The sequence below is a fragment of the Modestobacter versicolor genome (assembly GCF_014195485.1).
Taxonomy (GTDB): Bacteria; Actinomycetota; Actinomycetes; order Mycobacteriales; family Geodermatophilaceae; genus Modestobacter; species Modestobacter versicolor.
Genome location: NZ_JACIBU010000001.1, coordinates 1 through 113867 on the forward strand (window position 1 = coordinate 1; position 113867 = coordinate 113867).

106 protein-coding genes and 1 pseudogene (1 of these 107 running past the window's edge) are annotated in these 113867 nt (G+C 73.6%); 50 read left to right on the forward strand and 57 right to left on the reverse strand.

All coding sequences use genetic code 11. The annotated features are described in order from the left end of the window. The 3 genes from FHX36_RS00005 to FHX36_RS22340 form a co-directional block, all read right to left on the reverse strand. Positions 1-745: M20/M25/M40 family metallo-hydrolase (locus FHX36_RS00005; RefSeq protein ID WP_183513404.1), on the reverse strand; the 745-nt coding region annotated here is incomplete at its 3' end. Next, positions 742-3696, reverse strand: a complete 2955-nt coding sequence (locus FHX36_RS00010) for a serine hydrolase (RefSeq protein WP_221202717.1) — start codon at positions 3694-3696, stop codon at positions 742-744. The genes FHX36_RS00010 and FHX36_RS00005, both read right to left, overlap by 4 nt. 22 nt (positions 3697-3718) lie before the next feature. Beyond that, positions 3719-4084, reverse strand: a complete 366-nt coding sequence (locus FHX36_RS22340; protein WP_221202719.1) for a TolB family protein — start codon at positions 4082-4084, stop codon at positions 3719-3721. A gap of 141 nt (positions 4085-4225) precedes the next feature. On the opposite strand from FHX36_RS22340, the gene FHX36_RS00015 reads away from it, so the two are divergent. Then, the gene (locus tag FHX36_RS00015) at positions 4226-5143 is read left to right on the forward strand and encodes a hypothetical protein (protein ID WP_110552430.1); all 918 of its coding nucleotides are present in this window, start codon (positions 4226-4228) and stop codon (positions 5141-5143) included. 4 nt (positions 5144-5147) lie between these two features. Here the strand turns inward: FHX36_RS00015 and FHX36_RS00020 are convergent, their stop codons facing one another. Next, entirely contained in the window at positions 5148-6098 is a 951-nt protein-coding gene (locus tag FHX36_RS00020; protein ID WP_110552431.1) for a GGDEF domain-containing protein, read from the reverse strand. A 215-nt stretch (positions 6099-6313) separates the two neighbouring features. Between FHX36_RS00020 and FHX36_RS00025 the strand changes: the two genes are divergently transcribed. Next, a complete protein-coding gene (locus FHX36_RS00025) occupies positions 6314-7774 on the forward strand; it encodes a benzaldehyde dehydrogenase (protein ID WP_110552432.1) in 1461 nt (486 codons plus the stop codon). 66 nt (positions 7775-7840) lie between these two features. Here the strand turns inward: FHX36_RS00025 and FHX36_RS00030 are convergent, their stop codons facing one another. Further along, the gene (locus FHX36_RS00030; RefSeq protein ID WP_110554191.1) at positions 7841-9244 is read right to left on the reverse strand and encodes an NAD(P)/FAD-dependent oxidoreductase; all 1404 of its coding nucleotides are present in this window, start codon (positions 9242-9244) and stop codon (positions 7841-7843) included. An 83-nt stretch (positions 9245-9327) separates the two neighbouring features. Here FHX36_RS00030 and FHX36_RS00035 point away from each other — a divergent pair, with 83 nt between their 5' ends. Further along, positions 9328-10008, forward strand: coding sequence for an alpha/beta fold hydrolase (locus tag FHX36_RS00035; protein WP_181428952.1), 681 nt, complete (start codon positions 9328-9330; stop codon positions 10006-10008). 12 nt (positions 10009-10020) lie between these two features. On the opposite strand, the gene FHX36_RS00040 is transcribed toward FHX36_RS00035, so the two are convergent. The 4 genes from FHX36_RS00040 to FHX36_RS00055 all read right to left on the reverse strand — a co-directional run bounded on the left by FHX36_RS00040 (position 10021) and on the right by FHX36_RS00055 (position 14042). After that, a complete protein-coding gene (locus tag FHX36_RS00040) occupies positions 10021-10500 on the reverse strand; it encodes a hypothetical protein (protein WP_110554193.1) in 480 nt (159 codons plus the stop codon). A gap of 142 nt (positions 10501-10642) precedes the next feature. Continuing rightward, positions 10643-10915, reverse strand: a complete 273-nt coding sequence (locus FHX36_RS00045) for a hypothetical protein (RefSeq protein ID WP_110554194.1) — start codon at positions 10913-10915, stop codon at positions 10643-10645. Between the two features lie 190 nt (positions 10916-11105). Then, positions 11106-12809, reverse strand: coding sequence for a DEAD/DEAH box helicase (locus FHX36_RS00050; RefSeq protein WP_343056531.1), 1704 nt, complete (start codon positions 12807-12809; stop codon positions 11106-11108). 231 nt (positions 12810-13040) lie between these two features. Further along, on the reverse strand, positions 13041-14042 hold the full coding sequence (locus FHX36_RS00055; protein ID WP_246405367.1) for a GlxA family transcriptional regulator: 1002 nt from the start codon (positions 14040-14042) through the stop codon (positions 13041-13043). Between the two features lie 72 nt (positions 14043-14114). On the opposite strand from FHX36_RS00055, the gene FHX36_RS00060 reads away from it, so the two are divergent. After that, complete coding sequence (locus FHX36_RS00060) at positions 14115-15434, forward strand: MFS transporter (RefSeq protein WP_110552631.1); 1320 nt, start codon at positions 14115-14117, stop codon at positions 15432-15434. Positions 15435-15516: 82 nt separating this feature from the next. Here FHX36_RS00060 and FHX36_RS23715 read toward each other — a convergent pair whose 3' ends face one another. Together FHX36_RS23715 and FHX36_RS00070 are read right to left on the reverse strand one after the other, a co-directional pair. Then, entirely contained in the window at positions 15517-17124 is a 1608-nt protein-coding gene (locus tag FHX36_RS23715; RefSeq protein WP_110552630.1) for a GMC family oxidoreductase, read from the reverse strand. Beyond that, positions 17121-18659, reverse strand: coding sequence for an aldehyde dehydrogenase family protein (locus FHX36_RS00070; RefSeq protein ID WP_110552629.1), 1539 nt, complete (start codon positions 18657-18659; stop codon positions 17121-17123). Before FHX36_RS00070 ends, FHX36_RS23715 begins: the two co-directional genes overlap by 4 nt. Positions 18660-18798: 139 nt before the next feature. Between FHX36_RS00070 and FHX36_RS00075 the strand changes: the two genes are divergently transcribed. From FHX36_RS00075 to FHX36_RS00085, 3 genes are read left to right on the forward strand one after another with little or no spacing between them, the layout of a single operon-like run. Further along, complete coding sequence (locus tag FHX36_RS00075; protein ID WP_110552628.1) at positions 18799-19713, forward strand: SDR family NAD(P)-dependent oxidoreductase; 915 nt, start codon at positions 18799-18801, stop codon at positions 19711-19713. Beyond that, positions 19710-21377, forward strand: coding sequence for an AMP-binding protein (locus tag FHX36_RS00080; RefSeq protein ID WP_110552627.1), 1668 nt, complete (start codon positions 19710-19712; stop codon positions 21375-21377). Before FHX36_RS00075 ends, FHX36_RS00080 begins: the two co-directional genes overlap by 4 nt. Further along, positions 21374-21838, forward strand: a complete 465-nt coding sequence (locus FHX36_RS00085; protein WP_110552626.1) for a MaoC family dehydratase — start codon at positions 21374-21376, stop codon at positions 21836-21838. Before FHX36_RS00080 ends, FHX36_RS00085 begins: the two co-directional genes overlap by 4 nt. Positions 21839-21842: 4 nt before the next feature. Here the strand turns inward: FHX36_RS00085 and FHX36_RS00090 are convergent, their stop codons facing one another. Next, the gene (locus FHX36_RS00090; RefSeq protein WP_181428799.1) at positions 21843-22622 is read right to left on the reverse strand and encodes an alpha/beta fold hydrolase; all 780 of its coding nucleotides are present in this window, start codon (positions 22620-22622) and stop codon (positions 21843-21845) included. A gap of 82 nt (positions 22623-22704) precedes the next feature. Between FHX36_RS00090 and FHX36_RS00095 the strand changes: the two genes are divergently transcribed. Further along, the gene (locus tag FHX36_RS00095) at positions 22705-25650 is read left to right on the forward strand and encodes a sacsin N-terminal ATP-binding-like domain-containing protein (RefSeq protein WP_183513405.1); all 2946 of its coding nucleotides are present in this window, start codon (positions 22705-22707) and stop codon (positions 25648-25650) included. A gap of 155 nt (positions 25651-25805) precedes the next feature. On the opposite strand, the gene FHX36_RS00100 is transcribed toward FHX36_RS00095, so the two are convergent. Both FHX36_RS00100 and FHX36_RS00105 read right to left on the reverse strand, forming a co-directional pair. Continuing rightward, on the reverse strand, positions 25806-26186 hold the full coding sequence (locus tag FHX36_RS00100) for a hypothetical protein (RefSeq protein WP_110554036.1): 381 nt from the start codon (positions 26184-26186) through the stop codon (positions 25806-25808). A 224-nt stretch (positions 26187-26410) separates the two neighbouring features. Then, entirely contained in the window at positions 26411-26698 is a 288-nt protein-coding gene (locus FHX36_RS00105; RefSeq protein ID WP_110554035.1) for a hypothetical protein, read from the reverse strand. Between the two features lie 54 nt (positions 26699-26752). Between FHX36_RS00105 and FHX36_RS00110 the strand changes: the two genes are divergently transcribed. The 3 genes from FHX36_RS00110 (at position 26753) to FHX36_RS00120 (ending at position 29364) form a co-directional block, all read left to right on the forward strand. Next, positions 26753-27877 (forward strand): 5-methyltetrahydropteroyltriglutamate--homocysteine S-methyltransferase, encoded by a 1125-nt coding sequence (locus FHX36_RS00110; protein ID WP_110554034.1) that lies wholly within the window; start codon positions 26753-26755, stop codon positions 27875-27877. 190 nt (positions 27878-28067) lie between these two features. After that, complete coding sequence (locus FHX36_RS00115) at positions 28068-28418, forward strand: STAS domain-containing protein (protein ID WP_110554033.1); 351 nt, start codon at positions 28068-28070, stop codon at positions 28416-28418. A gap of 22 nt (positions 28419-28440) precedes the next feature. Further along, on the forward strand, positions 28441-29364 hold the full coding sequence (locus FHX36_RS00120) for an alpha/beta hydrolase (protein ID WP_183513406.1): 924 nt from the start codon (positions 28441-28443) through the stop codon (positions 29362-29364). Between the two features lie 64 nt (positions 29365-29428). Here the strand turns inward: FHX36_RS00120 and FHX36_RS00125 are convergent, their stop codons facing one another. Both FHX36_RS00125 and FHX36_RS00130 read right to left on the reverse strand, forming a co-directional pair. Then, the gene (locus tag FHX36_RS00125; protein WP_110554269.1) at positions 29429-30292 is read right to left on the reverse strand and encodes a DUF1206 domain-containing protein; all 864 of its coding nucleotides are present in this window, start codon (positions 30290-30292) and stop codon (positions 29429-29431) included. 40 nt (positions 30293-30332) lie between these two features. Further along, positions 30333-31169: a DUF1206 domain-containing protein gene (locus FHX36_RS00130; protein WP_110554268.1), complete on the reverse strand. Its 837-nt coding sequence runs from the start codon at positions 31167-31169 to the stop codon at positions 30333-30335. A gap of 128 nt (positions 31170-31297) precedes the next feature. Between FHX36_RS00130 and FHX36_RS00135 the strand changes: the two genes are divergently transcribed. From FHX36_RS00135 to FHX36_RS00165, 7 genes are all read left to right on the forward strand, one after another. Continuing rightward, positions 31298-31936 carry a hypothetical protein gene (locus tag FHX36_RS00135; protein WP_183513407.1) on the forward strand — a complete coding sequence of 213 codons (639 nt, stop codon included), beginning with the start codon at positions 31298-31300 and terminating at the stop codon, positions 31934-31936. Between the two features lie 377 nt (positions 31937-32313). Next, on the forward strand, positions 32314-32988 hold the full coding sequence (locus FHX36_RS00140) for a phosphodiesterase (RefSeq protein WP_110551653.1): 675 nt from the start codon (positions 32314-32316) through the stop codon (positions 32986-32988). Continuing rightward, positions 32985-34544, forward strand: coding sequence for an SIR2 family NAD-dependent protein deacylase (locus tag FHX36_RS00145; protein ID WP_110551652.1), 1560 nt, complete (start codon positions 32985-32987; stop codon positions 34542-34544). Before FHX36_RS00140 ends, FHX36_RS00145 begins: the two co-directional genes overlap by 4 nt. Positions 34545-34594: 50 nt before the next feature. After that, positions 34595-35872: a cytochrome P450 gene (locus FHX36_RS00150; RefSeq protein WP_110551651.1), complete on the forward strand. Its 1278-nt coding sequence runs from the start codon at positions 34595-34597 to the stop codon at positions 35870-35872. A gap of 52 nt (positions 35873-35924) precedes the next feature. Further along, the gene (locus FHX36_RS00155) at positions 35925-36716 is read left to right on the forward strand and encodes an alpha/beta fold hydrolase (RefSeq protein ID WP_110551650.1); all 792 of its coding nucleotides are present in this window, start codon (positions 35925-35927) and stop codon (positions 36714-36716) included. Beyond that, the gene (locus FHX36_RS00160; RefSeq protein ID WP_110551649.1) at positions 36713-38986 is read left to right on the forward strand and encodes a SpoIIE family protein phosphatase; all 2274 of its coding nucleotides are present in this window, start codon (positions 36713-36715) and stop codon (positions 38984-38986) included. The genes FHX36_RS00155 and FHX36_RS00160 overlap by 4 nt, the downstream gene beginning before the upstream one ends. Positions 38987-39133: 147 nt before the next feature. Beyond that, positions 39134-39994: an endonuclease domain-containing protein gene (locus FHX36_RS00165; RefSeq protein WP_343056533.1), complete on the forward strand. Its 861-nt coding sequence runs from the start codon at positions 39134-39136 to the stop codon at positions 39992-39994. 70 nt (positions 39995-40064) lie between these two features. On the opposite strand, the gene FHX36_RS00170 is transcribed toward FHX36_RS00165, so the two are convergent. Next, a complete protein-coding gene (locus FHX36_RS00170; RefSeq protein ID WP_110551647.1) occupies positions 40065-42374 on the reverse strand; it encodes a HelD family protein in 2310 nt (769 codons plus the stop codon). Positions 42375-42604: 230 nt separating this feature from the next. Between FHX36_RS00170 and FHX36_RS23720 the strand changes: the two genes are divergently transcribed. Together FHX36_RS23720 and FHX36_RS00180 are read left to right on the forward strand one after the other, a co-directional pair. Continuing rightward, complete coding sequence (locus FHX36_RS23720) at positions 42605-45184, forward strand: esterase-like activity of phytase family protein (RefSeq protein WP_221202723.1); 2580 nt, start codon at positions 42605-42607, stop codon at positions 45182-45184. 88 nt (positions 45185-45272) lie between these two features. Further along, complete coding sequence (locus FHX36_RS00180; RefSeq protein WP_110551645.1) at positions 45273-46007, forward strand: alanyl-tRNA editing protein; 735 nt, start codon at positions 45273-45275, stop codon at positions 46005-46007. 86 nt (positions 46008-46093) lie between these two features. On the opposite strand, the gene FHX36_RS00185 is transcribed toward FHX36_RS00180, so the two are convergent. Beyond that, positions 46094-46393, reverse strand: a complete 300-nt coding sequence (locus tag FHX36_RS00185; RefSeq protein WP_220035883.1) for a DUF1905 domain-containing protein — start codon at positions 46391-46393, stop codon at positions 46094-46096. 89 nt (positions 46394-46482) lie between these two features. Here FHX36_RS00185 and FHX36_RS00190 point away from each other — a divergent pair, with 89 nt between their 5' ends. Beyond that, positions 46483-47436, forward strand: coding sequence for a helix-turn-helix transcriptional regulator (locus tag FHX36_RS00190; protein WP_220035882.1), 954 nt, complete (start codon positions 46483-46485; stop codon positions 47434-47436). On the opposite strand, the gene FHX36_RS00195 is transcribed toward FHX36_RS00190, so the two are convergent. Next, on the reverse strand, positions 47429-48004 hold the full coding sequence (locus FHX36_RS00195) for a mycothiol transferase (RefSeq protein ID WP_110551643.1): 576 nt from the start codon (positions 48002-48004) through the stop codon (positions 47429-47431). The genes FHX36_RS00190 and FHX36_RS00195 overlap by 8 nt on opposite strands. A gap of 37 nt (positions 48005-48041) precedes the next feature. Further along, positions 48042-48473: a DUF1810 domain-containing protein gene (locus FHX36_RS00200; protein ID WP_258372648.1), complete on the reverse strand. Its 432-nt coding sequence runs from the start codon at positions 48471-48473 to the stop codon at positions 48042-48044. 118 nt (positions 48474-48591) lie between these two features. Here FHX36_RS00200 and FHX36_RS00205 point away from each other — a divergent pair, with 118 nt between their 5' ends. From FHX36_RS00205 to FHX36_RS00215, 3 genes are read left to right on the forward strand one after another with little or no spacing between them, the layout of a single operon-like run. Beyond that, entirely contained in the window at positions 48592-50733 is a 2142-nt protein-coding gene (locus tag FHX36_RS00205) for an MMPL family transporter (protein WP_110551642.1), read from the forward strand. Positions 50734-50773: 40 nt separating this feature from the next. Further along, positions 50774-51934, forward strand: a complete 1161-nt coding sequence (locus FHX36_RS00210) for a histidine kinase (protein ID WP_183513411.1) — start codon at positions 50774-50776, stop codon at positions 51932-51934. Next, entirely contained in the window at positions 51931-52623 is a 693-nt protein-coding gene (locus tag FHX36_RS00215) for a response regulator (RefSeq protein WP_110551611.1), read from the forward strand. Before FHX36_RS00210 ends, FHX36_RS00215 begins: the two co-directional genes overlap by 4 nt. Here FHX36_RS00215 and FHX36_RS00220 read toward each other — a convergent pair. Beyond that, positions 52610-53221 carry a TetR/AcrR family transcriptional regulator gene (locus FHX36_RS00220; RefSeq protein ID WP_258372645.1) on the reverse strand — a complete coding sequence of 204 codons (612 nt, stop codon included), beginning with the start codon at positions 53219-53221 and terminating at the stop codon, positions 52610-52612. The two genes, FHX36_RS00215 and FHX36_RS00220, sit on opposite strands and share 14 nt — an antisense overlap. Positions 53222-53396: 175 nt before the next feature. On the opposite strand from FHX36_RS00220, the gene FHX36_RS00225 reads away from it, so the two are divergent. From FHX36_RS00225 to FHX36_RS22495, 4 genes are read left to right on the forward strand one after another with little or no spacing between them, the layout of a single operon-like run. Next, on the forward strand, positions 53397-54266 hold the full coding sequence (locus FHX36_RS00225) for an oxidoreductase (protein WP_110551609.1): 870 nt from the start codon (positions 53397-53399) through the stop codon (positions 54264-54266). A gap of 51 nt (positions 54267-54317) precedes the next feature. Next, the gene (locus FHX36_RS00230; protein ID WP_110551608.1) at positions 54318-55478 is read left to right on the forward strand and encodes an acyl-CoA dehydrogenase family protein; all 1161 of its coding nucleotides are present in this window, start codon (positions 54318-54320) and stop codon (positions 55476-55478) included. Continuing rightward, a complete protein-coding gene (locus FHX36_RS00235; protein WP_110551607.1) occupies positions 55475-56530 on the forward strand; it encodes an acyl-CoA dehydrogenase family protein in 1056 nt (351 codons plus the stop codon). Before FHX36_RS00230 ends, FHX36_RS00235 begins: the two co-directional genes overlap by 4 nt. Beyond that, entirely contained in the window at positions 56527-57138 is a 612-nt protein-coding gene (locus tag FHX36_RS22495) for a GNAT family N-acetyltransferase (RefSeq protein WP_181428712.1), read from the forward strand. Before FHX36_RS00235 ends, FHX36_RS22495 begins: the two co-directional genes overlap by 4 nt. 91 nt (positions 57139-57229) lie before the next feature. On the opposite strand, the gene FHX36_RS00245 is transcribed toward FHX36_RS22495, so the two are convergent. Continuing rightward, positions 57230-57853, reverse strand: a complete 624-nt coding sequence (locus tag FHX36_RS00245; protein WP_110551606.1) for a hypothetical protein — start codon at positions 57851-57853, stop codon at positions 57230-57232. Between the two features lie 186 nt (positions 57854-58039). Next, positions 58040-59401, reverse strand: a complete 1362-nt coding sequence (locus tag FHX36_RS00250) for an alkaline phosphatase (RefSeq protein ID WP_110551605.1) — start codon at positions 59399-59401, stop codon at positions 58040-58042. Positions 59402-59532: 131 nt separating this feature from the next. Between FHX36_RS00250 and FHX36_RS00255 the strand changes: the two genes are divergently transcribed. Beyond that, positions 59533-60114 (forward strand): TIGR03086 family metal-binding protein, encoded by a 582-nt coding sequence (locus tag FHX36_RS00255; protein ID WP_110551604.1) that lies wholly within the window; start codon positions 59533-59535, stop codon positions 60112-60114. A gap of 16 nt (positions 60115-60130) precedes the next feature. Here FHX36_RS00255 and FHX36_RS00260 read toward each other — a convergent pair whose 3' ends face one another. From FHX36_RS00260 to FHX36_RS00270, 3 genes are all read right to left on the reverse strand, one after another. Further along, positions 60131-60907: a DUF6308 family protein gene (locus FHX36_RS00260; RefSeq protein WP_110551603.1), complete on the reverse strand. Its 777-nt coding sequence runs from the start codon at positions 60905-60907 to the stop codon at positions 60131-60133. 11 nt (positions 60908-60918) lie between these two features. Next, positions 60919-61239: an EthD family reductase gene (locus FHX36_RS00265; RefSeq protein ID WP_110551602.1), complete on the reverse strand. Its 321-nt coding sequence runs from the start codon at positions 61237-61239 to the stop codon at positions 60919-60921. Between the two features lie 69 nt (positions 61240-61308). Continuing rightward, a complete protein-coding gene (locus FHX36_RS00270; protein WP_110551617.1) occupies positions 61309-62349 on the reverse strand; it encodes a glutathione S-transferase family protein in 1041 nt (346 codons plus the stop codon). A gap of 139 nt (positions 62350-62488) precedes the next feature. Between FHX36_RS00270 and FHX36_RS00275 the strand changes: the two genes are divergently transcribed. Continuing rightward, entirely contained in the window at positions 62489-62731 is a 243-nt protein-coding gene (locus tag FHX36_RS00275) for a hypothetical protein (protein ID WP_110551601.1), read from the forward strand. On the opposite strand, the gene FHX36_RS00280 is transcribed toward FHX36_RS00275, so the two are convergent. Both FHX36_RS00280 and FHX36_RS00285 read right to left on the reverse strand, forming a co-directional pair. After that, entirely contained in the window at positions 62732-63580 is an 849-nt protein-coding gene (locus FHX36_RS00280) for a formate/nitrite transporter family protein (protein WP_110551600.1), read from the reverse strand. An 89-nt stretch (positions 63581-63669) separates the two neighbouring features. Next, entirely contained in the window at positions 63670-63969 is a 300-nt protein-coding gene (locus FHX36_RS00285; RefSeq protein ID WP_110551599.1) for a hypothetical protein, read from the reverse strand. An 80-nt stretch (positions 63970-64049) separates the two neighbouring features. Here FHX36_RS00285 and FHX36_RS00290 point away from each other — a divergent pair, with 80 nt between their 5' ends. Then, positions 64050-64307 (forward strand): hypothetical protein, encoded by a 258-nt coding sequence (locus FHX36_RS00290; RefSeq protein WP_181428711.1) that lies wholly within the window; start codon positions 64050-64052, stop codon positions 64305-64307. 80 nt (positions 64308-64387) lie between these two features. Here FHX36_RS00290 and FHX36_RS00295 read toward each other — a convergent pair whose 3' ends face one another. The 4 genes from FHX36_RS00295 to FHX36_RS00310 all read right to left on the reverse strand — a co-directional run bounded on the left by FHX36_RS00295 (position 64388) and on the right by FHX36_RS00310 (position 69455). Beyond that, positions 64388-64978 (reverse strand): helix-turn-helix domain-containing protein, encoded by a 591-nt coding sequence (locus FHX36_RS00295; RefSeq protein ID WP_220035879.1) that lies wholly within the window; start codon positions 64976-64978, stop codon positions 64388-64390. A 104-nt stretch (positions 64979-65082) separates the two neighbouring features. Further along, the gene (locus tag FHX36_RS00300; protein WP_220035878.1) at positions 65083-66924 is read right to left on the reverse strand and encodes a glycoside hydrolase family 15 protein; all 1842 of its coding nucleotides are present in this window, start codon (positions 66922-66924) and stop codon (positions 65083-65085) included. Beyond that, on the reverse strand, positions 66921-67814 hold the full coding sequence (locus FHX36_RS00305) for a glucose 1-dehydrogenase (protein ID WP_110551613.1): 894 nt from the start codon (positions 67812-67814) through the stop codon (positions 66921-66923). The genes FHX36_RS00300 and FHX36_RS00305 overlap by 4 nt, the downstream gene beginning before the upstream one ends. Before the next feature lie 51 nt (positions 67815-67865). Then, positions 67866-69455 (reverse strand): protein kinase domain-containing protein, encoded by a 1590-nt coding sequence (locus tag FHX36_RS00310; RefSeq protein ID WP_110551598.1) that lies wholly within the window; start codon positions 69453-69455, stop codon positions 67866-67868. A gap of 150 nt (positions 69456-69605) precedes the next feature. Between FHX36_RS00310 and FHX36_RS23725 the strand changes: the two genes are divergently transcribed. Continuing rightward, positions 69606-71087 carry an ATP-binding protein gene (locus FHX36_RS23725; RefSeq protein WP_110551597.1) on the forward strand — a complete coding sequence of 494 codons (1482 nt, stop codon included), beginning with the start codon at positions 69606-69608 and terminating at the stop codon, positions 71085-71087. Here the strand turns inward: FHX36_RS23725 and FHX36_RS00320 are convergent. The 6 genes from FHX36_RS00320 to FHX36_RS00345 form a co-directional block, all read right to left on the reverse strand. Beyond that, complete coding sequence (locus FHX36_RS00320) at positions 71066-71746, reverse strand: class F sortase (RefSeq protein WP_183513412.1); 681 nt, start codon at positions 71744-71746, stop codon at positions 71066-71068. The genes FHX36_RS23725 and FHX36_RS00320 overlap by 22 nt on opposite strands. 5 nt (positions 71747-71751) lie before the next feature. Continuing rightward, positions 71752-72162: a hypothetical protein gene (locus tag FHX36_RS00325; RefSeq protein WP_183513413.1), complete on the reverse strand. Its 411-nt coding sequence runs from the start codon at positions 72160-72162 to the stop codon at positions 71752-71754. 115 nt (positions 72163-72277) lie between these two features. Beyond that, positions 72278-73828 carry a protein kinase domain-containing protein gene (locus tag FHX36_RS00330; RefSeq protein ID WP_343056535.1) on the reverse strand — a complete coding sequence of 517 codons (1551 nt, stop codon included), beginning with the start codon at positions 73826-73828 and terminating at the stop codon, positions 72278-72280. 142 nt (positions 73829-73970) lie between these two features. Then, positions 73971-74594 carry a hypothetical protein gene (locus tag FHX36_RS00335; protein WP_110550631.1) on the reverse strand — a complete coding sequence of 208 codons (624 nt, stop codon included), beginning with the start codon at positions 74592-74594 and terminating at the stop codon, positions 73971-73973. Between the two features lie 198 nt (positions 74595-74792). Next, positions 74793-75626: a class F sortase gene (locus tag FHX36_RS00340; protein WP_343056536.1), complete on the reverse strand. Its 834-nt coding sequence runs from the start codon at positions 75624-75626 to the stop codon at positions 74793-74795. Positions 75627-75637: 11 nt separating this feature from the next. Then, positions 75638-76051: an excalibur calcium-binding domain-containing protein gene (locus tag FHX36_RS00345; RefSeq protein WP_110550639.1), complete on the reverse strand. Its 414-nt coding sequence runs from the start codon at positions 76049-76051 to the stop codon at positions 75638-75640. Positions 76052-76364: 313 nt separating this feature from the next. Between FHX36_RS00345 and FHX36_RS00350 the strand changes: the two genes are divergently transcribed. Beyond that, entirely contained in the window at positions 76365-76895 is a 531-nt protein-coding gene (locus FHX36_RS00350; RefSeq protein ID WP_110550629.1) for an NUDIX hydrolase family protein, read from the forward strand. A gap of 18 nt (positions 76896-76913) precedes the next feature. Here the strand turns inward: FHX36_RS00350 and FHX36_RS00355 are convergent, their stop codons facing one another. Beyond that, a complete protein-coding gene (locus tag FHX36_RS00355; protein ID WP_110550628.1) occupies positions 76914-77837 on the reverse strand; it encodes a hypothetical protein in 924 nt (307 codons plus the stop codon). A gap of 226 nt (positions 77838-78063) precedes the next feature. On the opposite strand from FHX36_RS00355, the gene FHX36_RS00360 reads away from it, so the two are divergent. Continuing rightward, the gene (locus FHX36_RS00360) at positions 78064-79560 is read left to right on the forward strand and encodes a DUF4407 domain-containing protein (protein ID WP_110550627.1); all 1497 of its coding nucleotides are present in this window, start codon (positions 78064-78066) and stop codon (positions 79558-79560) included. A gap of 80 nt (positions 79561-79640) precedes the next feature. Further along, on the forward strand, positions 79641-80108 hold the full coding sequence (locus FHX36_RS00365; protein ID WP_181428607.1) for a VOC family protein: 468 nt from the start codon (positions 79641-79643) through the stop codon (positions 80106-80108). 62 nt (positions 80109-80170) lie between these two features. Here FHX36_RS00365 and FHX36_RS00370 read toward each other — a convergent pair whose 3' ends face one another. From FHX36_RS00370 to FHX36_RS00380, 3 genes are all read right to left on the reverse strand, one after another. Beyond that, on the reverse strand, positions 80171-80398 hold the full coding sequence (locus tag FHX36_RS00370; protein WP_146251501.1) for a hypothetical protein: 228 nt from the start codon (positions 80396-80398) through the stop codon (positions 80171-80173). Positions 80399-80476: 78 nt separating this feature from the next. Then, positions 80477-81304, reverse strand: a complete 828-nt coding sequence (locus tag FHX36_RS00375; RefSeq protein WP_110550625.1) for a VOC family protein — start codon at positions 81302-81304, stop codon at positions 80477-80479. After that, on the reverse strand, positions 81301-82248 hold the full coding sequence (locus tag FHX36_RS00380; RefSeq protein ID WP_110550624.1) for a D-2-hydroxyacid dehydrogenase family protein: 948 nt from the start codon (positions 82246-82248) through the stop codon (positions 81301-81303). The genes FHX36_RS00375 and FHX36_RS00380 overlap by 4 nt, the downstream gene beginning before the upstream one ends. Before the next feature lie 222 nt (positions 82249-82470). Here FHX36_RS00380 and FHX36_RS22345 point away from each other — a divergent pair, with 222 nt between their 5' ends. From FHX36_RS22345 to FHX36_RS00390, 3 genes are read left to right on the forward strand one after another with little or no spacing between them, the layout of a single operon-like run. Then, positions 82471-82971 carry a hypothetical protein gene (locus tag FHX36_RS22345; protein ID WP_220035798.1) on the forward strand — a complete coding sequence of 167 codons (501 nt, stop codon included), beginning with the start codon at positions 82471-82473 and terminating at the stop codon, positions 82969-82971. Next, entirely contained in the window at positions 82932-83726 is a 795-nt protein-coding gene (locus FHX36_RS22350; RefSeq protein ID WP_220035797.1) for a hypothetical protein, read from the forward strand. The genes FHX36_RS22345 and FHX36_RS22350 overlap by 40 nt, the downstream gene beginning before the upstream one ends. Before the next feature lie 45 nt (positions 83727-83771). Then, entirely contained in the window at positions 83772-84785 is a 1014-nt protein-coding gene (locus FHX36_RS00390) for an LLM class flavin-dependent oxidoreductase (RefSeq protein ID WP_110550623.1), read from the forward strand. Positions 84786-84890: 105 nt separating this feature from the next. Here the strand turns inward: FHX36_RS00390 and FHX36_RS00395 are convergent, their stop codons facing one another. The 3 genes from FHX36_RS00395 to FHX36_RS00405 form a co-directional block, all read right to left on the reverse strand. Next, positions 84891-85676, reverse strand: a complete 786-nt coding sequence (locus tag FHX36_RS00395; RefSeq protein WP_110550622.1) for an ABC transporter ATP-binding protein — start codon at positions 85674-85676, stop codon at positions 84891-84893. 8 nt (positions 85677-85684) lie between these two features. Further along, positions 85685-86551: an ABC transporter permease gene (locus FHX36_RS00400; RefSeq protein WP_110550621.1), complete on the reverse strand. Its 867-nt coding sequence runs from the start codon at positions 86549-86551 to the stop codon at positions 85685-85687. Positions 86552-86612: 61 nt separating this feature from the next. Then, the gene (locus tag FHX36_RS00405; protein ID WP_181428606.1) at positions 86613-87584 is read right to left on the reverse strand and encodes an ABC transporter substrate-binding protein; all 972 of its coding nucleotides are present in this window, start codon (positions 87582-87584) and stop codon (positions 86613-86615) included. A 192-nt stretch (positions 87585-87776) separates the two neighbouring features. On the opposite strand from FHX36_RS00405, the gene FHX36_RS00410 reads away from it, so the two are divergent. Further along, the gene (locus tag FHX36_RS00410; RefSeq protein ID WP_110550619.1) at positions 87777-88238 is read left to right on the forward strand and encodes a nucleoside deaminase; all 462 of its coding nucleotides are present in this window, start codon (positions 87777-87779) and stop codon (positions 88236-88238) included. Between the two features lie 27 nt (positions 88239-88265). On the opposite strand, the gene FHX36_RS00415 is transcribed toward FHX36_RS00410, so the two are convergent. Beyond that, the gene (locus FHX36_RS00415; protein ID WP_110550618.1) at positions 88266-88829 is read right to left on the reverse strand and encodes a hypothetical protein; all 564 of its coding nucleotides are present in this window, start codon (positions 88827-88829) and stop codon (positions 88266-88268) included. A 10-nt stretch (positions 88830-88839) separates the two neighbouring features. Further along, positions 88840-89541 carry a hypothetical protein gene (locus tag FHX36_RS00420; RefSeq protein WP_110550617.1) on the reverse strand — a complete coding sequence of 234 codons (702 nt, stop codon included), beginning with the start codon at positions 89539-89541 and terminating at the stop codon, positions 88840-88842. A gap of 40 nt (positions 89542-89581) precedes the next feature. Here FHX36_RS00420 and FHX36_RS00425 point away from each other — a divergent pair, with 40 nt between their 5' ends. Continuing rightward, positions 89582-90184, forward strand: coding sequence for a TetR/AcrR family transcriptional regulator (locus FHX36_RS00425; protein ID WP_220035796.1), 603 nt, complete (start codon positions 89582-89584; stop codon positions 90182-90184). Here the strand turns inward: FHX36_RS00425 and FHX36_RS00430 are convergent. The 5 genes and pseudogenes from FHX36_RS00430 to FHX36_RS00455 all read right to left on the reverse strand — a co-directional run bounded on the left by FHX36_RS00430 (position 90171) and on the right by FHX36_RS00455 (position 95586). Next, positions 90171-91259, reverse strand: a complete 1089-nt coding sequence (locus FHX36_RS00430) for a hypothetical protein (RefSeq protein ID WP_220035795.1) — start codon at positions 91257-91259, stop codon at positions 90171-90173. The genes FHX36_RS00425 and FHX36_RS00430 overlap by 14 nt on opposite strands. Continuing rightward, positions 91256-91789: pseudogene (locus FHX36_RS24100) on the reverse strand (UGSC family (seleno)protein). Before FHX36_RS24100 ends, FHX36_RS00430 begins: the two are co-directional and overlap by 4 nt. Positions 91790-91876: 87 nt before the next feature. Further along, positions 91877-93115: an MFS transporter gene (locus FHX36_RS00445; RefSeq protein ID WP_181428605.1), complete on the reverse strand. Its 1239-nt coding sequence runs from the start codon at positions 93113-93115 to the stop codon at positions 91877-91879. A 726-nt stretch (positions 93116-93841) separates the two neighbouring features. Then, positions 93842-94258, reverse strand: a complete 417-nt coding sequence (locus FHX36_RS00450) for a hypothetical protein (RefSeq protein WP_146251499.1) — start codon at positions 94256-94258, stop codon at positions 93842-93844. Beyond that, a complete protein-coding gene (locus FHX36_RS00455) occupies positions 94246-95586 on the reverse strand; it encodes a DUF262 domain-containing protein (RefSeq protein WP_110550613.1) in 1341 nt (446 codons plus the stop codon). The genes FHX36_RS00450 and FHX36_RS00455 overlap by 13 nt, the downstream gene beginning before the upstream one ends. Positions 95587-96050: 464 nt before the next feature. Between FHX36_RS00455 and FHX36_RS00460 the strand changes: the two genes are divergently transcribed. The 3 genes from FHX36_RS00460 to FHX36_RS00470 all read left to right on the forward strand — a co-directional run bounded on the left by FHX36_RS00460 (position 96051) and on the right by FHX36_RS00470 (position 99255). Beyond that, positions 96051-96740: an Eco29kI family restriction endonuclease gene (locus FHX36_RS00460; protein ID WP_258372569.1), complete on the forward strand. Its 690-nt coding sequence runs from the start codon at positions 96051-96053 to the stop codon at positions 96738-96740. Positions 96741-97321: 581 nt separating this feature from the next. Then, on the forward strand, positions 97322-98647 hold the full coding sequence (locus FHX36_RS00465) for a DNA cytosine methyltransferase (RefSeq protein WP_110550611.1): 1326 nt from the start codon (positions 97322-97324) through the stop codon (positions 98645-98647). Next, entirely contained in the window at positions 98644-99255 is a 612-nt protein-coding gene (locus FHX36_RS00470) for an Eco29kI family restriction endonuclease (protein ID WP_110550610.1), read from the forward strand. The genes FHX36_RS00465 and FHX36_RS00470 overlap by 4 nt, the downstream gene beginning before the upstream one ends. Before the next feature lie 9 nt (positions 99256-99264). On the opposite strand, the gene FHX36_RS00475 is transcribed toward FHX36_RS00470, so the two are convergent. Continuing rightward, the gene (locus FHX36_RS00475) at positions 99265-99705 is read right to left on the reverse strand and encodes a very short patch repair endonuclease (protein ID WP_258372565.1); all 441 of its coding nucleotides are present in this window, start codon (positions 99703-99705) and stop codon (positions 99265-99267) included. A gap of 358 nt (positions 99706-100063) precedes the next feature. Continuing rightward, on the reverse strand, positions 100064-100363 hold the full coding sequence (locus FHX36_RS22355; RefSeq protein ID WP_220035794.1) for a helix-turn-helix domain-containing protein: 300 nt from the start codon (positions 100361-100363) through the stop codon (positions 100064-100066). A gap of 989 nt (positions 100364-101352) precedes the next feature. Between FHX36_RS22355 and FHX36_RS00480 the strand changes: the two genes are divergently transcribed. Both FHX36_RS00480 and FHX36_RS00485 read left to right on the forward strand, forming a co-directional pair. Further along, positions 101353-103440 carry a hypothetical protein gene (locus tag FHX36_RS00480; protein ID WP_110550608.1) on the forward strand — a complete coding sequence of 696 codons (2088 nt, stop codon included), beginning with the start codon at positions 101353-101355 and terminating at the stop codon, positions 103438-103440. An 881-nt stretch (positions 103441-104321) separates the two neighbouring features. Then, a complete protein-coding gene (locus FHX36_RS00485) occupies positions 104322-104480 on the forward strand; it encodes a hypothetical protein (RefSeq protein ID WP_181428604.1) in 159 nt (52 codons plus the stop codon). A 104-nt stretch (positions 104481-104584) separates the two neighbouring features. On the opposite strand, the gene FHX36_RS23730 is transcribed toward FHX36_RS00485, so the two are convergent. Next, on the reverse strand, positions 104585-105355 hold the full coding sequence (locus tag FHX36_RS23730) for a GNAT family N-acetyltransferase (protein WP_110550606.1): 771 nt from the start codon (positions 105353-105355) through the stop codon (positions 104585-104587). A gap of 125 nt (positions 105356-105480) precedes the next feature. Between FHX36_RS23730 and FHX36_RS00495 the strand changes: the two genes are divergently transcribed. The 3 genes from FHX36_RS00495 to FHX36_RS00505 all read left to right on the forward strand — a co-directional run bounded on the left by FHX36_RS00495 (position 105481) and on the right by FHX36_RS00505 (position 110500). Continuing rightward, the gene (locus FHX36_RS00495; protein WP_110550605.1) at positions 105481-105885 is read left to right on the forward strand and encodes a hypothetical protein; all 405 of its coding nucleotides are present in this window, start codon (positions 105481-105483) and stop codon (positions 105883-105885) included. Positions 105886-105992: 107 nt separating this feature from the next. Next, on the forward strand, positions 105993-107741 hold the full coding sequence (locus FHX36_RS00500; protein WP_146251497.1) for a putative bifunctional diguanylate cyclase/phosphodiesterase: 1749 nt from the start codon (positions 105993-105995) through the stop codon (positions 107739-107741). 41 nt (positions 107742-107782) lie between these two features. Continuing rightward, positions 107783-110500 carry an MGH1-like glycoside hydrolase domain-containing protein gene (locus FHX36_RS00505; protein WP_221202730.1) on the forward strand — a complete coding sequence of 906 codons (2718 nt, stop codon included), beginning with the start codon at positions 107783-107785 and terminating at the stop codon, positions 110498-110500. A gap of 85 nt (positions 110501-110585) precedes the next feature. Here FHX36_RS00505 and FHX36_RS00510 read toward each other — a convergent pair whose 3' ends face one another. After that, a complete protein-coding gene (locus tag FHX36_RS00510) occupies positions 110586-111011 on the reverse strand; it encodes a hypothetical protein (protein ID WP_146251496.1) in 426 nt (141 codons plus the stop codon). Positions 111012-111405: 394 nt separating this feature from the next. Beyond that, positions 111406-112479: a hypothetical protein gene (locus tag FHX36_RS00515; RefSeq protein ID WP_110550601.1), complete on the reverse strand. Its 1074-nt coding sequence runs from the start codon at positions 112477-112479 to the stop codon at positions 111406-111408. 394 nt (positions 112480-112873) lie between these two features. Between FHX36_RS00515 and FHX36_RS00520 the strand changes: the two genes are divergently transcribed. Together FHX36_RS00520 and FHX36_RS22360 are read left to right on the forward strand one after the other, a co-directional pair. Further along, positions 112874-113440 carry a DUF4234 domain-containing protein gene (locus FHX36_RS00520; RefSeq protein ID WP_220035792.1) on the forward strand — a complete coding sequence of 189 codons (567 nt, stop codon included), beginning with the start codon at positions 112874-112876 and terminating at the stop codon, positions 113438-113440. A gap of 277 nt (positions 113441-113717) precedes the next feature. After that, a protein-coding gene (locus FHX36_RS22360) for a PASTA domain-containing protein (RefSeq protein WP_220035791.1) crosses the window boundary here: on the forward strand, positions 113718-113867 show its 5' portion. The gene runs 546 nt beyond the window's last position; the window shows 150 of its 696 coding nt (coding positions 1-150); it begins with the start codon at positions 113718-113720; its stop codon lies off the right edge, out of view.

Sequence of the window (113867 nt, forward strand, 5' to 3'; positions counted from 1 at the left end):
CCGGCACGGTGTTGGTCGTCGTCCCGGAGGTCAGCACCGTGGGGGTGACCGTCGTCCCGTGGGCCGGGTCGGCGAGCGCGGCGACCGCGAGGACCTGGTGGGCCAGCTCGATGGTGCTGCTCACGCCCTTCTCCGGCTCCAGCCCGGCGTGCGCGGCGCGGCCGGTGACCGCCAGCTCGTACAGCGAGGCGCCCTTGCGGCCGGTCTTCAGCGCACCGCCGTCGGCGCTGGCCTCCAGCACGAGCACCGCGCGGCAGCCGGTCGCCTCGGCGCGGATCAGGTCGGCGGAGGTGGGGGAGCCGATCTCCTCGTCGCCGGTGACCAGCACGGTCACGCCGTCCAGGTCGGTGCCGGCCGCCTGCAGCCGGGACAGCACGGTGAACGCCAGCACGATGCCGGCCTTCATGTCGAAGCACCCCGGGCCGCGCACCACGCCGTCGGTGACCGACCAGGGGATGGTCGCCAGGGTGCCCAGCGGCCAGACCGTGTCCTGGTGGCAGAGCAGCAGCAGCCGGCGCGGGCCGGTGCCCAGCCGCCACCGCAGGTGGGTGCAGCCCGCCAGCACCAGCACCTCGGGCTCGGTCCCCAGCGACCGGGTGCCCAGCCGGGCGACCTGCTCGGCGCCGGCGGCGACCGCGGCCAGGTCGGCCGACGGCGACTCGCAGGTCACCAGCGCCGCCAGGTCGGCCAGCATCGCCGGGAGGGTGTCGGCGAAGCCGTCGATGGGGAGCGTCACTGCGGTCATCGGCTCTTCCTGGGGTTGGCGCGGCCTCCGGTGTGCAGGTACTCGGTGCCGTCGGGCAGCGAGTGGAACGTCACCGCCGACCAGCCGTCCGTACCCGGTGCGCGCACGGCGAACAGTCCCTCGGCGACCGGCACCAGGGGGTGCTCCTGCACCGGCTGGCCGACCGCCTCGGCCACCGCACCGGACATCGTCTCCCGCATGACCAGCCCGCCGTCCCGCTCGAACACCTCGGTCGCCACGGAGCTGCGCTCGTAGCTGCCGGCGTACCGGGCGAGCTCGACCTGCGGTGCCTGCTCCGGGGGCTCCAGCGGCGCGGGCAGCTGCAGCCCGGCCAGCTCGCCGACCAGCTCGCCCATCACGTCGGTGTAGAGGTCCTTCATCTTCCCGCCGTTGGTGAGCAGCGCGATGACCAGCCCGTGCTCGGGCAGCACCCGCAGGAACGCGCCCTGCCCGTACGTGCCGCCGTCGTGGCCGACCAGCAGCTCGCCGTCCCAGACGTGCCGGATCCAGCCCAGGCCCCACGAGTCGCCGAGCGAGTACCGGTCCGGCAGCTCGGCCTGCCGGCTCTGCATCGCCTCGGTCGACGCCGCCGAGAGCACCCGGGTCCCGTCCGCCGTCACGCCGCCGCGCAGGTGCAGGGCGCCGAAGGCGGTGACGTCGGCGGCGGTGGCGTTGACCAGCCCGGCCGGGCCGAGCGAGCGGGGCAGCACCCAGACCGGCACCGGCGCGGGGTCGGCGCCGGGCTCGGGGGCGATGTGGCCGACGGCGGCGCGGTGCAGGACCGCCTCCTCGGGCAGCGTCGAGGTGTGCGCGAGCCCCAGCGGTTCGATGACCCGCTCGCGCAGGGCGGCGTCCCAGGTCTGCCCGGTGAGCACCTCGACCACCCGGCCGGCGAGCGTGAAGCCGGAGTTGCAGTAGGAGAAGGTGGCGCCCAGCGGGTGGTTCTGCGGCGTGTCGGCCAGCGCTGCCACGTAGCGCTCGACGCAGTCGTCGCCGCGGCCGGTGTCGGTGAAGACGTCGCCGGCGATGCCGCTGGTGTGGGTGAGCAGGTGCCGCATCGTCACCCGCTTGGCGACGTCGGGGTCGCCGAGCTGCAGCTCGGGCAGCACCTCCGCCAGCGGCGCGTCCAGGTCCAGCCGGCCCTCGTCGACCAGCTGCATCACCAGCGTCGTCGTCCAGACCTTGGTGATCGAGCCGATCTGGAAGACCGAGTCGGTCGTCGTCGCGACCCCGGTCGACCGGTTGAGGACGCCGGTGGCCAGCTCGACGAGCTCGTCGGGCCCGGCACCGACCCGCCGGACGGCGAGGGCAGCCCCGGGCACGGAGTGCCGGGCGGCGAGGACGTCGAGGCGCTGCTGCCAGTGCGCCGCGTCGATGGCCGGGCGCGGCGTGGGCACGTGCTGCTGCGCCCAGCGGACCAGCCGGCGGCTGTAGTCGACCCGGTGGCTGGGGCGGCCGCTGAGGATGAACAGGTGCGAGCCGCCGGGGTAGAGCACCAGCTCGGTGGGCACGCCGCGGGTGCGCAGCGCGGCGAACCACTGCTCGGCCTGGCCCACCGGGCAGCGCTCGTCGGCCTGCCCCTGCAGCACGAGCGTCGGCGTGCGCACCTGGTGCACCCGGCTGATCGGGGAGAGCTCGGCCAGCTCGGCGGGCGCCGTCCAGGGGTCGGGCCACTCCATCCCGCCCAGCGCGTACCCGGCGTCGCTGGTGCCGAGCATGCTGGTCAGGTCGCTGACCACCCCGCCGGCGATCGCCGCGGCGAACCGGTCGGTGCGGCCGGTGAGCCAGCAGGTCAGGTAGCCGCCGTAGCTGTAGCCGGTGAGCGCGAGCCGGTCCGGGTCGGCCACCCCCTCGGCCACCAGCTGGTCGACCGGGTCGAGGAAGTCCCGCTCGTCGGCGGTTGCCCCAGCGCCCCGGCCGCGCCGGTGAAGAACTCCAGCCCGTAGCCGTCGCTGCCGCGCGGGTTGACCAGCAGCACCGACCAGCCCGCGGCGGCCAGCGCCTGGTGGTAGGGGTGCGCGGCGTCGGCCGCCGGTGCCCAGGCGTTGTGCGGCCCGCCGTGCACGTCGACCAGCAGCGGGCCGGGCGCCGGGGCGGCCGGGTCGCGCAGCAGCCAGCCGTGCACCTCGGTGCCGTCGTGCACGGTGAAGGTGCGCGGCTCGGGGACGAGCAGGTCGACGTCCGGGAGGCCGGCGGCGGTGTTGCCGGGTGACCCGGGTCGTCGTCCCGTCGGTCAGGTCGACCACCGCGACCTCGCCGTAGGTGCCCGGGTCGGCGAGCACCACGGCGGCGCGGTCGGCGTCGGCGGCCACGGACAGCCCGGAGACGACCAGGTCGTCCCCGGTGAGCACCGGGCGGGGGGACGACGAGCCGTCGACCGCGGTGGCGTAGACGTGCGAGCAGCCGCGGTCCCGGACGCAGAACACGACCGTGCCGCCGTCGGCGGTGAGCTGCGGCAGCCCGCCGGGGTAGCCCGGCCCGCCGGGCATCACGTTTCCGGTCCAGCGGGGCGGCGAGGGTCGACCGGGTCGCCCCCGCCCTCGACCCGGCTGGACGAAGAGCCCGGCGTGGCCGACCGCCAGCCGCTGCTGCCCGGCGACCAGCAGCGCGGCGCCGTCGGCGGTCCAGGTGATCGGTCCGGCGACGTCCAGCTGACCGGCGACCCGGCGGAGCGGTCCGCCGGCGGCGGGCACCAGGTGGGCCGGGGTGCGCCAGGTGGTGTCCGCGTCCGGCTCGGGCCCGGCTGCGAGGGCGAGCTGCTCGCCGTCGGGAGACCAGGCCGGCCGGCCGGCGTGCCAGTCGCCGGAGGTCAGCTGCCGGACCTCGCCGGTGGCCAGGTCGAGCACGTGCACGTGCTGCCGGGTGCTGCGCAGCAGCCCCGCTCCGTCGGCCTTGTAGCCGAGCCGGCTGGTGCTGATCGGCGCGTGCTCGTCCTCGTCGGCGTCGCGCACGGCGGCGGTGAACGCGATCCGGTCACCGGCCCGGGCTCCACACCGGGGCTCCGGCGCCGGCGGGCAGGTCGGTCACCCGCTCGGCCTCGCCGCCGGAGACGGCGAGCAGGTGCAGCTGCGGTGGGCCGTCGCCGCCGCGGAGGAAGGCGACCCGGTCTCCGGTGGGGGAGAAGGCGGGCGAGCTGTCCGCGGTGCCCCGGGTCAGCTGGACCGGCTCGGCCCAGCCGTCGTCGGTCGCGGTGACCGACCACAGCGCCGTCCGGTCGGCGTCGGCCCCGGTGTCGGTGGTGCGCAGGACGTAGACCACCCGCCGTCCGTCCGGTGCGATCGCCGGGTCGCTCGGCAGCTGCAGGGCACTGATGTCCTCGAGGTCCAGCGGTCGTCCCATGGCGCGAGCCTGCTGGGCCGCCCCGGGGCGGTCATCGTGCACGGCGACGAACGGACCCACCGCCGACTGGCCGCGCACACAACGGGTGGCTGCCGGCCACCGCCCCTGCCACCGCGGCGGCCCGCCCGGCACGATGCACGGGTGGACGACGACGAGCTGGACGAGATCGCCGAGGAGCTCTACGGCGTGCCGCCCGAGGAGTTCGTCGAGGCGCGCACCGCCGCCCGCGACCGGGCGAAGGCCACGGACAAGGAGCTGGCCAAGGCCGTCGCCGCGCTGCCCAAGCCGACCACGGCGGCGTGGGTGTGCAACCTGCTGGTCCGCCGGCAGCCCGACGAGGTGGCCCAGCTGCGGGAGATCGGCGAGATGCTCCGCCGGGCGCAGGTCGGCCTGTCCGGTGACGAGCTGCGCCAGCTCGGCCGGCAGCGCAACCAGGTGGTCGCCGCGCTGGCCCGCCAGGCGCGCGGCCTCGCGCACGCCGAGGGGCACGACGTCAGCAGCGCGGTGGCCGAGCAGGTGGAGAGCACGCTGCGCGCGGCGGTGGTCGACCCGGACGCGGGCGAGGCGCTGGCCGGCGGGCGGCTGACCACGGCGCTGTCCTACAGCGGGCTGGGTCCGGTCGACCTCAGCGGTGCGGTGGCGACGCCGGTCCGCTCGGGGGCCGCACCGCGGGCGAAGGCGGCGACGCCGGCCCCGCAGGGCCCGGACGCCGCCGAGCTGCGGCGCCAGGAGGCCGAGGAACGCCGCCGGCAGGAGCTGGAGCAGGCCCGCCGGGACGCCGAGGAGGCCGCCGCGGTGGCTCGCGACGCGGCGGCGTCGGCGCAGGCGGCCGAGCAGGAGCTGACCGAGGCGGGGGAGCGGCGGGACCAGCTGCACGAGCGGGCCGAGCAGCTGGAGAAGGAGCTGCGCCGGGTGGAGCGCGAGGCGAAGGAGGCGGTGGGCGCGGTGCACGAGGCCGAGAAGCGCCGGGACGCCGCCGCCCGCCGGGCGGCGACCGCCGCGGCGATCCGGGACCGCTCCGCCGCGCGGGTCGAGGAGCTGGCGGCGTCCGGCGGCTGACCGGTCAGCGGCCGGCGTCGCGCCGGGAGCGCTTGCCCGCGTAGAGCTCGGCGTCCGCGCGCAGCAGCAGGGCGGCCAGCGACTCGCCGTCCCGGGCGGTCGCCGTCCCCACCGACCAGCCGATCGGCAGCCCGCCCTCCAGGCGCTGCAGGACCTCGCGCGCCGCGGCACCGTCGGTGCCGGGCAGGCACAGCACGAACTCGTCGCCGCCGTGCCGGCCGAGCAGGTCCGAGGCGCGCAGCCGGCCGCGCCAGTGGGTGGCCACCTGGCGCAGCAGCCGGTCGCCGGCGACGTGCCCGTCCCGGTCGTTGACCTCCTTGAAGTCGTCGAGGTCGAGGATCGCGACCGTCAGCGGCTCACCGGTGCGCGCCGACCGGGCCAGGCTGCGGCCCGCCTCGACCTCCCAGGCCCGCCGGTTGGCGACGCCGGTCAGCGGGTCGGTCGAGGCCTGGGTGCGCAGCCGGCCGTTGAGCCGGCCGTGCGCCTCGGTGAGCACCACGGTCGTGACGACGGCGATGAGCCACGGGACGAGGAAGTGGCCCGGCGCCGCGGCCAGGGCGCCGGCGCTGGCGGCGGTGACGGCCAGCAGCGCGTGGGCGCGGGCGGCGGGCAGCGACAGGAAGTGGGCGGCGTAGAGCCCGATGCTGATGAGCACCGGCCCGAGTCCGACGACACCGGCCGCGGTCGCCGAGCGGGCCGCGAGCAGGGCGACCAGCAGCGACAGCAGCGCCAGCACGCCGTGGTCGACCCGCGGGGGCACCCGGTCGCCGGCCACCACCAGTGCGGCGGTCATCCCGAGGCCGACGACGCCGAGGGTGGCGGCCAGCACGACCGGGGCGTCGGGGCTGGTCGGCCAGAGGGCGCCGACGAGGCAGAAGCCCCCGCCGGTGCCGCACAGCAACGCGAGCAGCGCCACGCGCGCCGGCAGCCTGCCGCCCATCGTCACCTCGTCCATGTCCCCGCGAGCATCGGCCGGTGCAGCGCCGAACAGCACCGCAGAGTGGATCACAGCGACCCGTCGGGGTGAGGTGACGGCCCTGGTCAGAGCGGCGCGTGAGCGCTCGGTGACGTCTCGTCGCCCCGCTTCCTGCGAGTGGAAGCGCCGCTGCTGCCGGCGCCCGCCGGGGCACGATCGGGGAGTACTGCTCATCGACGAGACGAGGGAGATCCATGGCACTGCTCGAGGACGGCGCGTGGCGGGGCAAGGTCTGGACCGGCGCGTGGACGGACGGCAGCGGCGGCACCTACCCCGCGGTGGAGCCGGCCACCGGCGAGCAGCTGGGCGAGGTCGGTCAGGCCACCCCGGCCGACGTGGAGAAGGCCGGCGCCCGGGCGGTCCAGGCCCAGCGCGAGTGGGCGGCGCTGCCCTTCGAGCAGCGGGCGGCGGTGCTCCGCCGGGCCGGTGACCTGCTGACCGCGAACGCCGAGGAGATCAAGGGCTGGCTGGCCCGGGAGTCCGGGGCGATCCAGCCCTTCGGCGACTTCCAGGTGCACACCTCGGCGCAGGAGTGCTACGAGGCCTCCGCGCTGCCGTCGCACCCCTACGGTGAGCTGCTGCGCTCCGGATCGCCCCGGCTGTCCTTCGCCCGCCGGGTGCCGGCCGGCGTCGTCGGTGTCATCGCCCCGTTCAACGTGCCCACCATCCTGGCCATCCGGGCGATCGCCCCGGCGCTGGCGCTGGGGAACGCGGTGATCCTGAAGCCGGACCCGCGCACGGCGATCTCCGGTGGCGCGGTGTTCGCCCGGGTGTTCGCCGAGGCCGGCGTCCCGGCCGGGGTGTTCCAGGTGCTCCCCGGTGGCGCCGACGTCGGGGAGGCGCTCGTCGTCGACCCCACCGTCCGGGTCATCGCCTTCACCGGCTCGACGAAGGCCGGCCGCGCGGTCGGCGCGCTGGCGGGGCAGCACCTCAAGCGGGCGCACCTGGAACTGGGCGGCAACTCCGCGCTCATCGTGATGGGCGACGTCGACGTCACCGCGGCCGCCTCGGTCGGCGCGTGGGGCACCTTCGCCCACTCCGGGCAGATCTGCATGGCGACCAGCCGGCACCTGGTGCACGCCTCGATCGCCGAGGAGTACACCCAGGTGCTCGCCGACAAGGTGAAGGACCTCCCGGTGGGCGACCCGTTCCGGGACCAGGCGGCGCTCGGCCCGATCATCGACGCCGGGCAGCGCGACCGGGTGCACGGCCTGGTCACCTCCAGCGTGGAGGCCGGCGCCACGGTGCGCACCGGCGGCACCTACGAGGGGCTGTTCTACCGGCCGACCGTGCTGGGCGACGTCCCGGTGCACGCCCCGGCCTACCAGCAGGAGATCTTCGGCCCGGTCGCCCCGGTGACCCCGTTCTCCTCGGTCGACGAGGTCGCCGCGCTGGCCGCGGGCACCGAGTACGGGCTCTCGCTGGGGATCCTGACCCGCGACGTCTACGCCGGGCTGCAGCTGGCCGAGCGCATCCCGGCCGGCCTGGTGCACATCAACGACCAGACGGTGAACGACGAGGCGGTCGCCCCGTTCGGCGGCGTCGGCGCCTCGGGCACCGGCTCCCGGCACGGTGGCCCGCAGGCCAACATCGAGGCCTTCACCGAGACGCAGTGGGTGACGCTGCGGGGTGACCTGCCGGCCTACCCGTTCTGACCCCACGACGACGACGGCCCGGCCCCCGCAGCTGCGGGGGCCGGGCCGTCGTCGTCGCCAGGGGCGTCAGGCGGACTTGCGCCCGGTGGCGTCCACCGACACCAGGTCGTCCTTCGGGCCGCCGGTCTTGGAGACCTCGAACGCCGACCCCAGCTCCTCCAGGGCCAGCCGGCCGTACACCTGCTGCTGGGTCGCCGTGCGCTGCCCCCGGCCGCGGCCCAGGAAGCTCACCGCCCAGCCCAGGGCGGTGGTGAAGCGGCTCTTGAAGCCGACCACGTAGAAGATGTGCACGACCAGCCACATCACCCAGGCGATGAAGCCGGTGAACTTCAGCTTGCCCAGGTCGGCGACGGCGGAGAAACGGGCGACCGTCGCCATGCTGCCCTTGTCGTGGTAGTGGAACTCGGGCTTGGTGGGCCGGCCGGCGACGCGCGCCTTGACGGCGTCGGCGGCGAAGCGGCCACCCTGGATCGCGACCTGGGCGACACCCGGCAGGCGGTTGAGCGAGATCATGTCGCCGACCACGTGCACCTCGGGGTGGCCGGGCAGCGTCAGGTCGGGCTCGACCGAGACCCGGCCGGCACGGTCGACGGCGGCACCGGACTGCTCGCCCAGCATCTTGCCGAGCGGGCTGGCCTGCACACCGGCGGCCCAGATCTTGGTGGCGGAGTGGATCCGGCGCTCGTGGCCGTCGCCGTCCTTGACCACGATCCCGTCGGCGTCGACGTTCGTGACCATCGCGCCGAGCTGGACCTCGACGCCGATCTCGTTGAGCCGCTTGTGCGCGTTCTGCCCGAGGGAGTCGGCGAAGGGCGGCAGCACCTTGGGGGCGGCGTCGAGCAGGATCACCCGGGCGCTGGTCGGGTCGATCGTGCGGAAGTCGCGCTTGAGGGTGCGGCGCGCCAGCTCGGCGATCTGGCCGGCCATCTCGACACCGGTCGGGCCGGCACCGACGACGACGAAGGTGAGCAGCCGGTCGATCTCGGCCGGGTCGGTGGCCAGCTCGGCCAGCTCGAAGGCGCCGAAGATCCGGCCGCGCAGCTCGAGGGCGTCGTCGATGCTCTTCATGCCCGGGGCGAACTCGGCGAACTGGTCGTTGCCGAAGTACGACTGGCCGGCGCCGGCGGCGACGATCAGCTCGTCGTACTCGTGCACCGTGGTGCGGCCGAGGACGACGGAGGTGACGGTGCGCGCCACCAGGTCGATGTCGGTGACCTCACCGAGCACCACGCGGGCGTTGTCCTGCTTGGCGAGGATCTCCCGGGTGGCCGGGGCGATCTCGCCCTCGGAGAGGATGCCCGTGGCGACCTGGTAGAGCAGCGGCTGGAAGAGGTGGTGCGTGGTCTTGCCGATGAGCGTGATGTCGACAGGGGCCTTCTTCAGCCGCTGGGCGGCGAAGAGACCGCCGAACCCCGACCCGACGATGACGACCCTCGGTCGCTGTCCGGTGGGCTGGGTCGCGGTGGTCACGGTGCCTCCTGATATGTCGTCATGATGACTCATCATCCCACCGCACTGTGGGTCCTTGCGCTCACCCCACCCCGGAGGTGCTGGTGAGCTCCACCCAGGACAGCGCTGAGCGGGCCGCGGCTGTTCCCGGGATCGTGCTCGTCCCCGGGCTGGGCCTGGACGAGCGGTCCTCCGCGCGGCTGCGTCAGCGCATCGGCGGGGCGGTGGCCATTCTGCCCGGGATGGGGCTGCGCCGCCCGGTCGGCACGCTGGACGAGCTCACCGCGCAGCTGCTCGCGGCGCTCCCGTCACACCCCGTGGTGCTGGTGGGGCACTCGCAGAGCTGCCAGGTCGTCGTCGCGGCGGCCGAGCGGGACCCGCGGGTCGTCGGCGTCGTGCTGCTCGGCCCGACCACCGACCCGCGGATGCGCCGGCTCCGGGTGCTCGCGGCCCGCTGGGTGCGCACCGCGGTCTGGGAGCCGTGGTGGCAGGCGCCGCTGGTGCTGGCGCAGTGGCTGCGCACCGGGCCGCGGGCGATGACGGCGCTGTGGCGGCAGGTCGCCGGTGACCGGGTCGACGAGCGGCTGCGCCGGGTGCCGGTGCCGGTCGTCGTCGTCCGCGGGGACCGGGACGCGCTGTGCCCGCACGACTGGGCCGCGCACCTGGCCGGCTGCGCGCCGCGCGGACGGCTGGTCGAGCTGCCCCGCGCGGCGCACATGACCCCGCAGACCAGGCCGGACGACGTCGCCCGGCTGGTCCGCGAGGTGCTGGCGGCCCTGTCGTAGCGGGCCGCGCCGTCAGCCGAGCAGTGCCTTGGCCTTGCGGCTCTTCCGGCTGGACTTCGCGGCCCGCTCCTGGCGGCCGACGAGCGCCTGGGTGAGCAGGCCGATGCCGATGCCGAGCATCCACACGTCCTTGGCGATCGGCAGCCCGTCCTGGGTCGGGGCGACGCTCTTGCCGGGCTTGGTCATGCCCGGGGTGCGCAGGTACAGGCCGAGCAGCCCGCCGGAGAACCCGGTGAGCGCCGCGCCGGCGACGGCGGTGGGCACGAACGGGGTGAGCAGCAGCGAGCCGATGGTGATCTCGGCGGTCGACAGCGCCTTGGCGAAGGTGGTCGGCGGGACGTTCTTGAGGAACGGGTAGGTGCCGGCGGCGAAGCCGTGCAGACCGGCCGCGGTGCCCTCGTCGGCGGCGCGCTTGCCGAGACCGGAGTTCAGGATGAACGCACCGGTGGCGATCCGCGGGGCGATCTCGCTGGGGGTGATGGGCAGGCGCATGGGGTACCTCACTGGCGACGGGGATGGTGCAGTGCTCAATGACCATCCTCGTCCGTCGCCGTCCAGGGCGCGAGGTCGGGTCGCCGGCTCCCCGCCGGCCGGGTGGCCCCGCCGGAGCGGCCCTGGACGCCGGCGGATGTGGTCACCGCTGGTTGCGGGCCACGATGTCGTCCCAGCACCGGACGCACACGGCGCGCAGATCGAGGTCGCGCTCCGACTCGTCGTTCCACTCGCCCTGCTGCACCAGCGCCGCATCGCAGGACTCGCACCAGGCCCCCGGCCGGTCGCCCGGCTCGACCGCGTCCGTGCTCGTCACCACGCCGACGGGCGAGACGGAGTCGAACAGGTGGCCGCAGAGGAACGCCGGTGGGCTCGCGCCGTGCTCACCGCAGGCGATCGTCCGCTGCTCGCTCATCCCTCGACCTCCGCCGGTCCTCCTGGTGGCCGGGCCCCGGCTGGACCGGGAGGGTACTGCCTGCGGTCCGTCGGCCACCGCCTCCGAGTGCAGTGCCCGGCCCCGACCGGGAGCCCGCCCGACGAGAACGCGCTGGTGGTCGTCCCCCGATGCGGGTGACGACCACCAGCGCGTGGTGATCAGCGAGCGGTCAGCGGCCGGAGCGGCCGCGGCCCCGGCCGGCCCCGCTCGGCGCCTGGCCGGCCCGCGCGGCGAGCTCGGCGCGGGTGCGCGCCGGACCGGCCGGACGACCCGAGCCGCGGCCGGAACCGCCGGACGACGCCTGGCCCGACGAGCCGGACGATGCGCCGCCACCGCTACCGCTGCGACGACGGCGGCCGCCGTTGGCGCCACCTCCGGCACCCTGCGGCTGCGGGGCCGCGACCGGGGCGGGCTCGACGTAGGGGGCGACCGGGCCGGTCAGCGCGACGATCTCCCGGGCACCCGGCTTGATCGCCGAGACCTCCGGGGTGATGCCGGCCTGGCGGGCCAGCGTGCGGACCTCGGCGGCCTGGTCGGGCGTGGCGATGGTGACCACGATGCCGCCGGCACCGGCGCGCGCCGTCCGGCCGGAGCGGTGCAGGTACGCCTTGTGCTCGGCCGGCGGGTCGACGTGCACGACGATCGCGACGTCGTCCACGTGGATGCCGCGGGCGGCGATGTCGGTCGCGCACAGCACCCGGGTCTCGCCGTTGCTGAACGCCTCGAGGTTGCGCTCGCGGGCGTTCTGGCTGAGGTTGCCGTGCAGGTCGACGGCCGGCACCCCGGCGGCGGTGAGCTGCTTGGCCAGCTTCTTGGCCTGGTGCTTGGTGCGGGTGAACATCACCGTGCGGCCCAGCCCGGAGGCGAGCTCCTTGACGATCTGGCCCTTGTCGGCCGCGTCGACCCGGAACACGTGGTGGGTCATCGTCGAGACCGGCGCGACGGCCGGGTCGACCGAGTGCGTGGTGGGCCGGTCGAGGTAGCGCTTGACCAGCACGTCGACGCCGTTGTCCAGGGTGGCGGAGAACAACAGCCGCTGGCCGACCTTCGGGGTGCGGTCGAGCAGCCGCTTCACGCCGGGCAGGAAGCCCAGGTCGGCCATGTGGTCGGCCTCGTCGAGGATGGTGATCTCGACGGCGCCCAGGTCGGCGTGGCCCTGCTGGATGAGGTCCTCGAGCCGGCCGGGGCAGGCGATGAGCACGTCGATGCCGCCGGCGAGCGCCTGCACCTGCGGGTTCTGGCCGACGCCGCCGAAGACGACGGCGGTCCGCATGCCCAGCGCGCGGGCCAGCGGGTCGACGACCGCGGCGACCTGGTTGGCCAGCTCGCGGGTCGGCACCAGGATCAGCGCGCGCGGCCGCTTGGGCTGCCGCTTGCTGGGAGAGGTGGCGAGCCGGGCGACCAGCGGGATGCTGAAGGCCAGCGTCTTGCCCGAGCCGGTGCGGCCGCGGCCGAGCACGTCACGGCCGGCCAGGGTGTCGGGCAGGGTCGCGACCTGGATCGGGAACGGGGCGGTGATGCCGCTGGCGGTGAGCACCTCGACCAGCGGCGCCGGGACGCCGAGCGCCTCGAACGTGGTGTCGGTGGGCAGCACGGTGGCGACGTCGCCGACGGGCACGACCGGGGCGACCGGCACGCGCTCGTCGGTGCGCGGGGCGGACTGCTGGCCCTCGGGGCGGGGGCCGGTGCCGCGGCCGCGGCCACCGCGACGGCGGCGGTTGGCGTCGCCGTCACCGGAGGGGGTGGCGGCGGTGGGCGTGCTGCGGAAGGCGGGGGAGCCGGCGCTGCCCGTGGGGGCGGCGGCCGGGCGGGTGGCGCGACGGCGCGGGCGGTCAGCGCTGTCGTTCTGGGCAGGGGTGGTCGAGCTGGTCACGGTCGGTTCCTCAACAGTCCGGTGGCCACCGTCGGCCCACCGGGTGCGGGGCCGCCACGGTGGGGCCGCATCGCTCGTCCGGGATGGACGTCGGGTCGCCGGCGCGCCTCGGTGGCGCAGCCTCGCGCCGACGTCGAGTCCACCCGCTCTCGGATGAGCAGGGGGCGGCGCCGGTGATGTCCACTCTGCCAGACGGGGTACCGCTGCGCGGGGAGGCGGAGGAGTCCCTCGTCACATGGGGGTGGGCGCCCCGCTGGCCGGGGCGGAGCCGCGGAAGGTGCGCCGGTAGGTCAGCGGGGCCACCCCGATGGCCGCGTGCAGGTGCTGGCGCAGCGAGGCGGTGGTGCCGAACCCGGCCTCGGTGGCGACCCGCTCGACCGGGGTGTCGGTCGACTCGAGCAACCGTCGGGCCAGCGCCACCCGCTGCTGGGTCAGCCACCGCTGCGGGCTGAGCCCGGTCTCCTGGCGGAACCGGCGGGTGAAGGTGCGCACGCTCATCCGCGCGTGCCCGGCGAGCTCGGCCAGGGTCAGCGGCTCGCCGAGGCGGGTGAGCGCCCAGGCCCGGGTGTCCGCCGTCCCGGTGTCGGCGGGGTCGGGCAGCGGCCGCTCGATGAACTGCGACTGGCCGCCCTCCCGCCACGGCGAGACCACCCGGCGGCGGGCGACGCTGTTGGCCACGTCGCTGCCGTGGTCGCGCCGCACCAGGTGCAGCAGCAGGTCGATTCCCGCGGCGTTGCCGGCCGAGGTGAGCACGTCGCCGTCGTCGACGAACAGCACGTCGGCGTCCAGGTCGACCTGGGGGAAGAAGCCGGTGAAGGCGGCGGCGTGCATCCAGTGGGTGGTCGCCGGCCGGCCGTCGAGCAGCCCGGCGGCGGCCAGCACGAACGCGCCGGTGCAGATGGAGACCATCCGGGCGTGCCCGGCGGCCCGGGTCAGCGCGTCGCCGAGGGTGGGGGAGAGGCCGCGGCCGTCGTACTGCGGCCCGCCGTAGATCCCGGGGACGACGACGGTGTCCGCCGTCTCGAGCAGGCGGAGGTCGTGGTCGGGCTGCACCAGGTAGCCGGCGCTCGTGCGCACCGGGGCGCCGTCCTCGGAGGCGACGCGGACCCGGTACAGGGGGTGCCCGTCGGCGTCGACCGCGCCGCCGAGGAAGGCGTGCGGCAGGCCCAGCTCGAAGGCGACGGTGGTCTCCAGGGCGAGGACGGCGACCTCGTGCGGCGTCGGCGCGGGCATGGCCGGATCCTTGCACATGCTGGCCGTCGGGCCACTGGCTCGGCCGTCGTCCGGCCGGGAGCATCTCCTGCCGTGACCACCGTCCTGCCGCCCCGCACCCACCGGGTGCACCCCGCCTGGTGGGTCGCCGGGGTGACCTTCGTGGCGCTGATCGGTGCCGCTGCCTTCCGCGCCGTGCCCGGGGTGCTCATCGACCCGCTGCACGAGGAGTTCGGCTGGTCGCTGTCGACCATCTCCGCCGCCGTCGCGATCAACCTGGCCCTCTACGGGCTCACCGCGCCGTTCGCCGCGGCGCTGATGGACCGGTTCGGCATCCGCCGCGTGGTGGTGACAGCGCTGCTGGTCGTCGCGGCCGGCAGCGGGGCGACGGTGTTCATGACGGCGAGCTGGCAGCTCATCCTCTGCTGGGGCGTGCTGGTCGGCCTGGGCACCGGCTCGATGGCCCTCTCGCTGGTCGCGACGGTGACCGGCCGCTGGTTCGTCGAGCGGCGCGGGCTGGTCTCCGGCGTGCTCACCGCGGCGGGGGCCACCGGTCAGCTGGTGTTCCTCCCGGTCGTGGCGGTGGTGGACGAGCGCTGGGGCTGGCGCCCGGCGGCGCTGGGCACCGCGGCGGCGGCGCTCGCCGTCGTGCCCTTCGTGGTGTGGCTGCTCCGCGACCGGCCGCGCGACCTCGGGGTCGCGCCCTACGGCGGGACGGCGGCCGACGACGTCGACCCGGTCGGCGGGAACCCTGCGCGGACGGCGCTGCGCGGGCTGGCCGACGCGGTGCGGACCCGGCCGTTCTGGCTGCTGGCCGGCGGGTTCCTGATCTGCGGGGCCTCGACCAACGGGCTGGTGCAGCCGCACTTCATCCCCGCCGCGCACGACCACGGCATGCCGGTGACCACCGCCGCTGGGCTGCTCGCCGTGGTCGGCGTCTTCGACGTCGCCGGCACGATCTTCTCCGGCTGGCTCACCGACCGGGTCGACCCCCGGCTGCTGCTGCTGGCCTACTACGGGCTGCGCGGGATGTCGCTGTTCCTGCTGCCGCAGCTGTTCGGCACCGACGTGCAGGCGTCGATGATCGCGTTCATCGTCTTCTACGGCCTGGACTGGGTGGCGACCGTGCCGCCCACGCTGGCGCTGTGCCGGCAGTACTTCGGCTCGCGGGCGCCGGTGGTCTTCGGCTGGGTGTTCGCCGCGCACCAGGTCGGCGCCGCGATCGCCGCGTTCGGCGCCGGCGTGGTCCGCGACGTCACCGGCTCCTACGACGGCGCCTGGTACGCCGCCGCGGCGCTGTGCCTGGTGGCGGCGGCGCTGTCCATCTCCATCCGCCGCGCCCCGGCGTCGGTCACCGGGACCACGTTGCCGGTCGAGCCCGTCCCCGCCGCCGCCGACCAGGCCCACGGCTGACGGCCCCTCCTGCGGTTTCGCGCGAACAAGTACGCGTGCTTGGACGCGCGAAACCGCGCAGGGCCGCGGGAGGTGGAGCGCGCTAGGCCGGGACGGTGGTGGTCCGGGCGCCGAGCTCGGCCTTGACCAGGTCGGACGCGCGCTCGGCGATCATGATCGTCGGGGCGTTCGTGTTGCCCCGCACCAACGTCGGCATCACCGAGGCGTCGACGACCCGCAGCCCTGCGATGCCGTGCACCCGGAGCTGCGGGTCGACGACCGCCTGGTCGTCGGTGCCCATCCGGCAGGAGCCGACCGGGTGGTACAGCGACTCCAGCGTCTCCCGGGCCTTCGCCCCCAGCGCTGCGCGGCCGCGCACGGTGCCGCCCGGTGACCACTCGTCGGCGAGCACCCGGGCCAGCGGGCCGACCGAGGCGATGTCCCGGGCGCGCTCCATCCCGGTCACCAGCGCCTCGAGGTCGCGGGGGTCGGTGAGGTAGCCGGCGTCGATGGACGGCGCCCAGGTCGGGTCGGCCGAGCGCAGCCGCACCGAGCCGCGGGAGTGCACGTGCACCAGCACGGTCGCGGCGGTGAACGCGTCGACGTCGGGGTCGACCTCCGCCTGCCGCCAGAACTTGACCGGCAGGAAGTGGTGCTGCAGGTCGGGCTCGGCGAGCGAGGCGTCGCTGCGGGTGAACAGCCCGGCCTCGGCGAGGTTGGAGGTCAGCGGCCCGCGGCGGGCGCCGAACCACTGCGCGTACCCCGACGGCGACTCTGCCCGGAACAGCGACCGCCCCGACCGGACGTGCCAGATGGTGGGCACCAGCGGGTGGTCCTGCAGCCCGCCGCCGACCCCGGGCAGGTCGTGGACGACGTCGACGCCCACCGAGCGCAGGTGGTCGGCCGGCCCGATGCCCGAGAGCATCAGCAGCTGCGGGGAGTTGATCGCCCCGCTGGCCAGCACCACCTCGGCGCCGGCGTGCGCGGTCCGCCGCCGTCCGCCGTGCAGGTACTCCACGCCGGTCGCCCGGCCGGCCTCGACCAGCACCCGGGTGACCTGGGCGCCGGTGCGCACGGTGAGGTTCGGCCGGTCCAGCACGGGCTTCAGGTAGGCGTCGGCGGCCGACCAGCGGCGTCCCCGCTTCTGGGTGACCTGGTAGGTGCCCACGCCCTCCTGCCGTGCCCCGTTGAAGTCGCGGTTGCGGGGGTGGCCGGCGGCCACGGCGGAGTCGACGACGGCGGTCGTCCAGCGGTGCGGGGAGCGCAGGTCCTCCACCCGCAGCGGGCCACCGGTGCCGTGGAACTCGTCGGCGCCGCGGGAGTTGTCCTCGCCGCGGCGGAACAGCGGCAGCACCTCGGCGTAGGACCACGCGGGGTCGCCGGTGAGCTCGGCCCACTCGTCGTAGTCGGCTGCCGCACCGCGGACGTAGATCATCGCGTTGATCGACGACGAGCCGCCCAGCAGCTTGCCCCGCGGCCAGAACAGCTCCCGGCCGCCCAGCCCCGGCTGCGGGTCGGTGGCGTAGTTCCAGTCCCGCCGGGTGCGCCAGACCTTGTACAGCGCCGCCGGGACCTGCACCTCCAGGACGTCGTCGCTGCCGCCGGCCTCCAGCACCAGCACCCGCAGCGCGGGGTCCTCGGTCAGCCGGCCGGCCAGCGTGCAGCCGGCCGAGCCCGCGCCGACGACGACGACGTCGAACTCGTCGCTCACCGGTGCCGGCCGTGCAGCAGGCCGGTGACCCGGGCCAGCGCGTCGAAGGCGGCGGCGGGGCGGCTGAAGCTGAGCAGGTCGACCGGCAGCGGGAAGCGCTGGCGGGTGATGGCCTTGGCCCGGGAGAACTCGCGCAGGCCGTCCTCGCCGTGGATCCGGCCGAAGCCGCTCTCGCCGACCCCGCCGAAGGGCAGCGCGGGCACCGAGGCGAAGGTCAGCACCGAGTTGATCGCGGTCATCCCGCTGCGCATCCGGCGGGCGAGGTCCATGGCCCTCGCCGTCGAGCCGCTGAACACCGAGCCGCCCAGCCCCATCGAGCTGGCGTTCGCCCGGGTCAGGCCCTCCTCGGCGTCGGCGACCCGGGTGATGGTCAGCGTCGGGCCGAAGGTCTCCTCGCGCACGGCCGCCGAGCTCTCCGGCACGTCGAGCAGCACGGTCGGGGCGACGTAGCCGCCGTCCACCGTGCCGCCGGCCGCGAGGGTGCCACCGGCGGCGACCGCGTCGGCCACGTGCCGCCGGACGACGTCGGTCTGGGACGCCATCGTCATCGGGCCGTAGGTGGCGCGCTCGTGCGAGCCGGGGTCGAGGTCGCCGACCCGGCGGGTGACCTCGCTGACGAACCGGTCGTAGACGGCGCTGGTCGCGTAGACGCGCTCGATGCCGATGCAGGTCTGCCCGGCGTTGCTCATCGCGCCCCACACGGCGGCGTCGGCGGCGGCGACCACGTCGGCGTCGTCGTCGACGATCATCGCGTCCTTGCCGCCGAGCTCCATGAGCACCGGGGTGAGCGTCTCCGCGCAGGTGGCCATCACCTTCCGGCCGGTCGCGGCGGAGCCGGTGAAGGCCAGCTTGCCCACGCCGGCCCGGCACAGCGCGGCGCCCGTCTCGCCGTACCCGGTGACCAGCTGGAAGGCGTCGGCGACGTCGGGGACGGCGGCCCGCCACGCCGCGGCCAGCCAGGCGCCGACGGCGGGGGTGAACTCGCTGGGCTTGAAGACGACGGCGTTGCCGGCGGCCAGCGCGTAGGCGATCGAGCCCATCGGCGTGAACACCGGGTAGTTCCACGGGCCGATCACGCCGACCACGCCGAGCGGCTGGTACTCCAGGTACGCGGCCTGGTTGGCGGCCAGCAGCCCCGGCCGCACCCGCCTCGGGCCGAGCGTCCTCGGCGCGTGCGCCGCCGCCCAGGCGAGGTGGTCGATGGCCAGGGTGATCTCGAGGATGGCGTCGTCGTGCGGCTTGCCGTTCTCCCGGTGCACCAGGTCGGCGAGCTCGTGCACGCGCCGGGCCAGGTACCCGCGGAAGGCGGCCAGCCGCAGCCGCCGCTCGGCGAACCCGAGGGCGGCCCAGCGCTCGGCCGCCGCGCGGGCCTGCTCGACGGTCTCCCGGACGGCGTCGGCGTCGTGCACGGGGAAGACCCCCACGACCGCGCCGGTGGCCGGGTTGGTCGACTCGAAGGTGCCCGCCGTGCCGTGGCGGTCCACGGTCCCGGCGGTGGTGCCCGAGACGCTGTCCAACTCCTCGCTGAGCGGCATGTGCCGCAGGTTACCCACCGGTAGCCGGGCGGCGCGACGCGCAGGGCCTTCCGTGGGGCGGATGCGGTCGTTGCGCTCGCGTGGCGCGCGTCACCAGCATCGGGGCGTCGGCCCGCGCGGGCCGCGCAGAGGAGCGTTCATGGACTTGTCGGGCAAGGTCGCCGTCGTCACCGGAGCCGGTCGTGGTCTCGGCCGCGCCTACGCGCAGGCCCTGGCCCGGGCCGGCGCCGCGGTCGTGGTCAACGACCTCGACCTCGAGGTGGCCCAGGAGGTGGTGGCCGAGATCGTCGCCGCCGGTGGCTCCGCGGTGGCCGAGGGCTCGGCGATGGGCTCGACGGAGGGCGCCGACGCGGTGGTCGGAAAGGCCGTGGCCGAGTTCGGCCGGCTCGACGTCATGGTCACCAACGCCGGGGTGCTGCGCGACCGCACGCTGCTGAAGATGGCCGACGAGGACTTCGACGTGGTGGTGCAGACCCACCTGCGCGGCACCTTCACCTGCGGCCGCGCCGCCGCCCGGCAGTTCAAGGAGCAGGGCGGCAACGGGCGGCTGATCCTGATCGGGTCGCCGGCCGGGCAGCGGGCCAGCTTCGGGCAGACCGGCTACACCGCGTCCAAGGCCGGCATCATCGGGTTGGTGCGCACCTGGGCCGCCGAGCTCGAGCGCAGCGGCACCACGGTCAACGGCGTCATCCCGGTCGCGCTCACCCGGATGGCCGCCACCATCCCGGGGATGGCCGAGCTGGTCGAGCTCGCCGACCGCGGCGAGCCGATCCCCGCCGACGTCCGGCAGGGCGGTCTGGGCACCGCCGACGACGTCGCCGGCCTCGTGGTGTTCCTCGCCTCCGACGCGGCCGCCGGGATCACCGGGCAGGCCATCGGCGCCGGTGGCGACCGGATCGCGATCTGGTCGCACCCCAAGGAGGTGGCGGCCGAGCTGCGGGACGGCGGCTGGGACGCCGACGCGCTGGCCGAGGCCTTCTCCGGCGGCGTCTTCTCCGGGCAGTTGCAGGAGTGGCGGTCCACGACCGCCCCGGGTGCCCCGGCGTCGAAGTGAAGGAGAGCTTCGCGACCGTCCTGGAGACGATCGCCGACGCGCGGGCGCAGCGGGTCGCGGTCAGCCACGGCGACGTCGACCGCACCTGGGCGGAGCTCGACGAGCGCGCCTCCCGGCTCGCCGGCTTCCTGACCGCGGCCGGTGTCGGGCACGACGACCGGGTGGCCATCGGCCTCTACAACGGCGTCGAGTACATCGAGGTGGTCTTCGCCATCCTCAAGGTGCGCGCGGTGCCGGTGAACGTGAACTACCGCTACCGCCGCGAGGAGCTCGTCGGGTTGCTGTCGGACTCCGGCGCGGTGGCGATCGTCTACGACTCCTCGATGGCCGACCGGCTGGGCGAGGCCCGCGCGGACCTGCCCCGGTTGACCACGGCCGTGCAGGTCGGCTCCGAGGTCGAGGTGCCCGGGTGGGCCACCGCGTGGGACGACGCCCTGCGCACCGACCCGGCACCGCGGATCGAGCGCGGCGACGACGGGTGGGTGATGTACACCGGCGGCACGACCGGCCGGCCCAAGGGCGTGTGGGCGCCGCACTCGTGGCTGTTCCGGACCGTGTGCAGCAACGGCTACCTGCTGCTCGGCGAGCCCGTCCCGGAGAGCCTGGACGAGCTGCGCGACGCGCTGCACCGGATCGGGCTCGACCGCGACTCGATGGTCTGCCTGCCGGCGCCGCCGCTGATGCACGGCACCGGCATGTACACCTCGCTGGGGGCGCTGGTCTCCGGTGGCCGGGTGGTCTACCTGGCCTCCCGGCGCTACGACCCCGACGAGCTGGCCGCGACCATCGCCCGGCAGCAGGTCACCGTGGTCTCCGTGGTCGGCGACGTGTTCGCCCGCCCGCTGGCCGACGCGCTCGACCGCGCCGAGGCCGAGGGGCGGCCCTACGACCTGAGCAGCCTGACCCGGATGCTGAGCGTGGGCGTGACCTGGAGCGCCGACGTGAAGCAGCGGCTGCTGCACCACGCCGACATCGTCATCCGCGACTCGGTGGCGGCGTCGGAGGGTGGCCCGTTCGCCATCGCCGAGACCCGGCGCGGCGACGAGGTGGTGACCGCCCGGTTCCGGCTGGCGCCGGGCGCGCGGATCGTCGACGAGGAGGGCCGGGACGTCGTGCCCGGTTCGGGCCAGGTCGGGATGCTCGCGGCCCCCGCCGTGGACGGCATCGGCTACGCCGGCGACGACGCCGCCACCGCCGCCGTCTTCAAGCACTTCGACGGCCGGCGCTGGGTGGTGCCCGGGGACATGGCCAGCCTGGACGCCGACGGCACCGTCGTCTTCCAGGGCCGCGGCAGCCGGGTGATCAACACCGGCGGCGAGAAGGTGTTCGCCGAGGAGGTCGAGCAGGTGCTGCTCACCCACCCCGCGGTCCGCGACGCGATGGTCGTCGGCACCCCCGACGAGCGCTGGGGCTCCCGCATCGTCGCCGTCGTCTCGCTGCACCCCGGTGCCACGCTGACCACCGAGGAGGCCCGCGAGTTCGTCGGCGAGCGGCTGGCCGACCACAAGCGCCCGCGCGACCTCGTCATCTCCGAGCAGCTGCAGCGCAGCCCCTCGGGCAAGGCCGACCTGGCATGGGCCAAGCTGGTCGCCACCGGGTCGCCCGACCCCAGCACCGACCGGCAGCAGCCGCCGCTGGTCGCCACCGACCAGGAGGTCCGATGACCACCCCGCTCACCGTCGACGGAGTCGAGGGCGCCAAGACGCTCACCGGCCAGCAGCTCGGGCCCACCGACTGGGTGGAGATCACCCAGGAGCAGGTCAACCAGTTCGCCGAGGCCACCGGTGACCACCAGTGGATCCACGTGGACGTGGAGCGGGCGAAGAAGGAGAGCCCGTTCGGCGGCCCGATCGCGCACGGCTACCTGACGCTGTCGCTGGTGCCGCGGTTCATGCCGCAGCTGATGAAGATCACCGGCTTCGGGATGGGCGTCAACTACGGCACCGACAAGGTGCGCTTCCCCTCGCCGGTGCCGGTGGGCAGCAAGCTGCGCGCCTCAGCGGTGATCGACTCGGTGACCGACGTCGCCGGCGGCATCCAGCTGCAGACCACGATGACCTTCGAGGTCGAGGGCTCGACCAAGCCGGCCTGCGTCGCGGTGATCCTGGTGCGCCAGTACCTCTGACCCGTCAGCGCGCGCGCTCCACCCGGGTGAGCCACTCGGCGACGAGCGCGCGCAGCAGGTCGGGCTGCTCGTGCGGCAGGGCGTGGCCGGCGTCGTCGACCACCGCGAGCGAGGCGTGCGGGTGGGCGCCGAGCAGGTCGACGGCGGCGGCGTACCCGACCGTCGAGTCTGACCGGCCGGCCACGACCAGCATCGGCCCCGGGTACGGCGGCGCCCCGCCGTCGGTGAGCTCCCACCGCTCGCCGATCCGCGCCATGGCGGCCTGGTCGACGAGCCCGGCCGCCGGGGCGACGTACCGCTCGTACCGGTCGAGCATCTCCGGGGTCTGCTGCACGAAGTAGCCGCGGAAGACGTCGTCCCCGAGCTGCCCCGCCCCGGTGACAACGCGGTGCTCCGGGACGTCGCGGACGCCGGGCAGCAGCGGGCAGACCAGCGCCAGGCCGGCCACCCGCGCCGGGCGCCGCGCGGCCATCGCCCGGGCGAAGTAGCCGCCCGCCGAGTGGCCGACCAGCAGGTACGGCGCCCCGGCCGAGACCTCCTCGGCGAAGGCGAGCAGCATGGCCAGCACGTCGTCGGAGCTGCGCAGCGACCCCGGGGCCGGGGTGCGGCCCATCCCGGGGAGGTCGGGGTAGACCCGCCGCAGCCCGGCCGTGCCGGCGAACGCGGGCTCGAAGCAGGCCTCGACCTCCCGGTGGTCGACGTCCGCGCCGTGCAGCACCAGCACCGGCCGGCCGGACCCGTGCTCCACCGCGTGCACCAGCACCTCGCCCGCCTGGACCTCCACCGCGCCAACCAACCGCACCGGCGGCGCCCGGGCAACGGGTTCGGCGGCGGCGTCCCGGGCGGGTGTCCGGCATGCTGCGCAGGTGCCCGACCCCGCCGAGCTGCGCCGCCGCGTGCTGGCCGCCTGGACCGACTCCCCGGCCCGCTTCCGCGAGGACGCCAACGCCGAGGAGGACCTGGTCCGCGGCGGCTACCGCGACCGGCTGCTGGTCGAGCTGGCGCAGAACGCCGCCGACGCCGCCGCCCGGGTCGGCCTGCCCGGGCACCTGCGGCTCGAGCTGGACGGCGGCACCCTCCGCGCGGCCAACACCGGCGCCCCGCTGGACGACGACGGGGTGCAGGCGCTCGCCACCCTCCGCGCCTCGGCCAAGCGCGGCGCCGACGGCAGCGTCGGCCGGTTCGGCGTCGGCTTCGCCGCCGTCCTGACCGTCAGCGACGCACCCGCCGTCCTCTCCACCGACCGCTGCGTCCGGTTCAGCGCCGACGAGAGCCGCGCCGCCCTCGCGGGGGTGCCGGCCCTCGCCGACGAGCTGGCCCGCCGGGACGGCGCCGTCCCGGTCCTCCGGCTGCCCTTCGACGTCGACGGCCGCCCGGCCGACGGGTTCGCCACCGAGGTCGTGCTGCCGCTGCGGCCGGGTGCCGGGGAGCAGGTCAGGGCCGCGCTCGCCGGCCTGGACGCCGAGCTGCTGCTCGCGCTGCCCGCGCTGGCCCGGATCGACGTCGTCCTGGACGGCGCCACCCGGACGCTCAGCGCACACGCGCGGGGAGCGGACGTGGTGCTCGGCGACGGCGACCGGACGACGACCTGGCGGGTCGCCCAGCGCACCGGGGAGCTGCCCGCGGCGCTGGTGGCCGACCGGCCGGTCGAGGAGCGGGACCGCCGCGGCTACACCGTCACCTGGGCGGTCCCCGTGGACGGCGACCGGCCCCGCCCGCTCCCGGGCCGCCAGGTGCTGCACGCCCCGACGCCCAGCGACGAGCCGCTGTCGCTGCCGGCCCGGCTGGTCGCCCCGTTCCCGCTGGGCCCCGATCGCCGGCACGTCGCCCCCGGCCCGGTCACCGACGCGCTGGTCGAGGTCGCCGCCGACGGGTACGCGCAGCTGCTGGCCGACCTGCCGCCCGACCCGGCGCTGCTGCAGCTCGTGCCGCGCACCGGGCTGGCCGCCGCCGAGCTGGACGCCGCGCTCTGCCGCGCGGTGCTGGCCCGGCTGCGCGGGTCGGCGTGGCTGCCCGCCGCCGACCCCGAGGAGCCGGCGTTGCGCCCCGACCGCGCGGTCGCGCTCGACGACCCGACCGAGGAGCGGGTCGCCGCCCTCGTCGGTGCGCTGCCGGGGCTGCTGCCGGCCGCGTGGTCGCGCCGCTCGGACGCCGCGGTGCTCAGCGCGCTCGGCGTCCGCCGGGCCGGGCTGGCCGACGTGGTCGAGGCCGTGCGGGGCGTGCAGCGGCCGGGGGAGTGGTGGGCCGCGCTCTACACCGCCCTGGACGGCGCCGACCGCGACGAGCTGGCCGCGCTGCCGGTGCCGCTGGCCGACGGCCGGACGGCGCAGAGCCCGGCCGGGGTGCTGCTGGCCGACGCCACCCTCCCGGCGGAACGGCTGGCCCCGCTCGGCCTGCGGATCGGGCAGCCGGCGGCGGTCGGCGGGGCAGCGCACCGGGTGCTCGAGCGGTTGGGCGCCCGCCCGGCGACGGCCGCCGCGGTGCTCGCCGACCCCGACGTCCGGGCCGCCGTGGAGAGCTCGCTGGACCGGGCGGACGACGGCGAGGACGTCGAGCCGCTGGCGCTCGCCGTGCTGGCCCTGGTCGCCGCGGCCGGCCCGGCACCGGGCGAGCTGAGCTGGCTGGCCGAGCTGGCGCTGCCCGACGACGACGGCGGCTGGGCGCCGGCGGGGGAGCTGGTGCGCCCCGGCTCGCCGCTGGCCGACGTGCTCACCCCCGGGGCGCTCGGTGTCCTGGACCCCGAGTTCGCCCGGGCCCAGGACGTCGACGCGCTGCGGGCCGTCGGGGTGCTGGACACCTTCGCGCTGCTGACCGCCGAGGACCCCGACGAGCTGGACGTCGACCGGGTGGAGGAGTGGGTGGACGCCGTCCTGGACCGGCTGCCGGCCGACGCGCCCCCGCCGGTCTGGCCGCCGCTGACCGCCGTCCGGGACCTCGAGCTGGTCCGCGACTGGGACCGGGCGCTGCCGTTGCTCGCCGCGCTGCCCGCCGCGGCCCGGGGCGACGTCGACCTGGGCGGCACCGTCGTCCCCGGCTACCTGCGCTGGTGGCTGCGCACCTCGCCGGTGCTGCACGGCCGCCGCCCGGACCGGCTGCGGCACCCGGAGAGCACGGAGTTGCAGGGACTGTACGAAGCGGTGCCCGAGCTGCCCGACGACGTGCTCGAGCTGCTCCGGCCGCCGGCGACGGTCGCGGAGGTGCTGGCCGACGTCGAGGACGCGCTGGACCTGCTCGACCGGCTCGGAGACCCGGCGCGCACCTGCTCGCCCGCCGTGCTGCGCACCGTGCACGCGCAGCTCGCCGCCGCGCTGGAGGGGGTGGACGTCCAGCCACCGGACCGGGTGCGGGTCGGGCCGGCCGCGGTGAGCACGGACGCCGTCGTCCTGGACGCACCGTGGTTGCAGCCACTGGTCGACCAGCCCGTCGTGCCCGCCGGCGGCGCACCCGGCGCGGTGGCCGACCTGCTCGACCTTCCGCTGGCCAGCGAGCTGGCCGGCCGCGCCCGGGTGACCAGCCGGGCGGCCCGGACGGTGCCGTGGGCGGAGGTGCCCGGTGCCGGGCTGGCCGCCGCGCGGCTCGGGATGCCCGAGCTGACCGGGTCGGTCGCCGTCCACCCGTCGCTGACCGTCACCGGCGGCCGGACCGTGGCCTGGTGGCCGGGGGAGCCGGCCGCCGTGGACGGGTCACCCGCCGCGCTGGGCCGGGCACTGGCCTGGCGGGCCGGTGCCTGGCCGCTGCGGCAGGCGCTCGCCGAGGCGTTCGGCCACCCCCAGCGCGCCGCCGAGCTCGCCGCCGAGGACTCGGTGACCTGACGGTCGGCCCCCGTGCAGGGTCCCGCCCCGAGCTCGGTGAGGTGCCGGAGCGGCCCTCCTGCAGGGCCCCGCCGCGAGCTTGGTGAGGTGCTGGAACGGCCCCCTTGCAGGGGCCCGCCCCGAGCTTGCGAGGGACGGGGGGCAAGGGGGTCCTTCTAGAACCAGCGCGGGGCTGCCTGCGCGCCCGGTGCGTGACCGTGCCGGCTGTCCGCCCGCGGTCCGTGGCCGTTGCTCCGGCCGCTGGATCTCGGTGCCTGCTCGTGCGCCAGCCACGCCGTGTGCAGCGACAGCCAGTGCTCGGCGGTCAGCGCCGACGCCCGGGACATCGGGGAGATGCCCTCGGCGTGCAGCCACCGGACCCCGGCGGTGCCGGGGAGCTGGCTGCGCAACACCGCGCCGAGCGCGGGCTGCTTGGTGGCGCCGGGGGCGGACAGGACGGCGTGCACGAGCCGGTCGAATCCGGCGCGGTCGTCCTCGGCCAGCTGGGCGCGGGCCTGGGCGGCCGCGCCGTCGACGGCAGGGGTGGGTCGTGACACGGGGTGCCTCCGAGAGGGGGTGATGGGCGCCCGCGGCATCCGGCGGGCACGCCGGGGAACGGGGGAGGAGCGGTCACGGCCGGTCGGTCGAGGACCGGCGGACGGCGGGGCTGCGCGGCAGCGCCCGCGGATCAGCTCAGGAGGTGCGCAGCCGCAGCCGCAGCGAGGTGTCGCCCATGGCGAGGACCGTAGGGGGTCGGCCGGGGAGGCGTCGACCGGTTTTCTCAGGAGGCGTTCTCGCGGTTCTTGCGCGCCTGGTGCGCGGCCCAGCGGGCGGCGTCCTTCTCCCGGGCGGGGGCGTTCTTCTCCCACTTGGCCTTGCGCCGGCGGGCCCGCTCCAGCTCCCGGGCCTCGAAGTCGGGGTGGGTGTCCCAGCTGCTGGAGAGCTGGACGACCACGACCCCGATGGCACCGAAGATGAGCACGCACGCGCCGAGGACCGGGTCGGCCAGGAACGCCAGCACGGTGAGCAGCACCCAGCCGGCCCCGGCGACGACCGTCCGCTTCGACATGGCCGCCAGTATCCGCGTGTTCCCTGTGCGGCCTCCGCGGGGCATGCTCGGGGCATGCCCGACCTCTCCGGCCCACCGTTCCGCGCCGACCACGTCGGCAGCCTCCTCCGCCCGCAGGCGCTGCACGACGCCCGCGCCCGGCACGCCGCCGGCCGGCTGGACGACGCCGAGCTGCGCGGCATCGAGGACGAGGCGATCGTCGAGGCCGTCCGGCTGCAGGGCGACGTCGGCCTCGCGACGGCGACCGACGGCGAGTTCCGCCGCGCGACCTGGCACATGGACTTCATCTACGCGATCGGCGGCATCAGCAAGGTCGCCGGCGAGGGCCGCACGGTCCACTTCACCAACGCGGACGGGTCGATCGACTGGGCCCCGGCCGGGCTGCACGTCGACGGGCCGCTGTCGATCGACCAGCCGATCTTCGGCGCCGACTTCGACTTCCTGCAGTCGGTGGTCAGCGAGCAGCAGACGGCGAAGCTGACGATCCCCTCGCCCTCGATGGTCCACTACCGCGGCGGTGCGGCGGCGATCGACCCGGCGGTCTACCCGGACGAGGACTCCTTCTGGGACGCGCTGTCGGCGGCCTACCGCCAGCAGGTGCAGGGCATCGCCGCGCGGGGCTGCCGCTACCTGCAGCTCGACGACACCAGCCTGGCCTACCTCAACGACCCCGCGCAGCGGGCGGAGCTGGCCGGGCAGGGCCGGGACGCCGAGCACCAGCACGAGCGCTACATCCGCCAGATCAACGCCGCGCTGACCGACCGGCCCGAGGGGCTGACGGTCACCACGCACCTGTGCCGCGGCAACTTCCGCTCCTCGTGGGCCGCCGAGGGCGGGTACGACTTCGTCGCCGAGGCGCTGTTCGGCGGGCTGGACGTCGACGGGTTCTTCCTGGAGTTCGACGACGCCCGCTCGGGCACCTTCGAGCCGCTGCGGTTCGTGCCGCCGGGCAAGCGCGTCGTCCTCGGGCTGGTCACCACCAAGCGCCCGGACCTGGAGAGCAAGGACGACCTGAAGCGGCGCATCGACGAGGCGGCCGAGTTCGTGCCCCTGGAGCAGCTGGCGCTCTCCCCGCAGTGCGGGTTCAGCTCGACCGTCGAGGGCAACGCGCTGACCCGGGACGACCAGATCGCGAAGCTGGAGCTCGTGGTCGAGACCGCGCAGGAGGTCTGGGGCTGACACGCCCGCCACAGGGGTGTCGCGCACCCGGCGTGGCGGGGCCGCCACGCCGAGGACCCCTTGTGCACAACGGTTGCGGTCTCTAGCGTCTGTGTCGCGGTTCAACCACCAGCCGCGACCGAGTGCACGTCTGCTCGGCGCACGAGGTCGGGGTCGCTGCCCCGGCCACGACGGTCCGCCGGAGGTTCCCATGACCGCACTCCCCATCGACATCGACCCGACCCGCATCGACGTCCGCGCCGCGACGTCGTCCACGGGCACCACCGTCTCGGTGAGCGGCGAGGTCGACTCCACCACCGCCCCGGGCCTGCGCAACTGCCTGCTCGAGGTGCTCGCCCGGCCGGGTGAGACCACCGTCGAGGTCGACCTCCGCGAGGTCACCTTCCTCGACTCCGCCGGGCTCTCGGCCCTCGCGACCGCCCACCGGGCGGCCGTGGCCGCCGGCCGGGTGCTGCAGATGCGGTGCGGCACCACCCGCGCCGTCGTCCGCCCGCTGCAGATCACCGGGCTCTGGACCGTCTTCACCGTCCTCGACGACTGAGCGGCTGGGCCAGGACGGCCCGATGGACGACGTCCCACCGCAGTTGCACCCCGAGTTCGTCGCGCTGCTGCCCGAGCTCGCCGAGCTGACCACCCCGCCGGCTCGCGAGGTCGGCCTGGACCGCGCGCGCAGCCGGTTCGCCGCGCTGCTGGCCGCGGGCCTGGCCGGGGGGCCGGCGGTGGCGGTCGAGGAGCTGCCGGACGGCGGCCGGGTGCACCGCCCCGCCGATCCGCGCGGCGCCACCGTCGTCCTGCTGCACGGCGGGGGCTGGACCCTCGGCAGCGCGGCCGGGTACGACGGGCTGGCCCGGCGGCTGGCCGCCGGCATCCCGGCGGTCGTCGTCTCGGTCGAGTACCGCCGGGCACCCGAGCACCCCTTCCCGGCCGCCGTCGAGGACGCCGTGGCCGCCACCCGCTGGGCGCTGCAGAACGCGGCCGCGCTGGGTGGGGACCCGGCCCGGGTCGCCGTCGCGGGCGACAGCGGGGGCGGCAACCTGGCCGCGGTCGTCTGCCAGCAGCTGCGCGACCAGGGCGGCCCGCAGCCGGCCGCGCAGCTGCTGCTCTACCCCAACGTCGCCCGCGGTGCCGACCAGCCGTCGGTGCGCGCGTTCGGCCACCTGCCGTTCCTCTCGCTGTCGGACATGGCCTGGTACACCCGCGGCTACGTGCCGCGAGGCACCGACCTGGGCGACCCGCGGATCAGCCCGGCCGAGGGGGAGCTCTCCGGCCTGCCGCCGGCGCTGGTGGTCACCGCCGGGGTCGACCCGCTGCACGACTCGGGACGCGCCTACGCCGAGGCGCTGCGGGCGGCCGGCACCGACGCGGAGTGGCTGGACCTGGCCGGCCTGCCGCACGGGTTCGCCCACCTGGTGGCGCTCTCCCCGGTCGCCGCCGCAGCACTGGACCAGGTCCTCACCCGCTGCGCCGCCCTCCTGCACGGCACCTGACCCCGGAGATGGCCATCTCCGGGCCCCGCACGACCCCGGAGATGGTCATCGTCGGGGTCCTTGCTCAGCTGGCCGGGTCGCGGTCGGGGTAGCGGGCCCGCGCCAGGGCGTAGCACCCGAACAGCACGAACCCGGCGGCGACCGCGGTGAGCAGCCACTGCCCGGTCGGCACCGCGGCGATCACGTTCATCGCGCCGTCCAGCCCGGTCGCGGTCGACACGTCCTGGGTGGCCGCGGCGTACACCAGCAGCCCGCCGGACAGGCTGAACGCGATCCCCTTCGCCACGTAGCCCACCGACCCGACCCGCTCGATCAGCGGCTCCCAGCGGTCGGGCGCGGCGTCCAGGTCGACGTCCTTCATGAACCCGCCGGTGAACCCGCGCACCAGCACGTACAGCCCGACGGCGGTCACGCCCAGCCCGACGGCGACGACCAGCGCCGACCCGCCGGGGATCTCCAGCGTCTCGTCGGTGAGGTCGCGGAACCGTTCGGCGGCGTCGTACTCGGCGCCCGCGGCGAAGAACAGCGCGGTGACCCCGAGGACGGCGTAGACGGTGGCCTTGGCGGCGCACTTGACGCACACCACGGCCGCCCGGAGCCGGCGCTCGGGGGAGAGCAGACCGGTCCACCAGCGCAGCACCTCACCGGCCTGCCACAGCGCCAGCGCCAGCATGCCCAGCCCGATGACCCACAGCAGCACCCGGCCGCCGGGGGAGGAGGCGACCGTCTGCAGCGCACCGGTCTGGTCGGCGTCCTCGGTGGCCGGCTGGACGAACCAGGCGATCCGGAACGCCAGCCAGCCGATCAGCACGTGCAGGACGCCGTAGGCCACCAGCCCGACCCGGGCCAGGTGGGTGAGCACCGGGTGGTCGGTGACCTCGCGCGCCCGGGCGACGGCGTCGTGCAGGCGCTGCGGGACGACGTTCACCGGGCGATCGTGCCCGAGCGGCGCGGTGCCCGCGCGGTGGTCAGGTGCGCTGCGGGTAGCGGGCGCGGAAGAAGGCGAAGACGCCGAACGCGGCGATGCCGAGCGCGACCACGGTGAGCAGCGCCTTGCCGAACGGGGCGTCGAGCAGGGTGCGCAGCGCGCCGTCCAGCCCGCTGGCCTTCTCCGGGTCGAAGGTGACCGCCGCCCAGCCGACCAGCCCGCCGACCAGCGCCAGCGCGATCCCCTTGGCCGGGTAGCCGACCTGGCCGAGCCGCTCGATGAGCCGGCGCTCACCGGCCGAGGCCTGCGCGGTGTCGATCTCCTTGAGGAAGTGCTTCGTGAGGCCCTTGCGCACGTGGTAGGCGCCGACGCCGATCAGCACGAGGGCCGCGGCTCCCACGAGGAACCGCCCGCCCGGCCAGCCGAAGACGCCGGCCACGGTGTCCTGCTGCTGGCTGGAGCTGGACTGACCGCTGCCGGTGGCGAAGCGGAGCGCGGTGATCGCGAGGAAGACGTACACCGCGGCCTTGGCGACCGACTTCGCCGACCCGGTGACCGCCTTCTTCTTCCGCTCTCCCGAGCCGCGCAGCCCGGGCACCTGCCGGAAGAGCTCGGCGAGCTGCCACACCGCGAGGGCCAGCAGCCCGATGGCCAGCACCCACAGCAGCGGCTTGCCGAAGGGCTGCTCGGCCAGCGTGGCCATCGCACCGGACTGGTCGGCCGAGCCCCCGCCGCCGCCCCAGGCCAGCTGCAGCGCCAGCCAGGCGACCAGCAGGTGGACGATGCCGTAGGCGATCAGCCCGACCCGGGCCAGGGCCTCCAGACCGTCGCTGTCACCTGCCTGCCGGGCCGACGAGACCGTCCCCGAGGTGTCCATGACCCGCTCCTCCTGCCGCCGTGCGCTCGGCGATCGCCCCCCGTGGACGGATCAGCGTGGCACAGCGGACGCACTGCCGCCGGGGGAGCGCGCGCGGCGTCCGGCGCCGGATGGGGGACACTGGCGCCGTGACGAACGCCGTGACCGCCGGCCGGCTGGCCGGGACCCCTGCCGCCCCGCCCACGCCGCAGGAGGCCCGGACGACGTGGCCCCGGATGGCGGTCCTCGGTGCGGCCCTGCTCGCGCTCGGTGTGCTGGCGCTGACCTGGACCGACGGCGGCCCGCGGGTGCTGCTCGGCGCCCTGGGGCTCTTCGCGGTCGTGCGCGGCGTGGCCGTGCTGCGCGGGGTGCGGGCCGGCCTGGTCGAGCGGGCCGGTGCGGTCACCGGTGCCGGTGCCGTCTGGGTCGGTCTGGTGGCCGTCGGGCTGGCGCTGCTGTCGCTGACCGCGGCCAGCTGGGTCCTCGTCGTCGCCGTGGTCCTGGTGCTGCCGGTGCTCGCCGCCGCGCTGCCCGACCACCGCGGTCCGCTGCTGGCCGGTGCCGCGGTCGTCGCGCTGGCCGCGGTCGGGGTCGGCGTCCTCGGCGGGGTGGACGAACTGCTCGGCGCCGGTCGCACCGCCGCTGCGGTGCTCGCCGGCCTGCTCGGGCTGGCCAACCTGGCCGGCGCCGCCGGCATGGCCCGGATCGCCCGCCGGCCGGAGCCGGCCCCGGCGGCCGGGTGCGGCGGCTGCGCCTGCGGCGCGGGGGGCTGCGGCTCGCTGCGCTGACCCGCCGGTGCCCGACGGGCCCGCGGTGCCCGCCGTCCCCCAGTCGTACCCCGCAGGACACCTCCCCGTCATCCGACCGACCTAGCGTCGGTAGCGCGGCGGCCCGGTGATCCCGGGCGCGCCGGCGACGAGGCCGGGACCACCGGCCGGGCACGGAGGGACGGGACCCCATGAGCACCATCGAGAAGACCGTGTGGACCTGCGACAACTGCAGGCACACGAACGCCGTCGAGCGGAAGCGCTGCACCGACTGCGGCACCACGCGACACTGATCGACCGGCCCGCGACCGAGCGCAGCGGCGCGCCGGTCCGTGGGTGCCCGCACCGCCGGGCGACCCGATGGGTGACCTGAGCCCCGACGGGTAACGCCGCACCCCATGGCAGACCTCGCGGACGCCGCCGGCCGGGCGGTCGCCGTCCCGCTCGCCGCGCTCACCCGGGTACGCCGGGCCAAGCCGATGCACCCCCGCGGCGCGGTCTTCGGCGCCGTGCTCGAGCGGCACGGGCTCGGAGCCGGCCTCGGCTGGCTGGACGCCACCGGCACCGACGACGTGCTGGTCCGGCTCTCCCGCGGCGCCGGGCTGCCCGACCGCCTCCCCGACCTGCTGGGATTCGCGCTGCGGCTGCCCGGCGACCCCCCGGTCGACCTGCTGCTCTCCTCGTCCGGGCGCGGGCGGTGGACCCGCCGGGTGCCCGTCCTGCGCCGGGACGCCGCCACGCCCTACGGCTCGATCATGGCCTACCGCAGCGACGCCGGTCCGGTGTGGCTGGGCGCGGTGCCGCAGGGCGGTCCGCTGCCCTCGGACCGCGCCGGGCTGGCCGCCGAGGCGCCGGGCCGGGTGGTCCTGCTCTCCGCCGCCGTCGGCCGGGGCCCGTGGCAGCACGTCGGCACGCTCACCCTCGGCCCGCCGGCCGACCCGGTCGACCCGGACCTGCACTTCGACGCCGTGCTCCACGCCCCGCCCGGGCTGGTCACCGACGGGCCGATGGCGCGGTTCCGCCGGCCCGCCTACGCCGCGGCGCGCCGGGCCCGGGGGTCGGGAGAGCGGTGAACGGGCACGTCTTCGTCGTCGGCGCCGACCTCACCCGGCTGTCCTGCGACGACGTCCTGGTCCCGACCGACCGGTCGCTGCGGGTCACCGCCAGCTGGGTGCCGCTGCTGCCGGCGGAGGCGCTGGAGAGCGCCGACGACGACGGCGCCTGCGTGGCCGGTGCGTGGGCCGAGGGCGAGCGGGTGCGCGAGGTGCCCGGTTGCGGGTCCCGGCGGGCGTGGCTGGTGGACACCGTCGACCCTGCGGGGCAGGCGGACGACGACCGCGCCCTGGACTGGCTGCTCGACGGTGCCCGGGCAGCGCTGGCCGCCGTCGCTGCCCGGGAGGTCGCCGAGCCCGCCCACGGCCGCGCCCGCCGGCTGGTCGGGCTGCCCGCGCTGGGCACCGGCTGGGGCGGCGCCGCGGGCCAGCGGGGTGCCCTCCTGCAGCAGCTGCTGCCGGTGCTCCGGGAGGCCGCCGAGCAGCACGGCTACGACATCGCGCTGGTGCTCCGCCAGCCCAGCGACCTGGCCGCCGCGCAGCGGGTGCGGCGCGGCGCGGGCGGTGGCTGGGCGCTGACCGACGCGCTGCGCACCGTCGCGGAGGACCTGGGGGACCGGGCCCGGGCCGGGGAGCTGGCGGTGTTCCTCGGCGCCGGGGTGAGCGCCGCCGCGGGGCTGCCCACCTGGGAGGAGCTGCTCGCCGAGCTGGCCGCCCGCGCGGGCCTGGACGACGGGCTGCGGGCCGGGCTGTCCGGGCTCCCGCCGCAGGACGCCGCCGCGCTGCTCGCCCGGGCGCTCGGCCGCGACGAGCTCACCGCCTACGTGCAGGAACGGTTCGGGCCCGGCCCGTACTCGCTGGCGCACGCTCTGGTGGCCGGGCTGCCGGTGCGCGAGTTTGTGACCACCAACTACGACCCGCTGGTCGAGCTGGCCGCCGCCGACATCGGCCGGCCGTTGCGGGTGCTGCCCTTCGACGAGGCCGCTCCCGGCGCGCCCTGGCTGCTCAAGCTGCACGGCGACGCCGCCCACCCGGACAGCGTCGTGCTCACCCGCGAGCAGTACCTGGAGTTCGGCGACCACCGAAGCGCGCTGGCCGGGGTGCTGCAGTCGCTGCTGCTCACCCGGCACGTGCTCTTCGTCGGCACCTCGATGCTCGACGACGACCTGATCCGGATCGCCCACCAGGTGCGCACCGTGCTGCACGTCCCCGACACCGCGCAGCCCCGGCGCAGCGGCACCGTGCTCGCGCTGCGCGAGGACCCGGTGCGGGCCCGGCTGTGGGAGCGCGACGTGGAGACGGTGGCGATGACCGGCGCCGACGAGCTCCCCGACGTCCCGGCCGCGGAGGCTGCCCGGCGGCTGGAGGTGCTGCTGGACCTGGTCGGCTGCCTGTCCTCGCGGCCGACCGGCTACCTGCTCGACCCGGCGTACCGCGGCCTGCTCGACGCGGAGGAGACGGCGCTGTCCGACGCCCTGGGCGACGTCGCCGCGGCGCTGGGCGCGGGCTCGCCGCAGAGCTGGGCCGCCCAGGAGGTGCTGCGGCTGCTGCGCGAGCTCGGCCACGCCCCGGGCTGACCGGCGTCGCGCACCGTTTCCGCTCCGGCTCGCTGGGCAGTGCTGCGGGCATGGTCCGCCGTCCCCGCCTCGACCAGTCGATCCCGATGCTCGCCCAGGGCTACGCCTGGCTGCCCGACCAGCGCCGCACGGCCGGCCGCGCCACGGTGCACACCCGGCTGATGCTGGCCCGGCAGACGCTGGGCGTCGAGGGCCCGGCCGGTGCGCGGTTCCTCTACGACGAGGACCACGTCCGGCGCAGCGGTGCGCTGCCCGAGCCCGTCGTCAGCACGCTGTTCGGCCATGGCGCGGTGCACACCCTGGACGGCGAGCCGCACCGGGTGCGCAAGGCGATGTTCGTGCAACTGCTGATGGGCGAGGGCATCGGCGACCTGGTCGACCGCGCGGAGGCGGCCTGGGACGACGCCGCCCGGCGCTGGGCCGGGGAGCGCCGGATCGTGCTGATGGACGAGGCCGCCCGGGTGCTCACCCGCGCGGTCTGCGACTGGGCGGCGGTCCCGGTGACCGACGAGGAGGTGCCGGCCCTCGCCCGCGACCTGACCGCCCTGGTCGACGGCTTCGCCACCGGTGCGCCGCGGCACTGGCGGGCGCGCCGGGTCCGGCAGCGGCGGGAGGCGTGGCTGGCCGGCATCGTCGAGGAGGTCCGGTCCGGTGCCCGCACGGTGCCGGCGGGCTCGGTGCTCGGCGTCGTGTCCGCCCACCGCGACTCCGAGGGCGAGCTGCTGGAGCCGCGGGTGGCCGCCGTCGAGGTGCTCAACGTCGTCCGGCCGACCGTGGCGGTGTCCTGGTTCGTCGGCTTCGCCGCGCACGCCCTGCACCGCTGGCCCGAGCACCGCGAGCGGCTGCGCAGCGGCGAGCCGGCGTTCGCGGCGGCCTTCGCCCACGAGGTGCGCCGCTTCTACCCGTTCGCCCCGTTCATCGGCGGCCGCGCGCCCCGCGAGGTCCAGTGGGACGGCGAGATGGTGCCGGCCGGCTCGATGGTGCTGCTGGACCTGTTCGGGCAGAACCACGACCCGGACCTGTTCCCCGAGCCCTACGCGTTCCGCCCCGAGCGGTTCCTCACCGACGGCGGGTCGGCCGGTACCTCCGCCGTCCGGCAGATCGGGCCGTGGGAGCTGGTGCCGCAGGGCGCCGGCGACCCCCGCAGCGGCCACCGCTGCCCCGGGGAGGACGTCACCGTCGCGCTGCTGTCGGCGCTCGCCGTCCGGCTGGCGTGCCTGGGCTACACCGTCCCGGAGCAGGACCTGACGATCTCGTTGCGGCGCATCCCGGCCCGCCCGGCGAGCCGGGTGGTCCTCTCCGACGTCCGGCCGGACGGACAGCGGTGACGGGCCGCACGGAGGCTGGTACGGGGACGACCGGGTCGCGTACCTTCCAGCCATGAACGTCCGCACACGGAACGACGTCCGTGTGAGCGGCCAGGCGGGTGCCCGGCCGATGGTGTTCGCCCACGGCTACGGCTGCGACCAGAACATGTGGCGCTACATCACGCCCGACTTCGAGGTCGACCACCAGGTGGTCACCTTCGACCACGTCGGCTTCGGCCGGTCCGACCTCGACGCCTACGACCCGGCCCGCTACGGCACGCTGCGGGGCTACGCCGACGACGTCGTCGAGGTGATGGGCGACCTCGGGCTGACCGACGCCGTCTTCGTCGGCCACTCGGTCAGCGCGATGATCGGCGTGCTCGCCCACCAGCAGGCGCCGGAGCTGTTCGGCGCCATGGTGATGGTCGGGCCGAGCGCGCGGTACGTCGACGACGGCGACTACGTCGGGGGCTTCAGCCGGGCCGCGATCCGCGACCTGCTGGACAACCTGGACGCCAACCACCTGGGCTGGTCGACGACGATGGCCCCGGTGGTCATGGGCAACCCCGACCGGCCCGAGCTCGCCGCGGAGCTGACCAACAGCTTCTGCCGCACCGACCCCGACGTCGCCCGGCAGTTCGCCCGGCTCTCGTTCCTCTCCGACAACCGCGCGGACCTGCCCGGCGTCACCGTGCCGACGCTCGTGCTGCAGTGCTCCGAGGACGTCATCGCCCCGGAGACCGCCGGCCGGTACGTGCACGAGCAGATCGCCGGCTCGGTGTTCACCCAGCTGGCCGCGACCGGGCACTGCCCGCACCTCAGCGCCCCGGAGGAGACCACCGCTGCCATCAGGGCCTGGTTGTGACCACCTCACGGGTGACGGCGGGGGAGCGGCGCGAGGGCGGGGAGGACCGCGGGCGGCTGGCGCAGCTGCTCGAGGACGACCCGGCCGACCTGTACGAGAACGCCCCCTGCGGATACCTGTCGACGCTGTCCGACGGGACGATCGTCAAGGTCAACCGGACGCTGTGCGCGTGGCTCGGGCGCCCCGCCGAGGAGGTCCTGCGGACCCGGCTGCGCGACCTGCTCAGCGTCGGCGGCCAGGTCTTCCACGACACCCACCTGACCCCGCTGCTGCGGATGCAGGGCGCGGTCCGCGAGGTGGCCCTGGACGTCGTCCGGGCCGACGGCTCGCTGCTGCCCTGCCTGGTCAACGCCGTCGAGGTGCGGGCGCCCGACGGCACCCCGCTGATGGTGCGGGCCACCCTGTTCGAGGCGACCGCCCGCCGCCGCTACGAGCGGGAGATCCTGGCCGCCCGGCGGGCCGCGGAGACCTCCGAGGCCCGGTCGCGCGCCCTGCAGCAGTTCACCGCCGAACTCGCGGCCGCCGTCACCGTCGCCGATGCGGCCGCGGTCGTCGTGCACCGCAGCCGCCGGGCCGCCCGCGCCGCCGGGGCGGCGCTGTGGCTGGTCGAGCCCGACCCGCACGACCGGGACGCCGAGCCCGACGTCGTCCTCTCCGCGTCGGAGGGGATGCCCGCCGACCTGCTCCGCGCCCTGGACGAGACCTCCCCGGGCCGGGTGGAGGAGGTGCTGGACGCCGGCGTGCGCACCGTGCCGGTGAGCCCGGCGCTGCACGACTCGTGGCCCGAGGTGGCGCGCACCGCGGAGGCCGCCGGGTACAGCGACCTGGTCGTGGTCCCGGTGACCGCGGACGGCGACCACCTCGGCGCGCTGGCCCTGGCGCTGAGCGCGGGGTCCGACGACGACCTCATCTCGCTGGTCGACCCGGGCCAGCACCACTCGCTCAGCGAGGCCGACGCCGACCTGCTGGCCACCCTGGGCCGGCAGGCCGGGCAGGCGCTCGAGCGCGCCCGGCTGCACCAGGAGACCGCGCGCCAGGCGGAGCGGTCGGCGTTCCTGCTCGATGCCGCGCGGCTGCTGGCCCGGGCCACCGGCGTCACCGAGACCGTCGAGCGGCTGGCCGAGATGGTGGTGCCGCGGCTGGCGGACATGTGCCTGCTCGACCTGGTCGTCGAGCACGGGATGGAGCGCGTGGTCGCCCGGCACGGCGACCCGGCGCGGCAGCCGCTGGTCGACGAGCTGCGGGCCTGGGCCCCGCCGTACCGGGAGCTGCCCGCCCCCGCCCGCGCGGCGTTGGAGGCCGGGCACACCCGCTGGTTCCCGGCGATCGCCGACGAGTGGCTGGCCGAGGTGGTCCGCGACCCGGTCGAGCTGGCCGCCGTCCAGGGGCTGGAGCTGGCCAGCGTGATCAGCGTGCCGCTGGTCGCCGAGGGCCGGTCGCTGGGCGTGATGACGCTGTCGGCCGACCGCCGGCGTCCCCCGTTCACCTCGGCCGACGTCGAGCTGGCCGAGCAGCTGGCGCTGCAGGTGTCGCTGATGATGGCCAAGGCGCAGCGGTTCGAGCTGGAGGCGCGGACGTCGCACACCCTGCAGGCCACGCTGCTGCCGCCGGCCCCGCCCCAGGTGGCCGGCATCTCGGTCGCCGTCCGGTACCTGGCGGCCACCTACGGCGTGGAGATCGGCGGCGACTTCTACGACCTGGCCCCGCTGCCCGGCGACCAGGTGGCGATCGCGGTCGGCGACGTCGTCGGCCACGACATCACCGCGGCGGCCACCATGGGCCAGCTGCGCAGCGTCTACCGGGCGCTGCTGGTCGAGGCGCCCGCGCCGGCGGCGGTCATCGACCGGCTGCAGGCGAGCTGGCCGCTGCTCGGGCTGCAGCGGATGGCCACCGCGCTGTTCGCCACGTTGGACCAGACCACCGGCCTGCTGCGCGTCGCCTCGGCCGGCCACCCGCCGCCGCTGCTGATCGCCGACGGCTCGGTCGAGTTCCTGCCCGTGCTGCCCAGCCGGATGCTGGGCGCGCCCCCGGCGCCGGCCGTGGAGTGGTGCGGCGTGCTGCCGCCCGGGGCCACGCTGGTGCTGTTCACCGACGGGCTGGTGGAGAGCCGCACCAGCGACATCGACGCCGGCCTGGCCCGGCTGCGCACCGCGGCCCGCCGGCGGGCCACCACCGACCCGGACGAGCTCTGCGACCGGCTGCTGGGCGACCTGGCCGGCACCCACCGTGCCGACGACATCGCGCTGCTCGCCCTCACCCGCGACGCGTAGGCCCGCTCGGCGCGCGCCGAGTGTGCGCGGAGCGGGGTCTCCGGGCGGCTGAGCGCCCGATCCGCGCACAGTCGACGAGGTTGTGGACGACGCCAGCGGCCGGGGGCGCCGGGCGGGCAGGCTGTCCCGGTGCCCGTCCGACCCCGCGTGCCTGAGGCACTGGCGAACACGGTGTTCCGGGGCTCGACCGTCGTCCGGCAGGGCCTGCTGACCCCGGACGAGCTGCGCGGGCCTGCCTGGACCGCTCTCTTCCGGGACGTCCACGTGTCCGCGGCCCACCCGATCACCCACGCCCTGCGCGCGCGGGCGGCTGCGGCGGTGCTGTACCCGGGGGCCGTGGTCACCGGGGCCAGCGCGGCGGTGCTCTGGGGCGTCGACCTCGCGGGGCCCGAGGACGACGTCGAGCTGACCCTCCCGCCCGGTGCCCACCCGGCGCGGATGCCGGGCGTGCGTGCTCGCCGCGCGCTCCTGGACGAGCGGCACGTGCGGGTCCACCGCGGTGTGCGGCTCACCGACCCGGACACGACCGCGGTCGCCCTCGCCGGCAGCCTGGCCCTGGACGACGCCGTCGTCGCGGTCGACCAGCTGGTACACCTCGCCCGGGCGTCCCTGCCGCGGGTGCGCGCGCTGGCGGCAGCGGGCACCGGCCGCGGCTGCCGGCGGGCTCGGGCCGCGTGCGCGCTGGCCGACGGCAGGGCCGAGTCACCGCCGGAGACGCGCATCCGGCTGCTCGTGCTGCGCCACGGCCTGCCGGCACCGATCGCCCAGTTCGAGGTGCCCCGGCCCGGCCGTCGTCCCCTGCGGCTGGACTTCGCCTGGCCGGAGCACCGGGTCGCGCTCGAGTACGACGGGCTCTGGCACGGCGAGCCGGGTCAGCTCGGCAAGGACCGGCAGCGGCTCAACGTCATCGGCGACGCCGGCTGGCGGGTCGTGTTCGCCACCGCGGTCGACGTCCGTCGTCCGGCGGACCTGCTCGCCCGGCTGTCCCGGCTGCTGGTGCCGTGCTGAAGGACCCTGCTGCCCCCCACCACTCGCAGGCTCGCGGCGGGCCCCTGCAGCAGGGCCACTGGGCGGGCGGTCAGTCGGTGAGGCGGTGCAGCTCGGCCGGGAGCTCGCCGGGGTAGAGCACGGTGAGCCGCTGGGTCGGCCGGGTGAGCGCGACGTACAGGTCGCTGTGCCCGCGGACGCCCTCGTCGAGCACGCCCTGCGGGTCGAGCAGCAGCACCGAGTCGAACTCCAGGCCCTTGGCATCGGCGGGCACCAGCACCACCGGGCCGGCCGAGGAGTCGGCCGCCGGCCCGGAGGAGACCACCGGGAACGCCGTGGCCAGGCAGTCGACGACGTCGGCCACCCGGCTGGGCGGCACGATCACCGCCACGGTGCCCCCGGCCTCGACCAGCCCGGTGGTGACCGCGGCGACGCGGGGGAGCAGGTCGGCGTCGGGCACCTGCTCGGCCACCGGCGGCACCCCGGTGCTGCGCACCGAGCGCGGGGGAGCGGTCACCGCGTCGCCGGCCTCGAGCACGTCGGCGGCGACCGCCATGATCTCGGCCGGCGTCCGGTAGTTGACGGTCAGCTGGGCCAGCCGCCACTGGTCGCCGACGTGCGGGCGGAGCACCGCGCCCCAGTCGGTGGCGCCGGCCAGGCTGCCGGTCTGGGCCAGGTCGCCGACGACGGTCATCGACCGGGTGGGGCACTTGCGGGCCAGCAGCCGCCAGGTCATCGCCGACAGCTCCTGCGCCTCGTCCACGACCACGTGCCCGAACACCCACGTCCGGTCGGTGGCGGCCCGCTCGGCGGCGGACCGGACGTCGACCTCGGCGTCCCGGTCGGCGAGGGAGTCGGCGTCCAGCAGGTCGCCGGCGGTGAGCTCCTCGCCCTCCTCGTCGTCCTCCAGGTCGGTGGAGCGCGAGCCGTGCAGCAGGTCGAGGGTCTCCTGCGCCTCGTCACGGGCCTGGCGGCGACGGCGCGCCTCGCGGGCCCGGTCGGCGCTGTCGTCGAAGCCGAGCAGCTCGTCGGCCTCCTCGAGCAGCGGGACGTCGGCCGGGGTCCAGGGCGCGTCGGCCGCGCGGGCGAGCAGCGCGCGCTCGTCGTCCTCCCAGCCCTTGGTCGCCCGCCGCACCCGGGCCGGGTCGGCGAACAGCTCGCGGAGCAGCTGCTCCGGGGTGAGCACCGGCCACATCTCGTCGACCAGCTCCCGGACGGCGGTCTCCTGGCCGATCTCCGAGCGCAGCGCCTCGAGGTCGCGCTGGTCGAGCAGGCTGGAGCCGCCGCGGACGTCGGCGCCGATCCGGTCGGCGTAGCGCTGCGCCACCAGGTCGACGACGGCGCGGGCGAAGGCCGGCCGGCCGAGGTTGTGCAGCCGGGACGCCCGCCGGCCGACGGTGCGGCAGCGGGTGAGGTCGACCGGGCGGAGCGGGATGCGGACGCCGTCGATCACCAGCTCGCGGACGCCGCGGGGCACGGTCTCCCGGTCGCGGACGGCGGCCTTGAGCACGTCGACCATCGCCAGCCGGCCCTTGAGCTCGGCGACCTCGGGGGTCTCGTGCCCGCGGGCGTCCAGGCCCGGGCGCAGCTGGCCGAGCCCGGCGAGCAGCACCCCGGTCTCGCCGAGGGCGGGCAGCACGTCGGCGATGTAGCGCAGGAACGTCGGCGTCGGGCCGACGACGAGCAGGCCGCTGCGGGCCAGCCGGTCCCGGTGGGTGTAGAGCAGGTAGGCGGCGCGGTGAAGGGCGACCGCCGTCTTGCCGGTGCCCGGCCCGCCCTGGACGACCAGCACGCCGCGGGCGTCGCTGCGGATGATCGCGTCCTGCTCGGCCTGGATGGTGGCGACGATGTCGGTCATCCGGCCGGTGCGCTCGGCGGTCAGCGCCGCCATCAGCGCGGCCTCGCCGGTGAGCGGCGGCCCGTCGGTCGCCTCGACGTCGACGGTGAGCACCTCGTCGTTGACCGCGGTCACCGCGCGGCCGCGGGTGCGGATGTGCCGGCGGCGCACGACGCCCTCGGGCCGGAACGGCGTCGCGGTGTAGAACGGCCGGGAGGCCGGCGCCCGCCAGTCGACCAGCGCCGGGTCGCCCGAGGGGTCGTCGGCGGCCAAGCCCACCCGGCCGATGTACAGCGGCTGCGGGGAGGCCTCGCGGTCCAGCCGGCCGATCACCAGGCCGTGGTCGGCGGCGTCCAGGGTGGTGATCCGCTGGCCCTGGAACCGAGCGGCGGCCTCGCGCTCACCGAGGGACTGCGGGTTGATGATCGGGGTGGCCAGCGCCTGCCGGAAGCGGGTCACCGCCAGCTCGCGGGCGGCGTCCAGCCGGCGGTAGAGATCGGTGACGGCGGTCTGCTCCGCCGCCAGGTCCGGATCGGGGGCAACGGCGGGCGACGTGCTCGACAACTCGTGCAACTCCTGGGGACGGTGGCGAACGCGCAGCTCCGTGCCGCGAACGGCAGCTGCTCATCCTGCACCCCCGCCGGCCGGGTTGTCACGGCGGCTGCCCCCGCGCTGCGGTGGGTGAGCGGCCGGCCGCTCAGCGCAGCGGGACGACCTGCTGGTCGGGCGGCCGTCCCCGGCCGGTCACCCGCCGTTCACGAGCGGGACCGGTCCGTCCCGCAGGGTCCCGACTCGTGCCTCAGCGACCTCGTAGTCCCCGCCCGCCACTCGTGCTCGCCCTGGCCGCCCTGGTCGGCGGCGGCGCCCTCGTCGGTCTCGGTGCTGCCGCGCCCGCGGCGGCCGCGCCCGGGAGCCCGGTCTTCACCCGGACGGCGACCTACCCGGTCTTCCAGAACTCCGGGCTGGCGGTCGACGACGAGGCGGTCGCGGAGATCTCCACGGTCAGCCCCGACGGCCGCACCGTCGTCTACACCGACGCCCCCAACGGCCAGGTCGGCTTCCTGGACATCACCGACCCGGGCGCCCCGGTCGGCCTGGGCACGCTCCAGGTCGGTGGCGAGCCGACGTCGGTGGCGGTGCGCGGCACCGAGCTGCTGATCTGCGTCGACGACACCGACGGTGACTTCCCGAACGCCACCGGCCGGCTGGTCGTCGCCGACCTGGCCAGCCGGACCGTGCTCGGGACGATCGACCTCGGCGGGCAGCCGGACTCGATCGCGCTGACGAAGGACGGGTCCCTGGCGGCCATCGCGATGGAGAACCAGCGCGACGAGGACGTCGCCGACGGCGAGCTGCCCCAGGCGCCGGCCGGCACCCTGGCGCTGCTCGACCTGGCCGGCCCGGTGTCCGGGTGGGCGCCGGCGACCGTCGACCTGGTGCCGGCGCTGACCGCGATCGGCGCCTACGGCGCGAGCGACCCCGAGCCCGAGTACGTCTCCTTCAACGCCGACGACGAGCTGGCGCTGACCCTGCAGGAGAACAACGCGGTCGCCGTCATCACCCCCGACCGCGCGGACCTCACCGCCAGCGCCGTCGATGCCTTCGACGCCGGCAGCGTGGACGTCACCGGCGTCGACGTGGTGGAGGACGACACGATCGACCCGACCGGCAGCACCGGCGCGCTGCCCCGCGAGCCCGACGCCATCGCCTGGGTCGGCGACGGCCTGGTGGCCACCGCCAACGAGGGCGACCTGTTCGGCGGCACCCGCGGCTGGTCGGTCTTCTCCACCGCGACCGGCACCTTCGGCGACGTCGTGTTCGACTCGGGCAACAGCCTGGAGCACCTGGCGATCGCGCAGGGGCTCTACCCGGAGAGCCGCTCGGAGAACAAGGGCGTCGAGCCGGAGGGGATCGCGTTCGCCGAGTACGGCGGCGTGCCGTACGCGTTCGTCGGCAGCGAGCGGGGCAACTTCGTCGCCGTCTACGACATGACCGACCCGACCGAGCCCGCCTACACGCAGACCCTGCCGACGACGAACGGGCCGGAGGGGCTGCTGCCGGTGCCCGCGCGCGGGCTGTTCGTCGTCTCCAGCGAGACCGACGTGCCCGAGGACGACGTCCGGGCCAGCGTCGGGCTGTACTCCTTCGGCCCGGGTGCGGCGCAGTTCCCGACGATCACCTCCGACCCGGCCGCCCCGGTGGCCTGGGGGGCGCTGTCCGGGCTGACCGCCGACCCGGCCGACCCCGACCGGCTGTACGCGGTGAGCGACAGCTACTACGCCCCGGCCGCGATCCAGACGATCGACACCAGCAGCGAGCCGGCGCAGGTCACCGCGGCGCTGGAGGTCACCGACACCGCGGCGCACTCCCTCGACCTGGAGGGCATCGCGGCGCGGCCGGCCGGTGGCTGGTGGGTGGTCAGCGAGGGCGACGCCGACGAGGCCCGGCCCAACGAGCTGCTCCAGGTGTCGCCGGCAGGTGCGGTCGTGCAGCGGGTCGCCCTGCCCGCGGAGGTCGCCGGTGCGCTGGGCAGCAACGGCCTGGAGGGCGTCGCCGTCCAGCCGGGCAGCGGTCCGGAGGTCGTCTGGGTGGCGCTGCAGGTGCCCGCGACCGGGGACGCCGCCGACGTCAGCCGGCTCGGCCGGTACGACGTCGCCGCCGGCACCTGGTCGTGGCTGGGCTACCACCTCGAGCCCACCCCGGCCGGCGCCCGCGAGTTCGTCTCCGAGCTGGTGGCCGTGGACGCCGACACCCTCGCGGTGATCGAGCGGGACAACCGCCCGGGCGTCTTCGCCCAGGTCAAGCGGGTCTACGCGGTGTCGATCGCCGGGGTGGCACCGGTGGCCACCGGTGCGCCGCTGCCGATCGCACCGAAGACGCTGGCAGTCGACCTGCTGCCCGCGCTGCAGGCGACGAACGGCTGGGTGCCGGAGAAGGTCGAGGGGCTCACCGTCGGCGGCGACGGGCAGGTCTACGCGGTCACCGACAACGACGGCGTCGAGGACGCCACCGGGGAGACGGTGTTCCTGCGGCTCGGGGCGGCCTCGACGGTGTTCGCCGGTGCGGCCGGCGACGGCCCGGTCGTCGTCCCGCCGACCACCCCGGCGCCCACGCCGACGCCCACGCCCACGCCGATCAAGCCCACCCCCACGCCGTCGCCCACCCCGGGCCCGACGTACGGCGCGGGTGTGCTCCCGGTCGCGGACGACGACGACTGGGACGCCGACGGCGACGCGAGCTGGCTGGACGGCGACGAGCGGAGCGGCTCGCTGGCCTACACCGGTGCCGAGGTCGCCGGGCTGCTGAGCCTGGGCGGCGTCCTGCTGGTCGCCGGTGCGGGCGCCCTGCTGCTGGGCCGCCGCCGGCGCAGCTGACCCGGCACTCGGCCCCTCCCGGCGGAGGGGCCGAGTGGCCTGCTCGTGGACTGGTCGCGGCGGCGCCCGGCCCGGGCAGGATGACGCCATGGCCACCGCGCACGCCGGGCACACCCACCGCCTCGACCTCGCCGACGCCACGATCCGCGAGTGGGACGCCACCGTGGTCGCCGCCGACCCCGAGCAGGGGATCGTGCTGGACCGCTCCGCGTTCTACCCGGGCGGCGGGGGCCAGCCGCCGGACGAGGGCGTGCTGCTGTGGGGCGGGGTGCGCACCCGGATCGCCGGCACCCGGCGCGGCGACGAGCAGTACCTGGTGCCGGTCGAGGGCGACCCGCTGCCGCCGGTGGGCACGGCGGTGCGCGGCGCCCTGGACGACGACCGGCGCACCGCGCTGATGCGCACGCACTCCGGGCTGCACGTGCTCACCGGCGTCGTGTTCCGCGACTTCGGGGCGCTGGTCACCGGCGGGAACATGGAGCCGCTGACCGCGCGGATGGACTTCGACCTGGCCGAGGTGCCCGCCGACTTCAAGGACCGGGTGGCGGAGTCGGTCAACGCCGAGCTGGCCGCCGACCGCCGGATCGAGGTCAAGGAGCTGCCCCGCGAGGAGGCGTTCGCGATCCCGGACATCATCCGCACGGCGACCGACCTGCTGCCCCCGGACCTCGAGGTGGTGCGGATCGTGGACATCGTCGGGCTGGACACCCAGGCCGACGGCGGCACCCACGTCGCGTCGACGGCGATGGTCGGCCGGGTCGAGGTGGTGAAGATGGAGAACAAGGGCCGCGGCTTCCGCCGGCTCCGCGTCCGGATCGTCTGAAAGGACCCCGTTGCCCCCCGCCACTCGCGAGCTCGCGGCGGGCCCCTGCAACGGGGCCGGAAGCCACCGGAGACCGCTGTCGCCGTCTAAGGGAGCGTGAGCCGGGCGGTCACGGTGTCGCCCTCGTCGATCCGTTCGGCCCGGCGGACGGCGACCTTGAGCGGCAGCACGTACCGGCCGTCCTTGGGCCACAGCGACGTCGTCCACCCGGTGCCGCCGATCCGGGCCCGCACCGGCAGCATCCCCCAGCCGTAGGTGACCGCCCGGGCGACCTCCTGCAGCTGGGCGCTCTCGTCGTCGGGCACCGTGAGGAAGTAGAAGGGCGCGGGCCCGCGCCAGGTCCACACCTCGCCGCTGAACTGCAGGTCCAGGTCCAGCTCACCCATCGGGCGGTCTCCCTCTGCCGTCGGTCCGCTGGGCAGGCTACGGTCCGATCCGGACGACCGGCGTCCTGATCCGCGGAGGTCGTGCAGACGTGAACCCGACGGCGCGGGCGCTCATCGCCCTCGAGGTGCTGCAGGGCTCCCCGGGCATCTCCGCCGAGCAGCTCGCCGGCAAGCTCGGCGTCTCCGACCGGGCCGCCCGCCGCTACGTCGCCACCCTGCGCGAGGCCGGCATCCCGATCGAGTCGGTGCGCGGGCCCTACGGCGGCTACCGCGTCGGCCGGGGCCTGCGGCTGCCCCCGCTGGTCTTCACCGCCACCGAGGCGCTCGGCCTGGTGATGGCGGTGCTCGACGGGCACCACGACGCCGGCGACCCCACCGACCCGGTCGGCAGCGCGCTGGGCACGATCATGCGGGCGCTGCCGGCGCCGGTGGCCGCGCAGGCCGAGGCGGTCCGGCGCAGCACGGCACCGGCCGTCGACCGGTCGGCCGCCCGCCCCGACCCGGCGACGACGAGCGCGCTGGTGCAGGCCCGGTCCGAGCACCGCCGGGTGCGGATCCGCTACTGCTCCGAGGCCGGCAAGGAGTGGGTGACCGAGGTCGACCCGTGGGCGGTCGTCGTCCGGCACGGCCGCTGGTACCTGCTCTGCCACTCGCACTCCGCCGACGCCCGCCGGGCCTACCGGGTCGACCGGGTGCGCGAGGTGCAGGCGCTCGAGCAGACCTTCGCCGTCCCGGCCGACCTGGACCCGGTCGCCGAGCTGGAGGAGCACCTCGCCGTCGGCTGGGAGTACAGCTGCGAGGTGCTCGTCGATGCACCGCTGGAACGGGTGGCGCGGTGCGTGCCGCGCACCCTCGGCCGGCTGGAGCCGGTCGACGAGGCGACCACCCGGCTCGTGGGCAGCACGAACAACCCGTACTGGTACGCCGAGGAGCTGGCCGCCCTGCCGGCGCCGTTCCGGGTGGTGGGCGGCCCGGAGCTGCGGCACACGACCCGGGCACTGGGGGAGCGGCTGCTCGCCGCGACCGAGCCGCCGGTCAGCTGACCGGCAGCCGGCCCACCCGCGGGCGCCAGCCGGGCGGCGGGTCCTCGCCCACCAGGCCGTCGACGGCCTCGCGGAGCAGGTCGGCGTGGCCGGTGTGCCGGCCGTACTCCTCGATCAGGTCGCACAGCAGCCGGCGCAGGCTGGCGTGCCGGCCGTCGGCGTCGGTGAGGTCGACGAGCTGGTCGACGCCGCCCTCGGCCAGCGCGGCGCCGATCCGCTCGTGCGACCGGGTCACCGCGTCGTCCCACAGCGCGTACAGCTCGGCGGGGCAATGGTCGGCCGCGGAGGTGAACGCCCAGTCCTCCTGGTCGACCCAGGTCGACTCCCACGGCTCGCCGATCCGCGCGCCGCTCAGCCGCTGGGTGGAGACGTCGTCCTCGGTGAGGGCCAGGTGCTTCAGCAGGCCGCCGAGGGTCAGCGCGGAGGCGCCGATCCGGGTCTGCAGCCCGGCGGCGTCCAGGTCGGCGGCCTTCCAGCGGAACGTGGTGCGCAGCCGGTCGAGCGCACCGAGCAGGTGGGCGGTCTCGGAGCCGGCGAACGGGGGTTCCCAGGGCATGTCGTCGCTCATGGCGGCACCGTAGGACGGGTTCCGGACGATCGCCGTCCTACAGCCGCGAGGTCGTCGCCTCGTCGCGCGCGCCGCCGAAGTACTGGTCCAGCACGGCGGCGAAGACCGGCTCGTCCGGCGCCACCGCAGCGAACAGCGTCATCGACGACCGCAGCTTCTGCGCGTCGATCCCACCCAGGACGGCGACCGGATCGGCGCCGTCCAGCCCGGTGAGCGCCTCGGCGCACGCGCGCAGCCGCGGGCCGAGCACCGGGTGCGCCAGGTACGCGCGCGCCTCGGCCGCACCGTCGATCGCGTACCGCTGCGCCATCGCGCTGCGGCCCAGCCCGGCGACCTGCGGGAAGACGAACCACATCCAGTGGCTGCGCTTGCGCCCGGCGCGCAGCTCGGCCAGCGCCTGCTCGTAGGTGCCGTCCTCCTGGGCCTCGACGAAGCGCTGCAGGTCGGACGGGTCGCGGTGATCGGTCACCCGACCAGCGTGCCGTCCCGAGGTGTACTCCGCTGGGAGTACCGCGGCTCGGGGGTGGCCGCAGAGCCACATCCGCAGCACGACGCGGCGGGCCCCGCCCGACAGCGAGGGTCGTGCCATGGACCCGACCTCCGCTCCGCTCCCGCCCGGTCACCGCTCGCGCCTGACCCGCGCCCTCCACTCCCACCCCCGGCGTGCCCTGCTGGCCGTCCTGCTCTTCGTGGTCGTCGCCGGCGTCCTCGGCGGCCCGGTCGCCGGGTCCCTCGACGCCGACGGTGGCTTCGCCCCCGCGGACTCCGACTCGGCCCTCGCCGTCGAGCGCCTCGAGGACGCCTCCGGGCGGTCGCCGTCCGCCGGGGTCGTCGCCGTCGTCGACACCGGCGACGGCCGGTCGGACGTGACCGACGTCGTCGAGACCCTCGCCGGGCTCGACGGCGTCGCCGAGGCCGTGCCGGCCGGCACCGCGCGGGACGGCAGCTCCGCGCTGGTCGTCGCCGTCCTCGACGCGGACGCCGACGACGAGGCCGTCGCGACGGCCGCGGTCGCGGCGTTCGAGGACGACGACCGGGTCGCCCTCGGTGGGTCCGCCGTCACCGGGCTGCAGATCGGTGAGCGGGTCGGGGAGGACCTCGGCCGCGCCGAGCTGCTCGCCTTCCCGGTGCTCGTCCTGCTGTCCCTGCTGTTCTTCGGCGGACGCGCCGCGGTGCTGCCGCTGGTGGTCGGCGTGACCACGGTGCTCGGCACCTTCCTCGCGATGGCCGGGATCAACGAGGTGTACGGGCTGAGCGTCTTCTCCCTCAACCTCGTCATCGGTCTCGGGCTGGGGCTGGCCATCGACTACACGCTGTTCCTGCTCAGCCGGTACCGCGAGGAGCTCGACCAGCAGGGGCCGACCCTCGGCGCCGTCCTCACCACGATGCGCACCGCCGGCCGGACCGTCGTCTTCTCGGCCGCCACCGTCGCGGTCGCCCTGGCCACGCTCACCGTCTTCCCGATGGGCTTCCTGAAGTCGATGGGCATCGCCGGGGCGGTCGTCGCCGTCGTCGCCGCCGCCGCCGCACTGGTCGTCTCTCCCGCGGTCTTCGCCCTGTGGGGCCCGAAGCTGGCCCGCCGCCGGCGCCGGGCCGCCGCCTCCGGGGGCGGCTGGTACCGCCTCTCGCACGCCGTGATGGCCCGGCCCGGCGCGGTCGCCGCCGTCACCGCGATCGTGATGCTCGTCCTGGCCGCACCCGCCCTGCGGGCCGAGTGGACCCCGGTCGACAGCAGCGTCGTGCCGACCGACCTCAGCGCCCGCGTGGTCGCCGACACCCTCGAGGCCGACTACGCCGGCGCCGGCACCACCCCGGTGCTCGCCGCCGTCCGGGCCGACGACCCGGACGCCGCCCGCTCCTTCGCCGACGCGGCCTCGCAGCTGCCCGGCGTCCTGACCCCGGCCGACGCGATCGAGGTCGGACCCGGCACCTGGCAGGTCGACCTGGTCGTCGACGGTGGCCCGGAGGGCGACGTCGCCCAGCAGGTCGTCACCGAGGTCCGCGACCTGGCGGCCGACCGGGACGCCGACGTGCTGGTGGGCGGCGCCGCCGCGGAGTTCGTCGACCAGCAGGCCGCCATCGGGGACGCCCTCCCGCTCGCCGCCGCGTTGCTCGTCCTGCTCACCGTGCTGGTGCTCTGGCTGATGACCGGCTCGGTGGTGTTGCCGGTCAAGGCGGTGGTGATGAACACCCTGACCGCCGGGGTCGCCCTCGGGGCGCTCACCTTCGTCTACCAGGACGGCCGGCTCACCGGCCTGCTCGGCTACACGTCCAACGGCGGCGTCGAGCCGACGAACTTCCTGGTCGCCGCGGCCGTGGTCTTCGCCCTCTCCACCGACTACGGCGTCTTCCTGCTCGGCCGGATCAAGGAGGCCCGGGAGGCCGGTCTCGCCGAGCGCGAGGCGGTCGCGACCGGGCTGGGCCGCACCGGCAGCGTCGTCACCGCCGCCGCGATCCTGCTCGCCGTGGCGATCGGGGCGTTCAGCACCAGCTCGATCTCGTTCATCCAGCAGATCGGGATCGCGACCGCGGTCGGCGTGCTGGTCGACGCGTTCGTCGTCCGCTCGTTCCTGGTGCCGGCGCTGATGGGCCTGCTCGGCAAGTGGAACTGGTGGGCGCCGATGCCGCTGCGCCGGCTGCACGACCGGATCGGCTTCTCCGAGGGCGGACCGGCCGAGCCGGCCGACGCCGCGGACGGGCCGCCGCGGGTCCTGGCGAGTACTCCCTGAGGACGACGACCGCTGGTCCCGCCGCCGCTACCGTCAGGGCGTGACCCGCCTCCCGTCGCTGCCGCCACGCGTCCTGGACGTCGTGGCGGCAGCGGCGTGCGTGGCCGCCATGTGCGTCGAGCTGGCCCGCAGCACGAAGGGGGAGCCGAGCGTGGCCGCCGTCATCGCGATCGTGGTCGCCAGCCTCCCGGTGCTGCTGCGCCGTGACCGGCCGGTGCTGGCCATGGTCCTCGCGATGACCACCCTGCTGGGGGTGGTCAACACCGCGGCGATCTACCAGACCATCCCGATCCCGGCCGTCCTGTGCGCGTACACGCTCGCCGACCGGCTCGGCCGGACCGCGGCGCTGTGGACCGGGGCAGCGGCGGCGCCGGTGGTGCTGGCCGTCCTGCAGACCTACAGCCCACACTCGCTCCTGGACTGGAACACCGCCCGCAATCTCGGCCTGGTGGCGCTGCCCCTGGCCCTGGGCGTCGCCGCCCACGAGCGCCGTGCCCACACCGCCGCGCTGGTCGACCGCGCCGAGACCGCCGAGCGGAACCGCGAGGAGGAGGCCCTGCGCCGGGTGGGGGAGGAGCGGCTGCGGATCGCCCGGGACGTCCACGACGTCGTCGCGCACGCCATGGTGGCCATCAACGTCCAGGCCGGGGTCGGCGCCCACCTCCTCGACCGCGACCCCGACCAGGCCCGCGCCACGCTCCGCGACATCAAGCGGGTCAGCGGCGAGGCGCTCGGCGACCTGCGGTCCATGCTCGGCCTGCTCCGGGAGGACGAGCACGACAGCCCCGTCCGGCCGGTGCCGGGCCTCGCCGGGATCGACGACCTGCGCGACGGGCTCGGCTCGGCCGGGATCGACCTCGACGTCCGGATCGACCCCGACGTGGCGACGGTCCCGGTCTCGGTCGGGGCGACCGGCTACCGGATCGTGCAGGAGGCGCTGACCAACGTGCTCCGGCACGCGGGCCCCACGTCGGCGCGGGTGCACGTCAGCCGGGCGGCCGACGTCGTGCTCATCGAGGTCGAGGACGACGGCGGAGCGGCGCCGCCGGCCCTGGACGGCACCGGGTCGGGCAACGGGCTGCGCGGGATGCGCGAGCGGGCGGCCGCGGCCGGGGGTCAGCTCGAGGCGGGCCCACGGCCGGGTGGTGGCTGGCGGGTCGCGGCGTCCCTGCCGGTGTCCGTGCCGGTGACCGCCCCGTGACCGCCGCGGTCGCACGCCCTGTTCGGGTTCTGCTCGTCGACGACCAGACGCTGGTGCGCGCCGGGTTCCGGGCGCTGCTGGACTCCGAGCCCGACATCGAGGTCGTCGGCGAGGCGGTCGACGGCGAGCAGGCGGTGGCGATGGCCGTGGCGACGGTGCCCGACGTCGTGCTGATGGACGTCCGGATGCCGCGGGTCGACGGCCTGGCGGCCACCGCCCGGATCACCGGCGACGCCCGGCTGACCGGCACCCGGGTGGTCGTGCTGACGACGTTCGAGCTCGACGAGTACGTCTTCGGGGCCCTGCGGGCCGGGGCCTCGGGCTTCCTGCTCAAGGACATCGAGCCGGTGGCGCTGATCGAGGCCGTCCGGCTGGTGCACGAGGGCCAGGCGCTGCTCGCGCCGCAGGTGACCCGGCGGCTGATCGAGGCCTACGTCGCCACCGGCCCGGCGGCACCGGCGCCGCCACCGCCACCGGACTCCGCCCGGCTCGCCGAGCTGACGCCACGCGAGCGGGAGGTGCTCGGCCTGGTCGGCCGGGGCATGTCGAACCACGAGATCGCCGAGCACCTGGTGCTCTCACCGCTCACGGTCAAGACCCACGTGTCGCGGCTGTTCCTCAAGCTGGGGGCACGCGACCGCGCCCAGCTCGTGGTCACCGCCTACGAGACCGGGGTCATCGGGGCATGACCGTGTCCCGCCCCGCCGATCGGACGGCGGTCCAGGACGTCTGCGTCCGGACGCCGTCGAGGGCGATCGCCAGCACCTTGTCGCGCCGGTCGTCGTCCGGGAAGCCCGCCGACAGCACCCCGATCACCAGCCGGACCAGGTCGTCGAAGCCGAGGTCGCTGCGGGCCTCGCCGGCGGCCTGGGCACGCTCGAGCAGCGGGGCGCCGGCGGCGTACATCGCCTCGCGGCAGGCGGCGAAGACGTCGGAGTCGCGGTTGAGGCCCTCGGCCAGCGCGCGCTTGGTGGCCACGTAGTCGACGAACCGGCGCAGCCAGGCGACCAGCGCGTCCCAGGGGTGCTCGGCGTCGGCGGACCGGGCGGCCTGGCACAGCTCGCGGATCTCGCCGACGTAGACGGCCTCGACCAGCTCCTGGCGGGTGGGGAAGTTGCGGTACAGCGTGCCGATGCCGACCCCGGCCCGGCGGGCGACGTCCTCCAGGGAGGCGGCGACGCCCTGCTCGGAGAAGACCTCGCGGGCGGCGACGAGGAGGGCGTCGAAGTTGCGCCGCGCGTCGGCCCGCTGCGGGCGCCGCGCACCGAGCTCGGACAACTCGCTCACGACACCCACCTTCCCTGTTGCAACCGGAGGACCGCCTCCGCTAATCTGGAGGAGCGCCTCCACTTGAGCCGATGATAGCCCCGCCCCGCTCGCGACGGGGCCCGGTCCCGGCTCGAGCGCGCGTCGTCCCTGCCTTCCCTCGCCGGGGCTCGTGCTACCACCGAGAGGACCTCCCATGACCAGGACCTGGCTCGTCACCGGCAGCTCCCGCGGCTTCGGCCGGGCGCTGTCCACCGCCGTCCTCGAGGCCGGCGACACCCTCGTCGCCACCGCCCGCCGCCCCGAGCAGCTCGCCGACCTGACCGACCGCTTCGGCGACCGGGTGCGCACCGTGGCCCTCGACGTCACCGACCCGGCGGCCGTCACCGCGGCGGTGCAGACCGCCGTCGACACCTTCGGCCGGCTCGACGTGGTCGCCAACAACGCCGGGCACGCCGACAGCGCGCCGATCGAGCAGACGCCGGAGGAGGCCTTCCGCGCGCAGCTGGAGACCAACCTGTTCGGCGTCGTCCGGGTCACCCAGGCCGCGCTGCCGGTGTTCCGCCGCCAGCGCTCAGGCCACTTCCTGCAGTTCTCCTCCATCGGCGGCCGGGTCGGCGGGACGCCGGGCCTGGCGGCGTACCAGACCGCGAAGTGGGGCGTGGAGGGCTTCTCCGAGGTGCTGCACGCCGAGGTCGCACCGCTCGGGATCAGGGTGACCATCGTCGAGCCCGGCGCCTTCCGCACCGAGTGGGGTGGCGCCTCGATGCAGCTCGCCGAGGTCGCGCCGGACTACGCGCCGACGGTCGGCCGGGTGCACGACTACCGCCGGCAGGTCGACGGCCGGCAGCCCGGTGACCCCGAGCGCGCCGCGCAGGTGCTGCTGGACGTCGTCGCCGCCGAGGAGCCGCCGCTGCGGCTGCTGCTCGGCTCCGACGCGGTGCAGCTGGCCGAGCGGTCCTCCCGCGCCCGGGCCCGCGAGGCCGCCGTCTGGGCCGGGGTGAGCCGGTCGACCGACTTCGACACCGTCGCCGCCGTCCCCGGCCTCCCGCGCCTCACCGCCTGACCCTCCGGGGTGAGGGGGTGGGCGGCCGGCGGCTGTGGTCTGATCGCCGGTATGCCGTCGACGCTGACGCTCGCCCCGGTCGTCCCGTCCGCCGCGGCGGAGCAGGTGCGGGCCGAGGTGCGCGAGTTCCTCGCCGCCGAGCTCGCCGCGGGCACGTTCACCACCCACGTCGACACCTGGCTCTCCGGCGTCGACCCGGCGTTCTCCCGCAAGCTCGGTGAGCGCGGCTGGCTCGGGATGACCTGGCCGCGGCGCTACGGCGGGCACGAACGGACGGCGATGGAGCGCTACGCCGTCACCGAGGAGCTGCTCGCCGCCGGTGCCCCGGTGGCCGCGCACTGGATCGCCGACCGGCAGTCCGGGCCGAACCTGCTGCGGTACGGCACCGAGGCGCAGCGCGCGGAGATCCTGCCGCGCATCGCGGCGGGGGAGTGCTACTTCGTCATCGGGATGAGCGAGCCGGACAGCGGCTCGGACCTCGCCTCGATCCGCACCCGCGCCACCCGCAACGGCGACGGCGACTGGGTGGTCAACGGTGCGAAGGTGTGGACGTCGAACGCCCACACCAGCCACTACGCGATCACCCTGGTGCGCACCTCGCCGGCCGACCCGGCCCACCGGCACGCGGGGCTGTCGCAGCTGCTGGTCGACCTGTCGCTGCCGGGCATCACGGTCAACCCGATCCGCATCCTGGACGGCGGCCACCACTTCAACGAGGTGGTGTTCGACGACGTCGTCGTGCCCGGCGACATGCTGCTGGGCGAGGAGGGCAACGGCTGGCACCAGGTGACCGCCGAGCTGGCGTTCGAGCGCTCCGGGCCGGAGCGGTTCCTGTCGACCTACCCGCTGATCGCCGAGTTCGCCCGCCGGGTCGCCGACTCCGGTGACCCGGCCCAGCTCGCCACCCTCGGCCGGGTCTCCGCCCGGCTGCTCGCGCTGCGCCAGCTGTCGCTGCGGATCGCCGGCGCCCTGGACCGCGGTGAGCTGCCGGACATCCCGGCCGCCCTGGTGAAGGACGTGGGGACGACGTTCGAGGCCGACGTGATCGACGAGGTGCGCCGGGCGGTCGACGTCCCGGCATCGCTGGACAGCCCCGATCCGCTCGGCCGGGCGCTGGCCGAGGCGCAGCTGCACGCGCCGGGCTACACGCTGCGCGGCGGCACCAACGAGATCCTCAGAGGGATCGTGGCGCGCGGGCTGGGGCTGCGATGAGGGACCTGGTGGTCGCCACGGTGCGCGACATCCTGGCGGCGCACGAGCCGTTCGTGCTCACCCGCGAACGCCCCTGGGACTCCGGTCTGTGGGCGGAGCTGGCCGAGGCCGGGCTGACCGGCGTCGGCATCCCCGAGGAGGCCGGCGGCTCCGGCGGCGAGCTGGCCGACGCGGTGGCGATCGTGGCGACGCTGGCCGCCGGTGCCGCCGCCGTGCCGGTCGCCGAGCAGCTGCTGGTCGCCGCGCCCGCCGTCCTCGCCGCCGACCTCGACCTGCCCGCGCCCGACGAGCCGCTGTCCGCCGCGGTCGACGGTGCGGTCACCGCCGAGCCGCGCGACGACGGCGACGGCCCGGGCAGCTGGACGCTCATCGGGACGGCGACCGACGTGGCCTGGGCCGGGGTCGCGCAGCACCTCGTCGTGCTGGCCGGCAGCCCCGTCGGGCCGGTGCTCGCGCTGGTCGACGTCGCCGGCCGGGAGACGACGCACGCCGCCAACCTGGCCGGCGAGCCGCGCGGTTCGCTGGTGCTGCAGGGCGTCACCGCCGCCGGGGCCCTGCTCACCGAGCGGCAGGCCGACGAGCTGCGTGCCCGGTACGCGCTGGCCCGCGCCGTGCAGCTGTCCGCGGCACTGGAGCAGGTGCTGGCCTGGACGGTGCAGTACGCGGGGGAGCGGCAGCAGTTCGGCCGCCCGCTCGGGAAGTTCCAGGCGGTGCAGATGCAGCTGGCCGAGATGGCCGGTGAGGTGACGGCGGTGGCGGCGCTGGTCGACTCCGCGGTGCAGGCCATCGAGCGCGGCGACTCCCCGGTGCTCGCCGCGGCGGCCGCGAAGGTGCGCGCGGGGTCGGCCGTCGAGGTGGTCGCCCGGCTCGCGCACCAGGTGCACGGCGCGATCGGCTTCACCCAGGAGCACCGGCTGCACCACCTCACCCGGCGCTGCTGGTCGTGGCGGGACGAGGCCGGCACCGAGACGGCGTGGGCCCGGGTGCTCGGTGCGGGCCTGCTCGCCGACGGACCCGACGCGCTGTGGCCGGCCCTCACCCGGGTGCTGTGACGACGATCCGGCCCTACCGCCCGGCCGACCGGGCGGCGGTCTACGACGTCTGCGTGCGCACCGCCGACGCCGGTGGCGACGCCCGCGGGCAGTGGTCGACCGACGACCTGATGCCCGACCTGTTCGCCGGCCCCTACGTCGACCTCGAGCCGGCGATGGCGTTCGTGCTGGACGACGGCGAGCGGGTGGTCGGCTACGTCATCGGCACCGCGGACACCGCCGGGTTCGCCGGGCGGCTGCGCACCGAGTGGCTGCCACGGGTGACCGACCGCTACCCGCGCCCGCCCGACCCACCGCGCGGGCCGGAGGACGAGCTGGTCGGGCTGCTGTACCGGCCGGAGCGGCTGCTGGTGCCCGAGCTGGCGGCGTACCCGGCGCACCTGCACATCGACCTGCTGCCCTCGCACCAGGGCGCCGGGCACGGCCGGGCGCTGATCGACACGTTCCGCGCCGCCGCGGCCCGGGCCGGTGCCCCGGCGCTGCACGTCGGCGTCTCGTCGGAGAACCGCCGGGCGCTGGGCTTCTACGCGCGGTTGGGCTTCACCCCGATCCCGGTCGCCGACCCCGGCCGCGCCGTCTACCTGGGCCTCCCGACCTCCTGGGATTGACTTCCGGCGCCGAAAGTCCATCCCGAGGGTTCGCTTTCGGCGCCGAAAGCGAAGAACCAGCCACAGCTCTCGGCGGAGAGAAGGGTGGTCCTCACACGGTCTCCGGGATGCGGAGGTGGGCGACGACGAGGTCGAGCTCGGCGACCTCGGTGATCCGCCCGCCCATCTCGCGGGCGTACTCCGCCTGCAGCACGTCGGCCTGCTGGGCGGCGGCCGACATCGCCTCGTGGTCGACGTAGGTGACCGCGGCGACGGCCCGGCCGGCCAGTCGGTCGACCATCAGGCTGACGCTGGAGAAGCCGACCAGCTCCTCGATGCGGGGGAGCAGCGTCACCCGGAACGTGGCGATGTCCTCGTCCATCGTGGCCGGGTCGCGCAGCGCGCTCCAGGTGACCCGGGCCGCGGACCGCTCACCGGAGGGCCGCGCGCGGTGCATCACGGCGACCTCCCACTGACCCACCACCGGCACCGCACCGAGGATCTTGCCGAGCCGGGCGCGGCTGGCCCGCATCCCGTCGGCGCTGGCGAGCATGGACTGCTCGGTCTCCCAGCCGGTGGTGACGATGCAGCGGCCGGAGCGGTGCCCGACGAGCATCGACATCCCGGTGCAGCCGTCGAGCCCGGTGGTCGAGGGCAGCCACTCGTCGCGGACGAAGGCGATCGCCTGGTCGACGGTTCGCGGGTTCCCGCGCAGGGTGGCGGTTCTGGCGTACATCCGCGCTTCCTCTCCGGACGGGCGGCGCCCCGGCAGCACCACCGCAGGTGAACCCTCCGCCCGGAACCTCCTGCCCGGTCCGGACGCCCGGCTCGCAGCACCGGCCAGGACGGCGAGCCCCAGCGGAGCGGGGTCGGGTGGTGACGCGCAGGCAGGGCCGCTCGGAGCGGCCCTGCCCGCCCGTCGTCAGCCGAGCAGCACGTCGCGCACGACCTCGTGCAGCCGGGTGTTCGGGTAGTAGCCGGTGAGCGCCCGGCTGCCCGGGCCCTCGGCGGTCACGACCGTGGGCGCGCCGGTGTGCCCGGTCGTCGTCCAGTCCAGCGCGAAGTCGTAGCCGCCGTCGGTGCCGGCGACGTAGAACGGGCCGTCCTCGCCGGACTCCGTCGTCCCCTCGGCCGCGGTCTCCTGCGGCAGCGTCCCGCCGGGGCCGCTCTCGTCGGTGGGGTCGACGTCCTCGATGGTGAGCCCGCCGCACTCGTGGTCGCCGGTGACGATCAGCAGCGTGTCCGGGTGCTCGGCCACGTAGGCGCGGGCGACCTCGACAGCGGCGTCCAGCGAGCGCATCGACTCGAGCATCCGGGCGCCGTTGTTGTTGTGGCTCATCTCGTCCACCGCCTCCTCCTCGATGAGCAGGAAGAAGCCGTCCTCGTCCTGGGACAGGATCTCCAGGGCGCGGGTCGCCATGTCCGCCAGCGGGACGACGGGGTCGAACTCGTCGCCCTGGCCCTCGGGCCGCTGCTGGAACATCTCCTCGTTGGCGAACAGGCCGAGCAGCTGGTCGCCCTCGGCGGCGGCGAACTCCTCGGGGGTGCTCACGTACTCGTAGCCCAGCTCCTGCGCCCGGGCGACCAGGTCGCCCTGGGTGCTGCGGGAGACCTCCGGGTCCTCGGGGTCACCGGCGCGCGGCGGGTAGGTGCCCTCGTCGCCGGCGGGCAGCCACCAGTCCTCGCCGCCGCCCAGGATCACCTGGGGCTTGGTGACCTCGAGGTACTGCCGGGCGATGTCGTCCTGGGCGCTGCGGTTCACCGAGTTGCTGAAGAAGGCGGCCGGGCTCGCGTCGGTGACCTGCGCCGTCGTCACCAGGCCGGTGGCCAGCCCGGCCTGCTGCGCCTCGCCGCCGATGGTGGGCAGCGGGTTGCCGGCCAGGTCGACGCTGATCGCGCCGTTGTAGGTCTTGACCCCGGTTGCCCAGGCGCTCGCGCTGGCCGCGGAGTCGGTGATGGTGTCCTCGGGGTCGCGGGCGTCGGTGGTCTGCAGCCCGGCGATGGGCAGCGAGTCCATCGCCAGCTGCCCGTCGAAGCCCTCCTGGTCGAGCCGGGCGGCCTCCCGGTGCGCGGCGGCCATGCCGTCGCCGTTCACGAAGATGACGCTGCGCGCGTCCTTGCCGTGGCCGTGGCCGTGGCCGTGGCCGTTCCCCGGGCCGTTCCCGTGCCCGCCGCCGCCGGCCGACGCGGACGGCGCCAGGACGACGACGGTGCCGACGAGCGCGGCGGCCAGGCAGACGGGCAGTGCGCGGCGCCGCAGGCGCCGGGTGGTGGTGGTCGACATCGGACGCTCCCTGGTGCGGGCACCGTCGCCCGCGGTCGGTGTGGGTCGAGCTGTGAGCAGCCTGCGAGCCACGCCGGGCGACACGCCAGCCCCGAGCGATGACTTCCGCCGGCCGATCCGGTCTCTGCGGCATGACGACACCGCCCGATCTCGCCCCCGCCGTCGCGGAGGCCGCCCGCACGGTGGCCGGCGTCCGCGACGACCAGCTGACCGCGCCCACCCCGTGCGCGGGGATGCCGGTGGCCGCCCTGCTGGACCACCTGCACGGGGCCGCGGTCGGTCTGCGGCTGGCCGCGCTGAAGCAGCCGACGGGCGCACCGGAGCCCTCGGCCGAGTCGCTGCCGGCCGACTGGCGCACCCGCATCCCACCCGAGCTCGACGAGCTGGCGCACGCCTGGCGCGACCCGGCGGCGTGGGAGGGGAGTGCGGAGGCCGGTGGCGTGCCGCTGCCCGCGAGGTGGGCCGGCCTGGTGACGCTGAACGAGGTGCTGGTGCACGGCTGGGACCTGGCCGTCGCCACCGGCCAGCCCTACCGGCCCGACCCCGCCGCGGCGCAGACCTGCCTGGACTACGCGCACGAGTTCGCCGCGGCGGTCCCGGAGGCCCGGGACACCATCTACGGTCCGGTGGTGCCGGTGCCCGACGACGCCCCGGTGTTCGACCGGCTGCTCGGCGCCACCGGCCGCGACCCGCGCTGGACGCCGCCGGCCTGAGCGCGGCGGCGGGCGATCAGCGGCTGACCGGCTCGGGGGAGAAGCGCCGCCACTCGTCGGTCGCCGTCCCCAGACCGACCGCCGTCGTCATCCGCAGCGTCGCGGTCAGCCAGAGCAGCAGGTCGTGCAGCCGCAGCCGGGTGAGCGGGACGTCGGGGGCGAGCAGCCGCGCCACCGCCGCCTCGAGGGCGGCGAACGCCTCCGCGTTGGCGCGCAGTTCCCGGTGGACGACGGCCGCGACGCCGCTGTCGCCCTCGCGCAGGTGCGGCACCGCCTGCAGCCAGGTGGTGCGGGTGACCAGCGGCACCAGCTCGGGACGGCGGTGGTGCAGCGCGGCGACGACGTAGCGGTCGTGCGGCCCGGGCGGCTCGCCCAGCTCCCGCAGCGCCGCGCCCACGGTGCCGGGTTCGCCGAGCACCGACAGCTCGTCGTCGGGCAGCTCCCAGAACGGCCGGCCGGCGGCGTGCGCCACGGCGGCGTCGGCCCGCGGCTGCACGTCGTCCAGCGCGCGGCGCACCGCCGACCAGCCGTCCGGGTCGAGCCGGCCGTGCAGACCCTCGGCGACGAGCACGTCGTCGTCCGCGAGCGGTCCCGAGGGCACCGGCCGGCGGTCGAAGCGCTCGTAGCCGAAGGCGGCCACCTGCACCCAGCGCCCCTCGCGCTCGATCGGCGAGCGGTAGCGCAGCGGCCGCCGTCCCCGGGCGTAGCCGAGGACGGCGGCCAGGGCGGTCTCCCACGGCAGCGGGTCGGGACCCGCGGTGGGGAGCTCGAACGCCGGCCGGTCGGGGGGCATGGCGGAGCGGGTCAGCCCGCCGGGCTGACGTCGTCCACGTCGAAGGCGGCCATGCTCGCCCCACCGGTGGCGAAGGTGGAGACGTCGACCCCGGCGGCCCGCCCGGCCTCGGAGCCCATGCCCGCGGCCATCGCCTCGGCGGACTCGAAGTCCAGCTCGGCGATCAGGTAGGGCGCCGGCGTGGTCGGGTCCATCGAGGCCGGGTGGCCGATGGTGAACCGGAGCAGGCCGGGGATCGCCTGCGCGAGCCCGACGTGCACCTCCCGGTAGTGCCGGTCGAACTCCGCCGGGTCGGTCGGCTGGCCGTACTGGACGACGAGTCTGTGCACCACTGCGTTCTCCTCCTGGGGTGTCCGGGCTGCGCTGCCCGGGCGCTGGTCATCACATCAGACGGCAGGTGGTCAGCGGTGGCCGATGCCGCCCGGGCCGTGCTCGGCCGGCACCTCCTCGCCGGCGGCGACCGGGCCGGGCGGGGTGCCGTCGCCGAACGGGCTGCCGCCGAGCTCCTCGCGGTGGTGCGGGGTCAGCCAGTTCGAGGTGTCCGGCCCCTTCGGGATGATCTGCGTCGGGTTGATGTCGGCGTGGACGACGTAGTAGTGCTCCTTGATCTGCGGGAAGTCGGTGGTGTCACCGAACCCCGGGGTCTGGAACAGGTCGCGCGCGTAGGCCCACAGCACCGGCATCTCGGCCAGCTTCTGCCGGTTGGCCTTGAAGTGGCCGTGGTAGACGGGGTCGAAGCGGGCCAGCGTGGTGAACAGCCGGACGTCGGCCTCGGTGATCGTGTCGCCCATCAGGTAGCGGCGGGTGCTCAGCCGCTCCTCCAGCCAGTCCAGCGCCGTCCAGAGCCGGTCGTAGGCCTTGTCGTAGGCGCGCTGCGAGCCGGCGAACCCGCAGCGGTAGACGCCGTTGTTGACCTCGGTGAACACCCGCTCGATGACCTCGTCCATCTCCGCGCGCAGGTGCTCGGGGTAGAGGTCCGGGGCGCCGTCGCGGTGGAACTGCGTCCACTCCGAGGAGAAGTCCAGGGTCATCTGCTTGAAGTCGTTGGTGACGACGGCCCTGGTCGGGATGTCGACCATGGCCGGCACGGTGATGCCGCGTGGGTACTCCGGGTCGCGGGCGAAGAAGGCCTCCTGCAGCCGCTCGTAGCCCAGCACCGGGTCGCGGCCGCCGGGGTCGAGGTCGAAGGTCCAGCTGCGCTCGTCGTGAGTCGGGCCGCAGATGCCCATCGAGATCACCGGCTCGAGCCCGAGCAGCCGCCGGACGATCGCCGCGCGGTTGGCCCACGGGCAGGCCCGGGCGATGACCAGCCGGTAGCGGCCGGCCTCCACGGGCCAGCCGCTGGAGCCGTCGGCGGTGATCCGGTCGGTGATGTAGTTCTGGTCGCGCTGGTACTCCTGGCCGGGTGCGACGTAGCCGCTGCCGCTCTGTTCGGTGCTCACGTCCCCACCCTCCCCGAGCGGGTGCCGCAGCGCTCGGTGGGCCCGGCCGCCGTTGCGCGCGGACGCACCCGTCGCGGGCCGGGACACGTGCACCCGGGCGCAACCGCGGTGCAGGCCGCGGGTCGCCTAGCCTGGGGTCATGGCCGCAGCCCCGTTCCGCCCGCCCTGGTTCGGCAACGTCGGGGTGCAGGTGCTCGCCGGGATCGCGGTCGTCTACAACCTGTACCAGCTCGTCACCAAGGTCATCGACGAGCAGTACGGCGAGGCGTTCCTCAGCTTCGCGTGGACCGTGGTCTTCGGTTACGTGCTGCTGGAGTCGCTGCGGGCGCGCAAGGCCCAGCAGACCGCCGTCGACGACGAGCCGGCCGAGAACACCGACTGATCAGGCCCGCTCGGCGTCCGGCGCCGAGGTGGTCGCCGCCTCGTCGGGCTGGTCGCGCAGGAACAGGTACCAGTAGGACGTCGACACGAAGACCACCGCGCCGACCAGGTTGCCCACGCCGGCGAACAGCCAGTTGAGCAGCACGTCGCCCCAGCCGAGGTCCGGCACCCCGGCGAAGACGGCCGCGGGCAGGAAGAACATGTTGGCGACGACGTGGTCGAAGCCCATCGCCACGAACGCCATGATCGGGAAGAAGATCGCCAGGATCTTTCCCGAGACGGTCTTCGACGCCAGCGACATCCACACCGCCAGGCAGACCAGCCAGTTGCAGCCGACCCCGCGCAGGAACGTCTGCCATGGCGACTCGCCCAGCGCCTTGCCCTCGGCGATCGCGGCGAGCCGCTCGTAGGTCAGCCCGGGGCTCCCGCTGGCCCCCGACTCGCCAATCACGCCGGTCTGCACGGCCAGGAAGTACGCCACCACCAGGGCGCCGATCAGGTTGCCGACCAGCACCAGCGTCAGGTTCCGGACGACGTCGCCCACGCTGATCTTGCCCCGCATGGCGCTCAGCGGGACGAGCATCATGTTGCCGGTGGCCAGGTCGGAGCCGGCGATGAGCACCAGCACCAGGCCGAGGGTGAACGCCGCACCCATGAACAGCGTCGGCAGCGTGCCCCAGGTCTCCGGGTCCAGGCCCGAGGAGACGGTGATCGCCACCAGCGCGCCGAAGGAGATGTAGGCGCCGGCTAGGAAGGCGCTGACCAGCACCCGGTCCCAGCTGCGGTGGGTCTTCTTGGTCCCGGTCGCGACGGCGGCCTGGGCCATCTCCTGCGGTTCGCGGTCGGACATCGGTGCCTCCGGGGGACGCTCCCGCGGCCGTCTGCTCGGCCACCGGGACCAGCCTCGCGGGCCGGGCGCCGTCCTGCCAGGCGGGAGGGTCAGTAGGAGCCGCCGCCGTCGCTGCCGCCGCTGCTGCCGCCGTCGGAGCCGCCACCCCAGCCGCCACCCCAGCCGCCGCCGTCCCAGCCGCCGCCGGGGTGCCGGTCGTCCCCGTTCGCCCCGCCGTCCCCGGTCCAGGTGCTGCCGGTCGACCCGTCGGTGCCGTACCCGCCCTGCTGCCACTGCCGCCGGCGCTTCCAGCGGCGGTGGTCGCGCCGCGCGCTGACGACGACGAGCACCAGGACGGCGGTCATCGCCACGGCCATGAACGCGACCGGGATGAGGAAGAACGACGGCACCGGGGACCTCCGGCTCGGGGGAGAGGGTGAGCCTGCCAGCTGGACTGGCGCAGCAGCGAGCACCCCGACACGATCGCCGCGTGAAGATCATCGCGGTCCTCGTCGTGGTCGTCGTGGTGCTGGTCGTGATCGGCCGGCTGTCCAAGAGCTCCGGGACGTCGCGGCGCACGGACGCCGGCGGGTCCGGGTACGCGGGGGACGGCGGCGGGTGGCACGGGCACCACGGCGGGCACTCCTCCGACGGGAACGGCTCTGACGGGAACGGCTCTGACGGTGGTTCCGACGGCGGCTCGGGCGGCGGGGACGGCGGCGGTGGTGGTGGTGGCGGCGGGGACTGACCACCCCCTGCGCGAGTCGAGCTCTGCCCACAGGTGTGGGCAGAGCTCTAGCTCAGCGGGAGGACATGTCGCCGGCCGGGTCAGTCGTCGGCGGCGGACCGCGGCCGGGCACGGACGTGCATCCGCTCACCCTGCGGTCCGAACAGCGCCAGCAGCTCGACCGGCGCCGGGCCCGGGTTGGTCAGCGCGTGCGGCACGTGGGTGTCGAACTCGACCACCTCGCCCGGCATCAGCACCAGCTCCTGCTCGCCGAGGTACAGCACGAACCGGCCGTTGAGCACGTACAGCCACTCGTAGCCCTCGTGCGTCTTCAGCTCGAACCCGCCGGCCGGCCAGCCGGGCGGGACGATCAGCTTGTAGGCCTGCAGCCCGCCGGGGCGGCGGGTCAGCGGCAGCATCGTCATCCCGTTGCGCTCGACCGGGCGGGGGTGCACCCGGGGGTCGGACGACGGTGGCTCGTCGAGCAGCTGGTCCAGCGGCACCTGCAGCGCGCGGGTGAGCGGCAGCAGCAGCTCGAGGGTGGCCTTGCGCTGCCCGGACTCCAATCGGGACAGCGTGCTGACCGAGATGCCGGTGGTCTCCGACAGCTGGGTCAGCGTGGTGTCCTTGCGCTGGCGCAGCGCCCGCAGCCGGGGGCCGACCGCCTGCAGCACCGCATCGACGTCGCTCACCCACCCAGTTTGCCGCTGTGGCAACCCGGTTTGTCAACAAGCAACTCACTTTCGGCGCCGAATGTCAGGAGGCGGAGTTGGCTTTCGGCGCCGAAAGCGAAAGGTCAGGTGGCCTCAGAGACGGTGATCGCGGCGTTGACCAGCGCCAGGTGCGACAGCGCCTGCGGCAGGTTGCCCAGGAAGTCGCCGCTCGCCGGGTCGACCATCTCGGCCAGCAGCCCGACGTCGTTCGCGGTGGCCATCAGCTCGTCCATCAGCGCGCGGGCCTCGTCGACCCGCCCGCACAGCGTCAGCGCCGACACCAGCCAGAACGAGCAGGCCAGGAACGCCCCCTCCTCCTTCGCCGCCCCGCTGTAGCGGTGCAGGTACGGCCCGGTGCCGAGCTCGTCGCGCAGCGCGTCCAGCGTCGAGCTCATCCGCTCGCCCCGGTCGAAGCCGCTGATCGCGTGCAGCACGATCGAGGCGTCCAGCTGGTCGCTGCCCGGGAACCAGACGTAGGCGCCGCGCTCGGCAGACCAGCAGTTCTCCTCCACCCATGACCGGATCCGGGCGGCCTCGCTGCGCCAGCGGGAGTCGTCGCCGGGGACCTGCCCCGCGTCGGCGAGCTCGACGGCCTTGGTCAGCGCCATCCAGGCGCCGAGCTTGGACGTCGTGTAGTGCCGGTGCTCGGGCAGCTCCCACATGCCGGAGTCCTTGCTCTGCCACCGGTCGCAGGTCAGGTCGGCGATCTCGGCGAGCAGCCGGCCGGTCTCGGCGTCCAGCACGTTCCCGTGCTCGACGTACAGCGAGACGATGGCGAACAGGTCGCCGAACACCCCCAGCTGCAGCTGCGCGGCCGCGTTGTTGCCGCTCACCACGGGCGTCGAGCCGCGCCAGCCGGGGACGTCGCGGAACGTCGCCTCAGGCACCAGCCCGCCGTCGAGGGAGTAGACGACCTGCGGCTCGGGGCCGTGCCGGCGCACCGTGGACAGCAGCCAGCTGATCGCCCCGTGGGTCTCCTCGCGCAGGCCGAAACGGAACAGCGCGGTGAGCGCGTAGGCGGAGTCGCGCACCCAGGCGTAGCGGTAGTCCCAGTTCTTGCTCGTGGTCAGGCTCTCCGGCAGCGAGGTGGTCGCGGCGGCGACCATCGACCCGCTGGCGGCGTGGATGAGCTGCTTGAGCAGCAGGGTGCTGCGCCGGACGGCGTCCTCCCACGGGCCGGTCCAGGAGAACTCGCCCATCCAGGCGGTCCAGTTGTCGACGGTGCGGTCGACGCCCCGGTCGACGTCCTCGGCGGCCGGCAGGAACAGCGGCTCGCGCTCGGTGGCGACCAGGCCGAGCAGGTGCCGCGAGCCCGGCGAGGTGGTGAAGGTGACGTCGATCCGCCGGTCGCCGTCGGTGACCTCGTCGGCGTTGAGCGTGCGGACGGCGAGGGTCAGCCCGTCGACGCGCAGCACCGGGCCGTGCGCCGTCTGGTGCACCCACGGCGACACCGTGTTCAGGCAGGTGCCCGGCCGCACCGCGGCCCGCACCCGCACCGAGCCGGTGAGCCCCTCGATCCGGCGGGCCAGCTCGGACCACGGCAGGCGCCCGGCGATGCCGGAGTTCAGCGCGTCGGTGACCCGCACCGAGCCCGACGCGGTGGTGAAGGTCGTGGTGAGCACGTTGGTGTGCTCGACGTAGGACCGGACGACGGTGAAGTCCTCGTCCGGGCACAGCTCGATGCAGCCGCCGTTCTCCGCGTCCAGCAGCGCGCCGAACACCGGCGATGCGTCCATCTCCGGCAGCGGCAGCCAGTCGACGCGGCCGTCCCGGGCGATCAGCGCGATCGTGCGGCCGTCGCCGATCGCGGCGTAGGAGCGCAGGTCGGCGTAGCCCGCGTCGTCCCGCTCGTCGACCGGCGAGGCGACGGCGCCGTCCGCACCCCAGTGCAGGTGCGGACGGCGCCGGGGGTCGCCGGGGGTCACGGGGTCGGCATCCCACCGTTGACGTTGAGGGTCTCGCCGGTGACGTAGCTGGACTCCGGCGAGGCCAGGAAGACGTAGGCCGGGCCGAGCTCCGCCGGCTGCCCGGCGCGGCCCAGCGGGGTCTCCTTGCCGAACTCCGGCAGCGCCTCGGTGGGCTGGCCGCCGGTGGCCTGCAGCGGGGTCCAGAACGGACCGGGGGCCACGACGTTCACCCGGATCCCCTTGGGCGCGAGCTGCTGGGCCAGCGCCTTGCTCATCGTGTTGATCGCGGCCTTGGTGGTCGCGTAGTCGACCAGACCGGGGGCGGGGGAGTAGGCCTGGATGGAGCTGGTGTTGATGATCGTGGAGCCCGGGGGCAGGTGCGGCAGCGCCTCCTGGACGATCCAGAACAGCGCGTAGACGTTGGTCTTGAAGGTCGCGTCGAACTGCTCGGTGGTGACGTCGGCCAGGTCGTCGACCCAGGTCTGCTTGCCGGCGACGTTGGCGACGATGTCGATGCCGCCCAGGGCGTCCAGCGTGGTGTGCACCAGGGCGCGCGCCGCGGTCTCGTCGGAGATGTCGGCCGGGGCGAGCACCGCCTTGCGGCCGGCCTCCTCGATGAGCTGGGCGACCTCCTTGGCGTCGGACTCCTCGCTGGGGAGGTAGTTCAGGACGACGTCGGCGCCCTCGCGGGCGAAGGCGATGGCGGCGGCGCGGCCGATGCCGGAGTCGGCACCGGTGACCAGCGCCTTGCGGTCGGTGAGCCGGCCGGTGCCGCGGTAGCTCTGCTCGCCGTGGTCGGCGCCGGGCGTCAGGTCCTCCGCGAGCCCGGGGGCGTCCTGGTGCTGCTCGGGATAGCCGTCGGTGCGGTAGAGCGTGGTCGGGTCGGAGAAGGTGAACTGGTCGGCCATGACCTCAGCCGTGCCCCACCCGGCGGTGTGCCACACACCGCCCGGCAGCCGTCAGCCGTTCCCGCGGCCGCCGCCCCCGCCACCACCGGGGCCGCGCCAGTCGCCGACGTTCTCCTCGATCCACTCCTCGATCTCCTCGGGGGTGGTCGGGAAGGCCTCCTCACCGCCCCCGTCCTCCTCGGGTGCCGGCGCGGGGGCCGGCGCGGGTGCAGGGGCGGGAGCAGGGGCGGGAGCGGGCCGCGGGGTGGGGGTCGGGGTGGGCGTCGGCGGCGGCGGAGCGATCGCGTACGCCACCGTGACGATGGCGCCCGGCGTCAGCTGCCCGACCGGGTTGACCGTGAGCACCGAGTCGGCCGCCACGTCGGCGGTCTCCTGCGGCTGCAGGGCCACCTGCAGCTGCTTCGCCGTCAGCTCGGCCTGCACCTCGGCGACCGGGCGGCCGACGTAGTCGGCCAGCGCGAGGCCGACCAGCTCGACCGGCGGCGGGGCCGAGGTGGAGGTGGTCGTGGGTGCCGCGGCCGGCGGGTCCGGGCGGTCGGCGGCCACCGCGAGGAAGCCGGCGGTGCCGCCACCCACGACCAGCACGGTCAGCAGGGCGCCCACCAGGAACGGCCAGCGCCGGCGGGTGGGTTCGGGCTCCGGCTCGTCCTCGAGGGCGCGGAGCTCGGCCAGGTCGTGCACCTCGCCGTCCTGGGGGAGGACGAAGGCCCGGGTCGGCGGGAACGGCGGCGGCGGAGTGGGGGTGCGCACCGGCTCCGTCGTCCGGACCGCCGGCATCACCGCGGTCCGCGGGGCGTCGGCGCCCGCCGGCCGGCCGGCGATGACGTCGTCGATGGCGGCGCGGAAGGCGGCGCCGTCGGGGAAGCGCTGCTGCGGGTCCTTGACGATGGCCTGCTCGATCAGCCGGCGCACCGGCTCGGGGACGTGCGCCGGCAGCGGCGGCGGCACCTCGCGGATCTGCCGGAGCGCGATCTGGGTGGGCGTGCCGCCGTCGAAGCCGCGGTGCCCGGCGAGGCACTCGTAGCCGATCAGCCCCAGCGCGTAGACGTCGCTGGCCGGGCCGGCCCTCATGCCCTGCGCCTGCTCGGGCGAGAGGTAGTTGGCGGTGCCGATGACCTCGCCGGTCGCGGTGAGCGGGATGCTCGCCGCGGAGACGGCGACGCCGAAGTCGGTGAGCTTGACCGAGCCGTCGGAGCCGAGCAGCACGTTGCCGGGCTTGACGTCCCGGTGGACGACGCCGGCCGCGTGCGCGGCGCCCAGCCCGGCGGCGCTGTGCCGCAGCACCTCGAGGGTGCGGTCGACCGTCAGCCGGCGCTCGCGCTCCAGCACGGTCGACAGCGCCTCTCCGCGCACCAGCTCCATCACCAGGTAGGCCTGCTGCTCGCCGGCCGCGTCGAGCACCTCGCCGTAGTCGAACAGCGTCGCGATGTTCGGGTGCACCAGGCCGGCGGAGTGCTGGGACTCGGCGCGGAACCGGGCCAGGAACGTCGGGTCGGCGGTGTAGTCGCTGCGGAGCACCTTGACCGCGACGTCCCGGTTCAGCCGGGTGTCCCGCGCCCGCCACACCTGGCCCATGCCGCCGGTGGCGATGAGCTCGTCGAGCGCGTAGCGCCCACCGAGGAGCTGGCGGTCCGGGTCCACCTGGACATCCTGCCCCGCCCGGTACCGGGGTGGGGAGTCGGCACCGGCAGAAATGTGCGGACGGCGCCGTCCGGAAACCGCTGTTGCGCCGGCGGCCGCGCTGCCAGGCTGCCCCCGGACCACCGCCGCGGTGGCCGCGGAGGAGGACGTGTGGAGCGCAGCTGGGCGTCGTACGGGCCGATCGCGACGGAGGCACCGGTGGGTGCCGACGGCCGCCCGCTGCAGCTCGCCGACCTGGGCAAGCTCGCCCGCCGCGGCGTGCGGGCGGTGGCCCAGGCCGCGCGGGTCGACGACCGGGTCACCTTCGCCTCGCTGCTGGGCGGGCACCTGGGCCCCCGCGCCGCCGGGGCGGAGGTGGCCGAGGAGGCCTGGCCCGGCTACGAGCACGTCAACGTGCAGGCCGGGCTGGACGCCTGGCTCGCCGGGGCCGGGCGGTCCAGCCAGGTGGTCGGCGTGCTGGCCTTCCGGCACCAGCTGTTCGGGCTGGCCGAGCTGCTCACCATGACCGACCTCGGCCCGCACTCGCCGCGGCCGGGCAACGCGGCCACCGTCAACCTGCCGTGCGGTCCGGACGGCGCCACCCGGCCCTGCCTGCGCTGCGCGCTGGTGCTGGTCGAGCAGGACGGGGTGCGCACGGCGCTGCTCGTCCGCGGCCCCGAGCCGGAGATGGGGCTGGTGCAGGCCTCGGTGCAGGCGCTGAGCACGGACCCGGCGGCCGCCGGTGCGGCGCTGCGGGAGATCCGGGTGGCCGCCGACGAGCACAACGTCTTCCGGCGGCAGGTGCTCTCCTTCGGCCAGGAGGTGTTCGGCCACGGGCAGACGCTGCTGCAGTTCCACCGCCGCACGCAGCTGGACAGCGAGCAGCTGGTGCTCGACGCCGGGACGATGGCCGAGATCGAGCGGCAGGTGGTCGACGTCGCCCGGCACAAGGCGCGGCTGCTGGCCGCCGGGCAGCACCTCAAGCGCGGGCTGCTGCTGTACGGCCCGCCCGGGGTGGGCAAGACGCACACCGTCCGCTACTTGATCGGGCGGCTGGCCGAGACCACCGTCGTCCAGCTGACCGGCAACGCGCTGCACCTGATCGCCGAGGCGTGCTCGGTGGCCCGGTCGCTGCAGCCGGCGATGATCGTGGTCGAGGACGTCGACCTGATCGCCGAGGACCGCGGCATGCACCCCGGCCAGCACCCGCTGCTGTTCCAGCTGCTCAACGAGATGGACGGGCTGGCCGAGGACGCCGACGTGGTGTTCCTGCTGACCACCAACCGCGCCGACCTGCTGGAGCCGGCGCTCGCCGCGCGCCCGGGCCGGGTCGACCAGGCGGTCGAGCTGACGCTGCCCGACCGCGCCGCCCGGCGGGCGCTGTTCGACCTCTACCGCGGCTCGCTGGCGATGGACCTCGCCGGGCTGGACGACGTCCTGGACCGGACCGACGGGGTCACCGCCTCGTTCCTCAAGGAGCTGATCCGGCGGGCCGCGCTGTTCGCCGCCGATCGGACGGCGGACGGTGAGCTGCAGGTGTCGGCCGCGGACCTGACCAGCGCGCTGGACGAGCTGCTGGGCACCCGCAACGCGATGACCCGGACGCTGCTGGGCGCTCAGCCGACCAGCGCTCAGCCGACGAGGCTGGCGTAGACGACGACGTTGGTCGCGTAGTCGCCGGTCTCCGCGTCGAAGTCGCCGCCGCAGGTGATCAGCCGGAGACCGGCCCGGTCGATGTCGCCGTAGACCGTGCCGGACGGGAACTCGTCCTTGGTGTACTCGGCGACCCGGTCGACGACGAAGGTGGCGGTGCCGCCGTCGGCCCGGTCGATGAGCACCTCGTCGCCGGCGGTGAGGGTGTGCAGGCCCCAGAAGACGCCGGGGTCGCCTTCCCAGTCGACGTGCCCGGCGAGCACCGCGGGGCCCAGCTCGCCGGGCGTCGGGCTCTCGTCGAACCAGCCGGCCGGGTAGGCGCCGGGCGGCACCTCCATCGTCCCGTCGTCGGCCAGGCCGAGCGGCATCACCGCGGTCGTCACCCCGATCGCCGGGACGGTGATGCCGACCGGCTCGCTGCGCGGCAGCGGCGCGTGCTCGGCCGGTGCCGCCGGGGTCACCCGCATGCCGGCCCGGAAGGGCGGCGGCTCCAGCGCGTCGACGTCGACGGTGACCAGCGACCCGGCCACGGCGACCTCGGGGGCGGCGCCGGGCAGCAGCGCGAGCGCGGCCACGCCCAGCAGGGCAGAGAGGACGGCCGTCCCGGCCCAGGCGCGGGCGGCGCGGTGACGGGGCTCGGCGACGGCGCGGTGCGGCACCGGGGTCAGGCGCGGGACGCGCGGCGAGCGGCGACCGCGGCGCCGCCGGCCACCGCGAAGGCCAGCCCACCGACGACGTACCGCAGCGGGCTGCCGTCGTGCTCGAGCACCGGGCCGGCGGAGCTGCCGTCACCGGCGGCGACGGCACCGGCCGGCCGCGCGGCGACCTGCCCGGCGGGGGTCGCGGGCACCGGCGCGGCGGCGACGCTGCCGTAGGCCTGGGCCTCGCAGGCCTGGCCGTTGTCGTTGCCGTCCAGGTCGTTGGGGTCGGTGGGGTCGGCGTCGAGCACGACCTGCGCGGCGGCCTGGTTCGGGAAGTCCGCGCAGTCGAGGTCCGCGGCCGCGGCGGTGCCGGCCAGCGGGACGGAGACGGTGGCGGCCAGGACGGCGGCAGCGACGGCGCTGCGAACGCGCATGGGTGCTCCTCGATCGGACGGCGGATCGCGGAGAAGCTACGGAGACGCCGACGTCCCGGACAGCGGCCACCGGCGTGTCCGCGCAGCGCTGAGGCCGTGTCGTGACCTCGGCGGCTCAGCCGTCGTTCTTCCCGTTCCCCCGGCCGTTGCCGCCGGCGTTCCCGTTCCCGTTCCCGTTCCCGTTACCGGCGTTGCCGTTCCCGCCGCCCGCGTCCTCGGCTGCGTCGTCCGCGGCGTCCTCCGCGGCGTCCGCCGCGTCCTCGGCGGCGTCCGCCGCGTCCTCCGCTGCGTCACCACCGGTCGTCGGCTGGGTGGTGTCCGGGACCGGCGCCGGTGCCGGGGCGGCCGGCGGGGCGACGGCGTGGGTGACGGTGACCGGGCTGCCCGGCGCCAGCTCGCCGGTCGGGTCGACCGCGATGACCTGGTTGTCGGGCACGTCGGCCGTCTGCAGCGGGCGCAGGGTGACCACCAGCCCGCGCGCGGTCAGCTCGGCCTGCACCTCGGTGACCGGGCGGCCCACGAGGTCGGCGGTCGCCAGTGCGATCGCCTGGGGGGACGGGGTGGCCGGCGCTGCGCTGGTCGACGTCGGCGCCGGGGTGTCCGCCGCCGCCTCGCCGTCCCCGCTGCTGCCGGCCAGCTGCAGCCCGCCGGCGACCGCAGCAGCGGCGAGCAGGGTCAGCGCCCCGGCGAGCAGCCGGCGCCGGCGGCTCTGCGGGACGTCGGTCTCCGGCTCCGTTCCCGGCCCGGTGAGCGGGACGCCGCCCGGCAGGGTGCCCGTGGGGTCGGGAACGGCTGTCACCGCCGCGGTGGGCGCGAGCCGGCGGACCGGGCGCCCGGCGAGGACGTCGTCGATGGCGTCCCGGAACGCGGCGCCGTCCGGGAACCGCTGAGCGGGGTCCTTGGCCAGCGCGCCCTCGATCAGCGACCGCACCGGCGGTGGGACGTCGTCCGGGAGGGGCTCGGGGGTGCCGTTGAGCTGCAGCAGCACGACCTGCAGCGAGCTCTCCGCGTCGAACATCCTGCGCCCGGTGAGGCACTGGTAGCCGATGACGCCGAGCGCGTAGACGTCGCTGGCCGGGGTGGCGCGGGCGCCGGCGGCCTGCTCGGGGGAGAGGTAGTGCGGGGTGCCCATGACCTGGCCGGTCTGGGTCAGCGGCACCGTCGACCCGGAGACCGCGACGCCGAAGTCGGTGATCTTCACGGTGCCGTCGGAGCCGATGAGCACGTTGCCCGGCTTGACGTCGCGGTGGATCACCCCGGCGGCGTGCGCGGCGGCCAGCCCGGCGGCGCTCTGCCGGAGGACGTCGAGGGTGCGCTCGGGGGTCAGCGTGTGCTCGCGGTACAGCAACCCGGACAGCGACTCGCCGCGGACGAGCTCCATCACCAGGAAGGCGAGGTGCTCGTCGGTCGGGCCGGCCGGCGGCACCTCGCCGTAGTCGAACAGCGCGGCGATGTTGGGGTGCACCAGGCCGGCGGCCAGCCGGGCCTCGCCGCGGAAGCGGGTGAGGAAGGTCGGGTCGCCGGTGTACTCGCTGCGCAGCACCTTCACCGCGACGTCCCGGCCGAGCAGGGTGTCGTGGCCCTGCCAGACCTGGCCCATGCCCCCGGTGGCGATCAGCGCGACCAGCTCGTAGCGGCCGCCCAGGAGCCGGACGTCGGGGTGCACGCACGGTCCTCTCGTCGTCCCGCGGGCTTCCGGTACCGCTCGGGCTCGGTGCGAGCATCTCACCAGGGAGCGGCCGCGGCAGCGAGCCGGGCGACACCCGATCGTGGCCGGCCGGCGCGCGGACGCGCCGGCCGGCTCGCGATCAGACGGTCTCGGGCACGCGCAGGTGGGCGATGACCAGGTCGAACTCGGCGACCTCGGTGATCCGGGCGTCCATCGCGACGGCGAACTCCTCGCGCATGTCCGCGCCCATCTCCCGGGACGCCTCGAGCGACTCCCGGTCGCGGTAGGTGATCGCCGCGGTGGCCATCCCCGTGCCCCGGTCGACCATCAGGCTCACGCTGCAGAAGCCGGGCAGCTCCTCCATCCGCGACAGCAGGCTCATCCGGAAGGCGGCGACCACGTCGTCCATCTCCTCCCGGTCGACCTCGGCCCAGATGACCCGGGCGCAGGCTCCCTCGCCGGCAGGGTGCACCCGGTGCAGCACGGCGATCTCCCACTCGGCCACGTCGATGAGCTCGGCCCGCATGACCTCGGCGGCCTTGCTGCGGACGTCGCGGACGGTCTCCGCGCTGGCCCGCATCGCCTCGTCGGTGGCCCAGGCCGCGGTGACGATGCACCGGCCCTCCATGCGGTCGGCGAGCATCGACATCCCGACGCAGCCGCTCATGCCCTGCAGTGCCGGCCAGACGGTGTCCCGGACGTGGGCGATGCCGTCATCGACGGCCCGCGGGTCACCCCGGACGGTGGTGGTCCTGGCGTACATGCCAGTGCTCCTCCCTGGCGGTGCCCCGGCGGCATCGCCGCACCGACGACTGTCCTCGCGTGGTCGCCCGTTCGGAACCTCCCGCGTCCCCCGAAGATGGCCATCTCCGGCCGGTTCCCGGGCTCGCACCATGTGCGCTCCGGCCGGGTTGCTCGCGTCATCAGCCGGCCTCGACGCACTCTGTACGGGCGATCGACCTCAGTCGGTGACCGTCAGCGACGCGAACACGATGACGTTGTCCTCGTAGTCGCCGGAGTCGTCCTCGAACGCGCCTCCGCAGGTGATCAGCCGCAGGCCCGCGTACGGCAGGTCGCCGTAGACGTCGTCGCTGGGGAACGCGTCCTTGTCGTGTTCCTCGACCCGGTCGACCCGGAAGGTGGCGGTGGTGCCGTCGGCGCGGTCGATGACCACCTCGTCACCGGGCAGCAGTTCGCGCAGGCCGTAGAAGGCGCCGGGCTCGCCGCCCCAGTCGACGTGCCCGGCCAGGACGGCGGGACCCAGCTCTCCCGGGGTGGGGCTGCCGTCGTACCAGCCCACGGGGTAGGCGCCGGGTGGCACCTCCATGGACCCGTCCCGCTCCAGACCGAGGTCCATGACCGTCGAGGAGACGCGGAGGGCAGGGATCCGCACGCGCACCGGGTCGCTGGCCGGAAGCTGGAGGACCGGAGGTGCCACGGCTGTCGCGACCGCTGACGACGGCACCGGCACCGTGGCGGGGGCGGCGGCAGCCGCGACCGGTACGTCCTGCCGGACGGTCGTCGGCCCACCGGAGGGCGCGAGGAGGACGGCGGCGACGCCGGCTGCAGCCAGGACGCCGGAGGCACCGGCCCACAGCTGGGCGGCCCGGGGCCTGCCTTCCCGGGGAGCGCGGTGCCGCGATCGGTCGTATCGGGTGACGCGGGAGCACTGCAGCTCCGTCGACCCGGTCGACGGTCGGAGCGGCGGGGGATAGGCCCCCGTGATGCGCACCGGGCCAGCAGCCCGGGTCTCGACGAGACCCGGGCTGCTGGCCCGAGGTGCGCGGTGCTGCACGGCGAGTGGGATCAGGCGGTGGTGCGGGAGCTGCGACGCGCCGCCAGGGCTGCGCCGCCCGCGCCCGCGAACGCCAGGCCGCCGAGGACGTAGGGCAGCGTGCTGCCATCGGCGGAAGCGCTGCCGTCACCGGCGGCGACAGCACCGGCCGGACGGGCCGAGACCTGAGCGGCCCCGAGGACCGTGGTGTCCTCGCTGACTGCCTGCGCACCCGCGCCGCCGGGCAGCGTCTCGCACGCGATGCCGTCGCCGTCCCGGTCCAGGCCGTTCGGGTCACCCGGGGTCGCGTTGAACGCGGCCTGGGCGTCTGCTTGGGTGGCGAAGTCGCTGCAGTTGAGGTCGGCGGCGTTGGCCGTGCTGGTGAACCCGATGGACAGTGCGGCGCCGATCAGGACGCTCGCTGCGGCGGTGCTGCGAAGACGCATGGTCACTCCAGGGGATGGGGCGGTTGGTGACCTGACTCTCATCCGCTGGGGGCTCGATGCGTGACATCTGAACGGGTGTGTTCCGATACGGGCGCGGCGCCGAATTGGCACTTGTCGTCCTTGCGCCCCGCCTGGGAGAGGGAGGGCGCGGCCGCCGACCTGGCCCGGAAGGCGCAGACCTCGAAGATGGCCATCTTCGGGCCTCCCGCCGCCCCGAGAATGGCCATCTTCGGGGGCCGGGGAACGACGGACCGTGAGCGCTTGCACACCGGTTCCTGCCGCGCGGTCCCAGGGCATCAGCTAGACAGAGCGCATGACCGACGTGAACGTCTCCGATGCCGGCTGGCTCTCCCGGGAGGAGATGGACGCCGCCCGCGAGCGGCTGCCCATCCTCTACGTCGACGCGGTGCCGGTGCGGGTCGACGAGACGGGCACCGTGACCGCGGTCGGTCTGCTGCTGCGGATCGGCGAGGACGGCCAGGTCAAGCGCGCATTGGTGTCCGGGCGAGTGCTGTACCACGAGCGGGTCCGGTCGGCGCTGCTGCGCAACCTGGAGAAGGACCTCGGGCCGCTGGCCCTGCCGCGGGTGCCGCCCTCGCCGCAGCCGTTCACGATCGCCGAGTACTTCCCGACCCCGGGCGTGACGCCGTTCCACGACCCGCGGCAGCACGCGGTGTCGCTGGCCTACGTGATCCCCGTCGAGGGCGACTGCGCGCCGCAGCAGGACGCCCTCGAGTTGACCTGGTTCTCGCCCGACGAGGCCCGCGAGCCGGCCGTGCTCGCCGAGCTGGCCAACGGCCAGAGCACCCTGCTGCTGCAGGCGCTGGCGTCGCTCGGCGTCTGACGCGCCGGACGGCGTCGGTCATCCCCGGCGCAGCGTTGCCCTGGCCGTCCGGGTGACCGCCAGGACCAGCAGGACGGCGGCCACGGCGCCCAGAACGGTGGACCACGGGTGCGTGTAGACCCAGTGGACCATCGCTGCTGCCCTGCTGTAGTCGGGACTGCTGGCGCCCACCGGCCGGTAGAGGTAGACCTCCGCGATCGCGACGAGCCCGGTCGGCGCGACGATCTCCCCGTTGCTGGGCTCGCTGATGTACTGACCGGGGTAGGTCGACATCACCTCCAACGTCAGGGAGGAGAAGTCGCGGCAGCGCGTGGGCAGGCGCTGGGCGTCGTACATGTGGTCGCCGCCCTGCGACCGCAGCACCGTCGAGGCGCCGGTCGACGAGCAGGAGGTCCGGACGGTGACCCGCTCGGCACGATCCGCACGGACGTAGGACGCCGGGTCGAGTGGCGCACCGTTGACCACGCAGACGAGCGCGACGTCGCGCAGCTGCTGCCGGAAGTCGATGGTGAGCGTCGCGATGGGCTTCGCATCGGCGGCGGCGGCGGTCAGTGCCGCTTCCACGTCCCCCTGCGGCCGGGTGGGTACCGGCCAGGCCCACGCCGCGGTGGCCCGTCCGTCGAACGCCCAGCGGCCGTCGCGGCGGCCCTCTGCTCTGGCCTCGGACGGCCGGGGGCTGGCGCTCGCTGAACCGTCACGCAGCATCGTCGCGACGTTGACCGCCACGTAGCCCGGGTGGTCGGAGCAGGTGGGGTTGACCCGGGAGATGCCCACGGCGATCCACGGACTCAAGGCGCCGAGGGCCAGGAGGGCGACGAGCGCGTGGATCGCGGGCTTGAGCAACCACTCGGCGAGTGCGATCGCGGTGCGCCCCATGAGTGACCGCAGCGGGCGGCGGGTCGTCTCCTCGGAGCGCTCGTCGACCCACTCGTCGTCGTCCACGGAGTCCCCCGATCCCCGTTCTGCCTGCCTGCCAGCACGGTGACGGCAGAGCGGGTCCGGCGGCAGACCTGGAGTCCATCCGATTCGGATGGACAGCGAGCCGTCACGCTGCGTGTTGTCGGCTGGCAAGGCTCGGCGTATGACCTCACAGCCGCCCGGGGGTATCGACGCGGGGCTGGACGACCGATACCGGTTCTGAACAGATCCGGGAGAGGACGTCATCTGCATGTGGTCTCGTAAGCGATCCGTCGGCGACCGCATGGCCGTGCTCGCCGGAGCCCGGCTGGACGTGCTCCAGGTCGCCCCGGGGTCGCGTGCCAAGCACGTCGCGCTCGGTGGCGTGCTGCTGAGCACCGGAGCCCTGGCGGCGCTCTCGGCCGCGTTCGCCGTCCACATGGCGCTGGGTGCGCCGTGGGCGGTCGCGCTGCTGATCGGCCTGGGCTGGGGTCTGGTGATCGTCAACCTGGACCGGATGCTGCTGGTCGGGATGTCGCACGACTCCTCGGTGGCGCGCAACGTCGGCATGGCGGTGCCCCGGATCGCCCTCGCCGTCCTGCTCGGCACGGTCATCTCCACCCCGCTGACGCTGCAGGTGTTCAACAAGGAGATCGACGCGACGATCGTGACCCTGCAGGCCGAGGCGGCGGACGAGTTCACCACCGAGCTGGACGCCGACGCCAGGTACGCGCAGATCCCGGAGCTGCAGCAGCGGATCGCCGCCGAGCAGGCCGTGCTGGCCGGTGGGGGAGCGACCGACCCGAACGCCGACCCGCGGGTGACGGCGGCGACCGCCGACCGCGAGGCCAAGCGGGCTGCTTATGACGCCGCGCAGGCCCGGTTCGCCGAGCTGCAGGCGAAGGCCCAGTGCGAGCTCGACGGGTCGTGCGGGTCTGGCGAGGCCGGCCCCGGCGACGCGTACCAGACCGCCGCCGCCGCGGCCGCCCAGCAGGCGACCGTCGTGGACGACGCCAAGTCGCAGCTGGACGACGCCGAGGCCGCGCTGATCGACGCACGGACGTCGGCCGGCCAGGACGCCGCGAGCAACGGTGCGCGCAGCGTGTCGATGGCCGAGGCCGACCTCGCCGCCGACCAGGCCGCGCTGGCCGCGCTGACGTCGTCCCGGGCCGCCGAGGTGGCCGCCTTCGAGGCGCAGAACTCCCAGTCCGACGGTCTGCTGGCCCGGCTCGAGGCGATGGACCGGCTCGCCGAGGACCGCCCCGCCGCCGGCACCGCGCACCTGATGCTGTTCCTGCTCTTCCTGTCGGTCGAGCTGCTGCCGGTGCTGATGAAGACGCTGATCAACTTCGCCGAGCCGACCGCCTACGAGAAGCTGGAGAAGATGCGCGACGACGAGGACGTCGAGGCGGAGACGATCCGCCGCAACGGCCGCCAGCGCGCCGTGCAGGCCCGGGCCGACCTGGTGGTCGCGGCCGAGACCGACCGGATGGCGCGGGAGATCCTGGACCGCGAGGCCGCGGCCCGCGAGGAAGCTGCGCGCCGGGAGGCCCGTCGCCAGGCCCGCCGGGGTCGCTTCTCCCGGATCCTGCGCACCGTCGTCCCGGCCCGGACGCCGGAGCGCGAGGTCATCGAGCCGACCCTGGACACCGGCGAGCTCGAGGCGATGATGACGGCGCCGTCCGCGGTGGGCATGTGGGGGACGTCGGCGCTGCCCAAGCCCCGCCCGGCCGCCGAGCTTCTGCAGCCCGTCTCCGAGGAGCGCTGAGCTCCGACCTCCGATGAGTTCGGCCGGGGCGGCGGGTCTACCAGGACGTACCCCTCGGACCGATCACCTGGAGACCCGCTGTGACCAGCCCCGCACACCCCGGCCGCACGCTGTTCGTCAACATGCCCGTCGCGGACGTCGCGCGCAGCAAGGCCTTCTTCACGGGGCTGGGCTTCAGCTTCGATGCGAACTTCAGCGACGAGACCGCGGCCTGCATGCTGGTCGGTGAGCAGGCCAGCGTCATGCTGCTCGAGCGCTCGACGTTCATGACGTTCTCGAAGCTGCCGATGGCCGACCCCACCACGCACGCCCTGGCGCTCTACTGCTTCAGCGTGGCGTCCCGCGAGGAGGTCGTCTCGGTGGTCGACACCGCGCTGGCTGCGGGCGCCGTCGAGGCGGACGCCCTGGAGGACCACGGCTTCATGTGCTCGCGCAGCTTCTTCGACCTGGACGGCCACGGCTGGCAGGTCATGTGGATGGACCCGGCCGCGGCGGCCCAGGGCCCGGAGGAGTTCCTGGCCTCCCAGGAGGCCGGCGCCCAGGCCTGACCGCGGCTCAGTAGTGCTCTGCTCACCACGGTGAGCAGAGCACTACTCGCGCCGAACGGTGCTCAGGCGCTGCGGCGTCCGCGCAGCTGCCCACCGAGGCCGAAGTAGAACTTCCCGGTGGCGGCGCCGTCGCACGCAGGGCAGCACGCCTCCGCGCGCTCCTCGGTGTCGGCCTGCCGATGGCGGAACTGGCGGGCGGTGGCCTCGCCGTCAGTCAGGTCGTGCAGCCAGTTCTCGAGCTCGCCGTCCGCGGCCGGCACCTCGTCGTGCGCACCCTTCCGAGACCTCATGGTGTCGGTCTCGGCCGGGGCGTGCCCGAGTTGACCTGTACACCGATCGGCCGCCTCGCCCGCACCATCCGCCCCGGCTCACCAGTCGTCGGGCGGGGTGAACTGGCTGACGGTGAACTCCGCGCCCTGCGGGTCGCGCACCAGCGCGGTGCGGACCCAGTGCCCGTCCTCGGACTGCAGGACGGTGGCGCCCAGCCGTTCGGCGGTGGCTGCGGTCTCATCGCGGTCGGCGACCGAGAAGACGACGTGCCAGTGCGCCGGCTCGTCGGGGGCGACGACCAGTCCGCCGATGACGTCGGCGAACCCGGGCGGTGCCGATGCCTGCCGCTCGTGGATGCTCGGGTCGACGGTCGCGGCGAGGTGATCGCCGTAGCCGGGCACCTGCAGCATCGTGCCGGCGCGGGGGACCTCCACGCCGACCCAGCCGAACAGCGGCGCGTAGAACGTCAGCGCGGCGTCGCGTTCGGGGGTGTGCAGATCGCTGAAGTTCCAGGTGTTCGGGACGTTGACCAGCTGCGCGCCGAGCCGGCGGCGGGCCTGCCAGAGCCGAAACGGCGCCCCGGCGGGGTCGGTGCAGGCTGCTGCGCGACCACCGGGGCCGGCGTCCCACGGCCCGGCGACGATCGCCCCACCCGCCTTCGCGACCGCGGCTGCCGTCGCGTCGGCGTCGTCCACTGCGATGTACGTGTTCCAGGTGGCAGCGCCGGCAGTGGACGGTCCGAGTGCGGCGACGTCCCGCCCGTCGAGGGTGGCGATCAGGTAGGAGCCGGGGGCGCCCGGCGGCACGGCGTCGGTGAGCGTCCAGCCGAACAGCTCTGCGTAGAAGTGGGTCGCGGCGTCCAGGTCGGGCTGCTCGCTGTCGATCCAGCAGGTCACGCCGTGCGGATAGGCCCGCTGCTCGGTCATGGCACCTCCAGTTGGCGGAGCGGTCGGCCGGCGCGGAAGGCGACTATGTCCTCGACCGCGCCGGCGTAGAACGCTTCGTACGCCTCGGTGGTGACATAACCGATGTGCGGCAAGAGCAGGGTGTTCGTCGTGCTGCGCAGCGGGTGGTCGGCGGGCAGTGGCTCGGTGTCGTAGACGTCCAGCCCGGCGCCGGCGATGGCCTGCCGGTCGAGGACGTCGAGCAGCGCGGCCTCGTCGACGATGGGCCCGCGGGAGGTGTTGAGGAAGAACGCGGTGGGCTTCATGGCGCGCAGCTCGTCAGCCCCGATGAGGCCGCGGGTGGAGTCGCTGAGCACCAGGTGCACCGAGACGAAGTCCGCCGTCTTGAACACCTCCTGCTTGCCAACGGCGCGGACGCCGGCTTCCGCCGCCCGCTCTGCTGTGAGGTGCGGGCTCCAGGCGATGACCTGCATGCCGAAGGCGCGGGCGAGCGTCGCGACGGCGGTGCCGAGCCGGCCGAGGCCGACCAGGCCGAGGGTGCGGCCGGACAGCCCCGGGCCGATGGTGTGCTGCCATCCGCCGGCCCGGACGGCGCGGTCTTCCTCGACGAAGTGCCGGCTGAGCGCGATGAGCATGCCGATGACCAGCTCGGGCATCGCGTTGCCGGCGGCGCCGGTGCCGCAGACGGTGATGCCGCACTCGCGGGCGGCGGCGAGGTCGATCGAGGCGTTGCGGCCGCCGGTGGTGACCAGCAGGCGCAGGTTCGGCAGCCGTTGGAGCGTGGTGGCGGGGAACGGCGTCCGTTCGCGCATGGCGACGACGACCTCGCTGTCGGCGAGGCGGACGACCAGTTCGTCGACGCCCGCGATGTGCTCGGTCACGACGTCGAGGTCGTCGGTCACCGCTGACCAGTCGGTGTTGGTCCGGGCGACGTCCTGGTAGTCGTCGAGCACCGTGATCCGCATACCGGCGACGCTATCCCCGGCGACTGACGGCATTCCTGGCTCAGGCGCGCGCCCGTGTCCCGCCAGTCACGCGCAGGCGAGGCACATGGCCGTCGGGCACGGCCGCCGGAGGTAGCTTCGGGCGGCGATCCGCCTCCGGACTCCTGCACGCATTGCGGCGGATCTCGGGCCGTTCGCAGCCCTCGCAGGGGCTTTCCGGCACATCTTCGAGGAGTTCACACGATGGACGGCGAGATCCAGCTGATCAGTGACGGCGACGGCCTGGCGGTCATCGGGGAGTCGACGGCTGTCGAGCGCTTCCTCGCGGCGGAGGGCCTGCCGTCGAAGGACTTCGGCCTGGCGCGGCTCAAGGGCGTCGCGAGCTTCGGAGCGGCAGCCGCACAGGCAGGCTCCGAGATCGCCGAGCACTCGGGTCGATGGGTGAAGCTGACGAAGCAGTCCGCGGAGCTGGTCGAGAAGCACGGGCTGCGGACGAGCTCGACGTCCGGTCTCAGCACCGGTGTGGTGAAGGGCAGCAAGGGCCAGATCAAGGGATTCGTGGAGTTCGCGAAGGCTCCCGGCGCACAGCTCACCAACCCGGCGTTCCTCACCGGCGCCGCGGGTGTCATGGCGCAGCTGGCGATGAAGCAGACCATGGACGAGATCACCGACTACCTCGCCGGATCGACGAGAAGCTCGATGACGTGCTCCGCGCCCAGGAAGACGCCGTCCATGCCGACATGATCGGGGTGGGCTTCGACGTCGACGAGGCAACGACGATCCGGGAGCACGGGGGCCGGGTCAACGAGGTCACGTGGTCGAAGGTGCAGGCCTCGTCCTCGACGATCGCCCGGACGCAGGGCTACGCGCTGCGTCAGCTCGACGCCCTCGCGGAGAAGATGGAGCGCACCTCGAGCATCGCGGATCTCGCCGAGACGACCAAGAAGGCCGACTCCAAGGTCCAGGGGTGGCTCGTCGTGCTGGCCCGCTGCTTCCAGCTGCAGGACGCCATCGCCGTGCTCGAGCTCGACCGGGTGCTGGACGTGGCTCCGGACGACCTGGACGGGCACCGGATGGGACTCCGGGCCGTCCGGCAGAAGCGGCTGGAGACCATCACGCAGACCACCGAGCGCCTGCTCGACCGGATGAGGACCGCTGCGGACCTGGCCAACGCGAAGGTGCTCCTGAACCCGATCCAGTCTCCGGCGATCGTGAGGTCGAGGGAACACGTGGCCATCGCTGTCACCGACTTCCACGGCCGGCTCGGGATCGAGTCGGGGCGGGAGGCGCTGGAAGCGCGCGCATGGGTCGACGCCGCCTCGGACGTGAAGGACAAGGTCTTCGAGACGGGTGCCACCCAGTTCGACGCGTCCAAGCGGATGGGCATCAAGGCCTTCGGTCAGGCCAAGTCGGTGACCGGCAGGTTCTCCAGCGGCATCGCCGACCGGACGCTGCGTCGGCGCGGCGGCGGCGAGGCAGGCGACGACGCAGCGGAGTGAGCACCGGCGTGCAGCGGTGCCCGGACCATCGCGGATGATCAGCACATGCCGCTGCCTGGGGTGCCGTTGGAGAAGCTCGGGTTCCTGACCATCGGGTTGTTCGACGGGGACGACCCCGGGCCCGGGCACGAGTCGACGCTGCAGGTGATCGAGCTGGGGGAGCGGCTCGGCTTCGACAGCGCGTGGCTGCGGCACCGGCACCTGCAGTACGGCATCAGCTCGCCGGTCGCCGTCCTGGCTGCTGCCACGCAGCGGACGTCGCGAATCTCGCTGGGCACCGCGGTGACGCCGCTGGCCTGGGAGAACCCGCTGCGGCTGGCCGAGGACCTCGCGACGGTCGACGTGCTCAGCGGCGGCCGGCTGAACCCCGGCGTCAGCGTCGGGCAGCCGATGCACTGGGACGACGTCAAGGCCGCGCTCTACCCGGACACCGCCGACGTCGAGGACTTCTCCTACGAGCGGGTGTCCCGGCTGCGGCGGCTGATCGCCGGTGAGCCCGCCTCGTCGTTCCGCGGCAAGGAGGGCGTGGTCGAGGAGTGGTCGGACCGGGTGCAGCCGCACTCGCCGGGGCTCGCCGACCGGCTCTGGTACGGCGGGGCGTCGCTGCGGTCGGCGCAGTGGGCCGGGGAGCAGGGGATGAACTTCCTGACCTCCAGCGTGCTGAAGGCCGACACCGACGAGGACTTCGCGACCCAGCAGGCGACGCAGGTGCGGGCGTTCAAGGCGGCCAACCCGACCGGCCGGGTGTCGCAGGGGCTGGTGGTCATCCCGACCGACTCCGCGTCGCCGGAGCAGGTCGCCAAGTACCAGGCGTACGTCGACGCCCGGACGCCGCGGACTCTCGAGCCGCAGGGCCCGGCCCGGATGCTGTTCGCGCTGGACCTGATCGGGACGTCGGAGCAGATCGCCGAGCAGCTGTACGCCCACACCGGCTTCCGCGAGGTGACCGAGGTGGTGTTCGCCCTGCCGTTCAGCTTCGAGCACGACGACTACGTGCAGATCCTCACCGACATGGCCCAGCACCTCGGCCCGGCGCTCGGCTGGTCGCCGACCGCCTGAGCCGGCCGACGGACGAGGTGCACGGAAGCTTGTGCTCTGCTCCCCCCGGGGGAGCAGAGCACAAGCGAAGCGGGATCGACCTGTCGGCCGCCGCGAGGGCGGGTGTCAGACCGCCGCGGGCACCGTGTGCACGAGCTCAGCGATCTCCCGCTTGACCTCGTTGAACGCCGGCGAGGTCACGTCGCGATCGGCCAGCTCGACCGGCACGACCCGGCTGATGTGCCCGGGCACGCCGTGCGACGCGCCGCCGGTCATCACGACCACCCGGTCGGCGAGGTAGACCGCCTCCTCGATCGAGTGGGTCACGAAGACGACCGTCGTCCGGGTCTCGACGTGGATCCGCTTGAGCTCGGCCTGCAGGTCCGAGCGGGTCAGCGCGTCGAGCGCACCGAACGGCTCGTCCATGAGCAGCAGCGACGGGTCGTTGGCCAGCACCCGGGCGATCGCCACCCGCTGCTGCATCCCGCCCGACAGCTGCGAGGGGTACTTCGCGGCGAACCGGGTGAGCCCGACCGCGGCGATGAACCGGTCGGTGATCCCCGCGACCTCCGCCTTGGGCAGCTTCTTGCGCGCCGGGCCGTAGCCGACGTTCTCCCGCACCGACAGCCAGGGGAACAGCCCGTAGTCCTGGAAGACGACGCCGCGGTCGGGGCCCGGCCCGGTGACCGGCGTCCCGCCCACCTCGACGACGCCGGCGCTGGGCCGCTCGAAGCCGGCCAGGATCCGCAGCAGCGTGCTCTTGCCGCAGCCGCTGGCGCCGACCACCGCGACGAACTCGCCGGAGGCGATGGTCAGGTCGACGTCGGCCATCGCGGTCACCGCGCCGGCGTAGGTCTTGGTCAGCCCGGCGATCCGGACGTCGGCCATCCGGCCGGCGACGAGGTGCTCCATGTCGGCTCCTACTTGATCAGCGGTCGGTCGCGGAACAGGACGCGGAAGACCAGCATCAGCAGCCGGTCGGAGAGGAAGCCGGCGACGGCGATGCAGATCATCCCGACGACGATCTGGTCGGTCTGGACGACGTCGCGGGCCAGGAAGATCGTCGAGCCCAGCCCGGTCGGCACGCCGGTGGTCTCGCTCAGCACGAGGATCACCCAGGACAGGCCGAGGCCCACCCGCATGCCGTTGACGATCGCCGGCGCCGCGGCCGGCAGCACCACGCGCAGCAGCGTGCCGACGCCGGAGGTGCCGAGCATCCGGGCGGCCTCCAGCAGCCGCTCGGGCACCTGCCGGGCGCCGCTGATGGTGCCCAGCACGATCGGGAAGAACGCGGACAGCGTGATCAGGAAGATCGACGCCTGGTCGCCGTAGCCGATGAGCAGCGCGACCAGCGGCACCCAGGCGGTCGCCGGGATGGGCCGGAACAGGTTGATCATCGGGTCGAACAGCGCGTGCACGGTGCTGAACCGGCCCATCAGCACGCCGAGCGGGACGGCGACCAGGGTGGCCAGCGCGAAGCCGGAGAAGACCCGCAGCGCGCTGGCCGGAAGGTCCTCCCAGAGCAGGCTGCTGAAGGCGTCGTCCCGGGTGCCGATCGCGTAGTTCGCCAGCCCGCGGGCGACGTCGGCGGGGTAGGGGAGGAAGCCCATCCGGATGCCGAACGGCAGCTCCCAGGCGTTCTCCCGGCCGACGTGCCACAGCAGCAGGAACAGCAGCGGGACCGGCAGGCCGAGCAGGACGGTGCGCAGCCGGCCGCGGTTCCTGCGGACCGGCTCGGAGGGGACGGTGGGGGCCGCAGCCGAGACGGGGACGGCGGTGGTGGTCATGGCGTACCTCCCGGAGAGGAGAAGGGCGCCGGCACGGACTGCGCCGGCGCCCTCCGTCAGGTCAGGCCTCGGGTGCGAAGGAGGCGTCGACGAGGTCGTCCGCGGTCGGGGCGGTGTCGATCAGCCCGAGCTCGACCATCGCGCCGGCGAGCGCTTCGACCTGGCCCTGGTACTCCTCGTTCAGGTCGGCGCGCAGCCAGAAGTTCTCCAGCGCCGACTCCAGCACCGCCTGGTCACCGCCGAACTCCTGGACCATCTCCGGCAGCCACTCGTCGATGTTGTCGGTCATGTACGCGGTGGTCGCGGCGTGCGTGTCGACGACCTTCTGCACCAGCTCGGGGTCGTCCTCGACCAGCGAGCCGGTGGTGACCAGGCCGATGTTCACCTTGCCGATGGGGGTGTCGTACGGGTCGGTGATCGCGTGGCCGCCGGCCGCCGTGGCCAGCGAGACGGCGATCTCGGTGCCGAAGAAGGCGTCGATCGAGCCGCTGTTGAAGGCCGAGGCCATCTCCGGCGGCGGGACGGCGACCAGCTCGAGGCTGCTCGGGTCGACGTCGTTCTCGGCCAGGATCAGCCGCATCGCCACCTCGGGCGCGCTGCCCTGGATGTAGCCGACCTTCTTGCCGGCCAGGTCGGCGACGGTGTCGATGTCGTCGCCGCCGATGAAGCCGGAGCCGCCGTCGGCCGCCGACGCCACGATCGTGAGGTCCCGGTCCTGGGAGATGCCGGAGATGGTCGCGGTGATGCCGGTGATCGCGAAGTCGACGGTGCCGGAGGAGACCGCGTCGGTCAGCGCCGGGGTGCTGTCCAGCGTGACGACCTCGAACTCCACGCCGTCCACCGCGTTCTCCTCGTAGAGGAACGGTGCGTAGAAGTGCGGCTGGCCGCGCAGGGTGCCGACGGTGACCGTCTGCGTCTCACCGCTGCCCGACGCCTCGGCCTCCGAGGAGTCGGAGCCGCAGGCGGCGAGGGAGAGGACGGTCGCGGCGACGGCGGTGCCGGCGATCGCGCGGCGGACGGCGGTGGGGCTCAACGGTTCTCCTCGGGGCAGCGGTGTGGCGCGCTGGGTGTCGCCGGGGAGGACTCAACAGACCGCCTGGGTGCCGTCCGTGTCCGCGCTGTAACGAGCCCGTGAAGTGACCTCGCCGTGACCTGCCTGCCCCGGCGACCGGGCCTGCCGCACCCCTACCGTCGGGCCCGAGCCCGTCCACCTCCTGGAGGTCCCGTGTCCGGATCCGTCCACCAGTCCGCCGAGCAGCTCGCGCACGCCCTGGCCGAGGCCCGCCGCGGCCGGGACGAGGGCGGGGTGCCCATCGGAGCCGCGCTGGTCGTCGACGGGGAGGTGATCGCGGTCGGGCGCAACCGCCGGGTGCAGCAGAACAGCGCGATCCGGCACGGCGAGACCGACTGCCTGGAGCAGGCCGGGCGGTTGCCGGCGTCGGTCTACGCGCGGGCCACGATGGTGACCACGTTGTCCCCGTGCGACATGTGCACCGGCGCGATCCTGCTGTACAAGATCCCGCGGGTGGTGATCGGGGAGAACCGCACGTTCTACGGCGGGGAGGACCTGCTGCGCGCCCGCGGGGTGGACGTCGTGGTGCTCGACGACGCCGAGTGCATCGAGCTGATGACGGACTTCATCGCCCGTGAGCCGGGCCTGTGGAACGAGGACATCGGCGAACAGTGAGCCGCTCGGCGCCGGTGGGCCGACAGCTCATCCGATGGACCCCGGGTGCCGGGAGCCGGCCGGACGGATCAGGACCGGCCCGACGGCGGAGCCTGACGCGTCCAGGCCGGTGACCTGCGGCGGCTGCCGCGTCCAGACGACGACCGCGCAGCCGTGGGCGGCGACCGGCAGGAACCGGGCGTCGACGCGCAGGGCGGTCACCTCCTCGGCCACGCGCAGCTCCGCCCACCAGATCCAGCCGCTCCGTCGCCTGCGCAGCCAGCTGCCCGACGTGCGTGCGGTCCCACCGCCGCTGGAGCTCACCGCCGGACTGCCCAGGTCGACCAGTCGTGGCCGGCCCCGCGTCGCGCCGTCCCCGGGCCCACCGCCGCCGCCGAGGGTCGACCAGACGCCGTCGACCAGCTCGAGGGTGTGGACGTCGAGCTCCGGGACCCCGCTGACGCCGCGGCGCAGGAACATCGTGGCGGCGACGTCGCCGTCCCGGTCCACGGCCAGCGGCAGGTGCCGCACGCGACGGCTCAGCCGTGCCGCGCCGGCCGGCGGCGCGCCCTCGAGCAGCCGCACGCTCTCGACCAGGGCGTCGTAGCTCACGCCGCCGACGCTACGGCTGCGGCCGGTGCTCGGGCGGGAGGTCGGTCGGGCGCTGCTTGCGCTCGTCCTGGGCGCGCCGCCGCCGCACCTCGGCCCGGGCCACGGCCAACGCCACCAGCACCGGGACGACGTACTTGGCCTTGTCCAGCAGCTCCCGCAGCCAGGCCGGCAGCTCGGGCAGGTCCCAGTCGGGCAGCGGGATGGAGATGTCCGGCCACGGGATCGACGGCAGGTCCCAGTCCGGCCACGGGATGCTCGGCCAGGGGATGTCGATCCGGGACAGCAGCCAGATGCCCAGGATCGGCAGCACCACGCCGAGCACGGCGGCCCCGGTGCGCCGGGCGGCGTGCAGGTTGGGGTGCTCCCGGATCCACGCCTCCCGGACGGCGGCCTTCGAGCCGGGCTCGGGGTCGAAGTCGGTGCCGCCGAGGCCGGTCTGCGCGACGGCGACCGCTTGGGCGCCGGGTGGGTACCAGGTGACCCGGCGGGCGGGGCCGGTGAACGTGGGCAGCCGGACGCCGACAGCGCCGTGCTCGCCGCCGTCCAGGACGACCTTCTCGTCGCTGGTCGTCTTGGTCGCGGCCTCGGTGCCGTCGACCGACCAGGTGAGCCGGCGGCGGAGGCCGACCTCGGCGATCTCGACCAGGTGCTCGTGCCCGTCAGAGGTCAGCAGCCAGCGCTCGGGCTGCTTCCCCGCGCTGGCCGGCGTCACGGCGTGAATACTAGAGCGGTCACTCCAGGAAAGGGAGTCCGTGGCCCGCACGATCGACCCGGCCCGGCACGAGGCGCGGCGGATGGTGATCATCGACGCCGCGCTCACCCGGTTCGCCGCCGACGGCTTCGACCGGGCGACGACCGCGGCCATCTGCCGCACCGCCGGGATCGGCTCGGGGACGTTCTTCCACTACTTCCCGACGAAGCTCGACGTCCTGCTGGCGATCCTCGAGCTGGGCACCGCGGAGACCGCCGCCTGGTTCGCCGCGCAACAGGGGCGCGCGGACGCCGGCGGGGTGCTCGGCGACTACGTCGTCCACGCCGCGACCGAGTACGCCGACCCCCGGGTGGCCGGGTTCGTGAAGGCGGTCGGTGCGGTGATGAACGACGAGCGGGTCGCCGCCGCACTCGCCCGCGACGAGGCCGTGGTCGCCGACGGGCTGCTGCCCTGGGTGCGGGCGGCGCAGGCCGCGGGGGAGGTGCGGTCCGACGTCGAGCCCGCGCGGTTGTGCGCGTGGGTGCTCGTCGTGCTCGACGGCTTCCTCGGCCGGCTCGCCGGGGAGACGGGCTTCGACGCTGCCGCCGAGCAGGACATGCTGATCGACACCGTGCAGCGGCTGCTGGCGGTCAGGAGCGGATGACCGCGGTGCCGATCGTCTTGGTCGGGAAGCCGAGCGTCTGCACGACCGTGGAGATCCCGGCGTTGGCCGCGCCGGCCACCACCACGATCACGTCGTCCGGGGTGCGCAGCGACGTCACGAGCTCGTCGTCCGGGACCTGACCGATGTCCGAGGCCGCCGCCTCGTCGAAGGCTCCGCCGCCGGGCGCGTTCTGGAAGACCGCCGTCGACTCACCGCGCCCTGCGGCGCGCAGCTGACCCGCCGTCCGCCCGCTGTGCTCGGCCAGGTACTCGCGGACGTCCTGCTTGGACATGCCGTGCGAGGCCAGCAGCTGGGCGTGCTCGGGCCCGATGACGACGCCGACCCGGCGGAACCGGCGGGTCATCGACCCGATGCGGCCGCAGGTGTCGGCGAGGTCGTTGAGGATCGACCGCGGGTCACCGGTGTTGCGGTTGTCGATGTGCTCGGTGCTGCGGGTGTGCAGCGCCGACACGGTGCTCACCCCGGCGTCGTGCCCGAGGGTCACCGACAACGGCTCCCACGGGCTCAGCTCCTCGTTCTCCGCGATGCACATGGAGAACTTGCCGGGGAACCCCTGGGTGGCCTGGTCGAGCTCGTGCGGGCGGACCCCGTAGGCGTTCATGATGATCAGCCGCATCGCCCGGCCGACCGTGGCGTTGGCCCGGAAGCCGGGCCCGAACACGTTGCCCGCGGAGTTGAAGCCGAGCGGGCCGCGCACCGGGCCGTTGACGATCAGCAGCGGACCGCCGCCGGTGGTGCTCTGCCAGCCGCCGAGGCCCGGCCAGCCCTCGTCGACGGTGGCCTCGAGCGCGGCCAGCACAACCGGGAAGTGCTCGGGCTTGCAGCCGGCCATCGCGGCGTTGATCGCCGCGGCCTGCACGGTGCAGCCGCGCTTGACCTGCTTCATCGTCCAGATGACCTCGGACGGCGAGCGGTCGGTGTGCTCGAGGAAGCGGTCGACCAGGCTCGGGATCGGCGGGACGACGGGCAGCCCGTCGGTCCAGCCGTTCTCGTAGCACTCCTCGATCGCGGCGATCAGGTCCTCAGGGCGGTACGCGGTCTGCTGCTCGGTCACGGGGCCTCTCCACGCAGGATGGCCATCACCTGGGGTGCGGCGATCTTCGCGACCGCGGCGATGCCCTCGGCGTCCAGGCTGCTCACCGGGTGGGGGACGACGGCGTACCGGTAGTCCGGTGCGCCCTGGATGACCGCCATGGCGTCGGCGCTCATCTTCAGTGCGTCGGTGCAGATCGCTGCCGACGGGACTCCGCGCTTCTCCATCAGGATGACGTCGGCCACACTGGCCGCGCTGCAGCTGCCCTAATCACCGACCGCTTCGAGGACGAGGTCGCACTCCTTCGCGATGGCGTCGAGCACCGCGTCGTCGGCGGGCCAGGTGGCGGGGACCGTCTTCCAGGTCACCGAGGACGGCGCCAGTTCAGGCTCGACGATCGCGAAGACCGCCTCGAGCAGCTCGCGGGCGTTGTGCTTGCCGTTGTCCATCAGCACGATCCGCTTGCCGCGCAGGTCGGCCGGCCGCTCGGCGAGCAGCACCGCCGCACCCTCGGCCTGCACGGTGGGGTCCAGCATCTCGAAGACGGGCATGTCCGCTCCCTCGCTCGGTGACCCGAGTCACGCTACGTCGCCGGGGCTCGCTGCGCGGGGCGTCGTCCGGAGGGCGGAAGGGTCGTCTCAGGCCGGGACGAGTTCGCGGTCTGCGGTCTTCGGCTTCGAGGTCGCGTGCGCGATGCCGGCGGCGACGATGAGCGCGGCGGTGACGGCGGGGAGCGTCATGGCGGTGGTCGCGCCGAGGGAGTCGACGACGGCGCCGGTGACCGCGGAGGAGACGGCTTGGCCGACGACGACCGCGGAGCCGAGCATCGTCATGGTGGTCGCCGAGCGGCCGGCCGGGCTGAGCTGGGCGGCGAGGCTGTACTGGCTGACCAGGGTGGGGCCGATGCCGCAGCCGAGCACCGCCAGCGCGATGACGATGGTCAGCTCGTCGCGGGCGGTGGCGTAGGCGAGGGCGGCGGCGAGCATCAGCGTCGCAAAGGTGAGCCAGCGTGCCCGAAAGCTGAACCGGGCCGGGAACGCGGCGGAGCCCAGCGCCAGTGCGGCCGAGCCGATGCCCATGACGCCGTAGAGGAGGCCAGCCCGGTCGCCGTCGCCGTCCGCGGCAAGGAAGCCGGTGAGCGAGGTGAGGGTGGCGCCGAAGAAGAGGCCGATGCCCAGTGCGCCGGCGACGACGGTGAGCAGCTTCGCGGAGGCGAGTTCCCGTGCCGGCGCCTGTTGCCGGCTGTTCTTCGTGCCGGGTTGCAGCCGGCCGGTGGGGTGCAGGGCGAACCGGGTGACGAAGACGAGGGTCAGCGCGGCGGCGCCAACGATGGCGAGCCAGGGAGCGATGGCGGTGGCCAGGATGCCGACGAGGAAGGGGCCGACGATGAAGACGGTCTCGTCGGCGGCGGACTCGTAGGCCATGGTCGAGCTGAGGACGCGCTCGCGCTCGGAAACGCGGATCTTGCGCGTGATGATGGCGACCAGGCGGGTGCGCGACATCGGGGCGATCTGTGGTGCGGAGGCGCCGATCAGCACGGACATCGCGAGGAGTGCGAGGTCAGGCGCTGCGCTCTGGACGACGAGGATGAAGGCGGCGAGCAGGGCGGCGTTGATGAGGCCGACCGGGACGAGCACCCGGCGCTGGCCGAGCCGGTCGGCGGCCGCGCCGAGGAGCGGGCCGGCGAGGGCGGTGCCGATGCCGGCGGCGGCGGAGTTCAGGCCGCCGAGGGTGACCGAGCCGCGCTCGGCGACGACGAGGGTGAGGACGCCGACGGTCATCATCGCGAAGGGGAGCCGGGCGATGAAGGCGAGCGGGAAGTAGGAGAGCCCGGCGTGCCGGATGAGCTCGGAGCTGGCGGAGCGCGTGTGGAACATGACCTCTGCTGGCGCATCAGGCGTGCCGCCTTGCTTCCTCAGCAGGTAGTTGCACACGGACTAGTTCGGACGTAACACCACCGTAACTGATGCCGTCGTGTCGCACTCAGGCCAGGACGATGGAAGTGCGTTGCCCCGCCGATCGCAGGAGGACAGGCAGGGCTCCGGCACGTAGCGGTGAGCCGACTCAGCGCTGCTCGCCACCTCCGCTTAAAGAGCCGTTTAGGAAGACGGAGAAAGTCCACTCGGAGTTGCTGCCATTCTATGCAATCCAGGGCCGGGCGCCGGTTGTGTCGGGTATTGACAGTCGGGTGCCATCAGTGTGCCGAATCGCAAGGCATGCAAGTCGAGAATCAGCAGAAGGGCTTCGTCTCCAGGGCCATGTTTACGCAGTCTGCTGGGGCGGCCGCGGGGCGGGCGCTGTCTTCCTTACCCTCTACATCGTGGTTGACCGAGCGTGAGGAAGGGCCAATTTTCGGATGCTGACGCCCGTATCAAATAGCGCGCGCGTAGCCTGCCTGTCGCAGCGTATAGCAGATCACTTGATGCCGAAATGGACCCAGCGCACAGGAGCTGGTCCATGGAGGTGTGGGACCGGGTGGGCGGCGTCGATGGCCGTCACTGAATTCGTGCCGCCTCCGCGCAGGCAGAGGCGGCACGAGACTCTGTTCCGGTCCGCTGCCGCGCGATGGGGCCGGCAGGATGTATGGGTCGGGCCTCAACACGTCAAGCAGTGAGATCTCTAATTACGGATTTCCCTGTGACCTTTTCGATCACGGCCACCAGCGCCCGGGTGCGCGCAGCGATGAACGCGTCATAGTCGTCTGCCAACATCGCATCTCGCGACTTGTTATCGATAACGTGTGTCTTGAGCAAACGGTCCCGGTTAGGTCCGATCGACCCCGTTCTCATGTCTTGGAGATAGCTGCTCGGTGCGTTGTCGCTTATCACGCGGTTTGTTTCGGCGTCAATCAGTGTGCGATTAAGAATCAGTTCGCCGCTCAGGTCGCCGGAATACTCACGCTTCAGCCAAGCTTGAGGAAAGATGTGGTGAGCGTCGATCTCCTGTGCCTGCATTTGGCTCGCCGTGATCCGCTGACGCGTGTGAAAGTCGAGAGCCCCATTCTGCATCACCAGAACCATCGTCCCGCGATAGAGCGCACGGCGGTTCGTGCGGGCGTTCGCGATCTGACTTTCGTTGAATGCAAAGTTGGCGACAGCCTCTGGGGCAGTGTCACTCTCGCCGGCCAGCCATGCTCGCAACAACAAGTAGTCTGCCTGTGCCTGACTGTTTCCGCCTTGATCGAAGTTGGCGGTGAATACGGTGCACCAAAATACTGCTTCATTCGCTCCAGGGCGACGCCCCGCTTCTTGCTGGGCGCGTCGCGGATAACGTCCCACGCTGCCGCCATGGGGACTAGAATCATACCGTAGGGCAGCCACTTCTCGGTTTGAACCCAGCATTGATCTCTAACGAATTCGAGCGCGTCAGCGTATCCCTCAATCACGGTATTCCAATGCGCTTGAATGTTCTCTGCCCGCAAATCGAGCACCTTCGCTCGTTGAGCGGACCCTGTCGAACGAAGAGTCACCGCCTGCAAGACATTATACGGGTCCACGTTGTAGTCGACCAACACTTGGTGCTGCTGCCTTGCTGACGCCCACAAATCCCTTAGATTCTGGCCATATGCCCAAACTCGCGCCGTAATCAACTCAAAGACGCTAAGTTTTACGCCCCGCAAATTGAGCGTCTCGAAGATCTTGCATACAGCAATCATGGTCGTCTGTTCATCCAGCTCAACGACCGGAAAGTTATATGATCCCAATGGTGTGAGCAAAGCTCTTCGAACGGACGACAGGCGCAGGCGACGACTAAGTTGAGTGTCTGAATCTCCGCCATGATGGGCCACTGCTTGTTCCACCCAAGCATCGAAACCGGCGTCGGCCTGTAGGTACTGATGTACGGGGAAGACCCAGTTGTCCTTCTGCCAATCAGCGTTATCTGATTGGATGGGGCGGCCAGCCTTAACGGTCTCAAATGTGACCAACGCATCGAAGTCAACGGCCTCCACATCCAGCGGACTGGCCGAATCAACGAGCGACGCCAAGTTAACCAGATATCGCGCATCACCGACGCCCCGGTGGGCCTGATAAAGGGACGTGAGTCGCTGCTGGCCGTCAAGAACGAGCATTGGGGGCGTGGCGTTGACGCTCAGGTCCGGAGCGCCGGCGAAAGCCCTAGGGGCGAAGGCGTGGATACCGGTAGAAGGCTGCCGCAGCATCAACAGCGAGCCCGAAGGAAATTTGCTCATGATGGATACCAGTAGATCGCGCGTGGCCGCCGGGTCCCAGACAAAGTCCCGCTGAAAGTCGGGCAAGGCGAGTCGCTTTGCTTCGATCTCTTGAAGCATCCAGGAGATCGGTCGGGGTTGGGTGTCGAAGATGGGGTCGCCGCCGCCGAAGACAGTCACGCCCGCAGCCTAGGCAGTCAACGGGGGCCGGCGCGGGACGAGCGTCGACAACATCACCTCCGTCGGCGTTGGTGGCCCGAGGGCAGGGAGAGGGCGCGTGGCGGCAGCGCCTTCAAGGCCGCTTGAGCTCCGACCCCGCCAGCACGTCGAGGGACCGTTCGGTAGATAGCCGGTTTCACTGATGCCGTGCCGTGCCGTGCCGTGCCGTGCCGTGCCGTGCCGTGCCGTGCCGTGCCGTGCCGTGCCGTGCCGTGCCGTGCCGTGCCGTGCCGTGCCGTGCCGTGCCGTGCCGTGCCGTGCCGTGCCGTGCCGTGCCGTGCCGTTATGCGGGAACGCCGTACGCTGCCGGGGTGCTCGAGGCCGGTGGAGAAGGAAAGCGCGTCGCAGAAGGACGGCGGACCAGGCGGTCTCGGATCAACTGGTCCACCGCCGCGAGGCCGACGCCCTACGAACCGTTGAGCAAGGTGAACCTTGGTCGTAGCGTTGAGGCCGAACTTCTCCGAAGTCCCATGCATCCTTTGAGTGAAGTCCCGCCGTTTCTCGGAGCCGGCATTTACGCCATTTACTACATCGGCGACGCCGAGCTGTACCGACCCTTATCTGGCAGTCAAACTCCTATCTATGTGGGAAAGGCAGCGCAGACGGGAGCTCGCAAGGGGCAGGTTGACCCCGAAAAGGAGGGGCATGAGCTCTGGGATCGCATCGACGAGCATCGCGCGAGTATCGATGCAGTTGAAAACTTAGAGGTCGCGGGCTTCAACGTGCGTTACCTGGTCGCGGATGAGCTGTTTATCCCGCTCGCGGAGCGGCTGATGCTCCGTGGCTTCCAACCCCTGTGGAATGTCGTGGTCGACGGGTTCGGAAACCATGATCCTGGAGCTGGACGATATCGAGGTGCTCGCCCGTCCTGGGATGAACTCCACCCGGGGCGTAAGTGGAATTTGAAGATGCCCAAGCCGAGCATGTACTCAGCTGATGTCTCCGTAGAGCGCATCAAGATGCACTTCGAGCGCGTGCCTCCGGTGATCGACGTTGATCCCTTGGCGCTGCTGCCGGCACCGTCGGACATCGATGCCCTCTCGGAAGGCTCGGCCGAGACTGGGCCCCTGTCTCTTTTCGATGGCACGACAACATCGCCTAGAGAGACTCCGTGACACCTTTAAGTTGCGTGTGCTCGATCGCGCAGCCTCCGCCAGAAGAAGGCTGCCGAAAGGGACTCCACATTGGCCCTCTGGCGCGACTGCTCTCTTGATGCACACGAAGCGGCGAGTATGCGCCATTTGGCGCCAGTGATGAGCGGGTTCTATGTTGCGGCAGTCAGGGCGATGCACCGCTCCCGCTTTCGTCCCCGCTTGATTAGATCGACACGTTAGCCTGCGCCGGATCTAGCCAGCTCAACCGTCGCCTTGAACAGTCGGCGTTGCGTTTCCGTGACCACCCAAGACGCTGAACCTGTCGTCGTGGCAGGTGGCTGCGGTATATCCGAGTGTCGAGCCCTGGCTGCACTTGCGAGATGACCCGAGCCCTGGGTGGCCCGGTCCGCCGAGGCGCCCCACGGACCTCTCCCTGGGCGGTGGCGCGTCGGCGGTGGCAGCCCAACCATGGCTGCGTAGCCGCGCATGCCGGCCGCCCGTCCAGGCGGTCAAGCCCAGGCGAGAGCCCTAGCTGGAGTGAAGGTGTCCAACTCGGACCCTTCGTTGGCGGGTCCTGTCACCCGTCCGGGTTAGCCTGCATCGTGCGCTCAGTTGAACTCTTCGCTGGAGCTGGCGGCCTCGGCCTCGGCTGTGAGCTGGCCGGCTTTCATGCGGTCAAGGTGGTCGAGTGGGACCGCTGGGCTTGCGACACAGTCCGTGAGAACCGCGCGGCGGCTCATCCCCTGGTGGCGTCTTGGGACGTGGTCGAGGGCGACGTGCGGGGGGTGGACTGGTCGGACATCGTCGAGCCGGTTGACCTAGTCACAGGTGGTCCGCCGTGCCAGCCCTTCAGCGCTGGAGGCAAGGGACGCGCGGCCGACGATCGGCGGGACATGTTCCCGGCGGCCATTGAGGTGATCCGCACGCTGACTCCGCGGGCGTTCATCTTGGAGAATGTTAGAGGTCTGACTCGTGCCGCGTTCGCGAACTATTACCAGTATATTCTCTTGCAGCTTGCTTATCCCGAGCTTGCCAGCCGACCCGACGAGGCCTGGGGCGAGCATTATGAGCGACTTCAAGTTGAGCACACGTCAGCACACGACACCGCCCTCCGGTACAACGTCGTGCCGACATTGGTCAACGCGGCCGACTACGGAGTTCCTCAACAGCGCCATCGGGTGTTCATGGTTGGCTTTCGATCTGACATCGAAGCCGAATGGAGCTTTCCAGCGCAGACGCATTCTTTTGACTCGCTCTTGTACTCGCAGTGGGTGATCGGTGACTACTGGGAGCGCCATAAGGTGCCAACGAAGGAGCGGCCCTCGATGCCAGAGCGAGTCGCGACGCGCGTCAACAAGCTGCGCAGCATCGACCCGTCGATGCTGCATCGACCGTGGCGCACCGTGCGTGATGCCCTTGTTGGCCTGCCCGATCCTCGGTCTGCCGCTGCACGAAAGCATCTGAACCACGTGTTTCAGGGGGGAGCGAAGTCCTACCACGGGCACAGTGGAAGCCCGATCGACATGCCTGCCAAGGCGCTAAAGTCCGGCGTTCACGGTGTGCCCGGGGGCGAAAACATGCTTCTCAACCCGGACGGAACCATTCGGTACTTCACCGTGCGTGAGTCTGCTCGCCTTCAAACCTTCCCGGAGCGGTACGAGCTCCACGGGGCTTGGGGAGAGGCGATGAGGCAGCTCGGTAACGCCGTGCCTGTCTTGTTGGCTCAAAAGGTTGCTGGCAGCGTAGCGGAGCATCTGACCCTGGCGGCGCTGCGCGAAGCGGCCATGGACCGCAGGGCTTCAAGCACTCAAGCGGCGTATCCCACAACAGACCAACTCCAGATGGCTCCGTTGACGGAGACTGGCGACAATGTCACGGATCCGAGGGTTATCTCGGGCGACATCGTCGGTGGCGTCCCAGGCATATGACCGACTCCTTCAACCCGCTGGACATCAAAAATCTCGGGGACAGTCTTCAGCGGGCTATCCTTAGCTCAGAGCCCATCTCTCTCGAGAACTTGCCGATGTTCCGCGGCGTCGGAATTTATGCGATCTACTATGTCGGGTATTTTCCGAGCTACGAACTGCTTGCTGAGGCTAACCGTGACGGCTCATGGGAGCAGCCGATCTACGTTGGGAAGGCGGAGCCCAAAGGTGGACGGAAGGGTGTGTTGACGGAGGAGGCTTCTGATTCGACAGCCTTGCAGAACCGATTGCGAGCTCACGGTCGCAGCATCCGCTCCGTAGAGAATCTCTATTTGTCCGACTTTTATGCCCGGTACCTCGTCGTCGAGCCCGTATGGGTTCCGCTCGGGGAGAGCGTGCTGATCAATCGTTTCGGTCCCGTCTGGAACACCATCGTCGATGGATTTGGAAGCAATGCCGCTGGTGTAGGCCGGTTCGCCGGCATGAGGTCGCGGTGGGACACTCTTCATCCGGGGCGGCCGGCAGCAGAGTCTCTGGCATCCCGCGAAGAGGACGCGGAGGAGATCGCTCAGGACGTTTGGGAGTACCTGCGGCAAAGAATGCAAGTCTAACGGCTCGAATCAGGGGCCGATATTCCGTCGTTCTCGCACCGCTCGTTCAACCCGGTCAGCCGCGCTTACCACTTGTTCGTGCTCCCACACGACGACTACCACGTATCCGGCCGCACGTAGCTGCTCCTCCGTCAGCGCGTCACGGGCGATGTTGGTCTGCAGCTTGTCCTCCCACCACTCGGCGTTGACGGAGCCTCGGCGGTAGTGATCCGGACAGCCGTGCCAGAAGCAGCCACGAACGTCTACAGCCACCCGGGGGCCAGGAAAGACAATGTCGACGGACCTGCGTCGGTCGGGGAGAAGCTTCTTGTGAAGCCGAAACCGCAACCCTCGACGGTGCAGCTCGCGGCGTAGCGCCATCTCAGGAGCTGTGTCACGGGTCTTCTGAAGCTGCATGGCCCGGCGTCGTCGGGGCGGTTCGGGAGGCTCACGCGTTTGTCGGGCCGTCACAATCGAAGGTTAAGTCAGAGTGGAGCTCCTAGGGCGGCACGGGCGCCATCCCTGACGTCAGCAGTCGTTCGGTGCACTGCTTATCAGTTGGGCGCTGATCAAGGCGGGCAGGCCGGCACTGGCGTCCGACCTCCAGCTGCTCAAACGCCGCCGACTACGGCGCCCCAAGGTCATGCGGAGGGCGCTGCTCGTAGTTTCCTCGCAGTACTCTTGTCGGCGCGTAGAAAAATTCCCGATTCCGAACCACTCAACGGGTACTCCTCGCCGCCCAGGGTGCCGGCGTTCGCGGGCCTCGAAAGGTCTCAGGCGAGTTGAGAATGTCGGCCCGTGACGTCTGCCCTTGAGGCTCACCGAGCGTCTAACGTCTGCTCCCCCCGCCGCGTTGCCGTTCGTCGTGGTTCTGAGGGGGAGCAGAAGTGAGCGGTTGCTTCGACGCTCCACGGCCGCGGCGGTGGACGCCGTGCTTGTCGAGAATGTTGCGTACCGCCGAGTGGGAGCGATCAGTCAGCTCTGCGATCTCTCGAAGCGATCTGCCGTCCCTGTACTGTTCGATCACAAACTCTTCGACAAGTGCTTGAATCCTTGGCTCCGGCCGAGAGGTGGCCGTCCCGGCAAATTCCTGCAATGGTCGAAGCTGCGGACGAGGCGGGTATGGCACGTCAACAGGATATGCGGAGCGGTTTGGCTGCCGCCAGTGTTTCAGCGAGTCGAAGTCTATTATGCACAGCTAGTTGGTCGATTCGGCTCGCGGTCTGTCAGCGCTCGTAGGCGCCAAGCGAGTCCCAGGGGCAGCGCGAGGAAGTTCGAAAGCTTCTGGTAGCTGCCGGCCGACAACGCATGGTTAGGCCCACTAGCTGTTCAACCATGCGCGCTTAGTGGCTGCGCATGGGGCGCAGAGGGAAGGCCTCCCCGTGACGCCACGACGACACCCCTGTCGGGCAAGTGCGGCAGGTGCGTTCCGAACTATGTCTGCGACTTCGGGTTGCGGGCTTTATGCGGAAATGTGCTTGATCGGCGGCAGTGGGCAGCGGGCGGCGGAATCGTCTACTAGAGCTTGAGACACGCCCAGCGCCATCACGGTGCTGCGAGGCGGCGACCTACCGGTGAGCGAACGAGCACAACGGCTGTGTCGCCTCATCTGCCCTCAGCAGGCGACCGACGTCGCGGTCGCACGCGGACGTGGCTCGGCGCGGATCTCCATCGAAGCACCCCCCCTCGACGTCTACGGCAGTGAAGTCGCTGCCCGGGAAGCTACGTCCGGCTGAGAGTCGCCCGAGCACTCCTAACCCGACTAGCTGCCGTTGCGCGCGCGGGGTACCTGGGTATAACTTCCGGTCTGGAACCGATGTCAGCTCCACCGACGCGCTGCTCACCCTCACCGGGCGGGCGGTGTAGGACAACCGATGGGTTACACCGTCGACGTTCGAAGCCGGGTCAGGCGCTGATACCGCGTCCGTCTCGTCCACGCCGGGTCGCGTATCCGGATCGACGGGTCGGGGTGAAGAGGCTCGTCCTGGCTCTCCGCCCCACAGCGCCATTGGCGCGGGGTGTGAGGGCCTCTTCGTTTTCTGGACCCCTCCACGCCGTGCCACCGGCACGGCGAACCGTCCGTGCCGGCCCGACGGATGGACCCAGTGGAGGCCCACCATGCAGGAAGCGATGAACTTCGCGATGGACAACGGCGAGACCTCGTCTGAGGTTACGGTCTCGGACGAGGCGACCGCCGCGTCGCCGGTGGTTGCGGCGTCGACCGAAGCGCCCACGGTTCGGTCGATTGACGACGAGGAAGTCGACTTCGACGAGTACGCCGACGGTGCCGTCACTCTCGGTCAGCTGCCTCGAGTGCCGAAGGCGGCCGCCGTCCGCCGGCTGGCGGAGTTGCTCGTGGCTCAGTACGGCCACTCGGAGGGCGCCGCGCGGGCCGTCGCCCGGGCAGTAGCGCGGCCGGAGGAGGTTCGCAAGCGCCTGCAGTTGCCGGTCGAGAAGCGCGTTCCGGGCGGCACGGTCCTCACCATCTCCACCTGGGTGTGGTCCCCGGCTCTCAGCACCTTTCCGGACAACCTGCGTGAGGCGGTCCAGAGGAGATACCCCTTCGCGCTCGCCGGACAGGGGCGCGGGGACTACACCCCGCTGCCTCCGGTTCACAGTCACGAGGGCGAGGCGACCGAGCTCACTTTGTCCGCTGGCAGTCGTGAAGCGGTGGTGGCGAGCCTCAACAACAGCGCGACGTTCCTCAAGAACCGAAACAACTACGACAGCAGCATCGGCACCCACGGCGTGCTGAGGGAGCTGTTGGTCGTCCCAGTGCGGTTTGAGCATAAGGACGGCAACCGATCGCAGTGGATTCTTGCGTCCGCGGACGGGAGCTCCCGGACGGCGACGGCCCACCGGTTGCTGCACATCAGTCCTGCCGACGTTGTTTACGGCTACAACGACGACGATCACCAGTTCCGGAGTCTCCTCGGCCGTGTTGCCGGCGCTGCTGCTACGCCGGCCGAAGACCTGTCAGAGGCACAGCGTCAGGAACTCCGGGCGCTGATGATGCCCGCCGAGATCGTGATCGGCTTCCGCCCGGACCCCGGGAGCAACAAGACCCTCGCGGAGGCCATCCGGTTCATTGTCGGAATCACGCACGTCGAGCCGCCGACTCAGTGGGATACGGGGTCAAAGCTCGACGCGCAGGCGGAGGCCGTGCTGGAGGATCTCTTTCACCGGGGTCGGATCACGGAAGAAGGCGCGGGCTACTTCGCGGGATTGATGACGCCGGACGAGGCGGAGGACTCCGACCACTCCCGGCACGGGGACGCTCGCGCGGCAGCAATCGTGCGGACGCTGGTAGCGCCGACGAACCGGCCGGTGAGCGCCGCTGCCATCCGACGGGTCACCGCTCGGGCCAAGATCCAGTGGCGCGACATCATGCCGGTAGCCGCCGAGCTGGCGCTCCGCGGCTGGCCGGGCAGGGCCGACCCCTCGGCCACGCGCGTGGACGGCGTGCGCTCGGCGCTGCAACGGATGTTGCTGTCTCCGGACATCGCCCGGTGCGAGTGGAGCTTGACCGGCCGGAGTCCTGACGCGCTGCTCTCGGCTTCGCTCAGCGAGACCCAGGCCGAACAGTTCGGTGGGCCGGCCGCCGTCGAGCTCGGCGTGCTCGGTGGTTGGCACTTGGTCGTGAGCGGCTTCGTGCAGCGCGAACTCAAGGACAGCCCGTCTAAGGCCGGTCTCAGCAAGGTGTTCGAGGAGCTCATCCGGTCACAGCACGGCCTGCGTCTGCTTGCTGACGCCCTGGCACGTGGGCGTCGGGGTCAGCGGCCGCGCGCGATCAACGAGGACGGGGTGCCGGTCGACCTTCGCCACTACGCGCAGAGCATTGGAGTTGATCCCGAACGGCCCTACTTCATCGATCACGGTGAGGACGACTGGGTGCGTCGCACCTTCATGGTCGAAGCCAGCCCCGAACCCGAAGAGCCGCTTGACGAGGAGAAGACCGTTCCCCCGGAGACGCAGCTCGAGGGAGCGAAGGTCTCGGTAGTGCACGCGGTCAACCGGCTCGAAGAAGCTCTCCGGGCGGTAACTCTCATCGAGGGGTACAGGCGTCCGCAGCTGATCGACGAGGCGGGGTGGCGTCCCGAGGAGGCTCAGCCTCTCGTGCAGCGGCTTCAGGACGCCGCGCGCACATTGGACCGCTACGTGTGGCTGTTCCAGGAGACGCGCGAGCCGGTGACGGCCAACGAGTAGCGGCTGAAGCGCGGGCTGAGGCTGTCCCGACAGCCTCAGCCCGCGCTTACCGCCGAGGTGGTTGACGCGACCAGGCCGTCTTGGGGAGAGCGGCACTGGCTTAGACCTGGAGGCGAGAGGTGGCGACTCACTGAGCGGGCGCCTGCCTACGCCGAGCGCTGACGCGCAACATCGTCTCGAACTGAACAACGCAGAGGGAAAAGGGCATGATCGACAAGCTTTCGGCTTCGGGGATTGTGACGATCGCGTCATAGGAGGCACGCAAGCCGGCGAAGCGGGGCGAAGGACCAGGCGAGGCCAAGGCAAGTTTCGCGGACTCCCGAGCCAAGCGCTGCGCGGAATCGTCGGGACCGCGCGTCGCCCACATGGGCCAGCTAAACCGTTGGCGGCTACCTATCAGCCGAGCGTCGTTCCCTGATATCCCCAACGGCCCCCCAGCGGGGGCGGCCGGAGATGATCGCGGAGACGACCGGGCGCTGGTGACATAGGTCGCTGCGCCCTCGAGCAAGCCGGGCCGGCGACCCTCGCCGGACTCCCGACACATCGCCCGCAGCGCCGAACAGCTCCTGTTCGTTACCCATCCTGTCGGGATGGAAAGCGCACAAAGATTGCACACAGCAAGAGACTGCTGCCCGCCACTGGCCGCGTGACTGTCCGTGTCACTCAACGCACTCTTAACGTCTGGACCCAACTCGGATACGCCTTCGCCTCAACCTCTACGTACACGTGTCCACGCCGGCAGGCGGTGCGGCTCGTTGCGGTGCCGCAGCTCCGGCGCGCGCTCGACTCTGAGGGACTCATTTAGGCGTGGACCTCGTCGTCTTGGGGCACAGGATCGGAGAACGCGGCCGCCGTCGGCCGCTGAACAGGAGGAGACCACCATGGCAGGCATGATCCGGAAGCTCCTCGTCTCGACCGTCGCGACGAAGCTCATCCAGGAAGCTCGCAAGCCGCAGAATCAGGCGAAGGCCAAGAAGTTGTTCGCCGACTGGCAGGCCAAGCGCAGCGGCAAGCGCCCGGGCGGCACCAGCCGCTACTGAGTCCACGTCCGGGGACCTCTTTCGTGGCCGGGTCGAGGCCTGCACGGCCTCGGCCACCACGAAGGAGGCACCCGGTAGCGCGATCTCGTACGAGCTGCCGACGCCTACCGGCGCCACACGTAGGGCGTCGTCGTCGAGACCTTCACCAAGCCGGCGCGCTCGAGGATCGGGCGCGAGTACTCCGTCGAGTCGCTGTGGATCAGCCTCTTGCCCAGCCGCATTGCCGAGCGGGCACGTGCCGCCGTCAGCGCGCGGTAGATGCCGCGGCCGCGCCACGCTGGATGAGTCGCGCCGCCCCAGATGCCGGCGAACGTCGTCCCGGCCACCGGCTCCAGCCGGCCAGTGCTGATCACCACCCCGTCGGCCTCGCCCACCCAGAACTCGACGGCGTCAGCCCGCGCCAGCAGGGCATCCGCACCATCCCGGGACACCGGGTCGCCGAACACCTCGTCGGCCAGCGCGCTCATCGCCCGCACGTCCGCCTCGGCCGTCACCCGCCGCAGCGCGACGCTGGCAGGCAGCGGCGCGTCGACCGCCAGCGCCGCAGCCGGCCCGATCATGATCGATTCGGCGTCCTCGGGCACGAACCCGGCGCCGACCAGCGCCTCGTGCAGCCCGGGCGCCGAGTCGTGCCCACGCGTCTTCCACTCCACCCGGTCCACAGCAGGGTCCGCCCGGAAGTGCGCCAGGGCCTGACCAACAAGCCCCGGCAGATCAGCCGACCCCAGCGATTGGTAGGTCACGAAGCCGCGCCCGCCGGGGAACGTTGCCAGCCACAGCGGCCCCACCCGGACGACGGAGCGCGCACCGACCGTCTCGGCCGACGTCCGGAGCTGCTCGTCGTAGGCCGCCAGCAGCGCAGCGGGGGAGTCCACCCCGCCGATGCTGCCCGACCGGGCAAGAGCGGCCGTCCAGCAAGGTGTGGGATCGTCGGAGGCAGCTGACGAGCGCACCGCGCCCAGCGACCCCAGACCCCGAACTCAGAACGAGGCATGCCCGCATGAGCACCGTCAGCCCCGACCCCACCCCTGCCGCGGAGACCCCGGCCGAGCAACCGGTCTCGAGCAGCGAGGGCACGCTCGCCAACGTCGAGGCCACCGAGACCGAGCCCAGCTGGGTCACCCGGCACACCACCACGCTGATCACGCTGATGGTCGCCGTCATCGTCGCGGCCGTCGCGATCGCCGGCGTGATGCTCTACAAGAACCGCATCGACGAGCAGAACTCCGACACCGAGGCCGCCTTCGCCGCCACCGTGCAGGAGCAGGGCGCCACCCTGGAGACCGTCGAGTGCGACGGCGGCACCTGCGCCGCGGTCATCAACGGGCAGGCCTACACGATCCTGGTCCAGGAGGACGAGGACGGCGACCAGCACTTCGGCGTCTCCGCCTACGCCGGCGACTGAGTCCTCACCCCGGTGAGTGACCGGAACCGTCCGGTTCCGGTCAGCACGTCAACCCCGGACGTCGCAGGCCCGATCACCGGGGAGTGAGCTGGTCGACGGCGCCTGCGGTGGCGACACCCCGGATGATGGCGCGCGTCCTGGCCACCTTCTACGTCGCGGCCGGGATCGCGGGCCTGTTCGCCGCGTGCGCCCCCGGGGCGGAGAGCGACGGCCGCTGGGTCATCCTCAGCCTGGCCGCAGGCGCCCTGAGCGCCGGGGCGGTGACGTTCCGCTGGGGCGCGCGCTGGCCGCGGCACGCCTACCACTGGCCGGTCGCCTCGGGTGCCGTGCTCGTCGCCCTCGTGGTCGTCAGCAGCCCCGGCCCGGCCACCGCGATGGCCGCCGCCGCGCTGCTGGCCTTCGCCGCCGTCGACGCCTGCTTCTTCTTCAGCCTGCCGCTGGCCTGGCTGCACATGGCCTTCGGCATCAGCGCGGTCACCGCCGCGCTGATGGTCCAGGGCGAGGTCCCGCTGTCGATCGCACTGGCGCTGGACTCGATCGTCGTGGCGCTGGGCACCGTCGTCCGCGGCCTGGTGATCCGGGCCTCCAGCGCCAGCCGCGACCCGCTCACCGGTCTGGCCAACCGGCGCGGCTTCGACGACTCGCTGCACGAGCTGCGCAGCGCGTCGTCCCGCACCACCAAGGTGCTGTCGGCCGCGCTGATCGACCTCGACCACTTCAAGCGGATCAACGACACCGCCGGCCACGAGGAGGGCGACCGGGTGCTCTGCCGGATCGCCGACGTCTGGGGGCGCGAGCTGCCGCCGGGCGCCGTCCTCGCCCGGCACGGCGGCGACGAGTTCGCGCTGCTGCTGCCCGGGGTCACCGGTCCGGACGCCGTCGCGCTGGTCCGCCGCATCGCCGCCCAGCACCCGGACATCGGGGTCTCCGTCGGCGTCGCCGAGTGCCGCCCCGGCGAGACCGCCGCCGAGCTGATGCGCCGCGCCGACCACGCGCTCTACGACGCCAAGCGCGCCGGCCGCGGCCGCTGCGAGCTCGACGGCGGCACCGACCTCGAGCTGATCCGCGACCTCGCGGCAGCGCTCGCCGCCGGCGACGTCCAGGTGCACTACCAGCCGATCGTCGCGCTGCCCGACGGCGACGTCGTCGGTGTCGAGGCGCTGGCCCGCTGGACCCACCCCGAGCGCGGCCCGGTGCCGCCGGGCGAGTTCGTCGCGGCCGCCGAGCAGAGCGGGCTGATCCACGCGCTCGGCGACCACGTGCTGCGCACCGCCTGCGCCGACCTCGCCGGGGTGCGCACCGCCGCAGGGCTGCAGGTGACCCTCGGCGTCAACGTCTCCGGCCGCGAGCTCAGCGACCCCGGCTGCGCCGACCGGGTGCAGGCCGCCCTCGCCGCGACCGGGTTCCCCGCCGGGCACCTGGTGGTCGAGGTGACCGAGAGCCTGGTGGAGGGGGAGTCGGCGACCGCGCTGGCCACCCTGCACGCGCTGCGCGCAGCCTGCCTCACCGTCTCGATCGACGACTTCGGCACCGGTTACTCCTCGCTCAGCCGGCTGGACACGTTGCCGGCCGACGTCCTCAAGCTCGACCGCGCCTTCGTCGCCACCCTCGACGCCTCGCCGCGGCGTGCCCAGATGCTGCGCAGCCTGGTGTCGATGTGCCGGGCGCTCGGCCTGGACGTCGTCGCCGAGGGCGTGGAGACGCCCGAGCAGGAGGCCGCGGTGCGCGCGGTGGGCTGCACCTTCGCGCAGGGCTGGCTGTACGGCCGGGCAGTGCCGCTGGCCGAGTTCGTGGCCGGGCCCGGCATGTCCGGCGGGCGTCGAGTGCCAAGAGATGTGACGAGCTCTGTCGCCTGACGTAACGAGCCAGAAGCACGACCCGTGGCACTGTGGAGGTCGTGTCTTCCGCAGTGCCCGGCGCCTCCGCTCCCGGCGTCACCCCACCGCCCGGTCCTCAGGACACCACCGCTCCCCGTAGTGCCGAGCACGCCCGGCTGGCCGAGTCCGGTGACATGGGCGCCCCCTGGCGCACCTGGGGGCCGTACCTCGCCGGCCGCCAGTGGGGGACCGTCCGCGAGGACTACTCCGAGGACGGCGACGCCTGGGCGTCCTTCCCGTTCGACCACGCCGTCGCCCGCACCTACCGCTGGGGCGAGGACGGCCTGGGCGGCATCTGCGACCGCTACGGCTTCCTCAACTTCTCCGTCGCGATGTGGAACGGCCAGGACCCGGTCCTCAAGGAGCGGCTCTTCGGCCTGACCAACGGCGAGGGCAACCACGGCGAGGACGCCAAGGAGCACTGGTGGGCCGTCGACGGCACGCCCACGCACTCCTGGATGCAATGGCTCTACCGCTACCCGCAGGCCGAGTACCCCTACGCGCAGCTCCGCGCGGAGAACGCCACGCGCAGCCGGCTGGAGCGCGAGTACGAGCTCAGCGACACCGGCGTCCTGGCCGAGGATCGGTTCTTCGACGTCCAGATGACCTATGCGAAGGCCTCGCCGGACGACGTCTGCATCACCGTCACCGCCACCAACCACGGCCCGGACGCCGCCCCGCTGCACCTGCTGCCGCAGGTCTGGTTCCGCAACACCTGGTCCTGGGGCCTCGACGACCGCAAGCCCACGCTCACCTCCGCCCCCGACGAGGACGTCGCCACCGTCGTCGCTGAGCACGGCTACCTCGGCCGCTGGGTGCTCGCCGCCGACGGTGCGCCCGAGGTGCTGGCCTGCGACAACGAGACCAACGCGGTCGCCCTGTTCGGCGCGGCGAGCAACAGCAGCGAGTACCCGAAGGACGGCATCAACCGCCGCGTCGTGCACGAGGACAAGTCCGCGGTGAACCCGGCCGTCACCGGCACGAAGGCCGCGTTCTGGTACGTCTGGGACGCCGTCCAGCCGGGCGAGACCGTGACCGTGAAGCTGCGGCTGCGCCAGGCCGAGCCGGACGCCGCGATGTTCGGGACGGCGTTCGACGAGGTGCTCGCGACCCGGAAGACCGAGGCCGACGACTTCTACGCCGGCGTCATCCACCCGGGGCTCTCGGACGACGACCGGCACGTGGCCCGCCGCGCCTACGCCGGCCTGCTGTGGACCAAGCAGCTGTACCGCTTCGACGTCGCCCGCTGGCTGGACGGCGACCCCGACGTCCCGGCGCCGGAGGCACGCAAGGCCCGCGGCCGGCGCAACACCGGCTGGCGGCACCTCGCGCTCGCCGACGTCATCTCGATGCCCGACGAGTGGGAGTACCCGTGGTTCGCCGCGTGGGACACCGCCTTCCACACCATCCCGCTGGCGCACGTCGACCCCGACTTCGCCAAGGAACAGCTCGTGCTGATGTGCCGCGAGTGGGCGATGCACCCCAACGGCCAGCTGCCGGCGTACGAGTGGGCGTTCGGTGACGTCAACCCGCCGGTGCACGCCTGGGCCGCGTGGCACGTGTACCGGATCGACGGCTACCGCGACCAGCAGTTCCTCATCCGGGTGTTCACCAAGCTGCTGATGAACTTCAGCTGGTGGGTCAACCGCAAGGACGCCGACGGCTCGAACGTCTTCGAGGGCGGCTTCCTCGGGATGGACAACATCGCGCTGTTCGACCGGTCCGCGCCCCTGCCCCCCGGCTACCGGCTCGAGCAGTCGGACGCGACCAGTTGGATGGCGTTTTACTGCCAGCAGATGCTGAAGATCGCGCTGGAGCTGTCCCGGTTCGACGTCGCGTGGGACGGCACGGTCACCAAGTTCTTCGAGCACTTCCTGTCCATCGCCGAGGCGATGAACGCGTTCGGTTCGCACGGCGTCTCGCTGTGGGACGACGACGACGGCTTCTTCTACGACGTCCTCGTCGCCCCCGACGGCGCACCGGAGCCGCTGCGGGTGCGGTCGATGGTCGGGCTGCTGCCGATCCTGGGGGCCACGGAGATCCCGTCGTGGGTGAGCGAGCGGCTGCCGGACGTCGCCGACCGGGTGCGCTGGCTGCAGAAGCGCCGGCCGGAGCTGATGGGCCCGCTGAGCGGTCGGCGCGCGCCGGAGGGCCGAAAGCTGCTGCTGTCGCTGGTGGACCGCAAGCGGCTGGAGCGGATCCTCACCCGGATGTTCGACGAGACCGAGTTCCTGTCGCCGTTCGGCATCCGGTCGCTGTCGAAGTCGACCGGGCAGGTGTTCGCGCACGTCGGCGGGCGGGACGTGTCGATCGAGTACGAGCCGGGGGAGTCGCGCACCGGGCTGTTCGGCGGCAACTCCAACTGGCGCGGGCCGGTGTGGTTCCCGGTGAACGTGCTGCTGGCGGACAAGCTGCGCACGCTGGGCCGGCACTACGGCGACTCGTTCACCATCGAGCTGCCGACCGGGTCGGGCAACCGCTGCACGCTGGTCGATGCCGCGGACCTGATCGACAACTCGCTGACCGCGCTGTTCCGGCCGGTCGACGGCAAGCGGCCGGCGGACGGCGACCGGATCGAGTCCAGCGACTCACCGCTGTGGCGCGAGCACCCGACGTTCAGCGAGTTCTTCGACGGCGACACCGGCGAGGGCCTGGGCGCCACGCACCAGACCGGCTGGACGGCGTTGGTGGCTCACCTGCTCAACCCCCGCCTCCCACCCGACCCCCGCTGGGCCTGAGGCCTCGCGGTCCCGAGGATGGCCATGTTCGTGGGCCCTACGCCCCCGAAGATGGCCATCTTCGGGGCCGTGCGGCGCCTCATGATCACGTGGCGAGGGAGTCGATCCAGCGTGCGTGCGCCTGGGTCCACGAACTCGAACGCTGTCCGGGGTGCACCAGTGGCAGGACGTCGATCGACCGATCGGGCAGCGCCACCGAGAACCGGCGACCGTACGACGGACGGCTCAACTGATCCGGCAGGCCGCCGGTGGTCAGAGCGGCCGCCACGGCGAGGGCCTCGTTGCCCAACGTGATGAGCAGCGGAGCCTCTGACCGGCCGATCTCGTCCATGAGCCGCTGGCCCTCTTCTGTCACGGCACGCTCGATCAGTCGATGGGGCGCGGGCCGGTCGGGCAACTGGTGGCGGGGGAGACCGTGCTCGGCAGCGAAGGGGTCGTAGCGATCGACCATGGCCGCACCCTGTGTGCCGGGACCCCGGTGCACGTGGAAGAAGGGCAGCGCGTCGGTCAACCACACGCTGTCGAGGCCCAACCCCAGGGGCCGGAGCACCTGGTCACGGAGAACGCGGCCAGATGAGCCGTTCAGTCGACCGGCCGGCTCAGCGCGACCCCAAGCGGGACGCCAGCCGACCTGTTCGCGCCACCGCTCGACACGATCCACCTCGTCCGCGCCGTCCCAGAAGGGCCACGGTTCCCTGTCGACCGCCAGTGCCGCGATCCGCGTGCGGGGGCCAGACCACCTGATGTGCAGCGCCGACGGGTAGACGCCCAGGACGACGGCGGCAGCGCCGGGCAGCTGTCTCGGTGGGCACCTGTCGGATCGTCGGCCGAACGGGAAGGTGCCCACCGGCTCGCCGATCACGAGCTGGCCGACTGACGAGCACCGTGACTGGTGGCCATCCGCCTCACAGGTCATCCGCTTCGTCGAAGTCGTCGACGACGGGCGGCGTGGCCCGGCGCCTGCGTGCTTCCTCGAGCTTGCTGGCGGCCTCTGCCAGCGAGAGCACCATGCCCGCGACGGCGTCGTCCTCCGTCTGATTCGTGGGAATCGGCACTGGCACGGCCACGCCGTCGCTCGTCTTGCGGCACACGTTGCCGAGAGCCTCTCGTGCGAGTCCTGCGCCAGCCCTGAACCGCAGCCAGATCGGGGTCTCGCCGTGCTCGGCCCACAGGTAGGGCGAGACCACCAGGATGGCTTGGACTCCGCCGAGCGTGAGGATCTTGCCGTAGGACAGGTCGTGTCGCTTGCTGGTCTGCCGACCGCCGGCGTGGGTGGCGACCCCGTCGCGCAGCGCTCTGCTCCGGACGCTTTCCACGAGACCCACCAGCTGGAAGATGCGCTGGGCGGTGTCCCTGTCACCCACCTGCGCCTCGGACCAGGGGACGAAGGCATGTCGGTCGACGTCGTCGACCAGACCGAGCAGCTGTCGACAGTCGGCGATGACGTCCTCGGTACCCGTTGCCATGAGGCTCGCCAGCAGTTGTTGCCACGAGCACACGGCGACCACCACGCCGTTGGGCGCGTCCGCGAAGTGCCAGTCTCCGATGCCACGCCAATCGGACAATGCGTAGAAGCCGCCGACCTTGTCCTTCACCTCGAGGACGCGTCGATTCGGGACGACGAAGACGAGCGCCCCGACGTGCGGATCGTCCGGTGCACTGGACTGCCATGCCCGGTGCAGCCGGTCGAGGTACGTGCCCATCTCTTGGGCGGGTGTGAAGCCGAACCAGTACTTGCCCTCGATCAGGACGACTTCGCGCTGCTCATCTCTCGCGACGACGTCCGGGCGACCGTCCGCGCTCGCCACCTGGGTGGAGAACTCCACCTCGACCGGTACCGAAGGGGCTCCCTGTTGGACGGCCCGCATGAGTGCGCTCGCGGTCTCGGGGCGTCGCAGGAGCACGCCCAGGGCTTCGGTTCCTGTGGTCTCTCGGCGCAGGTCCGAGATGCGGGTCGCGAGTTCGGCGAGAAGAGACATGCGTGCGGCTCCAAGGAGAGGGAGAGCGGCGACGAGGACCGCCTCCGCCGAGGGCGGTTTCCCTCGTGGTCATCGTGCGACCTGACGCAGCGACCCGCGGAGAGGCGCACGGAGCGACCTGCTCGGGTCACGAGCTCCGTGCGTGCACTGACGCCGATGTGGTGGATCCCCGCTGGCCTCGTTCTCCGGATCGGCCGCGGTCCGGCATCGGTCCACCTGCTGAACGCGCGGGTGCCTGCCGCCTGGAGGCACATGAACCGGGTGCTGCTGCGGCGGGTGTGGCGGCGGGGGCGGCTGTCCACCCATTCCGCAACGAATCGGTACGAATTGCACCGCGGCGCCCTACCGTTCGGCCAGCGCCGGACGAGCCGGCGGTCACACACGGGGGTCACGCATGTCCACGATCGACGAGCCGACGAGTCGGCCGCAGAGTGCCGGCGGGTACGCGCCGGCGCAGTACACCCAGCCGCAGCCGTACGGGCAGCCGCCGTACGCGCAGCCGCAGTACGGCCAGCCCCAGCCGTACGCGCAGCCGTTCGGTCAGCAGCTGCCCGCGGGGTACGCGCCCGCGCCGGTGGCTCCGTTCGGGCGCCAGCTCGGCCCGATCGGGAAGGTGCGCAGCACCTGGGCGGTGATCGGCCTGAGCATCATCACGTTCGGCATCTACGGGCTCTACTACTACTTCGCCACGCACGAAGAGATGAAGCAGCACTCCGGCGAAGGTGTGGGTGGCGCGCTCGGCCTGGTCCTGGCCATCTTCACGTTCGGCCTCGTGACGCCGTTCGTGCTGCCCAACGAGGTCGGCAACCTGTACGCCCGTCAGCAGCGTCCGCGTCCGGTCAGTGCGACGACCGGCCTCTGGGTCCTGCTCGGTTGGATGATCCTGATCGGGCCCCTGGTCTGGCTCATCAAGACCAACGGCGCCCTCAACGCCTACTGGCGCAGCATGGGTGCCGTCTGACCCGACGAACGGCCACGCCAGCACCCGCTCACCTCTCCAAAGGTGGGCGGGTGCTCCATGTCGCGGCCACACCGATCGGGCGCTCAGCTGACGCGGGGGGCGTCGATGACTGCGGCTCGCGAGGCTGACGGGACTGCTGAGCACCTCCGAAACGCCATCGTCCGGTTTCTACCGCAGTTGCATCACCTGATGTGTCACGGTCTGGCGGTTCGTTCGCCGGACCGTCGAGCACGCAGCCACATCGGCCACTCACGGTCCTCGTCCACGGGGAGAAGTCATGAGCCAGCCACCATTCGGGCCGCCGCCTGGGGCGCCCGGTTACGGCCCGCCGCCGCAGGGGCAGCCTTATGCCGCGCCCACTCAGCCGACGCAGAGCTTCGGGCAGGCATCGCAGGGACCGCAGACCCAGGCGTTCGCGGCTCCGGTG

Bases quoted from the DNA above. Each gene is read 5' to 3' on its own strand.
- FHX36_RS22340 (WP_221202719.1), bottom strand. From the start codon at position 4,084: ATGGGACGACCGCTGGACCTCGAGGACATCAGTGCCCTGCAGCTGCCG.
- FHX36_RS00020 (WP_110552431.1), bottom strand. From the start codon at position 6,098: ATGGACGAGGTGACGATGGGCGGCAGGCTGCCGGCGCGCGTGGCGCTG.
- FHX36_RS00025 (WP_110552432.1), top strand. From the start codon at position 6,314: ATGGCACTGCTCGAGGACGGCGCGTGGCGGGGCAAGGTCTGGACCGGC.
- FHX36_RS00040 (WP_110554193.1), bottom strand. From the start codon at position 10,500: ATGCGCCTGCCCATCACCCCCAGCGAGATCGCCCCGCGGATCGCCACC.
- FHX36_RS00045 (WP_110554194.1), bottom strand. From the start codon at position 10,915: ATGAGCGAGCAGCGGACGATCGCCTGCGGTGAGCACGGCGCGAGCCCA.
- FHX36_RS00055 (WP_246405367.1), bottom strand. From the start codon at position 14,042: ATGCCCGCGCCGACGCCGCACGAGGTCGCCGTCCTCGCCCTGGAGACC.
- FHX36_RS00070 (WP_110552629.1), bottom strand. From the start codon at position 18,659: ATGCCGCTCAGCGAGGAGTTGGACAGCGTCTCGGGCACCACCGCCGGG.
- FHX36_RS00075 (WP_110552628.1), top strand. From the start codon at position 18,799: ATGGACTTGTCGGGCAAGGTCGCCGTCGTCACCGGAGCCGGTCGTGGT.
- FHX36_RS00085 (WP_110552626.1), top strand. From the start codon at position 21,374: ATGACCACCCCGCTCACCGTCGACGGAGTCGAGGGCGCCAAGACGCTC.
- FHX36_RS00105 (WP_110554035.1), bottom strand. From the start codon at position 26,698: ATGTCGAAGCGGACGGTCGTCGCCGGGGCCGGCTGGGTGCTGCTCACC.
- FHX36_RS00110 (WP_110554034.1), top strand. From the start codon at position 26,753: ATGCCCGACCTCTCCGGCCCACCGTTCCGCGCCGACCACGTCGGCAGC.
- FHX36_RS00115 (WP_110554033.1), top strand. From the start codon at position 28,068: ATGACCGCACTCCCCATCGACATCGACCCGACCCGCATCGACGTCCGC.
- FHX36_RS00120 (WP_183513406.1), top strand. From the start codon at position 28,441: ATGGACGACGTCCCACCGCAGTTGCACCCCGAGTTCGTCGCGCTGCTG.
- FHX36_RS00130 (WP_110554268.1), bottom strand. From the start codon at position 31,169: ATGGACACCTCGGGGACGGTCTCGTCGGCCCGGCAGGCAGGTGACAGC.
- FHX36_RS00140 (WP_110551653.1), top strand. From the start codon at position 32,314: ATGGCAGACCTCGCGGACGCCGCCGGCCGGGCGGTCGCCGTCCCGCTC.
- FHX36_RS00150 (WP_110551651.1), top strand. From the start codon at position 34,595: ATGGTCCGCCGTCCCCGCCTCGACCAGTCGATCCCGATGCTCGCCCAG.
- FHX36_RS00155 (WP_110551650.1), top strand. From the start codon at position 35,925: ATGAACGTCCGCACACGGAACGACGTCCGTGTGAGCGGCCAGGCGGGT.
- FHX36_RS00180 (WP_110551645.1), top strand. From the start codon at position 45,273: ATGGCCACCGCGCACGCCGGGCACACCCACCGCCTCGACCTCGCCGAC.
- FHX36_RS00185 (WP_220035883.1), bottom strand. From the start codon at position 46,393: ATGGGTGAGCTGGACCTGGACCTGCAGTTCAGCGGCGAGGTGTGGACC.
- FHX36_RS00195 (WP_110551643.1), bottom strand. From the start codon at position 48,004: ATGAGCGACGACATGCCCTGGGAACCCCCGTTCGCCGGCTCCGAGACC.
- FHX36_RS00205 (WP_110551642.1), top strand. From the start codon at position 48,592: ATGGACCCGACCTCCGCTCCGCTCCCGCCCGGTCACCGCTCGCGCCTG.
- FHX36_RS00225 (WP_110551609.1), top strand. From the start codon at position 53,397: ATGACCAGGACCTGGCTCGTCACCGGCAGCTCCCGCGGCTTCGGCCGG.
- FHX36_RS00230 (WP_110551608.1), top strand. From the start codon at position 54,318: ATGCCGTCGACGCTGACGCTCGCCCCGGTCGTCCCGTCCGCCGCGGCG.
- FHX36_RS00235 (WP_110551607.1), top strand. From the start codon at position 55,475: ATGAGGGACCTGGTGGTCGCCACGGTGCGCGACATCCTGGCGGCGCAC.
- FHX36_RS00245 (WP_110551606.1), bottom strand. From the start codon at position 57,853: ATGTACGCCAGAACCGCCACCCTGCGCGGGAACCCGCGAACCGTCGAC.
- FHX36_RS00250 (WP_110551605.1), bottom strand. From the start codon at position 59,401: ATGTCGACCACCACCACCCGGCGCCTGCGGCGCCGCGCACTGCCCGTC.
- FHX36_RS00255 (WP_110551604.1), top strand. From the start codon at position 59,533: ATGACGACACCGCCCGATCTCGCCCCCGCCGTCGCGGAGGCCGCCCGC.
- FHX36_RS00260 (WP_110551603.1), bottom strand. From the start codon at position 60,907: ATGCCCCCCGACCGGCCGGCGTTCGAGCTCCCCACCGCGGGTCCCGAC.
- FHX36_RS00275 (WP_110551601.1), top strand. From the start codon at position 62,489: ATGGCCGCAGCCCCGTTCCGCCCGCCCTGGTTCGGCAACGTCGGGGTG.
- FHX36_RS00280 (WP_110551600.1), bottom strand. From the start codon at position 63,580: ATGTCCGACCGCGAACCGCAGGAGATGGCCCAGGCCGCCGTCGCGACC.
- FHX36_RS00305 (WP_110551613.1), bottom strand. From the start codon at position 67,814: ATGGCCGACCAGTTCACCTTCTCCGACCCGACCACGCTCTACCGCACC.
- FHX36_RS00325 (WP_183513413.1), bottom strand. From the start codon at position 72,162: ATGCGCGTTCGCAGCGCCGTCGCTGCCGCCGTCCTGGCCGCCACCGTC.
- FHX36_RS00335 (WP_110550631.1), bottom strand. From the start codon at position 74,594: ATGTACGCCAGGACCACCACCGTCCGGGGTGACCCGCGGGCCGTCGAT.
- FHX36_RS00345 (WP_110550639.1), bottom strand. From the start codon at position 76,051: ATGCGTCTTCGCAGCACCGCCGCAGCGAGCGTCCTGATCGGCGCCGCA.
- FHX36_RS00350 (WP_110550629.1), top strand. From the start codon at position 76,365: ATGACCGACGTGAACGTCTCCGATGCCGGCTGGCTCTCCCGGGAGGAG.
- FHX36_RS00360 (WP_110550627.1), top strand. From the start codon at position 78,064: ATGTGGTCTCGTAAGCGATCCGTCGGCGACCGCATGGCCGTGCTCGCC.
- FHX36_RS00370 (WP_146251501.1), bottom strand. From the start codon at position 80,398: ATGAGGTCTCGGAAGGGTGCGCACGACGAGGTGCCGGCCGCGGACGGC.
- FHX36_RS00375 (WP_110550625.1), bottom strand. From the start codon at position 81,304: ATGACCGAGCAGCGGGCCTATCCGCACGGCGTGACCTGCTGGATCGAC.
- FHX36_RS00380 (WP_110550624.1), bottom strand. From the start codon at position 82,248: ATGCGGATCACGGTGCTCGACGACTACCAGGACGTCGCCCGGACCAAC.
- FHX36_RS22345 (WP_220035798.1), top strand. From the start codon at position 82,471: ATGGACGGCGAGATCCAGCTGATCAGTGACGGCGACGGCCTGGCGGTC.
- FHX36_RS00390 (WP_110550623.1), top strand. From the start codon at position 83,772: ATGCCGCTGCCTGGGGTGCCGTTGGAGAAGCTCGGGTTCCTGACCATC.
- FHX36_RS00395 (WP_110550622.1), bottom strand. From the start codon at position 85,676: ATGGAGCACCTCGTCGCCGGCCGGATGGCCGACGTCCGGATCGCCGGG.
- FHX36_RS00400 (WP_110550621.1), bottom strand. From the start codon at position 86,551: ATGACCACCACCGCCGTCCCCGTCTCGGCTGCGGCCCCCACCGTCCCC.
- FHX36_RS00445 (WP_181428605.1), bottom strand. From the start codon at position 93,115: ATGTTCCACACGCGCTCCGCCAGCTCCGAGCTCATCCGGCACGCCGGG.
- FHX36_RS00450 (WP_146251499.1), bottom strand. From the start codon at position 94,258: ATGGTTCTGGTGATGCAGAATGGGGCTCTCGACTTTCACACGCGTCAG.
- FHX36_RS00470 (WP_110550610.1), top strand. From the start codon at position 98,644: ATGACCGACTCCTTCAACCCGCTGGACATCAAAAATCTCGGGGACAGT.
- FHX36_RS00480 (WP_110550608.1), top strand. From the start codon at position 101,353: ATGCAGGAAGCGATGAACTTCGCGATGGACAACGGCGAGACCTCGTCT.
- FHX36_RS00485 (WP_181428604.1), top strand. From the start codon at position 104,322: ATGGCAGGCATGATCCGGAAGCTCCTCGTCTCGACCGTCGCGACGAAG.
- FHX36_RS00495 (WP_110550605.1), top strand. From the start codon at position 105,481: ATGAGCACCGTCAGCCCCGACCCCACCCCTGCCGCGGAGACCCCGGCC.
- FHX36_RS00515 (WP_110550601.1), bottom strand. From the start codon at position 112,479: ATGTCTCTTCTCGCCGAACTCGCGACCCGCATCTCGGACCTGCGCCGA.
- FHX36_RS00520 (WP_220035792.1), top strand. From the start codon at position 112,874: ATGTCCACGATCGACGAGCCGACGAGTCGGCCGCAGAGTGCCGGCGGG.